This window comes from Pseudoxanthomonas sp. Root65 (genome assembly GCF_001427635.1).
In the GTDB taxonomy this organism is placed as follows: Bacteria; Pseudomonadota; Gammaproteobacteria; order Xanthomonadales; family Xanthomonadaceae; genus Pseudoxanthomonas_A.
This window is the reverse complement of record NZ_LMHA01000001.1, coordinates 1587897-1702176: the sequence shown is the minus strand read 5'-3', so window position 1 is coordinate 1702176 and position 114280 is coordinate 1587897. Positions and strand designations below refer to the sequence as shown.

Below are 114280 nucleotides of genomic sequence, written 5' to 3'. Positions count from 1 at the left end.
GCACCGCGACCGACGTCACCGACGTCATCCATCCCGACAACCGCGACATGGCGGTGCGCGCGGTGCGCGCGATCGGCCTGGACGTGGGCGGCGTGGACTTCATCAGCCCCAACATCGCCGAGAGCTACAAGAACATCGGCGGCGCGATCTGCGAAGTGAACGCCGCGCCGGGCTTCCGCATGCACGTCGCGCCCAGCGAAGGCACGCCGCGCGACGCCGCCGGCCCGGTGATCGACATGCTGTTCCCGCCGGGCACGCCCTCGCGCGTACCGATCGCGGCGGTCACCGGCACCAACGGCAAGACCACCACCGCGCGCATGCTCGCCCACATCACCAAGATGGCCGGCTACACGCCGGGCCTGACCACCACCGACGGCGTCTACATCGATGGCCAGCGCACGGTGGAAGGCGACATGACCGGCCCGGTGTCGGCGCGGATGGTGCTGTCCGATCCGCATATCGACCTGGCGGTGCTGGAAACCGCGCGCGGCGGCCTGTTGCGCGCCGGCATGGGCGTGCCGGACGTGGACGTGGGCGCGGTGCTCAACATCGCCGCCGACCACCTGGGCCTCAAGGGCATCGACACGCTGGAACAGCTGGCGGAAATCAAGCGCATCGTGGTCGAGGTGGCCCGGGACTGCGCGGTGCTCAACGCCGACGACGTCAACGTGCTGAAGATGTCGGGCTACACGCAGGCGAAGACGATCTGCTACGTCACCATGAACCCGTCGCACGCGCTGGTGCGCGAGCACATCCGCGCTGGCGGTCGCGCCTGCGCGCTGGAGGCCGGCGTCAACGGCCACATGGTCACCCTGTACGACAAGGGCAGCCACATTCCGCTGATGTGGACCCACCTGATCCCGGCCACGCTGGAAGGCCGTGCCCTGCACAACGTGCAGAACGCGATGTTCGCCGCGGCGATGGCGTTCTCGCTGGGGATCAAGCTTGACGCGATCCGCCAGGGCCTGCGCACCTTCGACACCACTTTCTTCCAGGCTCCCGGGCGGATGAACGTGTACGACGAGCATCCGTTCAAGGTGGTGATGGATTACGCGCACAACGCACACGCGGTGGGGATGATGGCCGATCTGGCCCAGCGCCTGGAGGTGGCCGGACGCCGGATCGTGGTGGTGGCCGCCCCCGGCGACCGCCGCGACGAGGACATCCAGGACATCGCCCGTGCGGTGGCCGGTCGCTTCGACCACTATGTGGTCAAGCGCGACGACAGCCTGCGCGGCCGCGACGGCGACGAAGTGCCGCGGATCATCGCGCGCGCGCTGCAGACGGCGGGCGTGACCGAGACGGCGATCGAACAGATCCCCGACGAACAGCAGGCCATCGACGCCGCGCTGCGCATGGGCAGGCCCGGCGACCTGCTGCTGGTGTTCGCCGATGCCCTGGCCCGCTCGTGGAAGCAGATCACCAAGTTCGCGCCCGAAGGCGCCGAGCCGCGCAGCGCCCGCACGATCGAGTTGCCGTCGCTGCCGCCGGCGCCTACCGCCGACGAGGCGGCCGTGGCGGCGATGGAGGGCGTGATCCGCGAAGAGCGCGGGCTGGTGCTCGCGCGTCATGACGAAGGCAGCGATTGAGCGGCGGCGATCCGCAGCCGCCGGATCGCCCCCCCCAGGAACGACCCGCCACATGAGTGAACCCGCTCCCTTGCCGTTCGACGACCTGCGCCGCCTGACCGGGCCCAACCTGTACTTCGCCGGACCGGGTGCGGTGCTGGAAACCCTGGTCGGTGCACCGGTTCCCTCCGCACTGATCGAGGACTGGAAGCGGCGTATCGCCCGCGCGCGCGCCGCCCTGGGTTGGCCGGAAGGCCCGGTGACGGTACGCGAGCACGCCAGCGGCGCCAGCCTCGCCTTCGCCGCACCCGGCGACAGGCTGTACGCGGCCGCCGACGTGGACGAATGGGCCTGGCTGTCCGCCCTGGTCGCAGCCGGGAGGCACATGGGCGAACCCGCGCTGCAGCCCGGATATCCCTCGTTCGTCGACGAAGACGCGGACCTGCGCCTGCTGCGTGCGATCGCCGCGGCCGAAGGCCTGCCGCGCCTGCCCGCCCTGCGCGAGGCGGCGCGCACGCACGGCCTGCCGCTGCTGCTCGACGACGAGCAGCTGTCCATCGGTATGGGCAGCGGCAGCCGCACCTGGGACAACCCCGCGCTGCCGACGCCCGATGACGTGCCGTGGCAGGACCTGCATGCGATCCCGGTGGCCCTCGTCACCGGTTCCAACGGCAAGACCACCACCGTGCGCCTGCTCACCGCGATCGCCATCGCCCACGGCTGGCACACCGGCAACAGCTGCACCGATGGCCTCTACCTGGACGGCGCCCTGATCGAGGGCGGCGACTACTCCGGCCCCGGCGGCGCGCGCAGCCTGCTGCGTGATCGCCGGACCCAGGCCGCGATCCTGGAGACCGCGCGCGGCGGCCTGCTGCGCCGCGGCCTGGCGATCGAGCGTGCCGACGTGGCCGTGGTCACCAACGTCAGTCCCGACCACTTCGGTGAATACGGTATCCACGACCTCGACGGCCTGGCCGAGGTGAAGCTGACCGTCGCCCGCGCCATCGATGCCGACGGCATGCTCGTGCTCAACGCCGACAACGACCTGCTGCGTCGGCATGCCGCGCGTCTTGATGTACCGCTGGCCTGGTTCTCCACCGACGACGACCATCCGCTGCTGCGGCAGGCGCGCGCCGACGGTCGCCGCAGCTGCGGCGTGCGTGACGGCCACCTGTGGCTGTTCGACGGTACCCGCACCCACGATCTCGGTGCGGTCGCCGACATGCCGCTGACCCTCGGCGGCCTGGCTGCGCACAACGTGCAGAACGGCGCCGCCGCCGCCCTCGCCGCGAGCGGGCTGGGGATCGCGCCGGCGACGATCGCCGCCGTGCTCGCACGCTTCGGCCGCGACCACCGCGACAACCCCGGTCGCCTGCAGCGCTGGGTGCTCGGCGGCGGGGTGCAGGTCTACGTGGACTACGCGCACAACCCCGATGGCCTGGCGCAGTTTCTCGATCTGGTCCGCCAGGCGCACCGCGACGGCGGACGCCTGCACCTGCTGCTCGGCCAGGCCGGCGACCGCAGCGACGGGGCCATCGCCGACCTCGCCGCTACTGCGGCGTCGTTTAACCCCGACCACGTGGTGCTCAAGGACCTGGAAGGCTACATGCGCGGACGCGAAAGCGGCGAGGTGGGCCGCGTGCTGCGCGCAGCGCTGGTGCGCCACGGCGTGGCCGACGGCGCCATCGACGAATGTCGTGACGAAACCGAGGCCGTGCGTTTGATCCTGTCCGCCGCCCGCCCCGGCGACAGCCTTGCCCTGCCCGTGCACGGCGTCGCCGCGCGCGAGCGGGTCACCGCCCTGCTCGACCAATTGCAGGCGCAGGCATGGTCGGCCGGCGATCCCGTCGCCGGCGACTGATCACTCCACCGTCACCGACTTGGCCAGGTTGCGCGGCTTGTCCACGTCGGTGCCGCGCGCCAGTGCGGTGTGGTACGCCAGCAGCTGCACGGGGATGGTGTGCACGATGGGGCTGAGCACACCGACGTGACGCGGGGTGCGGATGACGTGCACGCCTTCGGATTCGCTGAAGTGGCTGTCCTGGTCGGTGAACACGAACAGTTCGCCGCCGCGCGCGCGCACTTCCTGCATGTTGGATTTCACCTTCTCCAGCAGCACGTCGTTGGGCGCGATCACCACCACCGGCATGTCGGCGTCCACCAGCGCCAGCGGGCCGTGCTTCAGCTCGCCAGCCGGGTAGGCCTCGGCGTGGATGTAGGAGATTTCCTTCAGCTTGAGCGCGCCTTCCAGCGCGATCGGATAGTGCAGGCCGCGGCCGAGGAACAGCGCGTCCGACTTCGGCGCGAAGCGCTCGGCCCAGGCGGCGATCTGCGGCTCGAGGTTCAGCGCGTGCTGCACGCTGCCCGGCAGGTGGCGCAGCTGCTCCAGGTAGTCGGCTTCCTGTTCCGGCGTGACCTTGCCGCGCAGCTTGCCCAGCACCACGGTCAGCTGGAACAGCGCCGCCAGCTGGGTGGTGAAGGCCTTGGTGGACGCCACGCCGATCTCGGTGCCGGCGCGCGTGTAGCAGACCAGTTCGCTGGCGCGCGGGATGGCGCTTTCCGGCACATTGCAGATCGACAGCGTGTGCTGGTGGCCCAGCGACTTGGCGTACTTCAGCGCCTCCATCGTGTCGAGGGTTTCGCCGGACTGCGAAATGGTGACGATCAGGTGCTTCGGGTTCGCGTAGGCATCGCGGTAGCGGTACTCGCTGGCGATCTCGACGTTGCACGGCACGCCAGCGATCGCTTCCAGCCAGTAGCGCGCGGTCATGCCGGCGTAATAGCTGGTGCCGCAGGCGAGGATCTGCACGCCTTCGATGTCCTTCAGCGCGGCTTCGGCGTTGGCACCGAACAGCGTGGGCGAGAAACCGCCGTCGACCACTGCCTCGATGGTGTCGGCGATCGCGCGCGGCTGCTCGTGGATCTCCTTCTGCATGAAGTGGCGGTACGGGCCCAGCTCCAGCGAGGCCAGCGACACGTCGGAAACGTGCACGTCGCGCTGTATCGGCTGGTCCTGGCCGTCGAACACGTTGACGCCCGCGCGGGTGACCTCGGCGGTGTCGCCTTCTTCCAGGAAGATCACGCGGCGCGTGGCCTGCAGGATCGCGGAGACATCGGAGGCGATGAAGTTCTCGCCCTCGCCCAGGCCGATCAGCAGCGGACAGCCCATGCGCGCGCAGACCATGCGGTCCGGCTCCTTGCGGCTGACCACGGCCAGCGCGTAGGCGCCGGTCAGTTCCTTCACCGTGCGCTGCAGCGCCGCAAGCAAGTCGTCGCCGCCCTGCAGGTGGTGGTGCATCAGGTGCGCGATGACCTCGGTATCGGTCTGCGACTCGAACACGTAGCCGAGCGCGCGCAGCTTCTCGCGCTGCTCCTCGTGGTTCTCGATGATGCCGTTGTGCACCAGCGCCACGCCGTGGCTGATGTGCGGATGCGCGTTGGCCTCGGTGACGCCACCGTGGGTCGCCCAGCGTGTGTGGCCGATGCCGAGGCGGGCGTTGAAGCCCTCGGCGGCGGCGGCGCCTTCCATCTCGGCCACGCGGCCGGTGCGGCGCACGCGCCGCACGTCCTGCTGCTCGACCACCGCGATGCCCGCGGAATCGTAGCCCCGGTATTCCAGCCGCTTCAGTCCTTCGATCAGTACCGGCACCACGTCGCGATCGGCGATCGCGCCCACAATTCCGCACATAGGCTTGTGTCTTCCATCTGAGTGAAACGAGCGGACATTCTACGTGTCCGGCACTGGACAGGCCCTGTCCGCACGGTGTCCGCGGACACCCGGACAGTCGTCTGGACCGGACAACCCCTTGTGAAATCAATCGCTTGCGTTTGGCACGCATCCTGCTGAGACAGGCAGGTCACTCCAAAGAACGCATGCCGCCGATGATTCGGGACACCTCCGCCCAAGACCGTGTACTCAGTGCCTCGCAGACCCGGCCGGCCTGGCGCCGGTGGGTCTTGCCCGCCGCCGGCGGCGTCCTGCTGCTGGCGGGCATCGTCTTCGCCGCCGGCGGCTGGCTGGCGGGCACCGCGTCGGTGGATGGCGCACGCCTGCGCATCGCCGAGGTCACCCGGGGCGACCTGGTCCGCGACATCGCCGCCGACGGTCGCGTCATCGCCGCCAACAGTCCCACCTTGTACGCCGTCGCCGGCGGCGTGGTCACGCTGAAGGTCGTAGCCGGCGACAAGGTCGCCAAGGGCCAGCCCTTGGCCGAGATCGACAGCCCCGAGCTGCGCAGCAAGCTGGCGCAGGAGCAGACGACCCTCGCCGGCATGGAAGCCGAATCCAGCCGCGCCACGCTGGATGCCAGCGTCACCCGCGCCAACGCGCAGAAGGCGCTGGACCAGGCCGAGATCGAGCGCCAGGCCGCCGAACGCACCCTGCAGCGCTACCAGCGCGGCTTCGAGGGCGGCGCGGTGCCGCAGGTCGACGTGCTGGAAGCGCAGGACAACCTGCGCAAGGCCGAGATCGCGCTGGCCCACGCGCGCAAGGACGCCGGCCTGCAGGGCCAGGGCGCCGGCCTGGATGCACGCAACAAGCAGTTGCTGGCCCAGCGCCAGCGCGCCGTGGTGACCGAGGTGCAGCGCCAGGTGGATGCACTGACGCTGCGTGCGCCGTTCGATGGCCAGGTCGGCCAGATCCAGGCCGTGCAGCGCTCGAACGTGGCCATCAACGCGCCGGTGCTCAGCGTGGTGGACCTGTCGGTGTTCGAAGTCGAGATCAAGGTGCCGGAAAGCTTCGCGCGCGATCTCGCCATCGGCATGCCGGCCACGCTGACCAGCGCCGGCCAGCCGTATCCGGGCGAAATCTCCGCGGTCTCGCCGGAAGTGGTGGGGGGCGAAGTCGTCACCCGCCTGCGCTTCTCCGACAAGCAGCCGCCCGGCCTGCGCCAGAACCAGCGCCTGTCCGCACGCATCCTGATGGAAACCCGCCGCAACGTGCTGATGGTCGAACGCGGCCCGTTCCTCGAACAGGGCGGTGGCCGCCAGGCCTACGTCATGGACGGCAACTCCGCCGTACGCCGCCCGGTGCAGCTGGGCGTCAGCAGCCTGAGCAACATCGAAGTGCTGAGCGGCCTGCAGCCCGGCGACAAGGTCGTCGTCTCCGGCAGCGACCTGTTCGGCGATGCCGAGCGGGTATCCGTGAATTGAGGAGTGAGTGATGAAGCGAGGAGTGAGGAGTGAGCAAAGGCAACCGCCCCGCTTTTCCCCTCACTCCTCACTCCTCTCCACTCACTTCTCTACCTGACCCCCCTCACGTCCCACCCCTCTCCACCCACCACCCGCTCCAAAGGAATCCACCATGCTAGAGATGCGCCAAGTCGCCAAGGTCTACCGCACCGAACAGGTGGAAACGCATGCGTTGCGTTCGCTCGACCTGCATGTCCGCGAGGGCGAGTTCGTCGCGGTCACCGGGCCGTCGGGCTCCGGCAAGACCACCTTCCTCAACATCGCCGGCCTGCTGGAGACCTTTACCGGCGGCCAGTTCCTGCTCGACGGGCAGGACGTCAGTCATCTGGGCGATGACGCGCGCTCGCGCCTGCGCAACCAGAAGATCGGCTTCATCTTCCAGGGCTTCAACCTGATCCCCGACCTCAACCTGTTCGACAACGTCGACGTGCCGCTGCGCTACCGCGGCATGCCGGCCGCCGAGCGCAAGCAGCGCATCGAGGATGCCCTGGCCCGCGTGGGCCTGGGCTCGCGCATGAAGCACTTCCCGGCCGAACTGTCGGGCGGACAGCAGCAGCGCACGGCGATCGCACGCGCGCTGGCGGGCAGCCCGCGCCTGCTGCTGGCCGACGAACCGACCGGCAACCTGGACTCGCAGATGGCGCGCGGCGTGATGGAACTGATGGAAGAGATCAACCGCCAGGGCACCACCATCATCATGGTCACGCACGATCCCGAACTGGCCGCGCGCGCGCAGCGCAACGTGCACATCGTGGACGGCATGGCCACCGACCTGTCGGTGGAGCCGGCGCTGATCCGCGCGGCGCACGCCGCCGAAGCGGGGGCTGGCGCTTCGGTATAGGCGCGATGCATCAACCCGCAGGAGTGAGTGGAGAAGAGTGAGGCGTGAGCGAAAGCGAATGCCGTTGCCTCCACTCACTACTCACTCTTCTCCACTCACTCCTCGCTTCTCCTGGAGCCCGCCATGTTCGGCTACTACTTCTCCCTCGCGCTGCGCAGCTTCAAGCGCAACAAGGCGCTGACCTTCCTGATGGTGCTGGCCATCGCGCTGGGCATCGGCGCCAGCATGACCACGCTGACCGTGTTCTACGTGCTGTCCGGCGACCCGATCCCGCAGAAGAGCGACAAGCTGTTCTATCCCCGCATCGAGCCGCGATCGGCGAACGGCTTCACGCCCGGCGACGAGCCGGAAGACCAGTTCACCCGCTACGACGCCGAGCGTCTGCTGAAAGACAAGAAGGCCGACCGCCAGGCACTGATGACCGGTGGCGCGTCGTCGGTGGAATCGCAGGACGGCAAGATCGAACCGTTCCGCGTGGATTCGCGCTACACCACGGCGGACTTCTTCCCGATGTTCGACGTGCCGTTCCGTTACGGCAATGGCTGGTCGGCGGCCGACGATGAATCGCGCGCACGTGTCGCGGTGATTTCCAAGGCGCTGAACGACAAGCTGTTCGGTGGCGCCAACAGCGTCGGCCGTGAGCTCACGGCTTCGGGCAGTACGTTCCGCATCGTCGGCGTGCTGGACGAATGGCGCCCCGCGCCGAAGTTCTACGACATGACGCAGGACCGCTTCACCGAAGTGGAGCAGCTGTTCGTGCCGTTCTGGACCTCGCTCAGCCTGAAGATGGGCACCCAGGGCAACATGAACTGCTGGGGCGACTCCAGTGGGGACGAAGAAGGCTCGCGTGGCCCCAATGCCCCGTGTTCGTGGCTGCAGTACTGGGTGGAACTGGACACGCCGGCCAAGGTCACGGCGTACAAGCAGTACCTGGCCAACTACTCCGACCAGCAGCGCGCGGCGGGCCGTTTCGAGCGTCCGACCAACGTGGACCTGCACAACGTGATGCAGTGGCTGGACAAGCAGGGCGCGGTGCCGGGCGATGTGCGCCTGCAGGTGTGGCTGGCGTTCGGCTTCCTGGCCGTCTGCCTGCTCAACACCGTGGGCCTGCTGCTGGCGAAATTCCTGGGCCGTGCGTCGCAGATCGGTGTGCGCCGGGCGCTCGGTGCCACGCGCAAGGCGATCTTCGCGCAATGCCTGGTGGAAGCCGGCACGGTCGGCCTGGTCGGCGGCGTGCTGGGCCTGGTGCTGGCCTGGCTGGGCCTGCTGGCGGTCCGCCAGCAGCCGGCGGGTTACGCCGATCTTGCCCACATGGACCTGAAGATGCTGCTGGCCACGTTCGCGCTGGCGATCGTCGCCAGCCTGCTGGCCGGCATGTTGCCCGCATGGCGCGCGATGCAGGTGACGCCCGCCATCCAGCTCAAGTCGCAATGATCCGCTCCCTCCCCCGCTTGCGGGGGAGGGTTGGGGTGGGGCCGCCGCAAGACCTTGGCGCCTCCCTCCGCTCCGCTCGACGACGTGCCCCCATCCCGACCTTCCCCCGCATGCGGGGGAAGGGGCTGAAACCCCAGAGGCCCACCATGGACATCCGCCCCATCCTTTCCACCCTCGCCCGCCACAAGACGGCCGCCGCGCTGATCGTGCTGGAAGTGGCGCTGTCGTGCGCCATCATCTGCAACGCGGTCTTCCTGATCACCCAGCGACTGGAACGCATCGATCGCCCCACCGGCTTGGCGAACGAAGAGATCGTGCGCATCAGCATGGGCAACATCGGCGACAACCCCGAGGCCGACGCACTGGTGAAGCAGGACGTCGCCAGCCTGCGCGCGCTACCCGGCGTCAAGGCCGCCAGCAGCATCAACCACGTGCCGTTCGACAACTCGTCGTGGAACAGTTCCATCCAGCTCGCGCCCGAACAGGAACGCCCGAGTGCCCAGGCCAATGTCTACCTCGGCGAATCCGTCATCGACACGCTGGGCCTGCGACTGGCCGAAGGCCGCGACTTCAATGCGGACGAGTATTCCAACTGGACCGAGATGAACAAGCAGAACGCCAAGGTCGTCATGCCGTCGGTGATCCTGAGCCGCGAGCTGGCGAACAAGCTGTTCCCCGGCGAAAGCGCGATCGGCAAGAACATCTACGCCTGGAATGCCGACAACGTGCCGCACCGCGTGGTGGGCGTGGTCGAGCGCCTGATCCGCACCAACGACAACGGCGGCCCGGCGGAAGCCGGTTACACGATGATCTTCCCGGCCAAGGACATGACCCTGGGCACCTTCGTGCTGCGCACGGATCCCGCGCGCCGCGCCGAGGTACAGAAGGCCGCGGTCGCCACGCTGGAGAAGAACAGCGCGCGTCGCTTGATCCTGCGCGAGGGCACGTTCACCGAGATCATGGACAACTACTATCGCGGTGACCGCGCCATGGCCTGGCTGCTGCTGACCGTGATCGTCTCGCTGCTCATCGTCACCGCGCTGGGCATCGTCGGCCTCGCCAGCTTCTGGGTGCAGCAGCGCACCAAGCAGATCGGCATCCGCCGTGCACTCGGCGCGACCAAGGGACAGATCCTGCGCTACTTCCAGACCGAGAACTTCCTGCTGGCCACCATCGGCATCGTCATCGGCATGATCCTGGCGTACGGCATCAACCAGTTGCTGATGGGCAAGTACGAACTGCCGCGCCTGCCGCTGCTGTACCTGCCGGTCGGCGCGGTGCTGCTGTGGCTGCTCGGCCAGGTGGCCGTGTACGGGCCGGCGCGCCGCGCCGCCTCGGTGCCGCCGGCGGTGGCGACGCGCACGGCCTGATTCCACCGCCCCGCGCCGTCGCCATGGTCCGCTCACGCCTGTTGCTGCTGGGGCGGCACCCCTGGTGGAGCGGCCTGCTGGTGGCGGAAGTCGTGGCCTTCATCGTGCTGGCATCGTGGGCATGGTCCGCATGGCGAGCCATGCCAACGCCACCGCCCGCACTGCCGGAAGACGAGATCACCGTGTTCCCCCGCCTGGACACGGTCGACAACGTGCCGCTTCCCTCAGCGGATGTCCTTGAACTGGTCCGTTCCGTGCCGGGCGTACGCCATGCCGCTGTCGCCAACCAGTCGCCGTACTCGCACGACGTGTCGTGGGCGGCCCGCGCATGGAAGGACGATGCCCGGGACGCCGCCGCGGTGGTCGCCATCTACTTCGGAACCGACGCGATGGTGCCGACACTGGGACTGCAGCTGATCCAAGGGCGCGATTTCGCTCCCGCCGACTTCAGCGCCTACAGCGGCGACCAGACCCGCCTGCATGTCCGCGGCGCGCCGGCGATCATCAGCGCCAGCCTGGCCGAACGCCTGTTTCCCGGCACATCCGCCATCGGCGGACGCCTGCACATCCATCACGACGCTCCGCTGACCGTCATCGGCGTCGTCGACGCGCTTCCTGCCGCCGCGGACGGGTTCCGCCTGAATCCCGACGGCTTTTCCATCCTGTTGCCTACCGCACCTGCCGACGCACGGCTGGGCCCGTTGCTGGTGCGCAGCGGGAGCGGAGATCGGGTCCGCGTATCGACAGCCGTGGAGCACGTGTTGAAGAAGGCGTACCCACGCGGACTCTCCCGTGCATCGCGCCCGCTCTCCGCCGACCGCATCGCGATGGCATCGCTTCGCCCCGTGCTGCCAAGAATGCTTTCGGCAGGCGCAGGCCTCGGTGCGCTGGTCCTGCTGGCGACGCTGCTGTTCGCAACCGAGTGGATGGCCCGACATCAACGACTGGAACTCAGCCTGCGACTGGCGTTCGGTGCGAGTCGCCGCCAGCTCGTGCGCGAATGGGGCCTGGAACTGGGGGCGTTGGCCGGACTGGGCGCGATGCTCGGCGGGCTGATAGCGGGTTCGCCGATCGCCTTCCGGCTGTCGGGTGGTTTGCCCATCCTCTCCCCGTTGGAAACCGCCTTGCTGGCAGCGGGCTGCACGGCAGCGCTTTCCTTGATGGCGACATGGGTTGCGATGCGTGCCTTCCGCATTCCGCCGCACCTCGTCAGTCGCAGTCCTTCGGTTAGGCTATAGCGCATGCCCACCATCCTCGTCATCGACGACAACCGCGCCGTCAGCACGGCGCTGGAAGTCCTGTTCTCGCTGCACGATATCGACACCCTGCATGCCGAGTCTCCGAAGGCCGGCCTGGCGCTGCTGCGCGAGCAGCCGGTCGACCTGGTCATCCAGGACATGAACTTCACCCAGGACACCACTTCCGGCGCGGAAGGCGAGCAGCTGTTCGCCGACATCCGCATGCAGTGGCCGGACATGCCGGTGATCCTGCTGACCGCGTGGACGCACCTCGAGGTCGCGGTGAACCTGGTGAAGGCCGGCGCGGCCGATTACATCGCCAAACCCTGGGACGACCGCAAGCTGCTGGCCACCGTCAACACGCTGCTGGAACTGGCGGAGGCGCGTAGCGAACTGGAACGCCGTCGCAGCCGCGAGCGCCGCGGCCGCGACCAGTTGTCGAGCAAGTACGACCTGCGCAACCTGGTGTTCGAGGATCCCGCCAGCGAACGCGTGGTCGCACTGGCCTGCCAGGTCGCGCGCTCCGACCTGCCGGTGCTGATCACCGGACCGAACGGCGCCGGCAAGGAGAAGATCGCCGAGATCATCCAGGCCAACTCCAGCGTCAAGGCTGGCGCCTTCGTCACCCTCAACTGCGGCGCGCTGCCGTCGGAACTGATCGAAGCCGAACTGTTCGGTGCCGACGCCGGCGCCTACACCGGCGCCAACAAGGCGCGCGAAGGCAAGTTCGAAGCGGCCGACGGCGGCACGCTGTTCCTCGACGAGATCGGCAACCTGCCGCTGACCGGCCAGATGAAGCTGTTGCGGGTGCTGGAGACCGGCCGCTTCGAGCGTCTCGGTTCCAACCGCGAGCGCCACGTCACCGTGCGCGTCATCAGCGCGACCAATGCCGACCTGCCGGCGATGATCCGCGACGGCACGTTCCGCGAAGATCTCTACTACCGCCTCAATGCGATCGAGCTTGCCCTGCCACCGCTGGCCGAGCGTCCCGGCGACATCCTGCCGCTGGCCGAGCGCTTCCGCCCCGCCGACAAGCCGCTGGGCGAAAGCGCGCGCGCCGCGTTGCTGCGCCACGCCTGGCCGGGCAACGTGCGCGAGCTGCGCAATGTCATCCAGCGCGCCGGCCTGCTGGCGATGGGCGAGCGCATCGAAGCGGCGGACCTCAACCTGCCCCGCCCTGCGCCGGTGCGCACCCCCGTCGTCGCGGAACCGGAGCGTGCCGACATCGAAACCGCCCTCGCCCGTGCCGGCGGTGTCATCGCGCAGGCCGCCGCCGATCTCGGCATGAGCCGGCAGGCGCTGTACCGCCGCATGGAACGCTTCGGCATCAAGGCGCCATGATCCGTCGCTCGCTCGCCGGCCGCGTGCTGTCCTGGCTGCTGCCGCTGCTGGCGCTGGCCGTGGTGCTGCCGGTCGTGCTGTCGCACTGGATCGGCGACGACGTGGTCGCGGTGCTTGTCTCCGCCATCGTGGTGCTGCCGCTGGCGATGTGGGCGATCCGGCGCGGCCTGCGCAGCACCTACTCGCTGTTCCGCGCCCTGGCCGGCAGCGTCAACAGCTACCGCGACGGCGAATACAACTTCGGCATCCACTGGCGCGGCAACGATGAGCTGGCGGAACTGGTGCAGGCGCATGCCTCGCTCGGCGATGTGCTGCGCGAGCAGCGGCTGAGCCTGGTGCAGCGCGAGTTGCTGCTCGACACCATGGTGCAGAACACGCCGGTCGCGATGCTGTTGATCGCGCCGGGGGGCGACGGCGTCCGGCGGGTGATCTTCGCCAACGTGGCCGCGCGCAAGCTGCTGCACAGCGGCTGGAAGCTGGAAGGCCAGGACTACGACGCCCTGATCGAGGCCTCGCCCGTCGAGATGCGCGAGGCGCTCGGCCGCAGCGGCGACAGCCTGTTCGCCATTGGCAGCGAGGAGGAAGACGGCGAGGAGCAGGTCTACCACCTCGCCCGCCGCCATTTCCGCCTCAACGGCCGTCCGCACGAGTTGCTGCTGCTGCGCCTGCTGACCAACGAGCTGCGGCGGCAGGAGGTGATGACGTGGAAGAAGGTCATCCGCGTGATCAGCCATGAGCTCAACAATTCGCTCGCGCCGGTGGCGTCGCTCGCGCATTCCGGTGCGGAGCTGGTGCGCCGCGGGCGTCATGAGCGGCTGGAAGAGGTGTTCGGCACCATCGAGGACCGTGCACGCCATCTGGAAGGCTTCATCCGCGGCTACGCCCGCTTCGCCAAGCTGCCTTCGCCTCAGTTGCAGACGGTGCACTGGCGCGCGTTCTTCGAGGGGCTGCAGCGGCAGATCGGCTTCGAGCTGGTGATGTCGGAAGCGGAGATCGATGGCCGCATCGACGTGCCGCAGTTGGAGCAGGCCGTCCTCAATCTGCTCAAGAACGCGCACGAAGCCGGCGGCAGCGCCGACGGTGTGTCGGTGAGGCTGACGCGGCTGCCCGACTGGCTTCGCATCGAGGTGATGGACCGCGGCACCGGCATGAACGACGCCGTGCTGCAGAACGCCCTGGTGCCGTTCTATTCCACCAAGCGCAACGGTACCGGCCTGGGCCTGGCACTGACCCGCGAGATCATCGAAGCGCACGGCGGCCGGTTGTCGCTGCACAACCGCGAAGGGGGCGGGCTGTGCGTGTCGATCCAGCTGCCCGAAAACTGATCTGTCCGAGGGCCGGACACAACATCCACTCGTCGGCGCTCGAAGCCGGACCCGCATGGCACCCACGCCCCCTCTCCCGCCGGGAGAGGGCAAGGGGTGAGGGCTGGCCGCCGCGATCCCGCTTCAACGGACGTTCGTCTGGATGCCCCACCCATGGCGGGCTTGAGCCCGCCCTACGTCACTTCGGCTTCTTCACCGGCCGCTGCCAGCCTTCGATGGTCACCTGACGGGCGCGTGCAACCGTCAGCTGGTCCGCAGGTGCATTCTTCGAGATCACCGAACCCGCGCCGATGGTCGCGCCGTCGGCCAGCGTCACCGGCGCGACCAGCGACGAGTTGGAACCGACGAACACGCGGTCGCCGATGGTCGTCGTGGACTTGTTCACGCCATCGTAGTTGCAGGTGATGGTGCCGGCGCCGATGTTGGTGCCGGTGCCGATCACCGTGTCGCCCAGATACGTCAGGTGGTTCGCCTTGCTGCCCACGCCGATCCTCGCGTTCTTGGTCTCGACGAAATTGCCGACATGCACGCCGTCGGCCAGCTGCGTGCCGGGACGCAGGCGCGCATACGGACCGATCAGGGCGGCCCCCTCGCTGACCACGCCGTCCAGATCGCAGTGCGCGCGCACCTGCGTGCCGGCGCCCAGCCTGACGTCCTTCAGCCGGCAGAACGGCCCGACGACCACGCCGTCGCCCAGCTCGACCTCACCTTCCAGTACGACGTCCACGTCGATCTGCACATCGCGGCCTACCTTCACGATGCCGCGCTGGTCGAAGCGCGCCGGGTCGATCAGGCGTGCGCCCTGCGTGCACAGCGCGCGCGCGGCGCGCAGCTGGTAGGCGCGTTCCAGCTGCGAGAGCTGCCACGGATCGTTCGCACCTTCGGCTTCGATCGGCTCGCCGACGAGCACCATTTCCGCCGGCGTGAATTCTTCGGCCGCCATCGCGAACACATCGGTGAGGTAGTACTCGCCCTGCACGTTGTCATTGGACAGCCGCGCCAGCCATCCTTTGAGCGCACTACTGTCGGCCGCGATGATCCCGGTATTGATGGTGCGGATGCGGCGCTGCTCTTCGTCCGCATCCTTGTGTTCGACGATCGCCGCTACCCGACCCGCTTCGTCGCGGACGATGCGGCCGTAACCGGTCGGGTCGGTCGGCTCCGCCACGAGCACCGCCAGGCGACCCGGCGCGTCGAGCAGTCGTTGCAGCGTCTCGCTGCGCGTCAGCGGCACGTCGCCGTACAGCACCAGCACGCGCGCGCCGTCGGGAATCTCCGGCATCGCCTGGGCGACCGCGTGACCCGTGCCGAGCTGCTGCGCCTGGTGCGCCCAGTGCAGCGCCGTCTGGTCGGCGAAGGCCGCCTGCACCTGGTCGCCACCATGGCCATAGACCACGTGGATGCCTGCCGGCGACAGGGCCGCTGCGGCTTCGATCACATGCGCCAGCATCGGCCGCCCGGCGATCGGCTGCAGCACCTTCGGCAGCGCGGACTTCATGCGCTTGCCTTCACCAGCGGCGAGGATGACGACGTGGAGTGGCTTCATGTGGACTTCCCTGATGAGTACGGTGGTGCGAAGACGTCGCATGGTAGCAATTCCCCTGTGGAACGCAGATCGTGGCGGCGTGGTGCCACCGCCCGCGCGGCCGCAGGTAACATGCGGTGATGACGCCTTCCCCGCCACGCCAGACGCTGGTCCGCCAGGGCAGCAGCTTCCTCGTCGTCGGACTGCTGCAACTGCTGCTGGACTGGATGGTGTTCGTCGGCGCGACGGCGCTGGGCGTACCCGCGGCACCGGGCAACATCGTCGGCCGCGTGGCCGGTGCGCTGCTCGGTTTCTGGCTCAACGGACGGGTGACGTTCGCCCACGACGGCCAGGCCCGACTGGGCTGGCGCCGGCTTGGCCGTTTCCTGGCGGTCTGGGTGCCCCTGACCGTGCTGAGCACACTGGCCGTGAGCGGGGTCGCCAGCGCACTGGGACTGCAGCTGGCCTGGCTGGCCAAGCCGCTGGTCGAAGGCCTGCTGGCCATCGTGGCGTTCTTCCTCTGGCGGCACGTGGTCTATCGCTGAGGACGGCGTAGCCTGCGCTATGCGCACGATGGGTTGCCCGGATCGTGGCGCGTTGAAGAGGTGAAGCGATGCCGGCGTCGCGCGGTCGTGCGCATGGCGCACGCTACGGAACGGCGACCCGGCATTGGTTGTGGTTTTTCGTGAAGCGGACGCCGGACACGAAAACGCCGGCGCGAGGCCGGCGTTCCGAGGGTGCGATGGCGAAGGAGCTCAGTGCTTGAGGTTCTTGCGCAGGCGCTCCAGTGCGCTGAGCTGGGCGATGCTCATGGCCAGCTGGGCCTGGGCTTCCTCGATGCTCATCTTCGGATCCTGCTTGGCGAGGATGCGCTCGGCTTCTTCCTTGGCCTTGCGGACCGAGGCTTCGTCGATGTCCTGCGCGCGGATCGCGGTATCGGCCAGCACGGTGACGACCTGCGGCTGCACTTCCAGGATGCCGCCGGAGATGGCGAAGTCCAGCTGTTCGCCGCTGGCCAGCGTCACCACCACCTTGCCCGGCTTCAGGCGGGTGATCAGCGGCGCGTGCTTCGGCGCGATGCCGAGTTCGCCCAGTTCGCCGGTGGCGACGACCAGGGTGGCTTCACCGTGGAAGATCTCCTGCTCGGCACTGACGATGTCGCAACGGATGGTGGTGGTCATGGGTCTGTCTGGCCTGTTCGTGCGGTAGGAGGAGTGAGTGGAGAGGAGTGAGAAGTGGGCGGAGTGGCTTTACTCACTCCTCACTTCTCTACTCTCGCTACTCGCCCTTACGCCTTCTCGGCGAGCTTCTTGGCCTTCTCGACCGCTTCTTCGATGCCGCCGACCATGTAGAACGCCTGCTCCGGCAGGTGGTCGTACTCGCCGTCGACGATCGCCTTGAAGCCGCGGATCGTGTCCTTCAGCGACACGTACTTGCCCGGCGAGCCGGTGAACACTTCCGCCACGTGGAACGGCTGGCTGAAGAAGCGCTCGATCTTGCGCGCGCGCGACACGGCCTGCTTGTCTTCTTCGGACAGCTCGTCCATGCCGAGGATGGCGATGATGTCCTTCAGTTCCTTGTACTTCTGCAGCGTCGACTGCACGCGGCGCGCGGTGTCGTAATGCTCGTGGCCGATGACGTTCGGGTCCAGCTGGCGGCTGGTCGAGTCGAGCGGATCCACCGCCGGGTAGATGCCCAGCGAGGCGATGTTGCGGCTCAGCACGACGGTCGCGTCCAAGTGGGCGAACGTGGTGGCCGGCGACGGGTCGGTCAGGTCGTCCGCGGGCACGTACACGGCCTGGATCGAGGTGATCGAACCGGTCTTGGTCGAGGTGATGCGCTCCTGCAGCACGCCCATTTCCTCGGCCAGCGTCGGCTGGTAACCCACGGCCGACGGCATGCGGCCCAGCAGCGCCGACACTTCGGTACCGGCCAACGTGTAGCGGTAGATGTTGTCGACGAACAGCAGCACGTCCTTGCCCTTGCCGGACGCGTCCTTCTCGTCGCGGAAGTACTCGGCCATGGTCAGGCCGGTCAGCGCGACCCGCAGGCGGTTGCCCGGCGGCTCGTTCATCTGGCCGTACACCATCGCCACCTTGTCGAGGACGTTGGAGTCCTTCATCTCGTGGTAGAAGTCGTTGCCCTCGCGGGTACGCTCGCCCACGCCGGCGAACACGGACAGACCCGAGTGCGCCTTGGCGATGTTGTTGATCAGTTCCATCATGTTGACTGTCTTGCCGACGCCGGCACCGCCGAACAGGCCGACCTTGCCGCCCTTGGCGAACGGGCACATCAGGTCGATGACCTTGATGCCGGTTTCCAGCAGATCGTTGGCCGAGGACTGGTCCTCGTACGACGGGGCCGAACGGTGGATTTCCCAGTGGTCCGACGCCTGCACCGGGCCGGCTTCGTCGATCGGGTTGCCCAGCACGTCCATGATGCGGCCCAGCGTGCCGGCGCCGACCGGCACCGAGATGGCCTTGTCGGTGTTCACGGCGATCAGGTTGCGCTTCAGGCCGTCGGTCGAGCCGAGGGCGATGGTACGCACCACGCCGTCGCCGAGCTGCTGCTGCACTTCGAGCGTGATGGCGGTGTTCTCCACCTTCAGCGCGTCGTACACCTTCGGCACTTCATTGCGCGCGAATTCGACGTCAACCACCGCACCGATGATCTGAACGATCTTGCCCTGACTCATGTTTGCTGCTCCGATTTAACTTGTTCGGTTGTGCGGCTGGGCCGCCCGTTGGTTTGTGCGGGATTCGAGATTGGAGATTCGGGATTCGCTGAAGCGCGCTGCGCTGCTTTTGCGAATCCCTAATCCCGAATGCCGAATCCCGGCTCTTACACTGCGGCCGCGCCGCCGACGATCTCGGAAATTTCCTGGGTGATCGCCGCCTGGCGGGCCTTGTTGTAGACCAGCTGCAGGGTGCCGATCAGCTTGTTGGCGTTGTCGCTGGCGGCCTTCATGGCCACCATGCGCGCCGCATGCTCGGACGCGATGTTCTCCAGCACGGCCTGGTACACCAGCGACTCGATGTAGCGCGTGATCACGTGGTCCAGCACGGTCTCGGCATCGGGTTCGTAGATGTAGTCCCAGTCGTGGTGCGCGACCTGCGTCTCCGACGCCGGCAGCGGCAGCAACTGGTCGAACGCGGCGCGCTGGGTCATGGTGTTGACGAAGTCGTTGTAGACGACGAACACGCGGTCCAGGTTGCCTTCGGTGTAGGCATCCAGCATCACCTTGATCACGCCGATCAGCTGGTCGAGCTTGGGGGCGTCGCCCAGGTGCGACACGCTGGCCAGCATGTTGACCTTGACCCGACGGAAGTACACCGAGGCCTTCTGGCCGATGGTGACCACGTCGACCTCGACGCCCTTCTCGTTCCACTGGCGGATCTCGCCCAGCATCTTGCGGAACAGGTTGTTGTTCAGGCCGCCGGCCAGGCCGCGGTCGGACGACACGATGATGAAGCCGACGCGCTTGACGTCCTTGCGCTCCACCATGAAGGGATGCTGGTAGTCGGTATTGGCCTGGGCCAGGTGGCCGATCACCTGCTTCATCGCCCGCGCGTATGGACGCGAGGTCTTCATGCGGTCCTGCGCCTTGCGGATCTTGGAGGCCGAGACCATCTCGAGCGCGCGCGTCACCTTGCGGGTGTTCTGCACGCTCTTGATCTTGGTTTTGATTTCGCGTCCGCCTGCCATCTTCTACTCGCTTCGCTCGCGGTGATTCGTGATTGGTGATTCGTGACTGGAGGGCTCGGTGGTGCGGCGCTTGCTTTGCCGCATCACCCATCCCGAATCACGAATCCCGGCTTACCAGGTACCGGTCTGCTTGAACTCGGCGATGCCCTTCTTGAAGGCGCCTTCGATCTCGTCGTTCCAGTTGCCGGTGCTGTTGACCGTGTCGACCAGCGCGCCCTGGGTGTTGGTGAAGTGCGCGTGCAGCGCGTCTTCGAACGCCAGGATCTTGCCGACCGGCACGTCGTCCAGGTAACCCTCGTTGACGGCGTAGATGGACAGCGCCTGCAGGGCGATGGACATCGGCGCGTACTGCTTCTGCTTCATCAGCTCGGTGACGCGCTGGCCGCGCTCGAGCTGCTTGCGGGTGGCTTCGTCCAGGTCCGAGGCGAACTGCGCGAACGCGGCCAGCTCACGGTACTGGGCGAGCGAGATGCGGATGCCGCCCGACAGCTTCTTGATGATCTTGGTCTGCGCGGCGCCACCGACGCGCGACACCGAGATGCCGGCGTTCACGGCCGGGCGGATGCCGGCGTTGAACAGGTCGGTTTCCAGGAAGATCTGGCCGTCGGTGATCGAGATCACGTTGGTCGGCACGAACGCAGACACGTCGCCGGCCTGCGTTTCGATGATCGGCAGCGCCGTCAGCGAACCGGTCTTGCCGGTGACCTTGCCTTCGGTGAACTTCTCCACGTACTCCTCGGAGACGCGGGCGGCGCGCTCGAGCAGGCGGGAGTGCAGGTAGAACACGTCGCCCGGATAGGCTTCGCGGCCCGGCGGACGCTTCAGCAGCAGCGAGATCTGGCGGTAGGCCACGGCCTGCTTGGACAGGTCGTCGTACACGATCAGGGCGTCCTGGCCGCGGTCCATGAAGTACTCGCCCATGGTGCAGCCGGAGTAGGCGCTGATGTACTGCATCGCGGCCGACTCGGAGGCGGTGGCGGCGACGACCACGGTGTGGGCCAGCGCGCCGTTCTCTTCCAGCTTGCGCACGATGTTGGCCACGGTCGAGGCCTTTTGGCCGATCGCCACGTACACGCACTTGATGCCGGTGCCCTTCTGGTTGATCACGGCGTCGATGGCCATCGCGGTCTTGCCGGTCTGGCGGTCGCCGATGATCAGCTCGCGCTGGCCGCGGCCGATCGGGATCATCGCGTCGACCGACTTGTAACCGGTCTGCACCGGCTGGTCGACCGACTTGCGCCAGATCACGCCCGGGGCCACGCGCTCCACCGGCGCGGTCAGCGAGGTGCCCAGCGGGCCCTTGCCGTCGATCGGCTCGCCCAGCGCGTTGACCACGCGGCCGAGCATTTCCGGACCGACCGGCACTTCCAGGATGCGGCCGGTGGTCTTGGCCACGTCGCCTTCGCGCAGGTGCTCGTAGTCGCCCAGGACCACCGCGCCCACCGAATCGCGCTCCAGGTTCAGCGCCAACGCATAGGTGTTGTTCGGCAGCTCGATCATTTCGCCCTGCATCACGTCGGCCAGGCCGAAGATGCGCACGATGCCGTCGGACACGGAGGTGACCGTGCCTTCATTGCGCGACTCCGCGGCCAGCTTGACCTTCTCGATACGGGTCTTGATCAGGTCGCTGATTTCAGAGGGGTTGAGCGTGGTTGCCATGGGTAAGTCCTGTGTGCCGGCTCGCGCGCGGCGGTTCAATGGGAATTCAGTGCGTCAGCGCCGACTGCAGGCGCGCCAGCTTGCCCTTCAGGGAGCCGTCGATCACCACGCTGCCGGCATCGATCACGGCGCCGCCGATCAGCGATGCGTCGACCGCCGTTTCGACCTCGACCTCGCGGCCGAAGCGCTTCTTCAACGCCGCCTTGATCACGTCCAGCTCGCCGGCCGACAGCGTCGTGGCGGAGGTGACCTTCGCCTTGACGATGTGTTCGGCTTCGGCACGCAGCTCTTCGAACAGGCCGGCGATCTCCGGCAACTGCGGCAGGCGGCGTGCATCGGCGAGGATGGCGAGGAAACGGGTGAACGTCTCGCTCGCTCCGTCCTGCGCCAACAGCGTCACCGCCTCGGCGGGCAGCAGCTGCGGGTTGGGCAGCAGCGCGGCCACGCGCGGATCCGCCGCGACATGCGCGGCGAAATCCAGCGCCTGCGACCAGGCAGCGAGGTTGCCTTCGTCACGCGCCATCGAAAAGGCAGCGCGGGCGTAGGGGCGGGCGACGGTAAGGGCCTGGCTCATCGATCAGATCGTCCGGATCAGATTTCGGCGGCGAGTTCGTCGAGCAGCGCCTTGTGGGCGTTGGCGTCGATCTCGCGCTTCAACAGCTTCTCGGCACCGCTGACGGCCAGTGCGGACACCTGCTTGCGCAGGTCCTCGCGGGCACGCGTGGTGGCGGCGTCGATCTCCGCTTCGGCCAGCGCCTTCTGGCGGTTGGCTTCGGCGATCGCGTCGTTCTTGGCCGCATCGACGATCTGGTTGGCGCGCGCGTGGGCCTGGTCGATGATCTCGTTGGCCTTGACGCGGGCTTCCTTCAACGCCTCGTTGACCTTTTCCTGGGCCTGCGCCAGATCCTTCTGGCTGCGGTCGGCAGCGGCCAGGCCTTCGGCGATCTTCTGCTGGCGCTCTTCAATGGCAGCCAGCAGCGGCGGCCAGATTTTGGTCGCAATGATCCAGATCAGGCCGGCGAAGGCCAGCGCCTGGGCGAACAGAGTGAGATTGATATTCATCGTAAACCTGCCGGTGATGAAGGGCCTGCGCACATCGCGCCGGCCCAGCTACGCCTGGTGACTGACCGCGGGCCGAGACCCGGGGTCAGGCGTGCACGCGACGGATCAGCCCGCCAGCTTGGCCAGCTGTTCGGTGAAGATCGTGATGAACGGGCTGGCGAAGGCGAACAGCAGGCCGACGGCGACCGAGATGATGAACGCGGCGTCGATCAGGCCGGCGGTGATGAACATGCGCACCTGCAGGACCGGGATCAGTTCCGGCTGGCGGGCAGCCGATTCCAGGAACTTGCCGGCCATGATGGCCAGACCCAGACCGGCGCCCAGCGCGGCCAGGCCGATCATGATGCCGATGGCGAGGGCGGTCGAAGCCTGGACCTGGGCGAGGTTGGTGAGGATGCTTTCCATGGTGATCTCCGGAACTTAATTGCTTGAAGGTGGATGGTACGAAGGGAACGGTGAAGCGGAAACGTTAGTGGCTGTCTTCGGACAAGCTGAGGTAGACGATCGACAGCATCATGAAGATGAACGCCTGCAGCGGGATGACCAGCAGGTGGAACAGCATCCACCCCAGGCCGAACGTCGCACCGCCGAGCATGCCGAGGATGCCGGCGCCGCCCAGCACCCAAATCAGCAGGAAGACGATCTCGCCGCCGAACATGTTGCCGAACAGTCGCATCGCCAGTGAGATGGGCTTGCTGACCCATTCGACGATGTTGAGGATCAGGTTGAACGGCATCATCCACTTGCCGAACGGCGCCGTCAGGAATTCGTGCGCGAAGCCGCCCAGGCCCTTCGAGCGGAAGGCGAACACCAGCATCAGGAAGAACACGCTGATCGACATGCCCAGGGTAGCGTTGACGTCGGCGGTCGGGACCGGCTTCCAGTAGTGCACGCCCATCAGTTCGAGCGGCTTGGCGATGAAGTCGGCCGGGATCATCTTCAGCAGGTTCATCATCAGGATCCAGAAGAAGATGGTGATCGCGATGGGCGTCACCAGCTTGCTGGTCCCGTGGTAGGTGTCGCGGGCCTGCTTGTCGACGAACTCGAGCATGATCTCGACGAACGCCTGCCACTTGCCCGGCACGCCGGCGGTGGCCTTGCGCGTGGCCATCCAGAAGGCGAACACGATGACCAGACCCATCAGCACGGCGGTCACTAAGGTGTCGACGTTGATCGTCCAGAACGGACCGTCACCGCCCACCTGGGCCGTGAGGTTCTTCAGGTGGTGCTGGATGTAGCTGGTGGGAGTAAGAGCCTCGCCCGCCATGAGTCGGAAACCTTTCTAGTTGGGTTATCGCTGCTTGCCGGTCGCGACCAGCACCTGTGCCACCAGTCCGGTGATCACGCCTGCCAGCAGAGGCAGCGGAGGCAGCTTGTACAGCCCCGCGCCAACGACCAGCACACCGATCACCACGACCCACTTAACCACCATCCCCGCGACCAGCCTCAGCACCGCCGAAACGGCCCCGAGCACGCCACCGCCGAAGGCCATCCAGGCCGCCAGCAGAGCGCCTACCACGATCGCCAGGCCGCCGGTGGCCGCCGCGACCGCCTGGGGCATGCCCCAAAGCAGGAACAGCAGCGCGACCAGCAGTACCGCTGCCGTCTGCCAGACGGCGGCGCGCAACACCAGCCGCCGGCCCGTAGCGACGGAATTCAGCACACGAAAGCCCTACGGAATTGGCGGGGTACAAGGCGGTAAAGCGCCTCGCCGAGCCGCAAAAGTATAGCAGCGGGACAATTTCCGGGACAACCGCCAAAGGTCAAAAACCGGGCTTTTGGCCGAGATAGGGCCGCAGCCCTTGCCCCGCCTGCGTGTAACCGTTTCCCCTGTTCAGAATTTTCCCGGGAATTTTCTGGAACTTTGATGGACACTGCCTGTCAGTCGTTGCAGGGCCTGCCGCTCAACTTCCTCGTCCGATGCTCCGTTGCAGGCCTTTCACGAAGCCCCGGCTGCCCCCGGGGCTTCACCTTTTGCGGGATCGGCAGGCGCGAATTCCGCGCTTCGTCGGCAGTGTCGTTCATCCAATTCACCCGATGACGACCGGGGAGCCATGAAGGTAGTGCTCCCCCTCGACGCATGGAGCGCCCATGTCCCGCCCCCGCAACACCCCCTCCTTCGTATCCCTCCTCGCCTGCCTGCCGCTGGCGTGCGCCACGACCGCTGCCGCTGCACAGGACTTCGCCGACGACGCCCGCTTCGAGATCCGGCTGTCGGCTTTCAATCCCGAGGCCAACATCCGCTTTGACGGCACCGGCGTCGCCACCGACGGCGAGCGCTCGGAGGACCTGGCGGCGGCGGGCAGCATCGATTCGGATGGCCGTTGGCGGCCACGCGGCGAGCTCGCCTTCCACATGTCGCCCCGGCAATCGCTGCGCCTGAACTACTACGATTACCGGCGCGACCAGTCCTGGAACTTCGACGGCGACTGGGTCGACCCGGGCAACATCTTCGATGAGGTCGAGATTCCCGGCGAACCGGTGGAAATCCCCGCCATCGACATCGATGGTCGCCTCAGCTTCGAGCTGGCCAGCCTCAACTACGAGTTCGCCGTGGTCGATGCTCCGCGGTTCCAGTGGGCGCTTGGCGCCGGCGTCACCCATGCGACGCTGGAAGCCCGGGGTACCGGCACGAGCACGGGCACCGGTGAGGTCGACCCGCAATGGGAGTCTTTCAGCTGGAAGAAGGACGGCACCTCACCCAACCTGCACACGCGGGTCAGCTGGGCGCCGACCGAGCGCCTTCGCGTGGAGGCACAGGCCCAGTACCTGGATACGCGCTGGGGCGACTTCATCGACGAGCGCGGCCATTTCGAGCGCGGCGGCCTGCTGGTCGAATATCTGGTGACCGAGCGCCTGGGCATTCACGTGGGCTATGACTGGTTCCGCCTGAAGCTCAGCAACGACTATCGCGGCTCGTTCGAGGCTCCGCCGGAAACCGGCGTCGGCACGGTCGATGTCGCCGGCAAACTCACCGGAGAGTTCAAGGTCCATGGGCCGATGGCCGGCGTGACCTTCCGGTTCTGAGCAGGCTGATCGATAGTCACTGCTTATCGGTTCCAGCAGAACGTTTCATTGGACGACACGTGCGGGGCGCCCATACTTGAGACCAGTTCTCATCTGGAGCCCCGCCGTGAACAAGACCCTGAGCTTCGCGATCCTGCATTTCGCGGTGGCCTTCACCCTGGGCTACCTGTTCACCGGCAGCCTGCTGGTGGGTGGCGCGCTGGCCCTGATCGAACCGGCGTGCAACACCGTGGTGTTCCACTTCCACGAGAAGGTGTGGAAGCGGATCGAGGCGCGCCGCGCGATGCGGGCCGCCCCTTTGCCGGCCTGAGCCGGGCACCCATGAAAAAGGCCACGCATCCGCGTGGCCTCTTTCTTTCCGGGCGTCCGGAGGGACTTACTTCTTCTTCGGGATGTACAGGTCGGTGATCGTGCCTTCGTAGACCTCCGCCGCCATCGCCACCGACTCGCTGAGCGTGGGGTGCGGATGGATGGTCGCGCCGATGTCGCCCGCTTCCGCGCCCATCTCGATGGCCAGCGCCAGTTCGGCGATCAGGTCGCCGGCGTGCACGCCGACGATGCCGGCACCGATGATGCGATGGGTGTGCTCGTCGAAGATCAGCTTGGTCGAGCCTTCGCCGCGGCCGATGCCGACCGCGCGCGCCGACGCCACCCACGGGAACTTGCCGACGCCGATCTTCAGGCCCTTGGCCTTGGCTTCGGTTTCGGTCACGCCGACCCAGGCGATTTCCGGGTCGGTGTAGGCCACGGACGGAATGACGCGCGCCACCCACTCCTTTTTCTCGCCGGCGGCCACTTCCGCGGCCAGCTTGCCTTCGTGCGTGGCCTTGTGCGCCAGCATCGGCTGGCCGACCAGGTCGCCGATGGCGAAGATGTGCGGCACGTTGGTGCGCATCTGCGCATCCACCGGGATGAAGCCACGGTCGGTGACGCTGACGCCAGCCTTGTCGGCATCGAGCTTGCCGCCGTTGGGCGAACGACCCACGGCGACCAGCACGCGGTCCCAGGTGCCCGATTCCAGCTCCGGCTTCTGGCCTTCGGTGGCGCTCTCGAAGTGGACGGTGATGCCCTTCTTCGAGGCCTCGACCTTGGCGGCCTTGGTCTTCAGCTGGATGATCACGCCCTGCTTCTTCAGGCGGTCGGCCAGCGGCTTCACCAGGTCCTTATCCGCGCCCGGCATCAGCTGGTCCATGAACTCGACCACGGTCACTTCGGCGCCCAGCGCGCGGTAGACGGTCGCCATTTCCAGGCCGATGATGCCGCCGCCGACCACGAGCAGCTTCTTCGGCACCTCGGCCAGCTGCAGCGCATCGGTGGAATCCATCACGCGCGGGTCGTCCCACGGGAAGTTGGGCAGCTTCACCGCCTGCGAACCGGCGGCGATGATGCACTGCTCGAAGCGCAGCAGCTGCGTCTTACCGTCGCTGCCGACGATCTCCAGCTCGTTGGGCGACACGAACTTCGCCACGCCGGTCACGGTGCGCACCTTGCGCTGCTTGGCCATGCCGGCCAGGCCCTTGGTGAACTGGCCGACCACCTTGTCCTGCTTGAAGCCGCGCAGCTTGTCGAGGTCGATCTTGGGCTTGCCGAAGCTGATGCCGATATCGTCCGAGTGCGAGGCCTCGTCGATCAGCGCGGCCGCATGCAGGAGCGCCTTCGACGGAATGCAGCCCACGTTGAGGCAGACGCCACCGAGCGCTTCGTAACGCTCGATCAACACGGTGTCGAGCCCGAGGTCGGCGGCGCGGAATGCGGCGGTGTAGCCGCCCGGGCCGGAACCGATCACCACGATGCGGCACTCGATGTCTGCGGTCTTGCCGGTGCCCAGCGCCGGCTTCGGTGCCGAGGTCGCCGGTGCGGCGGGCGCGGCCGGCGACGGCGTCACCGGGGCGGGCTTGGCGGGCGCCGATGCGGCGGCGCCCTCGCCTTCGATGATCGCCACCAGGCTGCCTTCGGCGAGTTCATCGCCGAGCTTGACCTTGATCTCCTTGATGACGCCGGCGGCCGGCGACGGCACTTCCATCGTCGCCTTGTCCGATTCCAGCGTCACCAGGCCCTGGTCCTTCTTCACCGTGTCGCCCACGGCGACCAGGATCTCGATGACCGGCACGCCGTCGTAGTCGCCAATGTCGGGCACCTTGGCTTCGATCAGGCCACCACCGGCGGACGGGGCCGACGCGGCGGCCGGCGCCACTGCGACAGGTGCCGGGGCAGCGGCGGGCGTCGGCGCAGGCGCAGCGGGAGCCGCGGGGGCGGCCGGTTCTGGCGCGGAGGCCGCAGCGCCCTCGGCTTCCAGCACCGCCACCACGCTGCCTTCCGACAGCGCATCGCCGAGCTTGACCTTGAGCTCCTTCACCACGCCGGCGGCCGAAGACGGCACCTCCAGCGTCGCCTTGTCCGACTCCAGCGTCACCAGGCCCTGGTCTTTCTTCACCGTGTCGCCGACGGCGACCAGGATTTCGATGACCGGCACATCGCTGTAATCGCCGATGTCGGGGACTTTGACTTCAATCGTGTTCGCCATGGTCTCGGTCTCCTTACAGCAGCACGCGGCGCAGGTCGCCGAGCAACTGGGCGAGATAGGCGGTGAAGCGCGCGGCGGCCGCGCCGTCGATCACGCGGTGGTCGTAGCTCAGCGACAGCGGCAGCATCAGGCGCGGCTGGAACTGCTTGCCGTCCCAGACCGGCTGGATCGACGACTTGGACACGCCGAGGATGGCGACTTCCGGCGCATTGACGATGGGCGTGAACGCCACGCCGCCGATGCCGCCCAGCGAGGAGATCGAGAAGCATCCGCCCGACATCTCGGCCGGACCGAGCTTGCCTTCGCGCGCCTTCTTGGCCAGTTCGCCGCTTTCCTGCGCGATCTCGTTGACGCCCTTCTTGTCGACGTCGCGGACGACCGGCACCACCAGTCCGTTCGGCGTGTCGGCGGCAAAGCCGACGTGGAAGTATTTCTTCAGCGTCAGGTTCTCGCCACTGGCATCGAGCGAGGCGTTGAAGTCGGGGAACTTCTTCAGTGCCGAGACGCTGGCCTTCATCAGGAAGGCGAGCATGGTCAGCTTGATGCCGGCCTTTTCGTTTTCCTTGTTCAGCGCCACACGCAGCGCTTCCAGGTCGGTGATGTCGGCGTGGTCGTGCTGGGTGACGTGCGGGATCATCGCCCAGTTGCGCGCCAGGTTGGCGCCGGAAATCTTCTTGATGCGCGACAGCTGGACGACTTCGGTCTCGCCGAACTTGCTGAAGTCGACCTTCGGCCACGGCAGCAGGTTGAGGCCACCACCGGCGGCGGCCGGTGCGCCTGCAGCGGCGGGCGCGGCCATACCACCGGCCAGCGCGGCCTTGACGTACTTCTGCACGTCTTCCTTGCTGATGCGGCCACCGCGTTCGCTGCCCGTCACCTGGTGCAGGTCCACACCCAGCTCGCGGGCGAACAGGCGCACGGCGGGGCTGGCGTAGGCGACCTTTTCCGGCAGCACGCGGTCGGCGTTGAACTCGACCGGCGGCGAGCGCGGCGGCGAGGCTTCCGGATCGATGCCGGGCTTGTCGTCCAGCACGCGCGAGGCAGCCGGGGCCACGGACGGTGCGGCGCGCTCCTGCGCGATCTCGCGCTGGGCGATCTTGTCGGGGGTCGGCGAGACCGCGACCGGCTCGACCTTGGCGCCGGTTTCGGCGGTGGCGGTCGGCGCGGGCGCGGCGGCAGGCTTGGCTTCGGCCGCGCCTTCGCTCACTTCGATCAGCGCAACGACGGCGCCCTCGGCGATCTCGTCGCCCAGCTTGACCTTGATCTCCTTCACCACGCCGGAGAACGCGGATGGCACTTCCATCGTGGCCTTGTCCGATTCCAGCGTCACCAGGCCCTGGTCCTTCTTCACCGTGTCGCCCACGGCCACCAGGATTTCGATCACCGGTACGCCGTCGTAGTCACCGATGTCGGGGACCTTGGCTTCCTTGATGTCGGACATGGCGTTACTCCGGTGCGGGCGTGAAGAGGGAACCCCTATTGTGTCCGCAGCGGCGCGATGCGCCAACCGTTCATTGGTGTTAATTGCTGTCCACGGCGGGACATTGCGCGCAGCGCGACGCGCAGTGGTATCGCTTTGGTCGGACCCGGCGCGACGTGAGCGCCCGCGATACGGGGCCGCATGTTTTCATCCAGTCCGCGTCCGGCTGCGTATGTCGATGCGTTGTTCACAGCCCCGCCCCCAGCATCGTCACCCAGACCGACAAGGAGATTCCCATGCGCTGGCTCGTCCTGCTGCTGTCCCTCGCCATGCCCACGGTGTCCTGGTTTTCCCAGCAGGGCGCGTTCGGGGCCACCAACGGCGCCATCTCAGACCAATACCCCACGCTCATCGTCGCGGCGGGCTACGCCTTCGCCATCTGGGGCCTGATCTTCCTGTGGGACGTGGTGTTCGGCGCCTGGCAGGCATTTTCGTCGCGCGCGCGCCAGGCGCCGCTGGCGGGTGTTCGCCCCTGGGCCGCGGCCGGTTTCGCGCTGACCGCTCTGTGGGTGCCGGTGTTCTCGCAGCAACTGTTCTGGCTGGCGCTGCTGATCATCTGGTCGGCGCTGGGCTGCCTCTTGGCCTGCGCGCTGAAGCTTTCCACCGCGCGTGAAGGGACGCCGGGCCTCACGGGCTGGGCCTGGGCGCCGCTGTCGCTGCATGCCGGCTGGCTGTCGCTGGCGGCATTCCTCAACACGGCGCAGGTCATCGTCGCCTATCGGCTGCTGCCGACCGACGCGATGCTGCCGTGGACGCTGGTGCTGTTCGCCGCCGCTGCCGCCCTGCTGCTCGCGGCGAACCAGCGGATGCGCGGCAACCTGGCGTTCGCGGCGGCCGCACTCTGGGCACTGGCTGCGGTCTACGTGAAGCAGTCGGGCTGGACCGTGCCGGGCAGCGATACCGCCGCCTGGGTCGCTGTTGCCGTGGCCGCCGTGCTGGCGGTGCAGACCGTGTGGCTACGGCTGCGTACGCCGGCTCGCCCCGCGCACGGTTGAGGCCGGCAGCAGCGGCCGCAGCACATCCCAGGCCTCGCGCAGCCGCGCGAGGTCCATCGCCGCGTGTGCCGGGCTGGTCGAGGGCAACGCGATGATCTGCACGCGCTGCGTCCAGGCGTCATCCAATTGCGGCTGGATATGCCGCCGGAACAGCGACGCCGCGGTGCCGCCGTTGAGGGCGATGCCGCGCAGGGCGGCAAGTCCGTGCACGAGACCGGCAACCGGGTTGGGCCGTTCGCTGCCGCGGACGATCGCACTGTCCAGGCTGCCGGCACGGCGGCATTCGCCGATCACATCCCACAGGCCAATGCCGGCCCGCTGCGACGCTGCCAGCCGTTCCTCGTAAGGCGCTTCCACCGCGACGCCGGTCAGCGCGGCCATCACCGGCCAGAACCGGTTGCGCGGATGGGCGTAGTAGCGGGCCGCCTGCAGCGACGCCGCACCCGGCATCGAGCCCAGCACCAGCACGTGACAGTCGGGCGCCACCACCGGCGGCAGCCCGGTCAGCACCTCATCCATCGCTTATCCGCCGGTCGCCTGCCACGGCTTCACCACCAGCAGGGCGCCGGCGACGACCAGCAGCAGGCCGACCACGCGCAGCGCATCCACCGGCTGGCGCGCATGCAGCACGCCGAAGTGGTCCAGCACCACCGAGCCCACCAGTTGCCCCGCCACCACCAGGCAGATCAGCGACGCAGCGCCCAGCCGCGGCACCAGCAAGGTGGCCGAGGCGACGAATAGCGCGCCGATCACGCCCCCGGTCCACGCCCACCACGGCACCTTCGCCAGCGCGGCCGGCACGAACACCGGCCGCGTCAGCAGCCACCACGCCAACAGCACGCCCGTACCCACCAGGAACGAGCACAGCGAGGCGAACAGCGGCCCGGATGTCTGTCGCCCCAGCGAGGCATTGATCAGCGCCTGCAACGGCAACAGCATGCCGATGAAGAGGGCCAAGGCCACGCCGGTCGCGTTCATGCGTCATCTCATCCAGGGAAGAGGGACGAACGATACGCCACGTGGCGTCAACGCATGCGCATCAGGCGACTGGCGGAACGCCACCCTGCCGCTTGGACACCGCCCGCTGCAGCAGGGCCATCGATACCAGCAGCATCGCCATCGGCGCGAGCAGCAGGTAGAACGCGCGCGATCCGTCGAAGTGCGCGAACAACTGCCCGGTCACGTATGAACCAGTCGTGCCGCCCAGCGCGGAGAACACCACGATCAGCCCGGTCATCGCCGCATGCCGCGACTTCGGCAGCGCGCTGAGCACCACCGAATTGATCGCCGGATAGATCGGCGCCATCAGCAGGCCGATCATCGGGAAGACATAGGCGGCCGCCGGCGCGCTCCACCAGGTCATGCCGTCGCGCGCCTGCACGTTGGCCGCCAGCGGCAGCGCCAGCAGCACCAGCACCGCCATCGCCACCACGCATGCCGACAGCAGCCAGAACCACGGCACGCGCCGCAGCAGCACGCCGCCGCCCAGTCTGCCCAGCGCCAGCGAACCGGCGAAGATGCTGGCCGCCTGCACGCTGAGCGTGGTGGGCAGGTGCAGGATCTCGCGGTTGAACGTGGGCAGCCAGGTGTTGATGGCCTGTTCCATCAGCACGTAGAGGAAGGCGGATACCAGAAACACCACTACGAGCGGCAGCGCCAACAAGCGGAACATGTCGATGAAGGATTCGCCCGCCGCATGGCCATCCTGCGCCGCGCGCTCGTCCAGCGTGCAGGTCGCCAACAGTACGATCACCGCGAGGCAGAGCCCCGCCAGCACCCAGTAGACGTCCAGCCAGACCGGATCGCCCGGCGCGTCGGCATTGATGAAGGCGGCGAACAGCCAGGCGCTGCCCAGGATGCCGACCATGAACCAGCCTTCCACCGTGCTGGTCAGCGCGGCATGCGCCTTGGCGTCTTCGGTCAGCAGGCCGATGCTGGAATACACCGACACCTTCACCAGTGCGAACGCCACGCCGACCGTGGCGAACAGCAGCTTGGTCGCCCAGAACGCCTGCAGCAGCGGCATCGCGACGCAGGCGGCGGCGACCAGCAGGAGGCCGAGCATCATCGCCCGGCGATAGCCCAGCCGCGGCAGGAACGACGCCACCAGGAACGAGGTGATGGCGATCGGCAGGTCCTTGAACGCCTCCAGCAGGCTGGCGTCGGCCTTGGTGATGCCGAAGCCCTGGATGGACTGCAGGATCACCGTGCCGACGGAATTCAACAGCATGGCGAAGATCATGTACGTCAGGATCATCGCCAGGATCATGCGGGTGCGTGTCATCGGCGGTACCGGTCGGGTCGGACGCATCCTAGCCGCATCGGCCGGCCTGCGCGGGAGCGGCCGCGCCTGGCGGCGCAGCACGCGTGGGAGGGATGCGCCGCCGCGCCGGGAGAGACGGCGCGACGGCGGAAGACGGCCCACGGCATCGCGGGCCGCGGTGCGTCACCAGCGGTAGGCGACGGAGGCCTGGTACGAGGTTCCTTCCAGCGGACGGCCCATGAATACGCCGCCACTGGTCGCATTGCCCAGCACGCGCGCATTGCCCTCGGTCAGCGCGATCTCGTCGGTGACGTTGCGGCCCGAGAAGGTGAACTCCCAGTGGTCGCCCACGTGCGCGCTGGCGCCGATGTCCCAGGTGTCGTATTCGGGCAGCACCTGGCCGTTGGCGGGATCGGAGTAACGGTCGCCGACATGCGTGTAGGTGGTGAACACCTTCAGGTCGCCCCAGGGCATCGACCAGTAGTAGCTCGGCGTCAGCCGCGTGCGGAACTTCGGCTGGCGCACCACCTGGTTGCCGTCGAACGTGGAGAAGTCGCCGTACTTGGCGCGCAGCCAGGTCGCATTCCACGCCAGCTCGAAACCGCCCACCGGCCGCCACGCGCCCTCGAATTCCAGGCCGCGCGCCTTCGAGTCGCCGATGATGACCACGTTGTTGCCGTTGTTGTCGAACGCCTGGTAGCGCAGGCCGGTGAAGTCGTTGTAGAACGCGGTCAGGTACATCTCGTACGTCTCGCCGCCCGCCTTCAGGCCCAGCTCGTACTGGTCGATCTCGGTCTTGTTGTTGGCGCCGTCGCGCAGGTTGTCGAACTGCGGGAAGGTGAACCCCGAGTTGACGCGTCCGAACAGGCTGACGCTGTCGTTGAGCGTGTAGTTCAGGCCGGCCGTCCACGACACGTCGCTGTCGTTCTGGTCGATGCTGCGCGGCGTGGTCGAGACCGAGGTGGTGTTGTCGTACAGGGTGTTCTGGTCGCCGTCGAGATCGCGTGTCACGGGATCCCACACCGTTCCGTTCACTTCCTGGCGCTCATAGCGCACGCCGGCATCCAGGCGGATGCGGTCGTTGACGGTCCATTCGTCGGCGATGAAGAAGGCGGTGTTCTGGCCGTCGTAATCGCCGCGGATGTTGTAGAACGCCGTGCCGACGAAGCCATCACGCGTGGCGACCTGCCCATTGGACAGCGCCAGGTTCACCCGCCGCGCGTTGTCCTGCGCCGTCAGCAGCATGTTGTTGCCCAGCCACCAGCGGTCCTTGGACGAGTAGTCGGCGTAGTACACGCCGAAGGTCAGCGAATTGCGCTCGGTCAGGTCGACGCTGAAACGCAGGTCGTTGGTGAACGAGCTGATTTCCTTGTCCACCACCCAGAAGCCCGCAGTCAGCACCTGCTGGTTCGGATCGACCGCACCGCCGCCGTTGACGAACGTACCCGTTCCCGTCACGCCCGCGCCGTAGGTGTCAGTGATGAACGAGGACAGCGTCTGCGGGTTGGCGCCGGTGAACAGCGCGTAGGTCGGCGCATCGCCTTTCAGGTAATTGAACTTGTCGCTGATCGTCCAGTTGCCGACATACCAGTCCAGCGAACCACCGAACACGTCGATGTCCACGCCGCGGCCATCGGCCAGATCGCGCGTCATGGTCTCGTTGCCCACGCCGGTGGGCAGCGTCACCCGGCGGAAGTCGTCGCCGACCAGTGTGCCGGTGGTGGCGTCCAGGCCGGGGAAGCTGGAGATGTCCTGCCCGTTGTTGCGCGAGACCAGCGGTACCGCGGTGTAGAAGGTGTTCTTGTCGTCCGTGTGGCGCGCATAGAGGTTGAATTCGCCTTCGGCCCAGCGCTTGGTCAGCGTGGCGCTCAGCTGACCACCCTTCTCCACCGGAAAGCCGGTCTGGCGCACGCCGTCGGTCTCGCGGTAGAAGCCGCCCACGCTGTAATACCAGCCGCTGTCCGCACTGAGCGGGCCGCCGCTGTAGAAGTCGACACGGCGCAGGCTGTCGGTGCCCAGGGTCATGCGCACCAGGCCTTCCGGCGTGTCCTCGCCTTTCTTCTGAATGAAGTTGACGGTGACGCCGGGCTGGCCGTTGGAATAGATCGGGCTGGGACCACCGCGCAGGCCTTCGACACGCGCGATGGTGTCGTCGATGCGGAATAGCGTGGTGTTCTCCAGGAACGACAGCGTCGGCGGCGGGAAGATCGGCGAGCCGTCCAGTTGCAGGGTGAAGAACGGTGCATCGCCTTCGGAGGGCATGCCGCGCACGAAAACGTTGGCGCCGGTACCGCCGCCGCTGGCCTCGGCCCACACGCCCGGCACGATCTTCAGCAGGTCGGCGGTACTGGTAGGCGCGGTCTCCTGGATCTGTTCCGGCGTGGCCGTGCTGATCGAGAAGCTGGCGTCGCGCTTGCGCAGGCCCTTGAACTTGGCCGTGCCGCTGACGACCACCGCGTCCAGCGTGGTCGCGTCATCGTTGGCGGCGGTCGGCGCAGCGTCCTGTGCGGACGCCAGCGCCGGCGCCAGGGCCAGCGCGATGGCGGCCGACATGGCGTAGCGCATCGGGTGCTTGGTGTGTTGCATGGTCTCTCCCTCCACGTAGTGCGATTGTTGTTGTAGTGACAGGCTGCCGCCGCGGCTTCTGTGGCCACGTGCGGTCAAGGCGAAACGAACGTCCTCAGGTCGAACTCGGCGATGCGGGGAATCACGGCATCGGCATGCCTCAGCGCGCGTGCGTCGCCGATGCCGATGGCCGCCATGCCGGCGGCATGGATGGCTTCGATGCCGGCGGCCGCGTCTTCCACCCCGATGCAGCGGTGCGGTGGCACGCCCAGCGCGGCCGCGACATCCAGGAAGATGGCCGGGTCGGGCTTGGCGCGGACCATGCGGCCCGCGTCGGCGATGTAGTCGAAACGGTCGGCGATGCCCAGCTTGTCCAGCAGCATGGGCGCGTTGCGGCTGGCCGAGGCCAGGCCCAGTTTCAGTCCGACGGCGCGGGCGGCATCGAGCACCTCGCGCACGCCATCGAACAGGTCCTGCGGGCCGACGTTGGCGATCTCCTGCACGTAGTAGCCGTTCTTGGTGTCGGCCAATGCGCGCTTCTCGTCGGCCGAATGCGCACGCGTGGCGCGCTCCAGGATGATCTCCAGCGACGCCATCCGGTCCACGCCCTTCAGGCGCTCGTTGACCTGCAGGTCGAACGGCACGCCGATTTCGTCGGCCAGCCGCTTCCACGCGCGGTAGTGCGTATGCGCGGTATCGGTCAGCACGCCGTCCAGGTCGAAGATCAGCGCCTTGCAGTCCCGCGGGAACGTCGCCTTCGGCGGCGCCGGCACGGCCAGCGGCAGCACGGCTTCGCGCCCGCGGGTCAGGTGCACGTCGGTGCCGGCGTGGCCGAACGCCAGCGCGTCGCCGTCGTCCAGCCGGTAACGCACACCACGCGCATCCACGTCGACCCGCAGCGCACAGCCGCGCCAGCGCAGGTTGAAACCGTAGCCTTTCCACGCCGCCGGCAGCGTGGGCGAAAACCGCAGCCGCCCCTGCACCACCCGCAGTCCACCGAAGCCCTGCACCAACCCCAGCCAGCTGCCCGCCATCGCCGCCATGTGCACGCCGTGGTCGGTGTTGCCATGCAGGTCGTCCAGGTCCACGCGCAGGCTGGCGTCGAAGTACTGCCACGCCTTTTCGTCCTGTCCCACTTCGCTGGCGAGGATGCCGAACACCGGCGCCGACAGCGTGGAGTCGTGGGTGGTGACCGCTTCGTAATAGTCGAAGTCGCGCCGCTTGCTGCCCAGCGGGATGCCATCGCCGGCCAGCACCAGCGCCATCACCACGTCGGCCTGCTTGCAGACCTGATGGCGGTACAGCGTGAGCGGATGGTAGTCGAGCAGCAGCGGACGGTGCGCGCCTTCGCGGTTCGGGAACGGCCAGCGCGGCTTGTCGAGGAAGTCGTCGTCCTGCGGATGGATGCCGAGTGCGTCATCGACCGGCAGGTGCATGGCGTCGGCGGCGCGCTGCCACAGCGCCACTTCGTCTGCCTCCAGTCCGATACGCGCCGCGAGCGCGTGCAGTGCCTCCGGACGATCCGCCGACAAGCGGTTCCACGCCTGCACGGCGCGCTGAAGGTGCCGCTTCGCCATGCGGTTGGTATACCAGTTGTTGTTGACCAGCGTGGTGTATTCGTCCGGACCGGTCACTTCGTGGATGCAGAACGCGCCGTCGAGCCGCGGGTTGAAATGCCCGGCCTGCGGCCAGATGCGCGCGGTTTCGAAAAGAATCTCGGCGCCAGCCTCGCTGAGGAAATCGAGATCATCGCTGGCGTCGAGATAAAGCCCGATCCCGTAGGCGATGGCGGCGTTGATGTGGTACGCCGCCGAGCCGCTGGGATAGTGCGCGGAACATTCGCGACCGGCGATGGTGCGCCACGGGTACAGCGCACCCCGCGCATGGTTCATCGCCCGCGCAGTGTCGCGTGCGCCGTCCAGCGTGCGGTAGCGGTACATCAGCATCGCGCGCGCCACCGCTGGCGCGGTGAACGCCATCACCGGCAACACGAAGGCCTCGGTGTCCCAGAAGCAGTGGCCCTCGTAGCCCTCGCCGGTGATGCCTTTAGCCGCCGTGCCGGTGATGCCGTCGCGCCCGGCCGATTGCAGCAGGTGGAACAGGTTGAAGCGCAGCGCGAGCTCTGCCGCCGGATCGCCGGCCACCGACAGGTCGGCGTGCCGCCAGAACTCCTGCAGCGAGGCCGCCTGGGCCGCGGCGATGGCCTCGAACCCGGCCGCCTGTGCGCGGGCCAGCACGGCATCCACGCCATCGGCGGACCGGCCGTTGCCATCGTCGTAGGCGACGAACTTCTCGATCACCACCGACGCGCCGGGCGTCAGTGTCGCGACGTAGCGCTGCTCGACGCGCCCCGGTTCCGCCCGCGCACCCTCGAAGGCGAGATCCGGCGACAGGCGATGCTGTTGCGCGCAGGCCAGCGCCACGCCGCTGTGATGGGTGCGCTGGGTCAGCCGCGCGGTGTCGGCATCGGCATGTTCGTCCGCGACCTGCAGGCCCTTGCCGCCATGCACGCCGATGCGGGGATCATCGCCCTGCTCGACCGCCTGGCGACCGGTCTCGATGGACGACGTCAGGGTCAGCGGTCCCGTGTAGTCGACCGAGACCACCTCGAAGCGGATCGCCAGCAGCGCGCGTTCGGCCAGCGGCACCACGCGCTGCGCCGTGATCTGCAGCATGTGGCCCTGCGGCGTCTTCAGCCGCAGGCGCCGGTGCAGCGTGCCGGCTGCCAGGTCCAGGGTGCGCTCGAAGTCCAGCCACTCCGCGTCCGCGAGCCGCAGCGGAACGTCGCCCAGCTGCAGGCGGATGTGCTTGCCCTCGGCCACCGGCACGCGGGTATCGGTGCTGCGGGTGAAGCCGGGGAAACGCTCGTGGTAGTGGATCGGGTTCTGCTCGAACACGCTGGACAGGAACGTGCCGTCGCTGGCGCTGTCGTCTTCCTCCAGCGCACCGCGCACGCCCAGCGTGCCGTTGGCCAGAGCGAACAGGGTTTCATCGCGTGCGGCGCGCGTGCGGTCGATCCCGCGATGGGTGAGTCGCCAAGGATCCTGCGGGCCCGGGCCGGCATCGCCGAGGTTGACTGCTGTTTCTTTTCCGCCCTGTTCCACCGACATCCCCACGCTGGCCTGGTCCTGACCGGGCTGGCAGCCCGGGCGGAGGGCACGCTAGGAGTCGTTGTTATCGATGTCAAGTTATCGATGTCAGCTCATCTCGACGACCCGTGCCGGCCAACGCCGCAGCAGCGCGAAAGCGCCATTAAATCGATGATATTCAACGGCTTGCGACGGGCTATCGGCTTCGGTGCCGCAGCGGATGTCTACCGGGTAGCCGCTGCGATGCAGCAGCGTCCTGCGCTCAGGTTGTGCGGACCACCAGATGGGTCGGCAGGGTCTCGGAACCGGCCGCCTCGCCCTCGATCAGCGCCCGCACCTTGCGCGCCAGCAGCACGCCGGCGTCGATGAAATTCTGGTGTACCGAGGTCAGCGGCGGCACGTAGGTGGCGCCGAGCGGGGTGTCGTCGTAGCCGATCACCGAAACGTCCTCGGGCACGCGGCGGCCGCGCTCGATCAGCGCGCGGATCGCACCGATGGCCAGCAGGTCGCTGGCGGCGAACAGCGCATCGACCTGCGGATGCCTTTCCAGCAGGGCATGCACCGCTTCCGCGCCGGCACCGACAGTGAAACTGGCGACGGTGGGCGTCAGCGGGGTGATGCCATGGCGGGCCAGCGCCTCGCCGAAACCCTCCAGCCGCTCGGCGAATTCGCCGTGCGCCGGATCGCCGAGGAAGGCCGGGCGCCGGCGACCGAGCGCGATGAAGCGCTCCGCGGCCAGCGCACCGCCGCGGCGGTTGTCGCTGCCGACCACCACCTGCGATTCGTGCCGGCTGACCGCGCCCCATACGACCATCGGCCGGCCCCAGCGCTGTACTTCATGCATCGCGTCCTCGTGCGCACCCTGCCCGAGCAGGATCACGCCGTCGGCCGCCTGCACGTTCGGCAGCGAACCGCCCTGCAGCGACGTCAGCAGCACGCTGTAGCCGGTGGAGGTGAGTTCCTGGGTGATGCCGCCGAGCAGGTCGAGCGGATACGGTCCCGACATCTGCCGTTCCACGGTGGGCTTCATCTCCACCACCACCGCCACCGTCATGCTGCGGCGGAGCTTGAGGTTGCGCGCACTGACATTGAACGAATAACCGTACTGCTGCGCGATCTGGCGCACCCGCTCGCGCGTCTCCGCATTCACCAGCGGACTGTCGCGCAGCGCGCGCGAGACGGTGATGGCGGAGACGCCGGCCACCTTCGCCAGGTCCGCCATGGTCAGGTGCCCACCGGGCGTCGGCAGGTCGGCGCGTGCCCGTGGCTTGCGCTTGGCAGGGGGCATGCGGTTCATTTCCTTGCGCGGCTGGCTTCGTAGTGTGCGATGTAAGCGTCCACCGGTGTCGATGCGATGACGCCACCGATGACATCCGGTAGCAGGTCGTCCAGTGACTTGAAGCGCAAGCAGCTCTTGCCCATGTCCAGCCGCTTGCCGGCGTCCGCGTAGGCGTTGCGCAACACCACGTCCTGTGCGGAGTTCTCGTGGCACGTGGTCAAGTACAGCGCGTAGTACTGCTTCTGCGCCGCCAGCGCGACGTACGACAACGGCTGCTTGTTGTAGGTGTTGGGGTACCGGGACAACGGGATCTCCCAGCAGACCATGCCCCAGTTCATCGTCTCGACGTAGCCGGCAGGCAGGTGCCGGTTGACCAGCTGGCGGACCGCCGACATCACGGCCCGCCGTTCCTCCGGCAGTTCCGCCAGGTATTCATCGACCGTCTTCGCCTTGCTGCTGGCCATGGGCATCGCTCCTCGTTGCGCCGAGGTTAGCGCAACCACGCGACCGCTGTCGTGGACCGCTGCGGCCTGGCGCGACGTGCGGCGGAGGGCGCCAGCGCCGCCTGACGGCGCGGGTCATGGCGCGAACGTTCCAGTCAGCGACATGCACGCGCAGTGAAATGCGAATAAACCACGCGCGATATTCCGCACGGTTTGCGAATGGTTCACGTCGCGACGTGGCAGGCGTTCATGCGCGAATGGTTACGGTGCGCTCGCCCTGACGGCGACGACGCATGACATCGCATCGCATTGCCGGTAGGGACATAAGAAAACAAAACAGGAGACACCCCCATGAAGTCGCTTCGCACCCTTACGATTGCCCTTGCTTCCCTCATCGCCGCCCCTGCAGCCTTTGCGCAGGACGCGACCACCGATACCGCATCCTCCTCCTACGACAAGCGCTTCGCCGTCGTCGGCGGCGCCGCCATCCTCAAGCCCGACCGTGATCCTGCGCCCGGCCTGAAGATCGATGGCGATGTCGCGCCCGTCATCAGCGCCAGCTGGTACGCAACGCCCAACATCGCAGTGGAACTGTGGGGCGCGGCCGACAAGTTCAACCACCGCGTCAAGGCCGATGGCGCCGGCAAGATCGGCACTGTCGACCAGCAGCCGATCGCGCTGAGCGGCCAGTACCACTTCGGCACGCCCGACCAGGTGATGCGTCCGTTCCTGGGCCTGGGCTATTACGAGTCCAACTTCAGCAACGAGAGCATCGGCGGTGACGGTGCGCACGTGGGCCTGGAGACCGCCAAGGGCGCCATCGCCACGGCCGGCATGGACTTCAACATCAACGAGACCTGGTTCGCGCGCACCGACGTGCGCTACATGAAGGGCGACGCCGGCGTGCGCGTGGCTGGCCAGGGCACCGGTGAAGAACTGACGATCGACCCGTGGGTCGTGGGTGTGGGTATCGGCGCGCGCTTCTGATCCATTGCTCCAACGCGTCGATACGGCGGCGGGCCTCCGGGCCCGCCGCCTTTCTTCTTAGAACGGCGCTGTTCCGCTGCGCGAATCCCGCACCCCGCCATCGACGGGTCAGCGTGCACCGTGGCCGCGCAGCCGCTCCAGCCGCGCGACGCGCCACTTCACGCACCAGGCATACACCAGGTAATAGCCGAGCAACAGCCCGGCCACTGCCAGCAGGCTGCCATGCCCGCTGAGCAGCGCATGCGTCGCCGGCTCACTCTCCGAGCGCCAGTACTGCACCATCTGCACCATGCCCAGCACGATGCGGCCGGCGACGATGGCCACGAGCAGCAGCGCCAGCCAGGCATTGGGCTGGTAGAACACGCCCTGCGGCGCGACCTCCCAGCGTGTCAGCCACACACCGATCAGGCCGAGCACGACACCCGCCGCCAGTCCCGCGCCCGCGCCCAGCAGGCTGTCGGGCCACCAGAACAGGCCGAACGCGCTGACCGCGACGAAGATCGCGACCGACACCAGCAGGCTCCACGCATTGAACGCCAGCAGCCAGCCGCGCGCCATGCGCCGCGAGCGCCCGTAGCGGTAACGCTGCCACAGCGACAGCGGCAGCAGCACCACCCACAGCGCGAGCAGCAGGAAAACGAACAGGAGGACGAGGACGATGGGCATGCGCACATCATGCCGCAATGCGTGTCAGGGATGCTCGGCTTCCACATGCACCTTCTCGCGGCGCAGCAGATACAGTCCGCTCGCGACGATGATGCCGGCGCCGATCCAGGTCACGCCGTCCGGCAGTACCGACCACAGCGCCACGTCCAGCAGCACGCCCCACAGCAGCGCGGTGTATTCCAGCGGCGCGATCAGCGACGCCTCGCCGCGGCGGAAGGCTTCGGTCAGCGCGACCTGCGCCAGCGAGCCGGAGACGCCGACGCCGGCGATGATCCAGCCATGCGCCGGCTGCAGCGGCTTCCACGTCGGCAACGCCAGCAGCCACGCGCCCAGCGACAGCAGCACCACGAACCAGAACACCATCGCCTGCGTGCTGTCCCGTTGCGCCAGCATCCGCACCGTGACCGCGCCCATCGCATAGCAGATCGCGGCGATCAGGATCGCCAGTCCGCCACCGGTCAACATGCCCTCGCCGGTCGGGCGCAGGATCACCAGCACCCCGGCCAGGCCGATGAAGATCGCCACCCAGCGCGCCGGCCCCACCCGCTCCTTGAGCAACGGGCCCGCCATCGCCGTGACCAGCAGCGGCGCGACGAAGGTGATCGCGTAGGCCGTGGACAGCGGCATCGTCCGCAGGCCGTACACGAAGCCGGCCATCATCGCGATGCCCTGCACGCCGCGCAGCAGGTGCAGCGGCCAGTACACGCGCAGCAGCGACCGCGCAGGCACCGTGGCCAGCACCCATAGCGTCACCAGCGGCAACGACGAGAGTCCGCGCAGCGCAGCGACCTGCAAGGACGGATACTCGGCCGAGAGCAGCTTCAGTCCCGCGTCCATCAACGCGAACATCAGCACGGCCGCCAGCATCAGCAGGACGGCGGAAGCGAGGGAGGGGCGGGAGGCGGGCATGCGCCATTATCGCGTGCCGGCCGCGCTCGGCCGCACGTGCGATACCCTGCGCGCAGCCACCCGTGCAGCCAGACCGATGACAGGCACCGTCCCACGCTCCATTGCGCCGTCGCGCCCGCGCCTCGCCCTGCGCCTGGCCTGGGCCGGGCTGTGGCTGCTGCTCGGCATCGTCAGTCTCGAGTTCCTGCTCAACGCCTATGCCAAGTACCGGCATCTCGATTCGGGCGCCTATGGCATGTTCATGACGCGACGCGGCTGGCTGTGGCTGCATCTGGCCGGCGGGCTCACCACGGTGCTGCTCGGCCCGGTGCAGTTCCTGACCCAGTGGCGCCGACGCAACCCGCGCCTGCATCGCCTGACCGGCCGTCTCTATCTGCTCGGCATGCTGGTGGCGGCGACCGGCGCGACAGGCCTGATCGCCACCTCGCCGGCACCGTTCGCCATCCGCCTGGCATTCGCAGCGACCGCGCTCGCCTGGCTCACCACCGGACTGACCGGGCTGGTCGCCATCCGCCGCGGCGCGGTGGACCGGCACCGGCGCTGGATGGTCCGCAACTACGCGGTGACGCTGGCGCCGATCATCTTCCGCCTCTCGCTCCCGGTCGCGATCACCGCCGGGCTTGCGCCGTCCCCCGACCTGATCGCGGCCCTGCTGTGGGCCAGTTGGGTCGTACCGCTGCTGGTGTGCGAGGCGGTCCGCCGCCTCGCGCGGCGCTGGCGGTCCGCAACGCCACCCGCGTCGCGCGATGCCGTGCCGCTTCCCGGTGCACGGTAGAATTCCGCGTCCCGCTACAGGATTTCCCCCATGCCTTCTTTCGATGTCGTGTCCGAAGTCAACGTCCACGAGCTGACCAACGCCGTGGACCAGGCCAACCGCGAACTCTCCACCCGCTTCGATTTCAAGGGCGTGGACGCCAAGTTCGTGCTGGAAGAGAAGCTGATCACCCAGTCCGCGCCCAGCGACTTCCAGCTCAAGCAGATGACCGACATCCTGCGCGCGCGCCTGATCGCGCGGCAGATCGATGCCCGCTGCCTGGAGTTCGGCGACGTGGAAACCAATCTCGCCGGGGCCCGCCAGAAGATCACCGTGCAGCAGGGCATCGAGCAGAAGCTGGCGAAGAAGATCGTGTCGACGATCAAGGACGCCAAGCTGAAGGTGGAAGCGCAGATCAACGGCGACAAGCTGCGCGTGACCGGCAAGAAGCGCGACGACCTGCAGGACGTCATCGCCCTGCTGAAGAAGACCGAGTTCGACCTGCCGCTGCAGTTCGACAACTTCCGTGACTGAGTCGCCCGCCACGGCCGGTGACGCGCCCGATCCCCTCGCCGCCACCCGCCGCTGGGTGGAGCGCGCCGTGATCGGCCTGAACCTGTGCCCGTTCGCCAAGGCGGTGTACGTAAAGGAGCAGGTCCGCTTCGTGCTGAGCGATGCGAGCACGCCGGAAGCGCTGCTGGAGGAACTGGCGGAAGAGCTGGTGATGCTGCGCGACACCGATCCGGAACAGGTCGACACCACGCTGATCGTGCACCCGGACGTGCTGACCGATTTCCTGGACTACAACGACTTCCTCGACAACGCCGATGCGGCGGTCGAAGCGCTGGATCTGCAGGGCGTCATCCAGGTGGCCAGCTTCCATCCGGACTACCAGTTCGCCGGCACCCTGCCGGACGACATCAGCAACTACACCAACCGCTCGCCCTACCCCACCCTGCACCTGCTGCGCGAAGCCAGCATCGACCGCGCGGTGGAGGCCTTCCCGGACCCCGACGTGATCGTCGAGCGCAACGTCAAAACGCTGGATGCACTGGGGCACGCAGGCTGGGCGACGCTGTTTGCGGAGTGAGCGGCACACCCGTGATCTCCGGTGTGGGAGCGACGTAAGTCGCGATGCTCTTCTCCCCTACATCCACGCCGCATCCCACCATGGGTACGCCCCCACGCTGCGCACCAGTCCCGCCCGGAGCGGATTGGCCACCACGTAGCGAGCCGTCGCCAGCACGGCGGGGCCGTTACGCAGCGCGCGATCATGGAACCCCTTCCCCCAGACCTGTCCCGTCTCCGGATGCTGCAGGCGGACCATCCTGGCGCTGTTGCATTTCAGGCGCTGCACCATGATCGACAGGCTGTCCAGCGCGCCGAGTTCGATCACGCCATGCCAGTGATCGGGCATCAACACCCAGCACAGCAGCCTCGAGCGATACCACAGCCGTGAGGCGGTCATCGCTTGGCAGGCCGCCATGGCCCGCTCCGCCTGTGCAAACAGCGGCCTGCGGTCTGCCGTCGTGAACGTCACCAGATAGGCCTGCCCGACCTGGGAGGCGCGTCCTTTTCTCAGATCCGAGTATCCCGGCATGTCGATGCTCCCGTGGGGAGCTGAGCATGCCAAGCCTGACGGAGACCGCCATGAGCGGATCGCTCGATGCGGTGTCAGAGTTCTCCTGAAAAGCTTCGCGACTTACGTCGCTCCCACGTCAGACAACCAGAGATGCGGACAGCCGCCGCTCCAGCAGCAGGCGCGCATCGTCCAGCGACGGCAGGATGGTGTGGCCGAGGGCACGCACGGCGTCGTCCGGCTCCAGCAGATCCGGAATCTGGATGGGATGCATGCCGGCGGCGAGCGCGGCGCGCAAACCAGTGGGCGAGTCTTCCAGTACCAGGCAGTGCGCGGGATCGACGCCCAGCGAGGTCGCGGCCAGCAGGTAGATGTCGGGCGCAGGCTTGGGATGCTGCACGTCGCTGCTGGTGCAGATGGCGTGGAACCGGGGCAACAGGCCGGCCGCCTCCAGCTTGCGCAGCGCCAGCGGACGCCGCGTGGACGTGGCGACAGCGCGCGGCATGCCGCGGGCTTCGAGGAAGTCCAGCATCGCCACGATGCCCGGCCGGTGCGGCACGCCGGCCGCCACCACGGCGTCGTACAGCAGATGCGAACACTGCAGGATCGCATCGCGCCCCGCTTCGCCGACGGCTTCATCCAGCAGGTGCCGGCACACCGCCTCGCTGTGTCCGACCATCGACAGCCACAGAACGTCAGGCAGGTCGTGGTACCCGCATTCGCGCGCGGCCTGCGCCATGCAGTCGATGATGGCGCGCTCGCTGTCCAGCATCAGGCCATCCATGTCGAAGATCACCGCCGCAGGGGTGAACGGCAGGCCCGCCGCACTCATGTGGCGAACTCGAACAGTCGCCGCAGGTCGTCGGCATCGAGGATGCGCCACTGCCCTTCCGGCAACCCGTCCAGCGTCAGCCCGCCCACGCGGCTGCGGTGCAATGCCTGCACGTGGTTGCCGACGGCGGCGAACATGCGGCGCACCTGGTGGTAACGCCCCTCGGTGAGCGTCAGCTGCGCATGGCGCGGATCGATCACGTGCAGTTGCGCCGGTGCCAGCGGCGTCTGTTCCGATTCCAGCATCAACGTACCGCTGGCGAACAGGGCCGCCTCGTCGCCGCGCAGGTCTTCGGCCAGCGTGGCGTCGTACACCTTGGGCAGGTTGGCCTTCGGCGAGATGATCCGGTGCAGCAGGCCGCCATCATCGGTGAGCAGCAACAGCCCGCTGGTCTCGCGATCCAGCCGACCGACCGTGGACATCACCGGCGACCGGTCGCGGAAGCGCGACGGAAACAGGTCGTAGACGATGCGCCCGGTGTCCTTCGTGGAGCAGGTATAGCCGACCGGCTTGTGCAACAGGATGGTCAGTCCCGGTGCGGGATCGAGTGGTTCGCCATCCACGCGGATGCGGTCGTGGTCGACCGGATCGTCGGCGTACAGCACCTCACCCTCGGCATCGGTGATGCGTCCTTCGCGGAACATCCACTGCACCTGCTTGCGGCTGCCATAGCCCAGGTTGGCGATGTGCTTGACGATCTTCATGGACTTATCGCCTCGCCTTGATGGCGGCGATCACCTTGAAGCCATCGCGCTCGCCGGCCACGCGCACATCGCCGAAGCGCTCGTTCAAGGTCTGCTCGTACGGGAGGTGCCGGTTGGCCACCAGCCACAGGCGCCCTCCCGGCTTCAATGCCTCGGCAGCGGCGGCGATGAAGCGCTGGCCGATGTCGGGACGGTCCGCGCGGCTCTGTGTGTGGAATGGCGGATTGCTGACGATGAAGTCGTAACGCTCCGGCAGTCCGGCAGTGACGTCGTGCCAGCGGAATTCGACGCGCGCGGACGATGCCACGGGGCTCAGATTCTCCTTCGCCAACGCCAGGGCGCGTGCCTCGGCTTCGTAGAGGTCGAGTGCGGTGATGGCGGAATTGCGCGCCAGCAGCGACAGCGACAGGAATCCCCAGCCTGCGCCGAGGTCCGCGCCATGACCGGCGATGTCGTTCGGCAGGCACTCGACCAACAGGGCGGACGCAGGATCGATGCGGTTCCACGCGAACACGCCGGGACGGCTGAGGAAGCGGCCGCCTTCGATGCGACGCGGCGCGTCGAGCGCCGACCATTGCCGCAACATCGCCTCGTCGGTGCCCTCGCCGAGCGGCCGCGTCCAGAACGTGCGGCAATGGAACTTGGTCAGCGTGCCGGCGAGGCCGGCGAGTTGCTTGAGATCGGCTTCGCCCGATTTCGCCCCCTCGTTGTTGGTCATCGCCGCGACCACCACGCCGCCGGGCGAAGCGAGCTGCACCGCGCGCGCCAGCAGCGCACGCGCTTCCTCGCGCTGGCGCGGGGGCAACACCAGCACGAGCGGATAACGTACGCCGTCCTCCGCGGCATCGGCCACGACACGCAGTCCTGCGCGCTCCAGGAGTTCGGCATCGGGACGGAAACTCTGTTCGCAGACCACCTGCGAGAGCGGGAACTGGCGCAGCGCCGCGCCATCGCGCGCACGCAGGAACAACACCGGGCCCGAAGGCCAGGCGAGCTGGCCCTGGGCGAAGGGCAGCATCAACGCGTCGAGCGCGGGATCGGAGAATCGGGAGGCCACGGGCGACACGCAACAGGAAGGGAGGCGACCATTCTACCGGCTGGCCACTGGCACCCGTTTCCGACACCGCCCGTCGGCAACGAAAAACAAAGTGAAAAATGTGTTGCACGAACAAAACAACCGGCGTATCTTGCGCGGCCTTCGGCCCCTGCGGCTGTTTTTTCACCAGACCACCTTCCATGAAGCCCGCATACGACATCGCCAACACGCTCGACCTGCAGCCCTCGCGCTGCGGCCTGCGCGTGCATGCGTATGCCTTCGTTGCCAAGCCCGGCAACGAATCCGTACGGCGCCTGGACACCTGACATCCGGCTGACTCCCTGGGAGATCGGCCACCCCGATCTCCCGAGGAAACGCGAACGCCCTCGGGTCGCAAGTCCCGGGGGCGTTTTGTTTTCAGCGTTCGCGGAGGATGCGCATGCATCGAACAGGTTCGTTTCTTTCCACCACGGAAATTCGTTTCCGCCCTGGGGCATCCGGGTAGCGCACGTGTGCGTCCCGAGGCTGGGGCGCGGCTGCGACCGGCGCATGTGCGCTGCGTCCTGATGCCCCGACGCGGGCTGCAGGTGGAAAGGACATCAACAAGGGCGCCTGGCGCCCGAACGGATTGCCGGTGGGCGACCGCCGGCAATGCGGAGCATCGATCGAACACGCGACAGCGGTACGGGTTTGTATCCCGTCCGGTGCGCGCGGCGCTGCCGTGGCGTATGCCGACGCGTGGGAGAGGGTGTTCCTCGAGCGGACGAAAGCTCAGAGGCAGAGCAGCGGCGCAGGCCGTTGGCCACCGGTTCGAATCCGGTTCGTCCACCACTGGATAGCTCAGATGGATAGAGCATCGGACAGTTAATCCGAGTGTCGCGGGTTCGACTCCCGCTCCAACACCAGACTGTAAATCTGGAAACAGGGACGCAAGTCCCACCCAGGAAACGCCTCGTGCGGCGCAACGTCTCTCCGCGATGGATTGCAGAAAGACAGCGCACCGCAGCGGGGACGGTGCCGGCACCGCGCCCTCGACGCGGATGCGCGTGGCCTTTGATGCGATCTGCGGATCGCCCCAGCGCCACGATGCCTCCGCCGACAGCGCCGGCTGCCCGTACCGCCTCCGTTTAGGGGCGTTTCCGCCTTGTTCCGCTGTCCGCACGTCGCGGACGGCACACCATCGTCGCGGGACTCGATCCGCCGCGACGGTGTTCACCCATCGGATCGAACCACCAGAGCCAACAAGGAGAACAACGCCATGTTCTGGACCAAGAGGGTCGTGATCGGTGACGGCGAGCGCGGCCTGGTGTATCGCAACCGTCGGTTCGAGCGCGTGCTCGCACCCGGCGTGTACCGCTGGTTCGACCCGATGGGTCGCATCGAGGTGCGCACGTTCAACATCGCTGCGCCGGAATACGCCGGCCATGACGTCGACGCGCTGATCGCGCGCCTGGGCGAAGGCCTGGGCGAGGTCTTCGTGCTCGCCGACATCGGCGTGGACCAGGTCGGCCTGGTGCTGAAGAACGGCAAGCTGGAAGACGTGCTGCCGCCCGGCACGCGGCGCCTGTACTGGATCGGCCTGGTGAAGGTCGAGGTGCAGGCCGTGTCGCTCGCCACGCCGGACGTGGACGTCGCGGTCGCGCGACGCCTGCGCCAGCTGGGTGCGTTGTCGAAGCTGGCGGTGGTGGCCGATGTGCCGGCGGAGTTCGCAGGCCTGGTCTTCATCGACGGCAAGCTCGAGCGCACGCTCGCGCCCGGCAGCTACGCCTTCTGGAACTTCCAGAAGAACGTAGTGGTGGATGTGGTCGACCTGCGCGTGCAGACGATCGAAGTGTCGGGCCAGGAACTGTTGACCCGCGACAAGGTCAGCCTGCGCGTGAACCTGGCCGCCAGCACCCGCGTCACCGACGTGGTGGCGGCGCGGACCAAGGTCGCGAAGGTCGGCGACTTCGTCTACCGCGAGCTGCAGTACGGCCTGCGCAAGGCGGTCTCCGCCAAGACGCTGGACGAACTGCTGGGCGACAAGGCCTCGCTGGACGCCGACATCTTCGCGTACGTGCGCGGCCAGGTGACCGGCTTCGGCGTGGACGTGCTGGGCGTGGGCGTGAAGGACGTGATCCTGCCGGGCGAGATGAAGGAGATCCTCAACGGGGTGGTGCAGGCGGAGAAGACGGCGCAAGCCAACGTGATCCGTCGCCGCGAGGAGGCGAACGCCACGCGTTCCCTGCTCAACACCGCGAAGCTGATCGACGAGTCGCCGGCGCTGATGCGCCTGAAGGAGCTCGAGGCCTTGGAAAAGGTCACCGAGAAGATCGACAAGCTCACCGTGTTCGGCGGCCTGGATGGCGTGCTGAAGCAACTGGTGACGTTGAAGTAGCAGGAACCTGCCCCCTCCCCCGTCCACGGGGGAGGGGGCTCTATCCTTTCAATGGAGTGAACACATGAACATGCAATCCCGATTCGAACTGCTGCACGCCGAGGGCAGCGCCACGCCGATCAAGGGCTGGGTGCGCGGCGTGCCGCTGGAAGCGCAGGCCCACGACCAGCTCCGCAACATCGCGTCCATCCCGTTCGTCGGTCCGTGGGTGGCGGTGATGCCCGACGTGCATCTGGGCAAGGGCGCGACCGTGGGCTCAGTGATCCCGACCCGCAGCGCCATCATCCCCGCGGCCGTCGGCGTGGACATCGGCTGCGGCATGGCCGCGGTGCGGACCACCCTGCGCGCGAAGGACCTGCCCGACAGCCTGGCGCAGCTGCGCTCGGGCATCGAGCGCAGCGTGCCGGTCGGCAACGGCCGCGGCGGCGAGCACTGGAAGCTGCCGGATAGCATCGGCACGCGCATCGCGCAATCCGGTCTGGTCGAGCGTCTGGACGTCATCAAGCAGAAGCACCGCAAGGTGCGCACCGACAAGCTCGGCTGCCAGATCGGCACGCTGGGCGGCGGCAACCACTTCATCGAGCTCTGCCTCGATGAAAGCGATGCCGTGTGGGTGATGCTGCACAGCGGTTCGCGCGGCACCGGCAACCTGATCGGCACGTATTTCATCGAGCGCGCACGCGAGCAATTGGCGCACCGCGTGCTCGGCTTCCACCTGCCGGACAAGGACCTCGCCTTCTTCATGCAGGGCGAGCCGCTGTTCGACGACTACGTGGAAGCGGTGTCGTGGGCGCAGGACTACGCCCGCGAGAATCGTGAAGCGATGATGTCGCGCGTGCTGGCCGAGATGCGTCACCGTCTGCCGACGTTCCAGCTGGAGAAGATGGCGGTCAACTGCCACCACAACTACGTGCAGAAGGAAATGCACGGTGGCGAGGAGTTGCTGGTCACCCGCAAGGGTGCGGTAAGTGCGCGTGCCGGCGAGCTGGGCATCATCCCCGGCAGCATGGGTGCGAAGAGCTTCATCGTGCGCGGCAAGGGCAACGCGGACAGTTTCCACAGCTGCAGCCACGGCGCCGGCCGCGTGATGAGCCGTACCGCCGCACGCCAGCAGATCACGCTGTCGCAGCATCGCGAAGCCACGGCGCACGTCGAATGCCGCAAGGACGCCGGCGTGATCGACGAGTCGCCGGCGGCCTACAAGGACATCGACGCGGTCATGGCCGCGCAGTCCGACCTGGTGGAGGTGGTCCACACGCTGCGCCAGGTGGTCTGCATCAAGGGGTGAGCTCCGGCTCACCCCTCTTTTTTTGGCTTTTGTTGCGGTTGTGGGAGCGACGTAAGTCGCGATGAAGCGTTACTGATAGCTCATCGCGACTTACGTCGCTCCCACATCAGCAAGAAGCATCAGCCCTGCAGCTCGCGCAGCGTCACCGACGGCGGCGCATCCAGCACCTTTCGCGTGGCGAACAGGCCCGCGGCCAGCGCCGCCAGCATGCCGAGGCCACCGCCGATGGCCGCCAGCTGCCAGTTCGCCTTCCACGGCAGATCGAACACCTGCGTGGCGACCACACCCGACAGGACGGATGCGGCAATGGCCGCGACCAGGCCGGCCAACAGGCCGATGGCCGCGAACTCCGAGGCCTGCGCCAACCGCAGCTGGCGACGGCTGCCGCCGAGCACACGCATCACACCGCCTTCCAGCAAGCGCTCGTCCTGGCTCGCACTCACCGCGGCCATCAGTACCAGCAGGCCGGCCGCCAGCGAAAACCAGAACACCACCTGCACCACCTGGGAGACCTGTTCGGCCGTGCTGCGCACCTGGTTGAGCACCGCCTCCACGTCGATCACCGACAGGTTGGGATACTGGTTGACCAGCTCGCGGGTGAAGGCGCTGTCACCCGACGGCACGCTGACCGCGGTGATGTAGCTGGCCGAGTAGCCATCCAGCGCGCCGGGCGAGGCGACCACGAAGAAGTTCGGCCGGAAGCTTTCCCAGTCCACGCTGCGCAGGCTGGTGATGCGGCCCTCGAAGCGCTGGCCGGCGATGTCGAAGGCCACCTGGTCGCCGAGCTTCCAGCCCAGGTCTTCGGCGAATTCCTCCTCCACCGACAGTTCCGGCGACGCCGGCGTGCGTCCGGTCCAGAACGCGCCGGCCGTGACCTTGTTGTCGTCGCGCAGCGCAGCCGCCATCGACAGGTTGAACTCGCGGTCGGCACGCCGTTGCGCGCGCTCGTCGGCGCCCTCGTAGTCCGCACCGCTGGCAGGCTTGCCGTTGTGCTCCACCAGGCGGCCGCGGATCATCGGATAGAGATCGACCGTCGACAGGCCGCGCGCCTGCATGAAGGCCTTCACCGGCTCCACCTGGTCCGGCTGCACGTTGATGATGAAGCGGTTGGGTGCATTGGCCGACAGCGCCAGCTGCCAGCGGTCGAGCAGATCGGTACGCACGAAGGTCAGCAGCAGCAGCGCCATCAGGCCCAGGCCCAGCGCGGACACCTGCGCGATCGACGTGCCCGCGCGGCGGCTGACGTTGGCCAGGCCGTAACGCAGGCTGCCGCGCAACCGCGAGCGCACGCGGCGCACCAGCACGATCAGCAACCATGCCAGCAGCGCGAGCACCGCCAGGGTGCCGACGATGCCGATCAGCATCGCCGTGCCCAGCGTCGGCGAGCCCGCCTTCCACCACAGCAGCGCGCCCAGGCCGACGAAACCCGTCAGCGCCACCAGCCACGCGCTGGGCTCGGTGCGGTCGAGGTCGCGGCGCAGCACGCGCAGGGCCGGCACGCGGCGCAGCGCCAGCACCGGCGGCGCACCGAAGGCGAGCAGCACGATCATGCCGACGCCATACCCCTGCAATGCCGGCATCAGGCCCGCCGGCGGAATGTCGATCTTCAATGACTGCTGCAGCCAGCTGCCGATGCCCCATTGCAGCCCGAACGCGATCAGCACACCGACGGTGCACGCCGCCAGGCCCAGCAGCACCAGTTCGCCGACGTGGATGCCGACCAGCGTGCGCTGCTGCGCGCCGAGGCAGCGCATCACGGCCGTGCCCGACAGATGCCGTTCGCTATGCCGGCGCGCGGCCATCGCCACCGCCACTGCCGCCAGCACCACCGATACCAGCGCGGCAAGTCCGAGGAAGCGGCTGGCGCGATCCAGCGCCGAGCGCACTTCCGGCCGCGCGTCCTGGATGGTTTCCATGCGCTGGCCGCGCGCGAGTTGCGGCTTCACTGCGGCGGTGAACGTCTCGACCGCTGCGGCGTCGCCGGCGACCMCCAGCCGATAGCGCAGGCGGCTGCCTTCCTGCACCAGCCCGGTGGACGGCAGGTCGGCGAGATTGAGGAAGACCTTGGGCGCGACATTGAAATAGTCGAGCGCCGCATCCGGTTCCTGCGTCACCAGCGCGGCGAGCTTCAGTGTGCGCGTGCCGATGCCGATGTCGTCGCCGGGCTTGGCGCCCAGCGTCTCCGCACCGGCCTGGCTGATCCACAGCGTGCCCGGCGCCGGAATGCCGCCGGCATCACGCTCGGCGCCGCCGGCGCGATCGACCACGCGGAAGCTGCCGCGCAGCGGAAAGCCCTCGCCCAGTGCGCGCAGGTCGCCGAGCGACAGCGATTCGCCCGCGCGGATCATGCTCTGCAGTTCCTGGGTCTCGGTCACGCGCAGGCCGGGTGCGGCGGCCAGTGCGCGCAAGGCATCGGTCGGCGGCGCATCGCCACGCACGACCACGTCGCCGCCGAGCAGACGGTTCGCCTCGATGGCCAGCGCGCGTTCGGCGCGATCGGTGACGAAGCCGACGGCCGTGACCGCGACCACCGCGAGCACCAGCGCCGCGAACAGGATGCGGACATCGCCCGCGACAAGATCGCGCCGCAGCTGACGCCAGGCCAGCGCCAGCATTTTCATGCGTCAGGGCCCAACAGGCGGCCCGCGTCCAGCCTGAGCAGGCGCTGGCAGCGCGCCGCCAGATGGTCGTCGTGGGTGACCAGCACCAGGGTGGTGCCCGCATCGGCATTCAGCGCGAACAGCAGTTCGATGATCGCCTGCCCGGTGTGCGTGTCGAGATTGCCGGTGGGCTCATCGGCGAACAGCAGCGATGGCCGCGTGACGAACGCGCGCGCCAGCGCGACGCGCTGCTGCTCGCCGCCGGACAACTGCCGTGGATAGTGGCCCAGGCGCTGGCCCAGGCCGACCTTCTCCAGGATCTGGCGCGCCGGGCCTTCCGCATCGGCATCGCCGCGCAGTTCCAGCGGCAGCATGACGTTCTCCAGCGCGGTCAGCGACGGCAGCAGTTGGAAACTCTGGAACACGAAGCCGACCTTCTCGCCGCGCACACGCGCACGTCCGTCCTCGTCCATGCCGGAGAGACGCTCGCCATCGAGCGTCACCGTGCCGCTGCTGGGCACGTCCAGGCCGGCCAGCAGCGACAGCAGCGTGCTCTTGCCCGAACCCGACGCGCCGACGATGGCCACCGTGTCGCCGTGTTCGATGCGGAAGCCGATGTCGTCGAGTATCGTCAGGTCGCCGTCGGGCAGCGGCACATGCTTGCCCAGGCCCTGTACGTCGAGCACGGCACGGCGCACGGTGGCGAGGGCTTCAGGGGGGAGTCTGCTGGCGTCGGCCATGATCGTCTCGTCGGTCGTTTCGTGAATCATCGGGAGCACGGATTAAATGTTTCTTAATTTGAACAGGTATGGGGCCCGCCGTGCAGGCATGCAATGGGCGGTGGGCCTGTCGCTGCTGCTGCTCGTCGCAGGGTTTGCACGGCCCGTCGCAGCGCAGACGGCCGCGGCCGCGCCGGCAAAAGGCGCACGCACCGTCCTGGTGATGGGCGATTCGCTGTCCGCCGCCTACGGCCTGGCACCGGCGCAGGGCTGGGTGTCGCTGACGGGAGAACGCATCGGCAAGACCAAGCCGGGTTGGCGCATCGTCAACGCCAGCATCAGCGGCGAGACGACCGCAGGCGGGGCGGCGCGCATCGCGGCGGAGCTGCAACGCCACAGGCCCGCCGTCGTCGTCATCGCGCTGGGTGCCAATGATGGCCTGCGCGGCCTACCGCTGGCGCAGACCCGCGCCAACCTCGAGAAGATGATCAAGGCGGCGCAGGCCGCCAAGGCGAAGGTGCTGCTGGTCGGCATGCGCATGCCGCCGAACTACGGGCCCGAGTACACGCGCGGCTTCGAGCAGAACTACAGCGCGCTCGCCGGGCAGTACAAGACCGCCGTGCTGCCGTTCCTGCTGGAGCCGATCGCACTCGACCGCAACGCCTACCAGGCCGACAACCTGCATCCCGTCGCCAGCGTGCAACCGAAGCTGCGCGACCATGTGTGGAAGGCGCTGGAGCCCCTGCTGCGCTGACACCGGGCGGCCCACCTACAGCCCCGTAGGACTTTTCCTACGCGGGACCGGGGTGTCCGCCGAATGTGATAGCTGACACATTGGCGCACAGTCTCCCCGCCGGTTCCCTGCCCGGCGTGTTGACTGGAGTCCGTCATGCCCCGCCTGCTGTTCACCATCGCCGCCAATGCCAAAGGCTGGCAGCTCTACGAAGGCCAGTACGGCCGCAACTGGTTCGACAACCTCGGCGACGCGCGCGAGAACGCCAAGCTGCTCGCCGCGACCCTGCACCAGCACCACGGCATCCCGACCGCCGTGGTCGTCGAGATGCCCAGCAACGAATCCGTGCTGCTGGCCCGCCACGGCTGAGCCTTCCGCATCACTCCGCGGACGCGGGCCGGCATCGCTGGCCCGCGTCGGGATGGCATGATCCGCCCTCCCTCCCAGGAATCTTCCGCATGGGCAAGCAGGCCTTCGAAGCATCGCTGGCGGACGGCCGGCACCGGCAACTCGCGCAGATGGCCGGCGACTGGGAAGGCCGCTTCCGGTTGTGGTTCACCCGGGATGAGCTGGCCTGCGAAGCGCCGCAGCGCGGACGCATCCGCAGCGTGCTGGGCGGGCGGTTCCTGATGCACGAGTACGAAACCCGCTTCAACGACGACCCCATCGAGGGTTTCGTGATCTACGGCTACCACCTGGATGACGGGAACTGGGAGTCGGCCTGGGTGGAAAGTTTCGGCACCGGTACCAGCATCATGTTCTCGACCGGCGGCGGCAACGCGCCCTCGCCCGACATGCTCGGCAGCTACGGCGATGGACAGGGCGGCCCGCGTTGGGGCTGGCGGACGACGCTGGAACAACCCGACCCGGACACGCTCGTCATCACCATGTTCAACCTCACCCCACAGGGTGAGGAGATGCGCGCCGTGGAGACGCGCTACACCCGCGTCAGCCGCTGATGCCCGCCAGCTGCCGCAGCGCCTGCTCGAACACCTCGGGCGGCTGTCCGCCCTGCACCAGGTGGCGGTCGTTGAGGATCACCGACGGCACGGCGCGGATACCACGCTGCTGGTAGAAGTGCTCGCGTTCGCGGACCTGCGCGGCGTAGGTGCCTGTCTCCAGGATGCGCCGCGCCTCGGCGGCGTCAAGCCCGCTGGACGCGGCGATGTCGACCAGGGTGTCGAGGTCGGACACATTGCGGCCTTCACCGTGGTACGCCTGCAGCAGCGCACGCTTGAGCGCCAGCTGTTGTGCGGCGCCCTGCTCGCCCGTCCAGTGCAGCAGGCGATGCGCATCGAAGGTGTTGTAGATGCGGTCGCGCTTCTGCAGGTCGATGCGCACCCCGAGGGCTTCGCCACGCTGGCGCAATGCCTCGCCGTTCTGCGCCAGCTGCTCCGCACTCAGGCCGTACTTGCGTCCGAGATGATCCGCGATGGCCTCGCCTTCCGGCGCCATGTCGGGATTCAGCTCGAACGGCTGGAAATGCAGCTCGACCTGCAGGTCGCTGCCGATGTCCACCATGGCGCGTTCCAGCGCGGCCAGACCTATCGCGCACCACGGACAGGCGACGTCGGAGACGAAATCGATCTTCACGGGCTTGGACATGCTTGGCGCCTCAGTCGTTCGCGGTGTTCTTGTACACGCGGCCCTGCTTCATCACGAAGCCGACGTTCTCCAGTACCGCCACGTCCTGCAACGGATCGCCGTCGACGGCGATCAGGTCCGCGTAGTAGCCCGGCTTCAGCACACCGGCGTCCTTCTCGACGCCGAACAACCGCGCATTCACCATCGTGGCCGAGCGGATCGCCTGCAGCGGCGTCATGCCGAACTGCACCATGCGCGAAAACTGGCGCGCGTTGAGGCCGTGCGGATACACGCCACCGTCAGTGCCGAAGCCCATGATCGCGCCGGCCTGGTGCGCCTTGCGGAAGTTCTCGCGCTGGGTGGCGCCCACGCGGCGCTCCTTCTCCAGCGACTCGGGCAGGAAACCGGCCTTCTCGCCTTCGCCCAGGATGTATTCGGTGTTGTAGATGTCCATCACCAGTACGGTGCCGTGCTTCTTCGCCAGCGCAATGCCTTCGTCGTCGATGAAACTGGCGTGCTCGATGGAATCCACGCCGGCCAGCAACGCGTTGCGGATGCCGGTGGCGCCATGCGCGTGCGAGGCCACCTTGCGGCCCAGCGCATGCGCTTCGTCGACGAGGGCTTTCAGTTCCTCCAGCGAGTACTGCGGCGCGCCGACTTCGGTGCCCTTGGACAGCACGCCGCCGGTGGAGCAGGTCTTGATGAAGTCTGCGCCGAACTTGACGTTCTGCCGCACCTTCTGGCGCGCCGCCCACGGGCCGTCGGCCACGCCTTCTCCGACTGCCTTGTACTCGGCCGGCAGCAGGTTGTTGTCGCTGCAATGACCGCCGGTGATGCCGATGGACACGCCGCCGGCGAGGATGCGCGGGCCGTCGACTTCGCCGGTGGCGATCGCGTCACGCAGCGCCACGTCCGCATAGCCCGGCGAGCCCGGCACCCGCACGGTGGTGAAGCCGGCCAGCAGCGTGGTCCGCGCGTTCTTCGCGCCCTTGATGGCGGCCGCCGGCAGCGAGATCGCGAGGCGGCGATAGCCCTGCAGGTCGGCGTCGCCGTGCAGATGCACGTGTGCGTCCATCAGGCCGGGCAGCACGGTCTTCGCCGACAGGTCGTGCACCGTCGCATCGGCCGGTACCGGCGTGCTCGCGGCCGGGCCGATGGCGGTGATGCGCGCGTCCTCGATCACGATGGCCTGGTCGGCCAGCAGGCGCCCGGATTCGACATCGAGCAGGCGCCCGGCCTTGATGTAGGTGGTGGCGGCGAACGCGGGTGCGCAGGCGACGGACAGGACAGCGGCGAGGACGCACAGGCGCATGGAGGATCCGGAAGTCGAATGACGATGAGGGGAATGTAGCAAGCCACTCCCGTGGGAGCGACGTCAGTCGCGATGAACAAGCGAGTTCGTGCACATCAGGCCAGCCACGATGGCGCCCCCCTCGCGACTTACGTCGCTCCCACGGCATGCCTCGCGGCGGACAGGCATCGCCGCTGCAGCGTGTTGCCTGGGTCAGACCGGCGTGGGATTGCGGTAGGCGAAGCCGGCCTGGTGCCAGTACGGATACGGCTTCGGGCGCTGGCTGGCGGCATCCAGCTTCGCCACCTGTTCCGTGGTCAGGTTCCAGCCGACCGCGCCGAGGTTCTGCTTCAGCTGTTCCTCGTTGCGGGCGCCGATCACCACGGTACTGACGGTGGGGCGCTGCAGCAGCCAGTTCAGTGCGACCTGCGGGATCGACTTGCCGGTTTCCTGCGCGATCTCGTCCAGCGCATCGACGACGTCGTACAGATAGTCCATGTCCACCTGCGGACCGGCATCGTTGGCGGTCTGCGACTGCAGGCGGCTGGTCTCCGGCAGCGGCTGGCCGCGGCGGATCTTGCCGGTCAGCCGGCCCCAGCCCAGTGGGCTCCACACCACCGCGCCCACGCCCTGGTCGGCGGCCAGCGGCATCAGCTCCCACTCGTAGTCGCGACCGACCAGCGAGTAGTACGCCTGGTGCGCGACGTAGCGCGTCCAGCCGTGGCGGTCGGAAGCGGCCAGCGATTTCATCAGGTGCCAGCCGGAGAAGTTGGACACGCCGAGATAACGGATCTTGCCGGCCTTCACCAGCGTGTCGAGGGTGGACAGCACTTCCTCCACCGGCGGACGCGCATCGAAGCCGTGCAGCTGGAACAGGTCGATGTAATCGGTGCCGAGCCGCTTGAGCGCGCCGTCGATCGCATTGATCAGATGGTGACGCGAGGAACCGACCTGGTTCTCGCCGTCGCCGAAGCGGAACGTGGCCTTGGTGGAAATGATCAGCGAATCGCGCGGCCGGCCCTTGATGGCCTCGCCGAGGATTTCCTCGGCCGCGCCCTTCGAGTAGACGTCGGCGCTGTCGAACATGTTCAGGCCCGCATCGAGGCAGACATCGACCAGGCGCCGCGCCTCGGCCACGTCGGTACTGCCCCACGCGCTGAACAGCGCGCCTTGGCCGCCGAAGGTGCCGGTGCCGAAGGAGAGGACGGGCACGCGGAAACCGGACGCGCCGAGATAGCGGTATTCCATGGAGAGGTTCCTGAAGCTGGGGGAGTGCGCCATTGCACTCCCCCGACCCTGCGACGGCAACCCCTTGGGGTGGAACGCTCAGTTCGCGCTCGCGGCCGGACGCACGATGACTTCGCTGACATCCACATCGTCGGGCTGTTCCACCGCATAGGCGATGGCACGCGCGACGGCTTCAGCGGGAATCGCCACCTGGCGGAAGTCCTCCAGCCAGGCCTTGATGCCGGCATCGCTGGTGGTCTCGGCCAGTTCGCTGGTGGTCACGCCTGGCGAGACGACGGTGACGCGCAGGTTGTCGTGCTCCTGGCGCAGGCCTTCGGAGATCGCCAGCACGGCGTGCTTGGTGGCGCAGTACACCGACGCGCTGGGCCACACGCGATGGCCGGCGGTGGACGCGACGTTGATGATCTGGCCGCCGCCCTGCGCCTGCATCACCGGCAGTGCGGCGGCGATACCGTGCAGGACGCCGCGGATGTTGACGTCGATCATCTGGTTCCATTCGTCGATCTTCAGCGCGGACAACGGCGACAGCGGCATCACGCCGGCGTTGTTGACGATCACGTCGAGCCGGCCGAATTGCGCACGGGCGAATTCGACGAAGGCCTGCACGTCGTCAAGGCGGGTGACGTCGAGCGCACGCTGGCGGGCCGTGCCGCCGTCGGCTTCGATCCGGGCGACCAGCTGTTCGAGCCGGTCGGTGCGGCGCGCGCCGAGCACGACATGGGCGCCGCGGCGGGCGAGTTCGCGGGCGGCGGCTTCGCCGATGCCGCTGCTGGCACCGGTGATGGCGATGACTTTTCCTTCGATTCCGGACATGGGACACCTCGTTTGGGGGAAGCTCGGCGCGGGCTGCGCCGGGACGGTGCGCAGTCTGTGCGCCACGGTCGCGGCGTCGATATCCGGTTCCTCCACGATGCTTGCCTGATCCTGCGCCGGGTAACCGCAAGCGGTTCCATCCGGCGGCGCGCTGCGTAGACTCGCCTCATCCCCACGCCAGCCCCGCCAAGGCCTTTCCATGCCCGACACCACGCCCGCCCACGACGGCCACATCCGCGAACTGGCCGGCCTGATTGAACGATCCACCGCCGGCGACGGCCTGCACACGACCGCCATCCCCACGCTGCAGTTCTCCCGCCTCAGCGCGCCGATGCAACTGCCGATGCGCGGCGTGCAGGAAGCCGCGCTGTGCCTGATCGTGCAGGGCGCCAAGCGCGCGATCCTGGCCGACGAGGTGTACGACTACGACGCCAGCCGCTTCGTGGTGGCCTCGGTGGACCTGCCGGTCACCGCGCAGGTGACCCAGGCCTCCGCGGATGCGCCCTACCTGTGCCTGATCCTGAAACTCTCGCCGTCCACCATCGCCGAACTCGTCACCCAGGCCGAATCGGCGGAAGCCCCGCTGCCGCCGCCCTCGCGCGGCCTGTGCCTGGCGCCCAGCAGCGTGGAACTGCTGGAGGCCGCCATCCGGTTGGTGAAGCTGCTCGATACGCCGCGCGACATCCCGCTGCTGGCCCCGCTGGTGGAACGCGAGATCCTCTACCGCGTGCTGTGCAGTCCGCAGGGCGCGATGCTGCGCCACATCGGCATCGCCGACAGCCAGGGCCAGCGCGTGGCCAAGGCCATCCACTGGCTGCGCGAGCATTACGCCAAGCCGCTGCGCATCGACCATATCGCCCGCGAGGTGCACATGAGCACCTCGGCGCTGCATCATCACTTCAAGGCGGTTACCGCGATGAGCCCGCTGCAGTACCAGAAGCAGCTGCGTCTGCAGGAAGCCCGCCGGCTGATGCTCAGCGAAGTGCTGGACGCCGCCAGCGCCGGCCATCGCGTGGGCTACGAAAGCCCCTCGCAGTTCAGCCGCGAGTACAGCCGCATGTTCGGCGCGCCGCCGGTGCGCGACGTGGAACGTCTGCGCAGCCTCTGAACGGCCTGCAAACCGGGACTGAACGCCGTGCGGCGCGTGGCGCGCCGCCGTGTTGTTTCACCCCACCGGCGGGCGCACACTTCATGCGACTCCCACGGAGGATCCGTCATGAAGGCGCCTGCCCTGCTGCTCACCGCCCTGGTCGCACTCGCCACCGCCGCGCCCGCGATGGCGGCACCGAAGACCGTCACCGATCCGAACCTGCCGCGCAGCGTGCCCGCCGAGGGCGGCGCGGTTAGCGTCAGCTGGTCCGATCCCGCGCAGTTCAGCGAGATCAAGTTCAGCGGCAACCGCTGGGAAGCCGAACGGGGCACCTGGGTCACCCAGCTGGCCACTTACCTGCGCGATGAAGCGGGCCAGCGCCTCGCGCGCGGCCAGACCCTGGACGTCACCATCTCCGACATCGACCGCGCCGGCCATTACGATCCCACCGTGCGGATCGGCATGAACGACATCCGGGTGGTCAAGGATCTGTATCCGCCGCGGATGACGCTGACCTTCACCCTGAAGGGGGCGGACGGCCAGGTCGTGGCCGAGGGCGAACGCAAGCTGGTCGACCACGCCTTCCTGATGGGCACGCAGATCAACAACAACGACCACCTGCGCTACGAGAAGCGCCTGATCGACGACTGGCTGCGCAAGGAATTCCGCAACAACGCGGCGGCGCTCAGCTCGACGCCCTGATCCCCCGGCAAGGCGCGCAACCCACGCAGGCCCCGCTCAACGCGGGGCCTGTCCGTTTCCGTCTTCCGATTCGTGCGGGTAGACCGCCGACACCGTGCACTGGACGCGAATGCCCCGTCGCGACCACCGACGCTCGTCGCCGGGGATCAATGCATCCGCATTGCCCGAATCGAAGAGGCTGTTGCCGCCGCTGTCCTGCGCGACCACACGGTCGCCGGGATTGCCGCAGATCAGCCCGATACCCACGCCGGAGCGGAACGTGATCGCGGGCGCCGAGTCGAGGTCCGGGCACCCCTGCGCGAGTTCGACCCGGTAGTAGCGATGCCCGCCCGAACGTCGCGGCGAGAGCTCCACCAGCATGCCCTGCGTGTCTTCCGACCAGGCGCGCAGGTAGCGGGGGTTGAAGCAGAAGCTCGACGAACCGGCGAAGCCGCGGCGGCGCGGCGCGCGCACCTCCACGGTCTCGAGTGTGGTCACGCCGTCGTCCGCCACCAGCGAGGCGCGAGCGAGCGCCGCGTACTCGCGCGCGTCGACGGCTTCGATGCTGGCGACCGCGCAGGTGGCATCGCCGATGCGTACGAATTCCCGCCCCGTACCGCACACCCACCCCTCGCGCGCCAGCAGCACGGCCTCCGTCTGGCTTGCGCCGGGGCAGCCGTCCGCCATATCGATGCGGAAGCGCTGACCATCGCGTCCCTGCACGGCGAGCAGGACGGGCGACACCTGGCGGACTTCATCCATCTGCCGGGCGTCCAGGCAGCCGGGCGCGGGCGGTAAGCGCGGCGGCGGCGCAGGAGTCTGGGCATAGGCTGTCGCCAGCGGCAGGGCCAGCGCCCACGAGGCCAGTGTCCGTCGCATCCGTGCTTCTCTCCTTGGGATTGTGCTGATGGTAAACCAGGGTTGTGGCATGCAGGCACAGGCACCATATCGGTCACACCTTTTCTGCGGAGCACGCCCATGACGGCTTTCGACCTCACCCCGCCCACCGCCGCGCAGCGCGACACCCTGGTCGCCGGACTGAGCGACGAGGAGCGGCGCGTGCTGCTGCAGCACGGCACCGAAGCGCCGTTCTGCGGCGTGTTCCTCGACAACAAGACGGACGGTGTCTACACCTGCCGCCTGTGCGGCCTGCCGCTGTTCCGTTCCAGCGCCAAGTTCGATTCCGGCACCGGCTGGCCGAGCTTCTTCCAGCCCGTCGACGAAGCGCATGTCGGCCGCATCCACGACCGCAGCTACGGCATGGTCCGCACCGAGATCGTCTGCGCGCGTTGCCAGTCGCACCTGGGCCACGTGTTCCCGGATGGCCCGCCGCCGACCGGCGAGCGCCACTGCCTGAATTCGGTCTCGCTGGCCTTCACGCCCAACGGCGAGGCGTTGCCCGATCCCCTGCAGCGCGGCGGTGCCGAGGCCCAACCGGCCGGATAGTCCGCTGCGGCGCCTGTCACGAGACCGGCACATGACGACGGTAGCCTGACGGTCATCCCACCGTCTCGCGACTGCCGCACGGCTGCAACACATGGCTCCGCCCGCCGATCCCGAAGCCCGTCCGTCGCCGTTCTCCGGTCTGCCCGGCGCGCTGTGGCTGTACCGGTTCGACACGGACGGCCGCGCCCGCCCGCTGGATGCCGGGCAGTACGGCCTGGAAGCCGTGCAGACCGCCGACGGTCACTGGCACTGGCTGCACCTGGACCTGAGCGATGCCCGCAGTGCCCAGGTGGTCGCAGGGCTGGCCCTGCCGGAGGATGCGTGCGCCACGCTGCTGGCGCCGGACTCGCACGTCAACCTGCAACTCGAAGGCGACGCCGTCCATGGCGTCTTCGTCGACTGGACGCACCAGCGCGGCGTCGACCTTGCCGCCGAGGGCCAGTTGCGTGGCGACGATGGCATCGGCTGGCTGCATTTCGCGCTGACGCCGACGCTGCTGGTCACCGCGCGGCGGCAGGCATTGCGCTCGGTCGAGGCGGCACGGCATGCGGTCGGTGCCGGCGCCGACGCGGATTCGCCGGTGCGGTTGCTGGAACTGGTCGCGGCGCGTTTCGCCGACACCGTCGAGCGCAGCAGCGATGGTCTGTCGGTGCGGCTGGACCGCATCGAGGACCGCGTGCTGGCCGACAGCATCGGCGAGGAGCGGCGCGACCTGGCGCAGCTGCGCCACCAGACGGTGCGCCTGCACCGTCCGCTCGCCGCGATGCGGCGCGTGCTCAAGCAGTTCGAGCAGCGCCACCCGGCCGACACCGGGCACGAACTGCTGCCTGCGGTGTCGCGCCTCAACCAGCGGTTCGACGATCTGGATGGTGACGTCGCCACGCTGCAGGAGCGCGCGCGCCTGCTGCAGGACGAAGTCGCCGCGAAGCTCGCCGAGCGCACCAACCGGCACCTGTACGTGCTGTCGATGATCACCGCCCTGCTGCTGCCGCCCAGCCTGGTGGCCGGCCTGTTCGGCATGAACCTGCCCGGGCTGCCGTTCGCCCACAGCACGCACGGCCTGGCGTTCGCCTTGTCGCTCGGTGTGGCATCGAGCGTGGTGGTGTATCTGGCGCTGCGACGGATGGGCGTGTCGCGTTCGACCTGAGCCAAGGGCGCAGGCGCGGTATCCTGCCGGCCTGATGACCCTCCCGCTCCGTATCGCCACCCGCTACGTCACCCCGCTGCGCGAAGGCGGCTCGATGCCCGCCGTGGTCGAAGCCGACGACGACGGCCTGTACGTGCTCAAGTTCCGCGGCGCCGGTCAGGGACCGAAGGCGCTGGTCGCCGAACTGATCGCCGGTGGTCTGGCCAAAGCGCTGCAGTTGCCGATGCCGGAACTGGCGCTGATGGAACTGGACGTGGACCTCGCACGCACCGAGGGCGATCCGGAGATCCAGGACCTGATCAAGGCCAGCGCTGGCCTGAACCTGGCGATGGACTACCTGCCGGGCGCGGTCAATTTCGATCCGGTCGCCGAACAGCCCGACGCCGACCTCGCTTCGCGCATCGTCTGGTTCGACGCCTTCATCAGCAACGTCGACCGCACCGCACGCAATCCCAACCTGCTGATGTGGCACCGCCGGCTCTACCTGATCGACCATGGCGCGGCGCTGTACTTCCACCATGGCTGGGATGGCGACGTCGCGGGCGCGGGCAAGCCGTTCCCACTGATCCGCGACCACGTGCTGCTGCGCTGGGCATCACGACTGGCGGAGGTGGATGCGGAACTGGCGTCGCGGCTGTCCGGCGATGCGATCGCCGGCATCGTCGCGGGGGTGCCCGATGCCTGGCTGCAGGGACCGGATGCGTTCGGCGCGCCGGACGCGCAACGCGCCGCGTATGTGGATTACCTGACGCGGCGCGTGGCGCAGCGGGATGCATTCGTGCAGGAGGCGATCCGTGCACGCGCATGACACCTACGACTACGCGGTGATCCGCGTGGTGCCGCGCGTGGAGCGCGAGGAATTCGCCAACGTCGGCATCATCCTGTCGTGCGAGCGCGCGGGCTTCCTGGAAGCGCGCATCGAACTGGACGAGGCGCGCCTGCGCGCGCTCGATCCCACGCTGGACATCGACTCGCTGCGGCGGCACCTGGCGTCCATCCCGGCGATCTGCCGTGGCGGCGAGGCGGCCGCGCCGATCGGCCTGCTGCCGCCCCGCGCACGCTTCCACTGGCTGACCGCCAAGCGCAGTTCCATCATCCAGACCTCGCCGGTGCACATGGGTCGCTGCGGCGACCTGCCGGCGACGCTGGAACACCTGATGGACCGCATGGTGAGGCCACCGAAGGCCACCGCGCCGCGATGAGCGTGTATGTGGACGATGCGGTGACGCTGTGGCGGGGACAGCGCTGGGCGCACTTGATGGCCGATACGCTGGACGAACTGCATGCGATGGCCGCGCGCCTGGGGATGCCGCGGCGCGCCTTCCAGGACAAGCGCAGCGGCGCGCATTACGACGTCAACGAAGCCTTGCGCGAAGAGGCGTTGCGGCTCGGCGCCATCGCCATTTCCCGCCATCGCGACCGCGAGCAGGTCCGCGCGATCATCCGCATCGCGCGTTCGCAATGGAGCGGCGCGGCGGACGCACCGTGACCCCGTAGCGCCGGGCTTGCCCGGCTCCGCGCTGCTTCCGCGTTCGATCCGCGATCACGAGCTTGGGAAAGAGCCGCGGAGCGCGCGTCGCTCCACGCGGTGACGATCAGAGCTGCTGCGCTTTGCCGCTGCGGATGGCGTCGTCGATCAGGCGGGCGACATCGCGCTGCATCTTCTCGGTCGCGGCGACCTGCTGGCGGGCCAGCGCTTCCTGCTGGCGTGCGAGGGGTTCCTGCTGGCGGGCAAGGGCTTCCTGCTGCCGCGCCAGTGCGTCCTGTTGCGCGGCGAGCGCGTCCAGGCGACGGTCGGTTTCGGCATCGCTGGCACGGCTGCCCCGCAGCGCGGCCGACGCGCGCTCGGTGGCGATGGCGGCCATCTGCTGGCCCAGTTCGCCCTGCTTCGCGCCCAGGCCGCCCTGCCGCTCGCCCAGCGCGCCCTGCTGTTCGCCGAGCCTGCCCTGTTGCGCGCCCAGCGCCTCGACCGGGGCATGCGCAGCTTTCACTCGCTGCACGATGGCGGCATCGCGCACGATGTACTGCTTGCCGTCCTCGCGCACCCACAACACCGGCGCCTTGCCCTGCTGCAGGGTGCGGGCGACGCGGATGTCGTCGCTGTGCCCGGCCATGGTCACCTCGTCGCCGTGGATCAGCACGTAGGCATCGCCATCGCGTTCGCCCCCGATGCTCCAGGTGCCGCGCATCGGCCGCGGTGCGGGAGGTGGCGCGGGTGCCGGCGGCGCGGCGATGCGCGGCACCGCGGGCGCTGCGGGTGCCGCAGGCGGGGCCGGCGGCGCCGGCATGTCGTGCACGGACGCGACCACGATGGCGCGTGGAGCCGCGACCGGCGTCGGCGCGACCGCCGGATCGGCCTGCGCCGCGACCACGGGGGCTGCGACGGGCGTCGCCGCCATCGGGACGGCGGCGGCGGCCGGCGCGACCGGGGTGCTGCCGGCGATCACGCGGTACGGCACCACGCCCAGCAGCACGAGGCCGATGGTAAGGGCCAGCGCACTCGTGCGCAGGGGCGAAGCGGTGTGCTGCAACATCAGCAGTCTCCTCTTGAGGATGCGGAACGTGGGGGAGGCGCCGGCGAGCGCCGGCGATGGAGCGGTGGAGACGCCCAGCTTCACCAGCAGGCGTCCGTAGTCGTGGGCGGCGTGGCGTTCGTCTTCGAGCACGGCCGCATCGCAGGCGACTTCGCGGGCGAAGGCGTATTCGCGCGCGGCCAGGTGGGCGACCGGGTGGAAGAAGAACAGGTGCTGCGCGAGCGCCGGCATCCACGCCCACCAGAGGTCCCGCCGCTGCAGGTGCGCCAGTTCGTGGTGCAGGGCCATGTGCAGGTCGTCGTTGCGCATGCCGGCGATGCTGGCGGCCGGCAGCATCAGCACGGGGCGCCAGGGCCGCGCCAGCATCGGCGAGTCGATCTCGTCGCTGACCCGCAGCGACGGTGGGTGGGCGATGGCCAGGTGCTGCGTCAGCGACCGGTACACCGCGCGCACGCGGCGGTCGCGGCACGGACGTGCGTGCCGAATCTGCCGGCGCAGGCGCCAGGCGTGGCGCAGCGTGTTGGCCAGCATCACCGCCACGCCGGCCAGCCACGCGGCGAGCAGCAGCACGCCGGTATCGAGGCCGGAGGCCCGCGACGTCGCCACCGGCACCACCGTCACCGCGGCAGGCGACAGCGCCGACGGGGCGGCGGCCGCCACCAGCGCGACCGGTGCCGCCAGCGATTCGGCCGGCAACAGCGGCAGCGCGACCGGTGCATGCCAGACCAGGCCGACCACCATCTGCGTGGCTACCAGCCACCAGAGCCAGGCGCGGGTGCTCGCATCCAGACGCGGCAGGTAGCGGCACAGCGCCCACACCAGCGCGGCGAGCAGCAGCGATTGCATACCGACGGCGAGCAGTCGGGACATCAGGTCATCGGCCAGCGCGACGAGGTCCATGTCAGCCCTCCTTCCGCTTCGACTGCAGGTTTGCGACCAGCGCTTCCAGTTCGGCCAGTTCGTCGTCGCTGACCTCGGTGCGCTGCGACATCCACGCCACCAACGGCGACAGCGAGCCCTGCAGCGTCTTCTCCACGAAACTGCCCACCGCGTGGCGCATCACCTCGGTGGACTGGGCGACCGCCGCGTAACGGTAGACGCCATCGACCTGGCGGCGGCGCAGGTAGGCCTTGGCGCGCAGCCGCTCCATCATCGTCAGCACGGTGGAACGGGCCAGGCCGCGGGGCTCGCCGAACGCGGCGGCGACTTCGCCGACACTGGCTTCGCCGTGTGCGGACAGATGCTGCAGCAGCGCCAGTTCCTGGTCGCCGATGGACTTGCGGGCCTTGCCGGGCATGGGTTCACCTGATGACTACAGTTGTCGTCAACATGCCCATGGCGACAACTGTAGTCAACCCTGCCGAAGGTCATTCTCGTCGCACGGCCGACGAACGGTCGCGGCTCAAGAAACCGCCGCGCGGGCCGATCCTTGGGTGACCCCACCCTGCGGCCGCGTCGCCATGCTCATCATCGTCGGCTTCATCATCGTCACCCTGAGCGTGATCGGCGGCTACCTCGGCTCGCACGGCAAGCTGGGCGCGCTGTGGCAACCGTTCGAGCTGGTCATCATCGGCGGTGCCGCGCTGGGCGCGTTCATGGCCAGCAATCCCACCAAGGTGGTGAAGAGCACCCTCGCCGCCTCGCTTTCGGTATTCAAGGGCGCCCGCTACAAGTCGTCCGATTATCTCGACGTGCTGACGCTGATCCACGAGATGCTCAACAAGGCGCGCCGCGACGGCTTCATGTCGCTGGAAGAGCACATCGAGAACCCGACCAACAGCCCGCTGTTCCAGAAGTACCCCAAGATCCTCGCCGACCATCACCTGCTCGACTTCCTCACCGAGTGCCTGCGCCTGATGGTGGGCAGCAACATCGAACCGCACGAGCTGGAACCGCTGCTCGAACTGGAACTCGAGAAGCACCATCACGAAGCGATGGCGCCGGCGCATGCGCTGCAGAAAGTCTCCGATGGCCTGCCGGGCTTCGGCATCGTCGCGGCGGTGCTCGGCATCATCGTGACGATGGGCTCGATCGGCGGCGACATCGCCGCAGTCGGCGCGCACGTCGCCGCCGCGCTGGTCGGCACCTTCCTCGGCATCCTGCTCGCCTACGGCTTCGTCTCGCCGCTGGCCGCCGCCATCGAAGCGCAGGTCGAACAGGACAGCCGCATGTACGAATCGGTGAAGACCGCGCTGCTGGCCTGCCTGCGCGGCTACAACCCGGCGGTGGCGCTGGAGTTCGCGCGTAAGACGCTACCCTCGGACGTGCGCCCGCCGTTCGCCGAGTTCGAAGCACACCTCAAGGCCAACAAGTAAGCCACGGCGATGAGCGAGCAGCGCCCCACCATCATCGTCCGCCGGGTCAAGAAGGTCGCCGGCGGCGGCCACCATGGCGGCTCGTGGAAGGTCGCCTACGCGGACTTCGTCACCGCGATGATGGCGTTCTTCCTGGTGATGTGGCTGATGGGCGCGACCACCAACAAGGAACGCGCGGCGATCTCGGAATACTTCCGCAATCCCAGTCCGTTGAGCGGCAAGAGCTTCTCGCCGGCACCCGGTCCGGCCGGTCCCGGTGGCGCCAGCACGTCGATGATCAAGCTCGGCGGCACGATGGACATGCCCAAGGGCGAAAGCGACAACCCGTTCGCCAAGCCGCCCGGCGACGCGCAGCAGGCGTCGGAAGAACAGCAGAAGGCGCAGGAAAAGCAGCGCCTGGAGACGCTGATGCAGGCGCTGCAGGAGGCCATCGGCAAGAGTCAGGCGCTGGAACCGTTCAAGGACCAGTTGCTGCTCGACCTGACGCCGGAGGGCCTGCGCATCCAGATCGTCGACCAGCAGAACCGGCCGATGTTCGACCTGGGCGGCACGGTGCTGAAGCCGTACACGCAGGCGATCCTGGCCGAACTCGCCGGCTTCGTGAACCAGGTCCCGAACCACATCAGCATCACCGGCCACACCGACACCACGCAGTACGCGACTAACCGCGGCTACACCAACTGGGAACTCAGTGCCGAACGCGCCAACGCCGCCCGCCGCGCGCTGGTGGTCGGTGGCATGCACGAGGACAAGGTGTCGCGCGTGGTCGGCCTGTCGTCGTCGGTGCTGTTCGACAAGCAGAATCCCCAGAACCCGATCAACCGCCGCATCAGCATCGTGGTGATGACCAAGGCGGCGGAGGAAGCGCTGCAGGGCGAGGGCAAGCTGCTGTCGCCGGGCCCGCCCCTGCCGGACGCCGACGCCGCGATGCCGGATGCGCCGGTGGAAACGGCCGCCCTCGCCCAGGCCCCCGCGCCCGTCGAGCAGCGCACCAGCGCATCGCCCTGACGACCCGCGGCGGCACGCCCTTCATCCGCGGGCGGAAGGCCCTTTCAGCTCGATCGTGTTGCCGTCGGGATCGGTGAAATACAGCGACAGGCCATCGCCTTCCGCTCCGAAATTGAGCTCGGCAGGTCCGACAGGCGCGATGCCGAAGCCGGCGAGATGCGCGACCAGCGCGGGCTCGTCGAACGGCGCGATGCGCAGGCAGAGATGGTCGACATTGCGGCCCTCGCGGCCGGCCGCCGCGCCGCCGCGTGCGCCCAGCATCCCGTCGATGCCGACCAGGTCGATCATCGAGGCGCCGGCACGCAGATGCACCAGGCCCAGGTGCTCGCGCCGGCGTTCGACCTGGCAGCCCAGCACCTCGCCATAGAAGCGGACGCTGTGTGCGAGGTCGCGCACGCGCAGGACAAGATGGTCGATACGCTGGACCTCGAAGATCGGCGTCATGGCAGGCTCCCGGGATGTTCCTGCCTGCGACGATCGGCGGGACCCGGCGTCGACACCGCTGCGGCTCAGTTGACCGGAATGTCGAAGTGCATCACGTCTTCGCGCGTGCCCAGCCCGGTGTACAGCGCCACCGCCGGGTCGTCGCCGTAGTCCGCCTGCACGAACACGACCCACGCGCCGCGCGTTGCGGCGATACGGCGGAGTTCGGCGATCAGCGCGGTGGCGATGCCGCGCCGACGGTGCGATTCCGCCACCGCCAGGTCGTACAGGTACACCTCGCTGCGTGCCTGCTCGAACTTCGGCAGCACATAGGCGGCCAGGCCACCGACCACCGTGTCGTCCTCGAAGGCCGCCACCACGATGAAGGTGTCGCGGCCCAGCAGGCCGGCGAGGTAGGCGTCGTCCGGCTGCGCCTGCGTGTAGGCCGCCATGTCGTCGAACGCACGGCCGAACATGCGCAGCAGGTCACGCATCGCGGCCAGGTCGGACGGCCCCAGCGCGCGCAGCACGGCGTCAGCGGCCATCGTCGTGGCCCTCGCCTTCCGCGGGCGCCGGCCGACGGCGCAGCGAATGCAGCAGATCCTCGGACACCGAGCGCACGTGCAGATCCTGCTGCGGGAACGGAATCTCGATGCCGGCCTGCGCAAGCGCGGCATGCAGCCGCTGCATCAGGTCGCTGCGGATCGTCGTCCATTCGTCGAACCGCTGGGTCCATGCGCGGATGGCGAAATCCAGCGAGCTGGCGCCGAAGCCGGTGAACAGCACGGTCGGCGCCGGCTCGTCGGCGATGCCGGGTGTGCTGCGCGTGGTTTCCTGCAGCAGCTGCATCACCCGCGTGACGTCGGAGCCGTAGGCCACGCCGAGGTCCACGTCGACGCGCCGGTTCTGGTCCACCAGCGTCCAGTTGGTCACCTTGTCCGACAGCAGCATGCCGTTGGGCACCACCACGTCGGCGCCCTCGAAGGTGCGCACCGTGGTGGCGCGCATGCCGATGGCGCGCACGCGGCCGGCGGTGCCGCTGATGTCGACGGCATCGCCGGGCTTGACCGGCCGCTCGAACATCAGGATCAGGCCGGAAACGAAATTCTTCACCACGTCCTGCAGGCCCAGGCCGATACCCACGCCGAGCGCGCCGAACATGAAGGCCAGTTGCCCGATCTTGAAGCCCGCCGCCGACAGCGCCGCCAGCAGGCCCAGCAACAGCAGCACGTAGTAGCTGAGCGAGGCGATGCTGTTGTCGACGCCGCGCGGCAGCGACAGGCGCGGCAGCACCTCCTCGCGCAGCATCGCGCGCAGGGTGCGCGCGATCCAGACCGCCAGCACCACGCCGATGCAGAACACCAGCACGTGGCCGAGACTGATGGACAGCTCGCCGTATTCGAAGCGATGCGTGACGATCGCCTTGCCGGCATCGTAGACCGGCCGGAAGATGCGGAAGCGGATCATCGTGTAGACGATCCAGCCCACCACGGCCGCCACCCGCGCCCACCGCGACAGCGATTCCAGCAGGTTGCCGCCGTGGCGGCGCATCAGCCACAGCCGCCTGACCTCCTTGCGCGCACCCAGTCGACGCAGCAGGGTGTCCAGTACGGTGACGGCGGCGTACAGCACCAGCGCGAAGTAGCCGCTCTCGATGATGCCGGTGACCAGCATTTCCGCCAGCGACACGTTGCCCAGCACGTTCGCGATGATGGAAGAGAGCAGCGTCGCGACGGCAAGCCAGGCCAGCCCGTGCACCAGCCGCCCGGCCCGGCCCGCCACCCCGGCGAAACGTTCCCCGCGCGAACGCCACAGCAACCAGCAGGTCGCCGCCAGCGCCAGCGTGGCGAGCGCCAGGTAGTACAGGCGATAGAGGTAGGCACTGGCCATCAACAGCACGGCCAGGCGCTGCAGCAGGTAGAACGCGGTGGCCAGGTAAGGCCACGGACCGAGCAGCCGGCGCCCCTGTTGCGGCATCAGCCGCAACACCGGCACCAGCGCGACCAGCATCGCCAGTTGGTGCACGAACAGCGGTGCATTGGGTTCGAACACCAGCACGCCGATCATCGACAGCAGCAGCCACGTGGAGAACGGGCGCCGGATGACCCGCAGCTCGGCATCGGTCGCCGGCGGCACGGCGGGATCCACGCCGCGCCGGCGATGGCGCCATGCCACCCACAGCAGGCACGGCAGCAAGAGCAGCTGCAGTCCATGCAACAGGCGCTGGTTGCCCAGGTCGGCCGCTGCGTACTGCGCCACGAAACGGTTTTCCGAGTCGACCTCGCGGCTCAGGTTGTCCGCCACGTCCTGCCGCAGCGTGCTGGCGTCCTTGACCTGCCACAGCGGCGGCGCGTCGATCCGGAACAGGCGTCGGTCCGTGTAGGCGATGGCGTCCTCCACTGCCTGCTGCCCGGCCTGGATGCGCGCGGCCAGCAGGTTGGCGCGGCGCCCCAGGCCGATCTGTTCGGCCAGCGGCGACGAGAGCGCCTGCTCGGCCTGCTGCAGTCGCGCGACGACCGCGTCCACGCGCGAACGCAGCGCGGCCGGCGTGCTGTCGGGCGGCATGCCCTGCCGGGTCAGGTCCCAGTCGGCGCGCCGCAGGGCGAGCTCGGCGGCGTCCTGCGCATACGGTGCGACCAGGCCCTGCATGTCGGCGCGCCAGCGCGCGTACTGGCGCGCATCGAATTTCCAGTGCCGCTCCATGCTTTCCAGCCGCAGCACCGGCAACGTGCGCAGCTCGCCATAGGCGAACAGGCCGTTCTTGTCCGCCACCGACGTCTCGATGGCTTCCAGCCGGGGCACGAGACGGCCCAGCGGATCGGCGCGCGCCGCGCGCAGCGACACTTCCTCCGCATAACGCTCGTCGGCATCGGCGCGCCCGGGAATGTCGGCCAGCGCGATGGCTTCGGGGGCCTTGGGCTTGGAAGGCGACAGCAGCGTGGTGACGTCCTGCGCATGCGCGCCCGGACCGACCAGCAGCATCAGGCAGGCAAGGCAGGCCAGCAGCACACGCATGACGGGCGATCTCGCAACCGGGGGACAGCGCGAGTCTAGCGCGCGCCGTCGCAGGGACGCGATCAGAACGCGTCGCTGCCGGGCCGGATTTCCACACCCATCACCGCCGCCAGCTGCTGCATGCCTTCGTCGTCGCGACGCAACGCCATCCAGCCACCGTAGGCATCGCCGTCGGTGTTCCAGTTCCACAGCGTGTAGCCATGCTCGCGCAGGCGGTCGTAGGCGGTGGCCATCAGCGCGGGCACGTCGGTGCCGTCGAGGAAGTCCTCGTCGCTGCTGTCGCCGCCCCAGTCGATCTCGATGGCGTAACGCGCGGCCAGTTGGTTGATGCAGTCGATGAAGGATTCGGTGTCCTTCCAGTCCACGTAGAAGCCGGAGGTCCAGTCGATCGCGTCCTTCAGCGTCCACAACACCTGGTCCGGTTCGATGCCGTCTTCACCGCCGGCTTCGCGATAGGCCGCGAACTGCCGCAGCGCGGTCTCTTCGTCGCCGGGGTTGATCAGCACCAGCAGGTTCCAGACCAGCGCCTCGGTGTCGTCCAGGTCCATGTCGTCTTCGTCGTCGAAGGCATGGCGGAAGTTGTCGTCGGGATCGAATTCGTGGTCGGGCAAGGTCATGGGAGCGTCGTCGCGTGGCGGGATCGGCGGTTGCCGATGTCAAGGTTGGCTGAATATTAAGGCCACGTGATGCATCCGCGCGTGAGCGGGCGGCGTAGATGTCCTCGCAACCGCAACGCGACACCACCCCTCACTCTGGAGATCACCCATGAATCGCACCGTCATTTCCGTGGCCCTGCTGGCCGTCATCACCGCCGCCGCCTGCTCGCCCAAGACCGCCGAAGCGGACGCCGGCGCCGCGCCGATGCCGGTGGCCGAGGCCAGCGACCCCGCGCCGGCCGAGAGCGCCACGCCGGCCGTCGAACAGAAGGACGTGGTGGATACGGCGATCGGCTCGCCCGACCACACCACGCTGGTCGCCGCCGTACAGGCCGCCGGCCTGGTGGATACGCTGAAGGGCGCCGGTCCGTTCACCGTGTTCGCGCCGACCAACGCCGCGTTCGACGCCCTGCCGGCCGGCACCGTGGACACGCTGCTGAAGCCGGAAAGCAAGGCCGATCTGACCTCCGTGCTGACCTACCACGTGGTCGCGGGCAACGTGGACGCCGCCACCCTGACCCAGCAGATCCAGGCCAGCGGCGGTACCGCCACCCTGAAGACCGTGCAGGGCGGTGAGCTGAAGGCGCAGGTCGTGGATGGCGGCGTGACCGTGACCGATGCCAAGGGCAACGTGGCCAAGGTCACCGCCGCCGACCTGAAGGGCAGCAACGGCGTGATCCATGTGGTCGACAAGGTGCTGATGCCGTAATTCCTCGACGGCAGCACACGCCGGGGCGGTCGTGGTGGGCCGCCCCGGCGTTTTTTTTGTCTCCACCGTGCGCAGGGTCTATCGTGGCGGCGCCGGCCCGCGCGCCGGTCCGTCGGGAGGCCGTGCCATGTTCAACCCGCGTCCCATGGTCCAGCCGATGCCGATCGGCCACGGCCGTGCATGCATCGTCATCGACGACGCGCTGCTGGTACCGGAACGCCTGCCCGCCTTCGCCGAGGCCTATCGCGAGGATTTCCAGCCGGCGCCGCCGGCCGTGTTCCCCGGCGTGCACCTGCGCATGCCGGAGGAGTTCACCGAACTGCTGCACGACGTGGTGCGCGAGCATGCCCGCCATGCACTGGGCACGCGCCGCGTCCTGCGCAGCGCCAGCCGCCTGTCGCTGGTGACAACCCCCGCCGCACACCTCGCGCCGACGCACTGGCAACCGCGTCGGTTGCGTGCGTTCGCTCCGGACCAGTGCATGGTGGTGGCGGAACTGTTCCTGTTCCACGATCCGACGCTCGGCGGCACGCATTTCTTCCTGCCGCGCGTCTCGCCGCAGCAGGTGGAACAGCTGGAACACGATGCCGAGGCGCTGTCGCCGGAGGCGTTCTCCGTGCGACATGCCATCACGGCCGGGTATCCGCAGGCGTCCAGCGCCAGCTTCACCCACGCGCTGACCGTGCCGGCGCGATGGAACCGCCTGCTGATCCACGATGGCGGCGCGTTCCGCGCGCCCGCCATTGCCGACGCGGCGCGGCTGAGCGCCGATCCACGCCACGGGCGACTGACGCTGCAGGCCACGCTCGCCTGCAGCCGCAACCGCGTGGCCTGGTGAATGCCGGCCTTCGGTTATCCTTGCGTCCCCGATCCCTGCACGACGTCTTCCCATGTCCGACACGCCTCCCGACCGCCTGGCCTCCGATCCGCGCAGCCCGTTCCATGACGCCGAGGCGATGGACCGTGGCGTGGGCATCCGCTTCAACGGCGTGGAGCGCGACAACGTGGAGGAGTACTGCGTCAGCGAGGGATGGGTGCGCGTGCCGGTCGGCAAGTCGAAGGACCGTCGCGGCAATCCGATGACGATGAAGATCAAGGGTACCGTCGAAGCCTGGTACCGCTCGCCCGCCGGCGAGTGAGCGCGATCAAGCCCCGACACGGGGACTGGACATCGTCGCGTGGCACAATCCCGGCCTGCACGGCACGCCGGGAGGGCGCATGAAGTTCCTGTTGATGATCTACACGGACGACCAGTTGCTGGAAGCGCTGCCCGAGGGCGCGTTCGACCGGATGATGCACGGCTGCATCACCCACGCCGACGAACTGAAGGCGCAGGGCACGCTGATCGAATCGCAGCAGCTGGAACATGGCAGCAGCGCACGCACCGTGCGCGTGCGCGATGGCCGCACCAGTGTGCTCGACGGCCCGTTCGCCGAGACCAAGGAAATCCTCGGCGGCTACAACCTGATCGAGGCCGAGAGCCTGGACGAAGCGGTGAAGATCGCGCAGGACTTCCCGTGGGTCGGCACCGGCAGCATCGAGGTGCGGCCGGTGCGCGACTTCGACGCCGTGCGCCGGCGCGTCGGCGCCTGAGCTATTTCGCCTTCGCGCCGCCGAGGTGGCGCGACAGAAACTCCAGCAGGCGGGTGTAGTACGCACGCTGGTTGGCTTCGCTGTAGAAACCGTGCCCCTCGGTACGCACGTACAGCGTCTCCACCGGCACGCCGGCCGCCTTCAACGCTTTCTCCATGCGCTCGCTGTGCGCCTGCGGGGCGATCTCGTCCTTGCCGCCCGCGGCCAGGAACACCGGGGCGCGGATGCGTTGCGCCAGCGCGGTGGGCGACACGTCCGCCAGGCTGGCGCGGTCGTCGCTGATCCAGTCCTCGGTCCAGGTGCGGCTGGACCGGCTCTCGCGCGAATCCTGCTTGTGCATCAACGCCAGGTCGTACACGCCCACGTAGCCAGCGGCGCACCGGTACAGGTCCGGTTCCCTGGCCACGCCCATCAGCGAGGCGTAGGCGCCGTAGCTGGCCCCGTACAGGCAGATGCGCGCGGGGTCGGCGATCTTCTGCCCGATCGCCCAGCGCGTGGCGTCGGTGAGGTCGTCCTGCATGGTGCGGCCCCATTGCCGTGCGCCGGCCTGCTGGAACGCGCGCCCGTAGTTGCCGGAGCCGCGGTAATTCACGCGAAGCACCGCGTAGCCCGCGCGCACCAGCATCTCCGCCTCGTCGTTGACCTCCCAGCCGTCGAAGAGGCCGAACGGTCCGCCGTGCGGCATCACCACCAGCGGCATCGGCGCATCGCGGCGGTCGCGTGGACGCGTGAGGTAGCCATGCAGCGTCAGCCCGTCGCGGGCGCGCAGCGTGACCGGTTCGCTCGGCGCCAGCACCGCTGGATCCAGCCAGCTGCGCCGGCTGAAGATCAGGTCGGCGGAATTGGTGGTGGTGTCGAACAGGAAGAAATCGCCGGGACTGGTGTCGCTCCAGGCACGCACCACTTTCAGCCGGCCATCGCGCGTGCCCGAGGTGATGGCGATGGAAGAACCGGGGAACGAGCGTTCCAGCTTGCGGTACAGGCGCGCGGTCGGCGACTTCTCGTCGAAGAACGCGGTGCGCAGCTTGCCGTGCATGAAGAAACTGCCCACCGGCGTGCGGCCATCATCGGCATAGATGATGTCGTACGGATCGACCACCGGATCGCGCAGCACCTGCGCGCGCGTACCGGCCACGGTATCCAGCGCCACGATGGCGTCCGGTCCGTCCGCCTGCTGCGCCTGCAGGTAGGCGGTGCGCCCATCGGCCGACAGGCCCAGTGGCCATTCGACGAAGCCCGACTTCGCCTCGTCGTTGACCAGCGTCCAGGGCGACCTGTCATCGGCACGATGGTAGAGCTTGCTGATGTTGTCGTCGCCCGCGCCAAGCGCGAAGCGCACGCGGCGGGCTGCGTCGACGGTGAAACTGGCCCTGCGCACCGGCGCCGTGGCCACGGTGTCCATGTTGCCGTTGACCACGTCCAGCCGTACCACCCGGGTACTGGGCGTGGCGGTGTCCAGCGCGTACATGCCGGCCAGCACCTTGCGCGGATCATCGGGCAGCGTGTCGATCAGGTACGCCGCGCGCGGCTGCACCTGCGTCGCGTCCAGCCCGTAGCGCGCGAAGATCTGCCGCCGCTGGGTACCGTCCGCGTTGGTCGCATACAGCTCGCCGGTGGCGTAAGGCTGGTCGCGCGAACCGTACTTCTTCGCCACCGACACCACCACGCGGTCGTCGCTGACCCACCACACGTTGCTGATGACACTGTCGCTGCCGGCGGTGATCTTCGAGGTCACCTGCTGGTCGGCGCGCCGCACCACCGCCAGGATGGTCTGGTCCTCCAACGGCACGGTCATCGCGTAGTAGTCGCCGGTGGGCGAAATCTTCAGCGTCTGCAGCACGTCCTTCTTCAGGAACGGCTCCAGGTCGACCTGCGCATGCGCCAGCGGCGCCAGCAGGCATCCCAGCAGGATGCCCGCACTCCGTGTTCCCCACCCCATGGATGCCTCCCTTGGCATCGCGTATCCCCGCACGAATTAAAGCGCAGGGCGGCAACGGCAGACAAGCGCACCCGGTCACGCCATTGCGCGACGCGTCTCAGCGCGCGAGCGCGGCCGGCTCCTGCTGTCGCTCGACGGGCACGGGCTCGAGAGTGGCGGCCTCCAGGCGCTGCTGCCCGGCGCGCAGCCACGCCTGCCCCATGTCTCCCTGCAGGTGCTCTCGGGAAATCTGCTCGACCGCGCTGCCATCGCCCCGCTTCGCAGCGTCGAGCAGGCGCTCGACCATCCCGCCCTCCGGCGTGAACGTCTGCGCCTCCGGCCGGGGCGTCGGCACCGGGCCGATGGCGACCGGCCGCCATGCCAGTCCCGCGGCGAGCGCTTCATTGCGGGGGAGCGCATCCAGACAATCGATCCTGCACAGGTGCGACGGCGCCAGTTCTTCTCTGGCCCCGCGCGTGCGTGCGTTGTCGTAGATCGAGGTGCGGTAGAAGAACTGGTGCTCTTCCGAGCGATGGATGACGTTGCGCGCGGGATCGTCCGGTTCTTCCCGCTTGTCCAGGAAGGGACGGTCGCTCAGGCCGTTGAGGTAGTCGATCATCAGGTTGCCGCTACGGATGCCGAGGCCGTCCTGGGTGTAGCCGCCGCCGATGTCGCTGTGCGCGCCGGCCACCGTGACATTGAGAAAGCGCCCACAATCGGTCACGCCGGGATCGAGCATGCGCGTGGACGGGAACAGGTTGCGGCGCTCGTCGTCCGCGGTGATCTGGAAGCCCGATACCACCGATGGCGGGAGACGGCGATCGTGGTCGCGAGGCTCACCCGTGCCGACCGGATCGAACAGGCCGACGGCCTGGATGACGGTACCGGGTTCGCGTAGCGGTGGGCCGACGTAGTTGACGTGCAGCACACGGCCGTCGCCATCGCGCGTCACTTGCGCACCCTCCGGGTTCCTGATGCCGCGCTCTTCGACCAACCGGGTAAAACCGGCCGCCTGTTCCGCACCACGACTGAACCCGATGGCGGCGATGCGGATGTCCGCGTCCGGGTTCTCCTTCAACCAGGCGGCGGACTGCTTCACGAACTGGAGGTACATGTCCTCCATGCGCGACTCGTAGGTATGTCCCCTGACAAGGTCCAGGCCACCGCCGAATCCACCCTGCGTCCCGGGGCCCTCCACGTAGCCTTGTGCGATGCCGGGGTCTCCCAGCGACTCGATCTGTCGGGCGATACGCGCGACGTTCGTGTGGTTCTCCGGCGCGTCCTGGACCATGCTGTTGCCGGTGCCGTCGAACGCCGCAACGAACAGACGATCGTTTGGCTTGCCATTGTCGTGGAGGACAGGCGCGGAGAATGTCGCCAGCTGTTCACTGGCGTGGTGAAAGGTCGCCAGGTCCGAGGCCGTCGCCGGTATCGTACTCACGCCATCGGGGTGTCGTTCTCCGCCCATGTCCTGCTCCCTGGACTATCGCTTCAGTAGGTCCTGCTCCATACGCGCACGAGATCGTCGCGATGGCCGCTGTAAGGGTTACCGGGAATCTGCAGCGCTTTGGTCGGGATGAAAGCCCGCATGTACACCGTGATCGTCCGGTCCTCGACTTCGAGCACGATGTCGGGATCCGTGATGGAGACGCCTTCGCGGATGTCTTCGCGCGGCACCTGATGGACGATCTTCTGATCACGGAAGATCTCGCCGATGTCGACGTCCGCCTCGTGCGGTTGGCCATCCTTCGATCGCCAGACCACATGGGCAGGCGGCGGAAAATTCCGCCGCGCAATGTGGCCCGCCCGCAGAATCTGCTCCCGCGTTCCGCGACGGGACGCCAAGGGAGGACTGACCTCATCCTGGCCCTCGACCCCATGCGTGAAGCCCGCGTAGGTGATCCTGCAGCCGATGGTGTCGAAGCAGTGCGCACCGAAGTTGTGCTGCACGAACCTCAACGGCCAGTCGGCGACCGTATTGTCGATCCTGTTCCCGGCTTCTGCGTTTCCCGATTGCTGCGTCATCGCCATGCTCTGGCATCCTGCGGTTGAAATGATCATCGCCGAGACCAGCGCCAGCGACTGCGCGTGGCGGGGTGAACGTCTCGAGACTGGCGGCTTCCTTCCCTGCATCCGATGAGCTCCCGTGTCGCGCGTGCAGGGACATCTATACGAAAGATGCATCCTGCCCGCAAGCGCACACGCATCGACGCCATCGATTCCACACCTACATTCATGTATGTCAATCGGCCGGCATCGCGTCCTCGTCCATGTGCACCACTTCCCACAGATGGCCATCGAGATCCTGGAAGCTGCGCTGGTACATGAAGCCGTAATCCTTGGCCTCCATCGGCTCGCTGCCGCCGGCGGCCAGCGCCTTGTCCACCAGCGCGTCGACGTCGCTGCGGCTGTCGGCCGACAGGCAGAGGATCACTTCGGTGTGCGTGCGCGCATCGCAGAGCGTCTTGCGGGTGAAGCCCTGGAAGAACGGCTCCACCAGCAGCATCACGTAGATGGTGTCGCTGATGACGAGGCAGGCCGCGTCGTCGTTGGTGAACTTCAGGTTGGCGCTGTAGCCCAGCGCGCCGAAGAAGGCGCGCGACGCCGGCAGGTCGCGTACGGGAAGATTGACGAAGATCTGCGTACTCATGCTGTGGACCTCAACGTTCAGTGGATGAAGGGATCTGTGCGGCGATGCGCGCTTCCTGTTCGCGCAGTTCCGGGGTCAGGGCGTCGCCGAAGTCGTCGGCCTCGAAGACCGGGCGCAGTTCGATCTCTTCGCCGCCGTCGAACGGCGCGCGCTTGATCCACTCGATGGCCTCGTCGACATTGCGTACCTGCCACAGCCAGAAACCGGCGACCAGTTCCTTCGTTTCGCCGAAGGGCCCATCGATGACCGTGCGCTGCCTGCCGTCGAAGCGCACGCGCGCGCCGCGCGAGCTGGGGTGCAGGCCCTCCCCGGCCAGCAGGATCCCGGCCTTGACCAAGGCTTCATTGAATTCGCCCATCGCCGTCAGTTGTTCCGTGCTGGGCATCCGCCCGGCTTCGCTATCGGCGTTGGCTTTCACGATGACCATCACGCGCATGGTGTTCTCCCGTCGTGCGGGCCGGGGAGTCCGGCCGCTTTCAGGAGTGCGACGAACCGGAGAGGAACGGATCGACATTCGCGCGGCGAGGATCGATGCGCGCGGACAAGGCGACGGGCCCCGCCCTACTGCAGGCGCAGTTTCAAATCGCGGCGCGCCTGGGCTTCGTTGCCGCTGTAGTCACGGGCGGTGATCCGCAACGTGTAGTCGCCTGGCGGCAATGACCCCACCTGCCAGCTGCCTTCGGCCCATTGGCCGTCGCGGACGGTGTTGGTCACGCTGTAGCGGAAGCGCGTCACCGCACTGCCGTGCACGGTGATGCCGCTGCCGGGGGCGTAGGCGACCTGCACCGCATCGTCGGAAGGCAGGCGCTGGAAATCGAGGGTCATCCGCGGCGTCTCGAAGCCGGCGACCGGCGTGCCGTCGTCGTGCAGCAGCTGGTAGCCCAGCGCATGCAGGCCGAGCCGGCGCCGCGGCAGGTTGCGGTCCACCTGGTCCCAGGCATCCACCACGATGCGCACGCCCTGCAGGTCGCGCGGCACCAGCACGCGGCCCTCCTGCCGCTGGTCGATGGGCTGGTCCAGCGTGTCGAACAGGGCGACCTCGTCGATGCGAGGCGGATACGCGTCGGTGAAGCCGGCGAAGCCGAGCGCGATGGCGTTGCGCTCGTAGCCCGACGGCCCGATCGACAGGTGCACGTGCGCCATGCGGTTGACCGTGCCCAGCGCATCCCCGGCGGCGAAACGCGTCCCGCGGCGCACGCGGATGCGGCTGGGATCGCCGCTGAGGTCATGCAGCAGTTGGAAGCGCACGGGATCCAGCAGGTCGCCGCGCGGCGTGCGGCCGACGCGCATGTGGATGTAGTCCAGCGCGCCAAGGCCCAGGCCTTCGCTGAGGCCGTCGAAGTTCCAGGCGGCGGACGGGCTGCTGACCTTGCCGTCGGCGATGGCGAGCACCGTGGCGCCGACATCGCCGCGGATGTCGAGGCCACCGTGCAGATGGTGGCGGCTCTCGCCGCTGTAGTCGCCGCGTACTTCGCCCAGCGTGCCGACGACTTCGTGCCAGCCATCCTGCGGCGCCAGCGGCCAGCGGCCCGCGGTCTGCGGCAGCGGATCCTCCGCCGAGGGACCGACGATGGCCGGTGCCGGCAGGGCGCCGTCCGCCAGCGCCGCGATGCGGTGCACGCGATGGCTGCCCGCGTCGGTGACATGCACCTGTCCTGCCGCGTCGACTGCGAGTCCCGCCGTCCGCGACAGGCGCTGTCCCGGCATGTGGCCGGCCAGCGCGTGCCAGCGACCATCCCGCATCACCTGCATCACCCGACCGGTGAACAGCTCGCCGACATACAGATGGCCGTCGTGCGTCAGCGCCAGCGACAGCGGTCGACGCGGCCCGGCCTGCGTCGGCAGGTCGGGCTGCATCGGCAGCGTGCTGACGCCGCCCTGCCGCCCGATGCGGCGGATGGCGTCGTTGCGCAGGTCGGCGATCCAGGTCACGCCGGTGGCGTCCACGACGATGGCGGTGGGCGTATCGAAGCGCGCCTCGCTGCCGGAACCATCGACGAAACCCGGTGCATCGCCACCGGCCAGCGTGGTGACGCTGCCATCGCGGTCGATCAGGCGGATGCGGTCGTTGTAGGTGTCGGCCACATAAACGCGTCCGCCGCCGTCCACGGCTACGCCGATCGGGCCGTTGAACTGCGCCTGCAACGCAGGACCGTCGCGGAACCCCGGCGTGCCGGTACCGGCCACCGTGGTCACCACGCCGTCCGGGGTGATCCGGCGGATGGCGTGGTTGCCGGTGTCGGCGACGTAGAGATTGCCGGCGCCATCGCGCGCCAGCGCCGACGGCGTGTGGAACGCCGCCGCCGCGCCGGTGCCGTCGGTGAAGCCTTCGCTGCCGCCGGCCAGGGTCGACACCACGCCATCGCGGGTGATGCGGCGGATCCGGTTGCTGTCGCCGGCATCGGCGACGTAGCGCGTGCCGTCTTCCATCACGACGATGCCCCAGGGATCGTCGAAGCGCGCCTGCGGGCCGGCGCCGTCGCGCGTGCCACGCACACCATCGCCGGCGACCAGGGACAGTTGTCCGGTCCAGCCGAACGCGGTGACGGGCGGACCGGCGTCGGGCACGGGAACGGGGAAGCGCGGGGTGACCAGGAAGGTCGCGGCCAGGGCGATGGTGGTCAGTACCACCACCACCCACAGCCAGGCGGTACGACTCATTGCGTCAGCGAGGCGGCGGAGAACGGAGCCGCATCATGGAGACTCGGCACGCGCTTGGGAAGCGCGCCGCCGGGTCAGAACCCGCTCGCGCTCACCTGGCAGGGCACGGTGAACGTCACCACGCCGCCGGCCGGCAGCACGGGTACGGCCACGCCGCCGCCGACGAGGCTGGGCAGCGCGCCCGCGCCCGGACAGGCGCCGCCCCCGCTGGCCGCGCAGGTGATCGGATTGCCTGCCGCCGGGCAGGTCAGGCCGGCACCGGGCGTGTCGCTGACCACGGCACCATCGGCGGCGGCGGGACCGGCGTTCGACACGACCACGGTGAACGTCTTCACCTGCCCGCTGGTGGCGGCACCGGCGGCGGCCGACTTCACCACCGACACGTCGACCACGCGCGCGCGATTGGTGATCGTGCAGACGATGGCCTGGCCCGCATGGGCACTGGTCAGGGTCAGCGTGTTGCCGCTGAGGCTGCCGCCACTGCACGACCATGCGCTGGCGGTGTAGCTCCGCGCGTTGCCGGCACCCAGCGTTTCCGCCAGGGTGATGACGTTGCCCGGCGCTACCTGCACGGCGGTGCCGGTATCGGTTTCCGACGCGCTGTTGGCGGTGGATGACAGCGCGGCGTTGTTGGCGCCGCCGGTGGCCGCCAGCACTGCGGTGTCGTTGATGGCCGCATCCACCCACGTCTTGGCCAGTGCCAGCGTGGCGGTCGCGCTGTTGCTAAGCGTGCAGGTGATGGTCTGGTTGGCGCGGTAGGCGCCGGCGGCGATGGTGAGCTGGCGCGTCGCCGTGCTGATCGTCGCGGGCACGCTGGCGTTGCTCTGATCGGTACAGCTGCCGGCCGTCAGCACATAGCCCGACGGCACCGTGGTCTCGGTCAGCGTAATCGCGGCGGCATGGTTGGTCACCGGGTACACGGCGGAGGCCACTGGTGAGTTCTGCGCCGTGGTGGTCAGGTTGAAGCTCTGCGACAGCGCGTTGCTGGCGGTGATGCCGAACGTGCCGGTTCCGCCGGCGGACTGCTTGCGCACGATGACGTTGGAACCGGGGACGCTCCAACGGAGTTCGAGCTCGTCGCCGCCGGCAGGACCCGACTGGGAGACGCTGAAGGTCAGGCTGGTGACGCCGGTACCGTTGAAGCGGATCGAGCCGCACGCTGTGCCGCGCGCCACGGACGCGGCATTGCCTGTCCGGCACTCGCCGTCCGCACTGTCGGCGAAGGCAGTGCCGGTCTGCCGGAAGAAGGTATTGCCACTCAGCACGAACTGCGGGTTGCCGCTCAACTCCGTCATCGTGACCGTGCCGCCCGTCGCGCTGGTGGCGCCGAGCGTCCAGCGCGAGCTGTTGGGATCGCTGCCGATGGCGCCGCCGAGGCGGTCGATGTGCAGCACGGGGTTGTCGACCGCCTTGCTGAAGGTCACGGTGTAGTTGCGCGTACCGCTGTCGTGCAGCATCACCAGCGAGGGGCCGCCGGGAACGGTGCCGCCGTAGGGCTCGGTCCACCACCCACCGGTGGTCGACGTGTTGAAAGCGCCGTTGGCATAGTTCTGGTCGGACGCGCCCGTCCAGGTGACCGTGATGCCGTTGACATTCGTGTTGGCCGAGGCGGACCCGCTGGTGGTCCACGTGCCGGTAATCAGCGCCAGCGCGGATCCTGCCGCCAGCAAACCGGCGATCAGCAGACCGGCCTGCGCGGCACGGCGTTGCCGGCCACGGAATACGCGGGCGGGGCGGGAGACGAGGGAGGACGGCAGACGTGTGGAACGTGCGCCCTGCGGACGCAAGGCATCAATAGCGCGGTACGACATCGACGAACGGATCCCCTGACGCTTCTGTGGAAGAGGCGCTCCGCAGGTCCATCCCGACAACGGACCCTATTGCTTGCCCCCTGTGGCAAGCCGACCCAGGACGCCGTCCAGGCAAGGAGGGGTCGACCGCAAATGTGATCCGTATCTTAACTTACAGAATTCACATTTGCGACATGGGTCACATTGAACTGCCGCCGGGCAAGGCGAGCAGGGTCACGGCTGCGGCCGCCGCTGCTTCCGCAGGGGTCAGCCCGTCTGCAGGGGCTTGAAGGGGGAATCCAGCACGACCGGATGCGCCGGCTCGCTCGGCTGACCGGCGGCGGCGACGCATTCGGGCGTGCGGGCCGCCGAGGCCTGCAACTCCCGTCGCTGGGAGCGCTCGCTGAAGTAGAAACTGACCGGGATCCGCACCTGGGTGGCGATGGGTCGCCCATCCACCTCTTCGGGCACATAACGCATCACCGCGACCCAGGCTTCCAGGATGGCCTTGAAGTCCTTCACGGAGCCGCGCGTGGCGTTCATCGACTGCAGCGTGACCAGCCCATCCTCGCCCACCCGCACGTCGAGGTTGATGTTGGCCTGCGCCCCCGACCGCATCGCGGTGGGCGGATAAGGCAGCCGCGGCAGTCGCAAGGCGTCGTTGGCATAGCCCGGGCCATTGCCCTGGTAGTCCATGCCGATGTGCAGACTGCCATCGGGCTTGGGAATCGCGCAGGCCTGCAGCCTGACGTGGGTGATACCCGGCTTGGCCACCCCGTCGACGTGCGCCGGCTCGAAGCGCCATTGCGCCACGCGCCGCTCGATCGCCTCGCGCACCGGCACGGGCAGCTTCGGATTGGCCTGCACCTGCCGGGGGACGCCTTCGGCGTCCAATACGATCCTGGCGGTGGCGGGAAACAGCACGGGATCGTCCTTGCCTTCCGCAAAGGCCGATCCGGCCACCAGCAACACGCCCAGCGCACACCATGGCTTCATCGTGGATCTCCTGAATCGGCGACGGCGGACGTCAGCCTGTCGTGATCGGCTTGAAGGGTGAATCGAGCACGACGGGCTGAGGGGCTTCTTCCTTGCCTCCGCCCATGGCTGCGATGCATTCGGAAGAGTTTCGCTTGTCCTCGCGCTCCTGGCGTACCTGTTGGCGAGTGCTTAGCGGCCCTCCCATCGAGAAGTCCACGGGAATGGCGACGCGCGTTGCAACGGGTTTGCCATCGACCTCTTCGGGTACATAGCGCAACTGGGCGACCCAACTACGCAGCGCTTCCTCAAACAAGCGCAATTGGCCACGCTGGACTTCGATGGTGTCTACGCTGGCGCGTCCGTCCGCACCGACCTTCAGTACGACGCGGAACGAGCCTACTTTTCCTTGCTTGGCAGCATCGATCGGGTAGCGAGGTGCAGGATGGAAATAGCGTCCATCGGCATAGCCGGGTCCGTTCCAGTCGTATTCCACTGCCAGCCGCATGTTGCCGCCGTCGGAGGGCACGGCGCAGGCATCGACAAATACGGTCGTCGCACCGGCATGCGCCTGATTGTCGATCCGTGCCGGCTCGAACCGCCATGCCATCACCCGCTCGGCGACCGCGCCGCGAATGACGGCGGGCAGCCTCTGATCGACCTCGACCTGCTGCGGCACACCCTGCGCGTCCAGCGCAACGCGTGCATGGGCGCGGAAATGTATCGGCTTCTTCTCCGGTTCCGCCGACGACGCGCCTACAGCCACCAGCAACAGTGCAACGCCCAGCATCCTGCGCATGCTTCACCTCCCCGGGGACAGGCGAAGCATAGCGCCATCCGCCCTCAGCGCGCAGGCAGCGGGTCGTCCTTGTAGATGGCCACGTGCGGCACCCCTTCGGTGCCGATCCAGCCGCGGTACATGCCTTCGGTGTTGAACGGGAACGCCATGCTGCCGTCGGCGCCGAGGGCGATGGCACCGCCGTCGCCGCCCGCCTTGGGGATGTCGCGGTTGATCACGGCGTCCGACGCGCGCGCGATGCTGTGCCCGGCCAGGCGCACGCGCGCGCAGACCTCGTGCGCGGCGGCGGCGCGGATGTAGTACTCGCCCCAGCCGGTGCCGGACACCGCGCAGCGGTCGTCGGCCCACGTGCCCGCACCGATGATGGGCGCATCGCCGACGCGGCCGTAGCGCTTGTTGGTCATGCCGCCAGTCGACGTGCCCGCCGCCAGGTGGCCCGTCGCGTCCAGGGCCAGAGCGCCGACGGTGCCGAAGTAGGCTTTGCCCGGCAGTTCCAGCGGCATGTTGCTCGCCTGAGCCTGCGCTTCTTCCTGCAGCGCTTTCTGCAGCTGCTGCCAGCGCTTCTCGGTGCGGAAGTACGACGGATCGACCAGCGTCACGCCCTGCTCCTTGGCGAAGGCTTCGGCGCCGCCGCCGACCATCATCACGTGGCGCGATTTCTCCATCACCGCGCGCGCCAGCGTGATCGGGTTCTTGACCCGGTGCACGCCGGCCACGGCACCCGCCTTGCCGGTGGCGCCATCCATGATCGACGAATCGAGTTCGTTCTTGCCGTCGTGGGTGAACACCGCGCCGCGGCCGGCGTTGAACGGCGGCGCATCCTCCAGCACGGTAATGGCCGCGGTGATCGCCTCCAGCGCCGGCTTGCCGGCGGTGAGCTGCGCATGGCCGGCGCGCAGCGCCGCTTCCAGCGCCTTGCGGGCCGCGTCTTCGTCGGCGGGCGTCATGCCGGCGCGCTCGACGCCGGCGCCGCCATGGATCACCAGCACCGGCGCATCCAATGCGACCAGCACGCCATCGCGCACGGCGTAGCGGCGTTCGGCGGCAGGCTTGTCGACGCGGCCGCTGGGCAGATGCAGCACGGAATCGACACCGGCGATGACGGTGTCGACGCGATCGAGCTTCATCGCTTCGTCTTCGACCTGTTTCTGCGCGAAGCCGCCTTTCACCACCGTCGCACCGGCGCCAGGCGCGGTCGCGTAGACACGCGCGCGGCCATCGCCTTCCACGGCGACAGCGGCGTCTTCATCCACGCCCAGGCCGATCAGCGGGCGCTGCGCGATCGATTCGGCCTTGGCGACGAAGGCGATCAGGCGGCCCAGACGATTGCGTTCGCTGAAGTGCGTATCGGTGATCACGCCCTTCAGCAGCGCCAGTTGCAGGAAGTCCGTTTCTATGGTGTTGTCCGGACCGAGCGGATCGGCCAGTGCGCGTGGGCTGATCTGGCTGCCGCCATCCATCGCGCCGTACAGGTATTCGCCCTGCATCGCCAGGCCGGCGCTGGTGCCGCCCAGCGGCTTGCCGGCGCGCACATGCGCGTCCAGCGCGGCACCGACCGGCGTGCCACGCCAGTAGCGCACGTAGCGCGACTGGTCGCCGCCGGCCAGGAAGATGCCGTCGGCACGCTTCAGGCTGCGCAGCACGTCGGGATCGCTGGCGCTTTCGCGGTCGCTGAACACCCAGGTCTCGACCGAGGCGATGCCGCCGACCTCGTTGAAGAATTCCTCGCCGATCTCGCCGGCCTGCGACGCGCGCAGCACCACGATGTGGCCGTTGCCCGCCTTCTGCATGAACCATCGCAGCGCATCGAAATTGCGGTCGCCGCCGCCCATCAGCAGCAGGCCGGGCTGCACCTGTCCCGGCGTCTTCGCGCTGACATCGCCGAGCACGTAATGCGCAGGCTGGGCGGCGAGTGCCGGCAAGGACAACGCGAGCGCCACCACGCAGACCGCGCCGCGCCGCAACAGGCCGAAGACAGACACCATGCCGTACTCCCAGGGTCGAAGGTCGCGGCAGGATGCCACGCACCGATGCCTTGTGGAGACGAAGCGACGCCCGTCTTCCCCCATGCGGATCGGCCCGCTGCTTGGGATACAGTGCGGCCATGCCCACCGAACTCGACGACTGGTTCGTCCGCGAAGTCCTCATCCACGAACGCGCGCTGGCGCTGTTCCTGCAGCGCGCGTGGCCGCACCGCGACGAGTGGCACGACCTGCGCCAGGAGGTCTACGCGCGCGTCTACGAAGCCGCGGCGCGCAACCGTCCGGACACGCCGAAGGCTTTCCTGTTCGCCACCGCGCGCCACCTGATGACCGACCGCCTGCGCCGCAGCCGGGTGGTGTCGATCGAGCCAGTGGGTGATTTCGAGTCCTCGAACGTCTACCTGATCGACGAGGTGTCGCCCGAGCGGTGGACCGGGACCCGCCAGGCGCTCAAGCGCGTGGTCGAGGCCCTGGACCGGCTCCCCGACCGTTGCCGCGAAGTGGTGTGGCTGCGGCGCGTGGAGGAACTGCCGCAGAAGGACGTCGCCCGCCAACTGGGCATCAGCGAGAAGACCGTGGAAAAGCATTTGGCCAAAGGGATGCGCCTGATCGCCGACCATCTGTACGGCGGCGACGCCGTGCCTGCGCTGGACGGGCGACGTGCCCGGCCCGTCATGGACGAGGACGAGGCGCATGACCGACAGCAGACAGATTGAGGCACGGGCCGCCGACTGGCTGGCCCGCCGCGACGCGGACGACTGGACGGCGCAGGAGCAGCAGGCGCTCGATGCCTGGTTGGCCGAATCCGCACGGCACAAGGTCGCCTTCCTGCGCCTGCAGTCCGCCTGGGCCGAAGCCGGCCGACTGCAGGCGCTCGGCGCAGGCGTGCCGGCCGGCGCGCTGCCGCCGCGCAGCACGCCGATGGCCGAGGCGGACGACATGCCCACCGACGCCCGGCCGGACCTGCGCGACATCACCTTCGCGCCGCGCGAGCGCGGCAGCCACCGCCACCGGCGCTGGCCTCAGGGCGTGGCGGCGACGCTCGCGCTGCTGGCGCTCGGCTCGATCGCCTGGGGCGGCTGGCAACTGAGCGGCCGCGAACAGGCGGTTTACGCGAGCACGGTGGGCCAGATCCAGACGGTGACGCTGCCCGACGGCTCCATCGCCACCCTGAGCAGCGACAGCCGCCTGGATGTCCGCATCAGCCGTGGCGCACGGCACGTGGCGCTGGCCCAGGGCGAAGCCTTCTTCGATGTCGCGCACGACGCGCGGCGGCCGTTCGTGGTGGAAACCGAAGGCCGGCGCGTGCAGGCGGTGGGCACGCGCTTCTCGGTGCGCCGCGATCCGGACGCCGTGCGGGTGGTGGTGACCGAAGGCAAGGTGCGTCTGGAAAGCCGCGCAGGCCGCGAGGGTCCCGCGCAGCCGGTATCACTGCTGCCGGCCGGCAGCGTGGCCACCGCCGGCCGCAACGGCGTGCTCGTTCGCTCGCTGCCGGTGGCCGAGGCGGAGCGCTACCTGGAATGGCGCGACGGCTTCCTGACCTTCGACGACACCTCGCTGGCCGAGGCCGCCGCCGAGTTCAACCGCTTCAACACCCGCAAGCTGGAGCTGGGCGACGACGCCGTCGCCGACCTGCGCGTGGGCGGCAACTTCCGCTGGTCCAATGCCGAAGGTTTCGCGCACCTGCTGGAACAGGGATTCCCGGTCCGCGCCGAACGGCGTGCGGACCGCATCGTCCTGTACTCGCGCTAGGTCACGCACGCCACGACGAAGGTCACGGGGGGATTTGCGTGGTTCGTTCGTCCTGATAGCCAACAGGCGCCATTCCGAGCGCCCCCGGGGAGAGAGTCGATGCGGTATCCAGTGCGCGTCCTGCTGTTGAGCATGGCCTGTAGTGCGGCGCTCGCCGCGCAGGCCCAGGCGGCCCCCGGCCGCATCGACCTGCCTGCGGGCGAACTGACCACGGCGCTCAACACGCTGGCCAAGCAGTCCGGCACGCAGCTGGTGTATCGCGCCGACCAGTTGAAGGGTCGCCGCACCTCCGGCGTGCAGGGCGCCACCACCACCGACCAGGCCTTGGACCGGCTGCTGCAGGGCAGCGGTTTCCAGGCCAGGCGCGATGCCTCCGGTGCCGTGCTGATCGTGCAGGCCGACGCCAGCCCGCGGCGTGCACCGGCGCCGCGGCCCGCGCCCCAGGAGGCGCCTCCCGGTGGCGGCGCCGCGCAAGCCGAAGAACCCGTGACCCAGCTCGAGACCCTGCAGGTCACCGGTTCGCGCATTCCCCGCGCGCAGATCGAGGGACCGGCGCCGATCACGGTGGTGACGGCCGAACAGATCCAGGCGGCCGGCTTCACCTCCGTGCCCGACGTGCTGCGCTCGCTCAGCCAGAACAGCGGCAGCGTGCAGGGGCAGCAGAACACCACCAGCGCCCAGTCGACGCCCGGCGCGCAGGCGGTCGACCTGCGTGGCCTCGGCCCCAACCACACCCTGGTCCTGATCAACGGGCGACGCACCGCGGACTTTCCGCTGCCGCTCAATGGCCGCAGCAACTTCACCGACATCGGCAACATCCCGCTCGGCATGATCGACCGCATCGAAGTGCTGACCGGCAGCGCCTCGGCCGTCTACGGTTCGGATGCCATGGCCGGCGTCATCAACTTCATCCTGAAGAAGTCGACCGACGGCACCATCATCGACTACCGCTACGGCGACACCGAGCGCGGTGGCGGCGAGTCGCATCGGCTGACGCTGACCGCCGGCTTCGAGCGCGACGACTTCAGCGGCATCGTCGGCCTGGAACTGCTGGACAAGCGCCCGCTGTGGGGCTTCGAGCGCGAGAACCAGGATTCCACCCTCGATGCGCCGACACCGCGCCGGCAACTGCCGCGGCTCACTGCCCAGCGTTACGACTGGGACGACGAGATCAACATCGCGCCGGCCGACAACTGCGCGGCCATGGCCGGCCTCAACGACGGCACCACCGTGCTGGCCGAAGACCGCTTCGGCGAGCCGTACTGCGGCAGCGAGCGCGCCATCGCGTATCGCACCATCCAGAACGAGCGCAAGGGCTTCACCGCGTACGGCTCGTTCGAGTACCGCTTCTCGGACAGCCTGTCGTGGTTCGCCGATGTCCAGCTCGGCCGCCAGGAAGTACGGCTGCTGACCGGCACCAACGGCAACGACGTGGTCAGCGACATCATGGGCTGGGAGTTCCACGACCCCACCTCGACCGACAACAACGACAAGATCTTCTACAACGCCGTCACCGGCCACTACGAGATCTGGTCGCGGCAGTTCACGCCAGAAGAGATCGGCGGCCTGCGCAACCGCATGAACGTCACCACCCAGAAGACGTTCGCCGTCACGACCGGCCTGCAGGGCGCCTTCGGCGACAGCTGGAACTGGGAAGCGGCCTACAACCACTCGCAGTACAACGCCGACGTTGGCATGCCCCGCATTCGTGCGGCGGCGGCCAACCGCCTGTTCCTGGGCGAACAGCAGGGCTACGACGCCGATGGCTACGCGATCTTCAGCCCGGACCCGACGCGCCTGTTCACGCCGCTGACGCAGGCTGAGTTCGCCTCCATCGCCGCGATGTCGACCTTCCGGCCCAAGGCCGACAACGACACCCTCAGCTTCACCGTCGACACGCCCGCCCTGTTCTCGATGCCGGCCGGCGACGTGGGCTTCGCAGGCGCCATCGAGTACGGCCAGCAGTCGTACGAGATCAACCCCGATCCGCTCGCGCTGACCGCCGATGCCTATTACGGCCCGCGCTACGGCGACGGCAGCGGCGACCGCGACCGCTGGAGCGTGGCCGGCGAGTTCCGACTGCCGCTGCTGTCTTCGCTGCAGGCCAGCCTGGCCGGTCGCTACGATCGCTACGAGTACGGCAACAAGAACCCCGGCAAGTTCACCTACAGCGCCGGCCTGGAATGGCGCCCGCTCGACACCCTGCTGGTACGCGGCTCCTACGGCACCGGCTTCCGCGCCCCGGACATGCACTACCTGTTCGCCGGCGACGACTACTACCGCACCCTGTCGACCGACTACTACCAGTGCCGGACCGACGAGCCCGGCTTCAGCGATGCCGACTGCTACGACGACGGCACCTGGGACATCAACACGTTCGACGTCTACACCGGCAACATCGACCTGGATGTGGAGACGAGCAAGTCGTTCTCGGCCGGTTTCGTCTGGTCGCCGTTCGCCAACTTCGACCTGGCCGTGGATTACTACAAGATCCGCGTATCCAACCAGGTGCAGACCCAGAGCCGCGAACAGCTGCGCATCGACGAGGCGAACTGCCGCCTCGGCACCACCGAAAGCGGCGCGCCGGTCGACATCGCCTCGCCGACCTGCGTGGATGCGCTGGCGCGCGTCATCCGCGATACGGATGGCGACATCACCAGCGTGCGCTTCGCACCGATCAACATCGCCAACGAAGAAACCACCGGCATCGACCTGACCGCCAACTACCGCCTGACCACCGCCAACGCGGGCGACTTCCGCTTCACCGGCAGCTACACCTGGACCGACACCCACACCCGCCAGCAGTACCCGGGCGACCCCGAAGAGGACATGCTGGACCTGAGCTTCAGCGCCACCACCCTGCCGCGCAACAAGGGCAACCTGGCGATCAGCTGGGATCGCGACAAGGTCGGCCTGAGCTTCTTCGGCAACTACCTGGGTCAGGTGGCGAACTACAACAACGATGCCTGGACCGGGTCCACCTGGCGTTTCAACGGCGGTGCGCGCTTCGACATCAACGACCACCTGCGCCTGTCGCTGAGCATCAACAACCTGCTGGACAAGATGCCGCCGCGCGATGCCACGTGGGCGAACTATCCGTACTACGACACCTCCTGGTTCGACTCCATGGGCCGCAGCTATTTCGTGCAGGTCACCTGGAAGCTGGGTGGCGAAGCGCTGTAAGCCTGCTCCGCCGCATCAGCGAAAAGGCCCACCGCAAGGTGGGCCTTTTCTTTGCAGAGGGAAATCCCTGACAACGCAGCCACCGTTGAACTTCACCCCGTCATCCCAGCGCACGCTGGGATCCATTGCGCTTTTGCTGTTTCACGGCGCCTCGAGCGTTCTGTCGAGATTTCGTCGAAAGCCGGCCTCTGGCGCAGAACCGCAGAATCAACATGGGTCCCAGCGTGCGCTGGGACGACGTTGCTTCACCATCCCGGCGGCATTCAACCGCCGAAGGCTGGTCAAGCCGGGACCCAGCGTCCCTGCATAACGCAATCACCAATCCTGCAGCGTACCGGACACCCCGACGCCGTCATCCCAGCGCACGCTGGGATCCATTGTGCTTTTGCTGTTGCACGGCGGCCTCAAGCGTTCGTCGAAACGTCGCCGAAGTCCAGCCACTGACGCAGAACCGCAGAATCAACATGGGTCCCAGCTTGCGCTGGGACGACGTTGCTTCATGATCCCGGCGGCGCAGGCGACCAGGCCCATCACCCGCGCCTCACACCGTGCCGCGATTCTTCCCCTGCCACGGCTGGTACCACGCGCGGATCGCGGCCATGTCGACTTCCATGTTGCCGGTCGGGTAGTACACGTCGCCGATGCCGATGGTCTTCTCGGGATAGTGGAAGTACGCCATCAGGATCGGCACCTGCGCCTGGTGGGCGATCTTCAGAAAGCCGCCCTTCCACTTGTCCACGCGCTTGCGCGTGCCTTCGGGTGTCAGTGCGAACCACATCTTCTCGGACTGCCGCAGCATGCGCACCGCCTGCTCGACCGTGCCCTGCGGCGAACTGCGGTCCACCGGCACCACGCCCAGCTTGCGCAGCAGCGGCGACAACGGCCACCAGAACAGCTGCGCCTTGCCCAGCACCCGCACCTGGAAACCCATCGCGATCTTCGCCGCCATGCCCCAGATGCCGTCCCAGTTGGACGAGTGCGGCGCCACGATCATCACCAGCTTGGGGATGTCCGGCAGCGTGCCGGTCATCTTCCAGCCGAACATGCGCAGGAAGGTGCGCCCCATCCAGCGGGTGAACCGGTTGGGCGGCACCTGCGGCATGTTCGGCGGGATGCGCGGAATGATGTCGTTGCTCAAACACTTACTCCCAATGGCTTTTCTGCGATCGACCGCGCTTGATGTCGCTGCGCCCGCGCTTGGCGTCTAGCCGTCGCGCCTTGGCCGCACGCGAGGGTTTGGTGGCGACACGCTTCTTCGGCACCACCAGCGCGGCGGCGATGATGCCGGCCAGGCGCTCGCGGGCGTCCTGCCGGTTGCGGTCCTGGGTGCGGAAGCGCTGCGCATCGATCACCAGCACGCCGTCGTCGGTCAGGCGCCGGTCGCTTCGTGCCAGCAGGCGCTCGCGCAGCGCCTCGGGCAGCGAGGGCGAGCCGGCTACGTCGAAGCGAAGCTCCACCGCCGTCGCCACCTTGTTGACGTTCTGTCCGCCGGCACCGCTCGCACGCACGAAGCGTTCGACCAGTTCGTCGTCCGGAATCGCCAGCGTCGGCGTGATCTCGAGTGCGGTGCTCCCCATGCGGCGGATTGTAGTCAGGATAGGCGACGGTTCGTAGCGTGCGGCCGCAGGATCGGCGCCAGTTAACGTCTGATTTACTCCCCGGCAGGCACCCTGTGCCCCCGCTCCATGCCACCCGCACTGCATGATCGCCTCTTCGCTGACCGCGGCCCGCCGGCTTGCCCGCCTTCTCCTCGTCATCGTCGCGCTGGCCTTTGCCGGCACCGCCTTCGCGGCTGAACCGTCGGACGCCGACATCGACCGCCTGCTCAAGGCGTCGCGTGCCGAGAGCCTGCTGGCGGGTATGGTTCCGCAGATGGAGGCCGTGCAGCAGCAGGAATTCGACAAGCATTTCGCCGGCCAGGAAATGACCGGGGAACAGAAGGCCGAGGTCGCCCGCATCCAGGCCAAGACCCAGGAGATCATCCGCAAGGCGCTGTCGTGGGAACAGATGCGGCCGGTGTACCTGGATGTCTACAAGAAGACCTACACGCGCGAGGACGTGCGCGCGATCAGCAAGTTCTACGAAAGCGCCGCCGGCCAGCGCATGCTCGACAAGAACCCGGCCCTGATGCAGAACATCATGAGCGCCGTGCAGCAGAAGATGGTGCCGATGCTGGAAGAACTGCAGGCCGAGATCAGGAACATCCCGGTCACCCCGCCCCCGCCGGTCTCGCCGCCGCAGAAGCGTCGCCGTACGCGTTGACGCCGGACCCAGGATCCTCGACTGTGGGAGCGACGTAAGTCGCGATGATCTACCGGTAAAGCCTCATCGCGACTTACGTCGCTCCCACATCGAACTGCACGACAGCATGTGCTCGCTTAGAGCACCAGCTGATCGCGCGGCGGCAGCCGCCAGTCGATGGGCGTCCTGCCGCGCTGGGCGAGGTATTGATTGGTCGCGCTGAAGTGCCCGCAGCCCAGGAAGCCGCGATGCGCCGACAGCGGCGAGGGGTGCGGCGCACGCAGCACGCGGTGGCGGCGCGTGTCGATCACCTTGCCCTTGGCCTGCGCGTAGCTGCCCCACAGCAGGAACACCAGATCCTCGCGCTCGCGCGCCAGCGTCTCGATGGCGTGGTCGGTGAAGCCTTCCCAGCCGTTGCCCTGGTGCGCGCCCGCGCGACCGTCTTCCACCGTCAGCACCGCATTGAGCAGCAGCACGCCCCGCCGAGCCCATGGCAGCAGGCAGCCATGGTCCGGCGGCGCGATGCCGAGGTCGGCGTTGATTTCCTTGTAGATGTTCAGCAGCGACGGCGGCACCGGCACGCCCGGCAGCACCGAGAAGCACAACCCGTGCGCCTGGCCGGCACCGTGGTAGGGATCCTGCCCCAGGATCACCACCTTCACCGCATCGAACGGGGTGGCGTCGAACGCCGCGAAGATCTGCGGTCCCGGTGGATAGATGCGCGCGCCCGCCGCCTTGCGCTGGCGCAGGAATGCGGACAGCTCGCGCATGTCCGGCCGCTGCAGCCAGTCCCCGATGTGCGCCTTCCACGAAGGCTCCAGCCTGATGCGATCGTCGTCGGTCATGCGCGTGGCGTAAGGCTCAGACCAGGCTGCGCGATTCGTCCATGCGCGCCAGGCGCAGCTGGAACAGCACCTTGGTCACCAGCAGGCGTTCGGCGATCGGCTTGAGCACCAGGTCGTTGGCGCCCGCCTGGAGAAGCTCGGCCTGGTTGTCGCGGTTGCTGTCGCCGGTCATCACCAGGATCGGCAGGCGGCGCTTGCCGTAGGCGAAATCCACGCGGATGCGCTGCACGATGTCACGACCGCTCAGTTCGCCCTTCAGGATCACGTCGGTCAGCACCAGGTCGAACTTGTGCGTGGACAGGCCCAGCGACTCGGCGGTGAGCAGCGCGAAGGCATCCTCCGCCCGCAGCACGTGCACCACGTTGAGCGACTGCCGCTCCAGCATGCGCTTGGTGGTTTCGGCCACCACGCGGCTGTCCTCGATGTAGAGGATGGTGGCGCCGGTCACCGGCTCGGGCTGCACGTAACCGCGGATGAAGGTCGCCAGCGCCTCGTGTCCCAGCGCCTTGTCGAAATAGTCGGTGACGTACTCGGTGAAGCGGCGCTCTTCCAGATGCTGCTGCGCATCGCCGGACACCACGATGACCGGCACGTAGGCCTGGCCCGACGCTTCGCGCACGCTGCGCGCGATCTCCAGCCCGTCGCCGTCCGGCAGCGCCAGCGCGGTGGTGACCAGATGCACTTCGCCCGCCGCCAGCGCTTCGCGCGCCTCGGCGATGCTGGCGCAGCCGATCACCTGCACACCCGGCAGGTCGCGCTGCAGCACGTCGGCAATCAGCTTGCGGACCAGCTTGGACCCGTCCACCACCATCACGCGGGGCGCGTCGCTGATCAGATGCCGGAGCTCTTGGGCCATGAAGATGCGCGGGGGTCAGGTGGCAGTCGGGCGAGTCTGACGCAAGAAGTGGCCTGTCACCAGCCATGCGCCCAGCCAGCCGATCAACGTGGCCGCTGCCACGACCGCCGTCGCACCGGCGGGATCCAGCCCGACCAGCACGAACGGGCTGCCATAGCTGCGCGCCAGCGCCGCCAGCGGCGCCCGCAATGCCAGTGCCGCCAGCGTCAGCAGCCCCAGCACCAGCGCGCCTGCCGCCAGGCCGTACCACGCGCCCAGGTAGACGAACGGGCGGCGGATGAAGCCATCGCTGGCGCCGAGCAACTGCAACACACCGATTTCCTCGCGCCGCGACTGGATGTCCAGGCGCACGGTGTTGCCGACGACCAGCAAGGCGCCCAGCCCGAACAGCGCCGCGAGCACCCAGACCAGGCGCTTGCCGAAGCCCATCCAGCCGGCGAGTCGCTCGCGCCAGGCGGCATCGTGCTGCAGCAGGTCGGTCTCGGGCAGCGCTTCCAGCGCGGCGACCAGTCGCGCTTCGTCGCCTTCGGGCACCACCACCAGCAGGCTGGGCAGTGGATTGCCGTCCAGCAGGTCGAGCGAACCGGCCAGGCCGCTGCGCTCGCGGAATTCCGCCAGGCCCTGTTCGGGCGTGCGCAGTTCGACGCGGGCGACATCGTCGCGACTGCGCAGCGATTCCGCCAACGCCTGCGCGCGCGCCACCGGCGTGTCCGGCGTCAGGAACAGGTCGATCTCGCGCGACTGCTGCACATCGCCGGCGAAATGGCCGATGTTCTGCAACGCCAGCCACAGGCCCAGCGGCAGCACGAACGCCACCGCCATCACGCCGATCGTCAGCAACGTCGCCCACGGCCGACGCACGGTGCGGCCCAGGCTGGAAACGAAGCTGTAGAGATGCTGGTCGAGCCAGATGCCGAACCCGGAACGCGCCTGCGCGCGGCTGTTCTTCGCGTCGCTCATTCGGCCAGGTCCGCCGGGGAAATGTCGTCGACCAGCTTGCCGTGGTCGAGGATCAGCACGCGCTTCTTCATCCGCTTGAGCAGCGACAGGTCGTGACTGACGACCAGCACGCTGGTGCCGCGCTCGGGCATGGAAGCGAACAGCGACATGATCTCCGCCGCCAGCGTCGGGTCGAGGTTGCCGGTCGGTTCGTCGGCCACCAGCAGGCGCGGCTCGGCGACGATGGCGCGCGCGATGCCGACGCGTTGCTGCTCGCCGGCGGACAGCTGCGTGGGCAGGGCCTTCTCGCGATGGCCCAGGCCCAGGCGCGCCAGCACTTCGCGCACGCGCTTGCCGATGTCGTTGCGGCGGTCGCCGCGCAGGATCAGCGGCAGCGAGACGTTTTCCATCACCGTGCGGTCGGTGAGCAGGCGATGGTCCTGGTAGACCGCGCCCACCTCGCGCCGGTGCAGCGGAATGCGGCCGCCGCGCACCTTCAACAGGTTGCGGCCGGCGAACAGGACCGCGCCGCGGCTGGGCCGCTCGCTCAGGTGGATCAGCTTCAGCAGCGTGCTCTTGCCCGCACCGGAGTGGCCGGTGACGAACAGCATCTCGCCCTCGGCCACCTCGAAACTGACGTCCTCCAGCGCCGCATGGCCGCCGGGGTACTGCTTGCTGACGTTTTCGAATCGAAGGACGCTCATGTGCCTCGATTATGCCGGAGCGATCAAGACGCTGGCGATGCCGGCGCGCAAAGAAAAAGCCGGGACATGCCCGGCTTCTTCTCGATACGCAGTGCGGCGCGGCTCAGCCGCCCGACACCAGCGAACGGATCTTGCGGCCCAGCCTGGTCAGGAAGCCCGCACTGTCGTCGGCCGGCGTCGGCGCGGCCACGGGTTTCGCGGCGACCGGCGTGGCGTTCGCCACCGCACCCTCGGCACCCTCCAGCGGACGGCCATGGCGACGGCGGCGACGCTTGCGCGGCTTGCGCTCGCCTTCCGGCAACGCGGCCGTCTCGGAACGCGGCACAGGCACCGCAGGCGCCACCGGTGCGGCGACGGCGGCGACCGCCTCGCCTTCGGCACGCGGCGGACGTGGTGCGCGCGGCGGACGCGGCTTACCATCGGCCGAACGCGGACCTTCGCGGCGACCGCCCTCGCGACGACCGGCGCCCGCCGATCCACCGGGCTTGCGACCACCGCCACGACGCTCTTCGTCGGCCGCCTTCTGTTCGCGCGCTTCGCGGAAGATCTGGCCGATGCTTTCTTCTTCGTCGTCGCCCTCGCCGGCCACCGGCTTCGGACGCTCGGGACGCGGCAGCGCCGTCAGCAGCTCGGCGGTGACCGGCTCGGACGGGATCTTCTGCTCGATGTACGCCTCGATGTCGGGCAGCGACATCGCATAGCGCTCGCAGGCGAAGCTGATCGCGTCGCCCTCGGCGCCGAGGCGCGCGGTGCGGCCGATGCGATGCACGTAGTCCTCGGCATCGAACGGCAGGTCGTAGTTGAACACATGCGACACGCCGTCGATGTGCAGGCCGCGCGCGGCAACGTCGGTGGCCACCAGCAGTTCCAGCTGGCCGGCCTGGAACTTCTTCAGCAGCGACTCGCGCTTCTTCTGCGGCACGTCGCCGGACAGCACGCCGACGCGGTAGCCGGCCCGCTCCAGCGCGCGCGCCACGCGCTCGACGAACGCCTTGGTGTTGACGAACACCATCGTGCGTGCGCCTTCGCTGCGCGACAGCAGGCCGATCAGCAGCGGGATCTTCTCTTCATCGGCCGGGTAGTACAGCTTCTGCCGCACCTTGGCCGCAGTGATGAACTCGGTCTCGACGACGAGCTTCTCCGGCTCGTTCATGTGCTCGTAGGCCAGCTCCAGCACGCGGTGCGACAGCGTGGCCGAGAACAGCAGCGTCTGCCGGGTGGTGCGCTCGGGCATGCGGCGCAGCAGGAAGCGGATGTCCTTGATGAAGCCCAGGTCGAACATGCGGTCGGCTTCGTCCAGCACGCACATCTCGCAGGCGTGCAGGCTGACCACCTTGTGCTGTTTGACGTAGTCGATCAGGCGGCCCGGCGTGGCGATGATGACGTCCACGCCCTGCTGCAGGATCTCGCGCTGCTTGTCGTAGTCCACGCCGCCGTACACCAGCGCGAAGCGCAGGCCGAGGTCGGCGCCGAACTTCACCGCATCCTTGTGGATCTGGATGGCCAGTTCGCGGGTGGGCGCCAGGATCAGCGCACGCGGGTCCTCGGGCTTGCGCTCGGCCAGCGCCGGGCGCGTCAGCAGGCGGTTCATCACCGCCACCAGGAACGCCAGCGTCTTGCCGGTACCGGTCTGCGCCTGGCCGGCGACGTCGCCGCCCGCCAGCGCGACCGGCAGCGTCATCGCCTGGATCGGCGTGCAACGGGAGAAACCTGCGCCTTCGAGACCGGCGAGCAGCGCCGGATGCAGGTCGAACGAAGAGAAAGTGATATCGGTTAACGGTTTGTCGCTCATGCCTTCTTCTTTGCGTCGCTGTGTTCCGCGCGCGTCTCGTATGAATGCGGTGGGTGTGCTTGCAACGGCCTGACCGGCGTCGCACACTGCGCCCCCTGTGCCGGGTTGCGCGACCACCTGGGAAACCTTGAAAAGGTCGCGGAACGCCCCAGTTTACCCCAATAGTGGTGGCCGTCCCGGCCCGAACCCGTCCGCGCCCGCCCGCGGACCCCGCAGGAGATCCCCGTGAGCGACAAAGTGACCCACGTCGGCGATGCCGATTTCGATGCTGCCGTGCTGCAGTCCGGCGAGCCGGTGCTGGTGGACTTCTGGGCCGAGTGGTGCGGCCCGTGCAAGATGATTTCGCCGGTCCTGGACGAGCTGGCCGAGACCTACGGCGGCAAGCTGAAGGTCGCCAAGGTCAACGTGGACGAGAACCGCGCCACCGCCATCAAGTACCACGTCCGCTCCATCCCGATGCTGCTGCTGTTCAAGGATGGCCAGATCCAGGCCACCCAGATCGGCGCCGTCGGCAAGGGCCAGCTGACCCAGATGATCGACAAGGCCCTGGGGACCCAAGCCGCCTGATGCCCCGCCAGGCCCCCGCCCGCGCGGGGGCCCAGGCTGAATCCGCTTGAACCCGTCGCCCCCGCACGGCTTGCCGCCCTTTCGGGCCGGTGGTAGTGTCGAACCCGAAATCCGGCGCAGGGGATGCGCCGCACCCATCTGATCTGACCACCCACTCTTCACTTCACCCCGCCGCCGCAACGCCGGCGCTCGCCACCTAGCGAGGAATCGCACCTTGTCCGACAGCAGCAACGAAACCGGCGCTCCCGCCGAGAAGCGCGTGCGCAAAGCCCGTGCCCCGAAAGCCCCGTCCGCCGATGGCGCCCCGGCGTCCGCCGAGCGCGCACCCGATCCGGCGCCGCAGCTTCCGCTGCCGCCCGTCGCGACCGAACGCCCCCCTGCACCCGCACCCGCACCATCCCACGACGGCGGCGGCGACGCCCAGGCTCCGCAGGCCCAGGGCGGCGGCCAGTCGCAGGAAAGCGGCGAGGCGCGCGACGGCAACCGCTTCAATAACGGCAACAACAACAACCGCCGCGACCGCTTCCGCAACCGCCGCGAGCGCAACCGCGATCGCCCGGGCAACGACGGCATGCCGCAGGACGCCAACGGCGGTGGCAATGAAGTCTTCGTTCCGCGCATGATGCCGAACGTGCCCGAAGGCTTCCCGCAGTATTCGCTGGGCGACCTCAAGCGGATGCCGGCGCCCAAGCTGCTGGACATCGCCGAGCAACTGAACATCCAGGAAGGCGTCGCCCGCGCCCGCAAGCAGGACGTGATCTTCGCCCTGCTGAAGGTGCTGACCCGCCACGGTGAAGGCGTGGCCGCCGATGGCGTGCTGGAAATCCTGCCGGACGGCTTCGGCTTCCTGCGCGCGGCCGAGGCCAGCTACCTGGCCGGCCCGGACGACGTCTACATCAGCCCCAGCCAGATCCGCCGCTTCAACCTGCGCACCGGCGACCACCTGGCCGGCCGCATCCGCTGGCCGAAGGACGGCGAGCGCTACTTCGCCCTGTCGACCATCGACACGATCAATGGCGAGCCGCTGGAAGCGTCGAAGAACAAGGTGCTGTTCGAGAACCTGACGCCGTTGTTCCCGCGCCGCCGCTTCACCCTGGAGCGCGGCAACGGTTCGTCGGAAGACATCGCCGGCCGCATCCTCGACCTGATGGCGCCGCAGGGCAAGGGCCAGCGCGCGCTGATCGTGTCGCCGCCCAAGGCCGGCAAGACGATCATGATGCAGCAGATCGCCACCGCCATCACCACCAACCACCCGGACGTGCACCTGATCGTGCTGCTGGTGGACGAGCGTCCGGAAGAAGTCACCGAGATGCAGCGCACCGTGCGCGGCGAAGTGGTGTCGTCGACCTTCGACGAACCGGCCGCCCGCCACGTGCAGGTCGCCGAGATGGTGATCGAGCGCGCCAAGCGCCTGGTCGAGCACAAGAAGGACGTGGTGATCATGCTGGACTCGATCACCCGCCTGGCCCGTGCCTACAACAACGTCGTGCCCAGCTCCGGCAAGGTGCTGACCGGCGGCGTGGACGCCAACGCCCTGCACCGCCCGAAGCGTTTCTTCGGCGCGGCGCGCAATGTGGAAGAAGGCGGTTCGCTGACCATCATCGCCACCGCGCTGGTCGAAACCGGCAGCAAGATGGACGAGGTGATCTACGAAGAGTTCAAGGGCACCGGCAACAGCGAAGTGCACCTGAACCGTCGCATCACCGAGAAGCGCGTCTATCCGGCCATCGACATCAACCGCTCGGGCACGCGCCGCGAGGACCTGCTGATCGAGCCGGAGCTGCTGCAGAAGATCTGGATCCTGCGCAAGCTGCTGCACCCGATGGACGAGATCGCGGCGATGGAATTCCTGCTGGACAAGATGAAGAACACCAAGTCCAACGACGAGTTCTTCAGCTCGATGAAGCGCTGATCCGGCGACGGAGAGGCGAAAGAAAACGCCCCGCGATGCGGGGCGTTTTCGTTTTCTGGACCGCACCGACCGCGGTTACGAGCCGCTGTCGAGGGGCGTCAGCAAACGCAAACCATCCTTGCCAAGTTGGCGTGGCTGGCCTGCCGCCATCGCCTCGGGCGATGTCTCGGCGAGGTCCGGATCCACCCAGCCAGCCTTTTCCTTGGGGCCGGGGATGTAGCCGATCCAGCGGCCATAGCTTGGCCGCTGCGTTCCCATGTTGAAGTCCACCGGAACGCGCACCGACCAGAATTCCGCGTCCACGTCGTCACCGCGCGTGGGGGGCGCGAACTGCCACTTCCTGGCGGCGGCAATCGATGCCTGTGCGAACATCTCGCGGAGTTTGACCATCATGTTTTCGGTGGTGACGACGCGCAGGTTCACTTGCTCGGCCACTACGTCCTGCACATTCCCGTCGCGCCCGACCTTGACGATCAGGTACACGGTCCCCTGCGCGCCGCCTTGCGCCGCCGCTCGCGGGTAGCGCGGTGGATCCATCTTCCGACTGGCGACCTCGTAGCCCTCTTCCGTGGACTGAGGGTAGAAGCTTGTCGCCTGTATCCGCATGAGGAAGTTGTCGTCGTCCAGCTTCTTCGCCACCAGCAGCAGACTCATGTTGTTCCGCAGGCTGACCGGCTTGCCATCCACCTTGGGCGGCTCGAACGTCCAGCCGTCCAGGTTACGGCGCACGAACGTTTCGACGCCTGCGGGCAGCTTGTCCGGGTCCTTGAGCGTGTAATCGGCGATCTCGCCTCGTTCGTCCACCGTGATCTCGCCGTGCACCAGCAGGCTGGCTTCAAGCTGCTTGCGGACCGCGCCGGCGCCCTGCGCCTGCGCCAACGCCGAGAACACCATCAATCCCATTGCCATCCACGTGCGCATCATCGTTTTTCTCCTTTCGTCTTTTCGGACATTCCGTTCTTCACACAACCCACTACGTAGGTCACGCCCCATCCAGCGGCGTCAGCAACTTCGGGCCACGATGGCCACCCGCCAGACGGATGCCGCCCTCGGCCAGCGCATCGGGCGAGAAGCCGGGGGCGTCTTCGTCGGGCGCCCAGTCGGGTCGCGTCCGCGGGCCGGGCACATAGACCTGCCACTCGCCGTAGGGCAGCAGGCCGGTGAAGTTGAAATCGACCGGCACGCGGACGATCCAGTGCGGCTGCGATGCCTGCTCGCCCGCGGTCGGCGGCGCGAACGTCCAACCGCGCGCCGCAGCCATCGCGGCACGGGCCAGGCGGTCGCGGTGACGGTTCATCTGCGGCTCGCTGGCCACGAAGCGCAGGTTGACCTGTTCGGTGGAGACGTCGCCGACGGTGCCGTCGCGCGCGACCTTGACCAGTAGGTACACCGTGCCCTGCACGCCCTCCTCCGCGGCGCTGGTCGGATACCCCGGCGGCTTCATCTGGCGGGCCGCGATGCGCTCGGCTTCCGGCAGGACCGTGTCGTCGCTGAAGTCGGCGCCTCGGATGGAGACGGACATCTGACCGCCACCGATCGTCTTGCCGACCAGCAGTGCACTCACCCGGGTCAGCGCGCGATGCGGCACGCCGTCGACCACGACGGGCTCGAAGCGCCAGCCCGCGATGTTCTGGCCGACGAACGCGGCGATACCCTTCGGCAGTTTCTCCGGCGTATCCAGATCGACCGCCTCGACGCTGCCGTCCGTGGCGATGGTGATCGCTCCGGTCACCCGCATGCTGGCTTCCACCTGCTTGCGCACGCCGCCCGGCCCCTGTGCCGATACTGCCGGCGCCCAGGCCAGCATCACCGCCAGCCAGCACAGCATCCACGCAGCGCGTTGCTTCATGTGTCCTCCTCGATCCCTGGAAGAGGGCCGCTCCGGCCCGGTCGCCCGCATACTATCGCCACGAGGTGATGCATGCACGGTAGTGGTCTGGAGTTGGCGCTGGTGTTCCTGCTGGCCGCGGTGATCGCGGTGCCGGTGTTCAAGCGCTTCGGCTTGGGCGCGGTGCTGGCCTATCTGGTGGCCGGCGTGGTGCTGGGGCCGGACGGGCTGGCGCTGGTGCGGGATGCGGACCGCATCCTCAACGCCGCCGAGATCGGCGTGGTGATGATGCTGTTCGTCATCGGCCTGGAACTGTCGCCGTCGCGGCTGCGGGTGATGCGCAAGCCGGTGTTCGGCGCGGGCGGGTTGCAGGTGCTGTTGAGTGCGCTGCTGCTGGGCGGCCTGGCGATGGCGTTCGAACACCACTGGAAGACGGCGCTGGTGATCGGCCTGGGCCTGGCGTTGTCGTCCACCGCGGTCAGCCTGCAGTTGCTGTCCGAGCGCAAGGAACTGACCAGCGAGCACGGCCGCCTCGGCTTCGCGATCCTGCTGTTCCAGGACCTGGTGGCGATCCCGCTGCTGGCCGCCATTCCGCTGCTCGGTGGCGCCAAGAACGAGACGCTCACCTGGACGATGGTGTTCCATGCCGTCGGTGCGATCACCGTGGTGATCCTGGGCGGCCGGCTGGTGCTGCGGCACCTGTTCCGCGTCGTCGCGCGCACGCGCATGCCGGAGGTGTTCACCGCCACCGCGCTGCTGGTGGTGCTGGGCATCGCCTGGTTCATGCAGTTGGCCGGCCTGAGTGCGGGCCTGGGCGCGTTCCTCGCCGGCGTGCTGCTGTCGGATTCGGAATTCCGCCACGAACTGGAATCGCAGATCGACCCGTTCAAGGGCCTGGCACTTGGCCTGTTCTTCATCGCCGTCGGCATGGACATCGACCTGGATGCGGTGGCGGCGCAACCCGAGCTGATCGCGGCCGGCGTGCTGACCCTGCTGACGGTGAAGTTCGCGCTGCTGTTCGGCGTGGGACGCTGGCCGGGCCGGCTGGATCCGCGCGGTGCGCTGATGCTGGCGGGCACGTTGTGGCTGGGCGGCGAGTTCGCGTTCGTGGTCTTCAGCGAAGCAGCGCGGGTGCAACTCATGGGGGTCGAGTTGCGCAACCAGCTGACCGCCATCGTCGGCCTGTCGATGGCGCTGACGCCGCTGCTGCTGCTCGGCCTGCATCACGTGCTGGCCGGGGTGAAGCGTCCGACCGCCTCGACGCGCCAGTACGACGAGATCCCGGACGAACAGCCGCAGGTGCTGATCGCGGGCATGGGCCGGTTCGGCCAGATCGTCGCGCGCCTGCTGACCGCGCAGCGCATTCCGTTCGTCGCGCTGGAGCACAGCCCGGACACCGTCGACACGCTGCGGCGGTTCGGCAACATCCGGCTGTACTACGGCGACCCGACGCGACCGGACCTGCTGAGGGCGGCCGGCGCGCAGCACGTGAAGGTGTTCGTCATCGCGATGGACGAGCCGGACACCAACATCAAGGCGACGCGTCTGATCCGCCGCATGTATCCGGAGGCGCGCGTGCTGGCGCGTGCGCGCAACCGCCAGCATGCGTGGCGGTTGATGGATCTCAGCGCGGAGGCCTATCGCGAGACGCTGGGATCCAGCCTGGAGATGGCCCAGCAGGTGCTGGTGGAGCTGGGCCTGCCGCCGGAAACAGCCGCCGAGCACACCCGCCGTTTCCGCCAGCACGACGAGAAGCTGTTGCGGGCGCAGTACCTGGTCTACGACGACGACGGGGCGGTGATCCAGACCGCGCGCGATGCGGTCGGCGATCTGGAGAAGTTGCTGGAAGCCGACGCGACCGGCGAGGACTTGCCGCCCGCGCGCTAGCCGCGGTCGCGCAGGAAGCGCGCCATCGACGCGCCCGCGCCCGGCGTGGCCGGCACGAACTCGGCCGCGACGTCGATGAAGCCGCGCATCACCGCGATCTCGCGCGGCGTGCGGTTCAAGGTATCGCGCAGTTCCGGATCGGCGCCGGCCCGCAGCAGGCGGCTGACCACGCGCAGCAGGCCATGCAGTGCCGCCAGGTGCAACGGCCCGAAGCCGCGCGGATCCTGCACGTCCAGCGATACGTCTTCATCGAGCAGGCGCTCCAGGCCGGCCAGCACGACCTCCTCGTCGCAGGCGGTGCCGGGTTCTGCACGCGCGCCCAACAGCAGCAGCAGCGGCGTCACCGCGCCGGCGGCGACCTGTTCGGATTCCGCGCCGGACAGCAGCAGCGTGTCCAGCAGCGCTAGCAGCCGCGGCTTCTCGCGCGCGGTGAAGCCGTAGAGCGCCGCGCAGTGCAGCGGCGTGAGCCCCTGCGCATCGCCGGCCTGCACGTTGGCGCCGGCGGTGATCAGGCGGGCGGCGATTTCCGGCAGGCCGAGCGCCGCCGCCAGCATCAGCACGGTGACGCCACCGGGCAGGCGATGTTCGATGTCGGCACCGGCCGCCAGCAGCGCACCGACGATCTCGACCTGGCGCATGCTCACCGCCGCCGACAGCGGAGTTGCGCCGGTGTTGGCGGCCCGCTGCGGATCGGCACCACGCGCCAGCAGCAGTTCGACGGTCGTGGCGGCACCGCCGCCGGCCGCGCGCAGCAGCGCCGTGCAGCCCTGCGCGTCCGGGGAATCGACATCGAAACCTAGGTCGAGCAACCGGCGCACGGCATCGCGGTCGCCAGCCATCGCGGCCGCCGGCAGGTCGGCCGGGCGCAGCGCGCGCCGTGGCAGCGACCAGACGCGCCAGTCGAGCCAGTCGGCCAGGTCGCGACGACCGCACGCCAGCGCGACGCCCAGCGGCGTCTGGCCGTCGGCGGCGCGCGCATCCGGCGAGGCGCCCTTCGCGATCAACTGCTTCAGCGCGGCCTCGCGGCCGAGCACGGCCGCCAGGTGCAGCGCCGTCATGCCATGGCTGTCGCGCGCCTCGCGATCCACGCCGAGGTCGAGCAGGCGGTCGAGCAGACGTTGCCATCCCAGCCGTACCGCCAGCGACAGCGCCGGATCGCCCTGCGTAGAAGGCGCGAACGGATCGGCGCCGCGTTCCAGCAGGTCCAGCGCACAGGATTCCAACGTCCGCGCCGCCTGGTCGTCCGCCGCGCAGGCCGCCATGAAGCGGGCCAGTCCGCCCGCGCCCGCCGGCGAGGCGCCGCGTGCCAGCAGCGTGGCCAGCGCCGGTTGCCCGGCCGGTCCCTGTGCGAGCAGGGCGAACAGCACCGTGTCGCCCTGCGCATCGCGGCTGTCCGGGTCGGCGCCCTGGCGCAACAGCCATGCCAGCGGTGCCGGCCGGTGCATTTCCCTGTCGTGCAGCAGCGCGCCGAGTTCCTCGCGCGAGCTCAGTCGCGCCAGGGCATCCAGGCCATCGAACTGCCCGCTCGCCAGACCTTCGCGCAGCAACGCGGCAGGGGCACGGTCGGCCGGTGTTTCGTCTTCGGCGGTCGCCACCGCGGTCGGCAGCGCGTAGCCCGGGTCCAGTGCGGAGACCAACGCCCAGCGTCCGGCTTCGGCGGCGACATCGACCGCGCGACGGCCCTGCGTGTCGGCCGACGCGGGATCCACGCCCCACTCCAGCAGGCGGCGCACGACGACAGGCGAGGCCTGTTCGGCCGTGCAGGCCAGCATCAGCGCGTTGCGGCGGTCGCTGTCCACGGCATGGCGGTCGGCGCCTGCGTCGGCCAGCTTTTCCAGCACCGCCAGGCGCGCACCGCGCGCGGCATCCAGCCACGGCGTGCGCTGCTGGCCGTCGCGGGCGTGCACGTCGGCGCCGGCGGCCAACAGCGTGGTGGCGATGTCGGCATGGCCGGCGAATGCAGCCTCATGCAGGGCGCTGCGGCGCTGCGCATCGCGCGCATCCACCTTGGCCTTGTGCTTGAGCAGCAACTGGACGCCGGCGGGGTCGTCTTCTTCGGTGGAGGCCGCCGCCAGCAGCACCGGTTGCCCGCCCTGCGGATCGGGCCGCGCACCGCGCTCGAGCAGGAACTTCGCCAGTCGCCAGTTGCCGGCCACACAGGCCACGCCCAGCGGGGTGAGGCCGTCGTGGTTCAGCGCATCCAGTTCCGCCGCGGCGTCGCGCAGCAGGGCGACCACGCCGGGATCGGAGCTGCGGGCAGCATGGTGCAGCGGCGTGTTGCCCTCGGCATCGGCGATGCGCGGGTCGGCACCGTTGGCCAGCAGCGTGGTGACGGCGTCGGGCCGGCCATGCCAGCTGTCGCGCGTGGCCGCGAGCAGCGGGGTGACGCCGGCATGCGCATGGTTGAGGTCGACGCCGTGCGCGATCAGCGTGCGCAGCAGGCGCAGGTCGGGCAGCACCGCCGCCAGTGCGCCGAGGCTGCGCTGGTCGCGCGCGCTTTCGGCCGGCAGCGCATACGGGTCCGCGCCGGCTTCGATCAGTTCCAGCGCGCGGTCCACGCGACCGGAACGGGCGGCATCGAACAGGGCCTGTTCCAGATCGAACCCCTCGACGACCGCCTCACTGGCGGGCACTGCGAAGGCGTCGTCCTCGCGGTGGTCCGGCATCTCGACCACCGGCAGCACGCCCGCACCGTCGAGGCGCTGCACGCCCCAGTGCAGCACGGGCAGCAGCAGCGCATAGGCTACCGCCGTGCCGGCACGCGCCGCCTCGGGCAGCAGGCCGGGCCAGGCCAGGCAGAGTCCGCCGCCGACCGCGAGCGCCAGCAGGCTCGCCACGGCGAGGCCGCGCCAGGCATGGAAGTCGCGTTCGACCAGGCCACGCCAGTGTGCGGACAGTGCGCCGCCATCGCGTTCCAGCCCGTGCCACAGCGGCCAGGTCCGCCACAGCCCCACGATCACCGCACCGACCACCGCACTGACGCCCAGTGCCGCCGGCAGGCTGCCGCTGTCGCGCAACGAGGCCAGCGGCCAGGCCAGCAGCGCGGCGCTGCCGGCAAACGCGACCGCCCAGGCCAGCAGCAAGGCGGGCAGGTCTTCGCGCCACGCACGGGCGGGCGCCAGCACCCGCGTGCCGCGCAACCACGACACGCCCAGCGCGACCGCCGGTTGCGCCAGGCAGGCGGCGAGCGCCGCGAGCACGCCGCCGACCCAGCCGCCACCGGCAGCCAGCAGCATGCCGGCCAGGACGGCGGCGACGGCGATCGGGCGGGTCTGCAGGCGCGACTCAGGCATCGGGACGGACGCGGGGATCGAGCGGCGGCGGGAACTGCACATGGAAGCCGCGTGCCGCGAGGTTTTCGCGGACGACGGCGGCATCCTCGCGCGCCAGCTTGCGGTCGGGCGTCAGGGCCACTTCCAGCACGAACGACAACTCGCCCAACTGGCTGCGCAGCGGCTCCGGCACGAGGGTGAAATCATCGCGCTTCGCCAGGTAGACGAACGTGTCGGCCTTGCGCTGGCTCTTGTAGACGTAGGCTTGCATCCGCGCGTGTCGCGCCCCGCGTGTGGACAAGCGGGGATTGTGCGGGAAATGCGATAGGCGCGAAACCCGCACGCGTTCACGCCGGTGCATGACCATCGGCGGCCGGAACCGCGCGACGGGACTGGTAATCTTGGGCTCTTCACCTCGCACTAACGGATGCCCGATGCGCCCCGCCCTGCTCGCCTTGTTGCTGCCGCTCGCCCTCGCCGCCCCGGCGCACGCCCAGACGTCCGCGCCGCTGACGATCGAACAGGCCATGGCGGAACCGGACTGGATCGGGCCGCCGGTCGAACGCGCCTGGTGGACGTGGGACGGCAGGCAGGTGCAGTACGAACTCAAGCGCGATGCCAGCCAGGTGCGCGACACGTTCGAGCAATCGCTCGATGGCGGCGCCGCACGCCGCGTCGGCGATGACCAGCGCGCAGGACTGGATGCGGCCGGCCGGGTCTACGACGCCACCCGCCAGCGCATGCTGCTGACGCGCAACGGCGACCTGTTCGTACGCGACCTGCGCAACGGCGCGCTGACCCAGGTCACCCGCACCAACGAGGCCGAACAGCAGGCGCGCTTCGCCCGTGACGGCGCGGTGCTCTGGCGCACCGGGACACGCTGGTACCGCTGGACCGCCGGCAGCGGCACGTCGACGGTGGCCGAGCTCAAGGCCGAACGCGATCCGCTGGCCCCGCCGAAGGCCGACGCGCTGCGCGAGCAGCAGCTGCGCACCCTGCGCACGCTGGCCGACGACCGCGCCCAGCGCGAGGCCGCGCAGAAGCAGGCGGACGCCTGGCGCAAGGCCGACCCCACCCGCGCACCGACGCCGATCTACCTGGGCACCGAGGTCGAGATCGAATCCAGTTCGCTGTCGCCGAACGGCCGCTGGCTGCTGGTGGTGACGCGCAAGAAGGGCGCCGATGCCGGACAGGGCGGCAAGATGCCGCTGTACGTCACCGAATCCGGCTACGAGGAATTCCAGGACGTCCGCACCCGGGTGGGCCGCAATGCGCCGTTGCCGCACGCCCTGTGGCGCGTGGACCTGGCCGACGGCAGCGTCAAGCCGCTCGCGTTCGACCCGCTGCCCGGCATCGACCGGGACCCGCTCGCATCGCTGCGCAAGGCCGCCGGCAAGGAGCCGCTGAAGGGCAACCGCGACGTGCGTGTGGAAGGCGGTCGCGACGGCGACGCGGTGGCGTGGACGAACGATGGCAACCAGGTCGCCGTGCAGGTCCACGCCGTGGACAACAAGGATCGCTGGATCGCCACCGTCGACCTGCCAGGCGCCAGGCTGCAGCCACGCCATCGCCTGACCGATGAGGCGTGGATCAACTGGAGCTTCAACGAGTTCGGCTGGCTGCCGGACAACCGGACGCTGTGGCTGCTATCCGAAGAATCAGGCTATTCGCACCTGTACACCGCCAGCGGCACGGAGAAGTTCCGCGCCCGCACGACCGGCAAGTGGGAGGTTTCCGAACCGGAAATCGCGCCTGACGGCAACGGCTTCCTGTTCCTGTGCAACCGCGACTGGCCGGGCGACTACGAAGTCTGCAGGCTGGACCTTGCGGCCAACCAAGTCAGCGAGGTCACGGCTCTGGACGGTGTCGAGGGCTTCAGCGCGTCGCCCGATGGTCGCCAGTTGCTGGTCCGCCATTCGCGCAGCTACACGCCCGCCCAGCTGTCGGTCGTCGGCATGGACGGCGGCCAGGCCAGGCCACTGACCGACACCCGCACGGCCGCGTTCAAGGCGCGCGAGTGGATCGAACCGCAGTACGTGCAGGTGCCGTCGAAGCACGGCGCCGGCGTGGTGTGGGGCAAGTACTACGGCCCGAAGACGATGGAACCGGGCAAGCGCTATCCCATCGTGATGTTCGTGCACGGCGCGGGTTACCTGCAGAACGTCACCGCGCGCTATCCCAACTACTTCCGCGAGCAGATGTTCCACCACCTGCTGGTGGAGCGCGGCTACATCGTGCTCGACCTGGACTACCGCGCCAGCGAGGGTTACGGCCGCGACTGGCGCACCGCGATCTACCGCAACATGGGCCATCCCGAACTTGAGGATTACCTGGACGGCCTGGACTGGCTGGTCGAGCAGAAGCAGGGCGACCGCGACCGCGCCGGCATCTACGGCGGCAGCTACGGCGGCTTCATGACGTTCATGGCGCTGTTCCGCGAACCCGGCACGTTCAAGGCCGGCGCCGCGTTGCGTCCGGTGGTGGACTGGACCCAGTACAACCACGAGTACACCAGCAACATCCTCAACACGCCGGAGCTGGACCCGGAGGCCTACCGCACCTCGTCGCCGATCGAGTACGCCGCCGACCTGCAGGACCACCTGCTCATCGCCCACGGCATGATCGACGACAACGTGTTCTTCAAGGATTCGGTGGTGCTGACGCAGAAGCTGATCGAACTGCGCAAGGACAACTGGGAACTGGCGGCGTATCCGCTGGAGCGCCATGGCTTCACCCGCTCTGACTCGTGGCTGGACGAGTACAAGCGCGTGCTGAAGCTGTTCGAGCAGAACCTGAAGTAAGCAGTGATGTCCACGCCGGCCACCGCCGCGCCGTCGGCCTTCGTCACCGTCACGGCGAAGGTGTCGATCGCGCTGGGCGTCCTCGCCACGCTGTACGCCGTGCTGCAGGTGATCGCGGCGCTGGTCCTGCTCGAGCAGGTGGATACCGGCGCGGTGCTGGGCTTCCTGGCCACCCAGCCGATCCCCGCGCCCGCGCTGTGGGTGCTTACCCACCTGACGACGATCGCGGTCGGCGTCCTCGTGGTCAGCCTCGCGTTCCTGGCGGT

Annotated in this window: 103 protein-coding genes, 1 tRNA gene and 3 pseudogenes (2 of these 107 only partly in view); 46 read left to right on the top strand and 61 right to left on the bottom strand. The window is 68.4% G+C overall.

Features of this window, described 5'->3' with window-relative positions; all coding sequences use genetic code 11:
- Window positions 1-1589 carry the 3' portion of a cyanophycin synthetase gene (gene cphA / locus ASD77_RS07480; protein WP_055939542.1) on the top strand. Its footprint begins 1210 nt before the window's first position, so only the last 1589 of its 2799 coding nucleotides appear in the window; the start codon falls outside the window, past its left edge; the stop codon is at window positions 1587-1589.
- 52 nt (window positions 1590-1641) lie between these two features.
- A complete protein-coding gene (locus tag ASD77_RS07475; protein ID WP_055939538.1) occupies window positions 1642-3429 on the top strand; it encodes a Mur ligase family protein in 1788 nt (595 codons plus the stop codon).
- On the opposite strand, the gene glmS is transcribed toward ASD77_RS07475, so the two are convergent.
- Entirely contained in the window at window positions 3430-5256 is a 1827-nt protein-coding gene (gene glmS / locus ASD77_RS07470; protein ID WP_055939535.1) for a glutamine--fructose-6-phosphate transaminase (isomerizing), read from the bottom strand.
- A gap of 194 nt (window positions 5257-5450) precedes the next feature.
- On the opposite strand from glmS, the gene ASD77_RS07465 reads away from it, so the two are divergent.
- The 7 genes and pseudogenes from ASD77_RS07465 to ASD77_RS07435 all read left to right on the top strand — a co-directional run.
- The gene (locus ASD77_RS07465) at window positions 5451-6719 is read left to right on the top strand and encodes an efflux RND transporter periplasmic adaptor subunit (RefSeq protein WP_055941147.1); all 1269 of its coding nucleotides are present in this window, start codon (window positions 5451-5453) and stop codon (window positions 6717-6719) included.
- Between the two features lie 151 nt (window positions 6720-6870).
- A complete protein-coding gene (locus ASD77_RS07460) occupies window positions 6871-7599 on the top strand; it encodes an ABC transporter ATP-binding protein (protein ID WP_055939531.1) in 729 nt (242 codons plus the stop codon).
- Between the two features lie 123 nt (window positions 7600-7722).
- Window positions 7723-9033, top strand: coding sequence for an ABC transporter permease (locus tag ASD77_RS07455; RefSeq protein ID WP_055939528.1), 1311 nt, complete (start codon window positions 7723-7725; stop codon window positions 9031-9033).
- A 146-nt stretch (window positions 9034-9179) separates the two neighbouring features.
- The gene (locus tag ASD77_RS07450; protein ID WP_055939525.1) at window positions 9180-10403 is read left to right on the top strand and encodes an FtsX-like permease family protein; all 1224 of its coding nucleotides are present in this window, start codon (window positions 9180-9182) and stop codon (window positions 10401-10403) included.
- 23 nt (window positions 10404-10426) lie between these two features.
- Window positions 10427-11641, top strand: a complete 1215-nt coding sequence (locus ASD77_RS07445; RefSeq protein ID WP_055939523.1) for an ABC transporter permease — start codon at window positions 10427-10429, stop codon at window positions 11639-11641.
- 3 nt (window positions 11642-11644) lie between these two features.
- Complete coding sequence (locus tag ASD77_RS07440; protein ID WP_055939520.1) at window positions 11645-12982, top strand: sigma-54 dependent transcriptional regulator; 1338 nt, start codon at window positions 11645-11647, stop codon at window positions 12980-12982.
- Window positions 12907-14307: pseudogene (locus ASD77_RS07435) on the top strand (HAMP domain-containing sensor histidine kinase); the annotation flags it as partial. The gene ASD77_RS07440 and the pseudogene ASD77_RS07435, both read left to right, overlap by 76 nt.
- 178 nt (window positions 14308-14485) lie before the next feature.
- On the opposite strand, the gene glmU reads toward ASD77_RS07435, so the two are convergent.
- Window positions 14486-15853 (bottom strand): bifunctional UDP-N-acetylglucosamine diphosphorylase/glucosamine-1-phosphate N-acetyltransferase GlmU, encoded by a 1368-nt coding sequence (gene glmU, locus ASD77_RS07430; protein WP_055939513.1) that lies wholly within the window; start codon window positions 15851-15853, stop codon window positions 14486-14488.
- 119 nt (window positions 15854-15972) lie between these two features.
- Here glmU and ASD77_RS07425 point away from each other — a divergent pair, with 119 nt between their 5' ends.
- Window positions 15973-16377 carry a GtrA family protein gene (locus ASD77_RS07425; RefSeq protein WP_055939511.1) on the top strand — a complete coding sequence of 135 codons (405 nt, stop codon included), beginning with the start codon at window positions 15973-15975 and terminating at the stop codon, window positions 16375-16377.
- A gap of 210 nt (window positions 16378-16587) precedes the next feature.
- Here the strand turns inward: ASD77_RS07425 and ASD77_RS07420 are convergent, their stop codons facing one another.
- The 9 genes from ASD77_RS07420 to ASD77_RS07380 form a co-directional block, all read right to left on the bottom strand.
- On the bottom strand, window positions 16588-17013 hold the full coding sequence (locus ASD77_RS07420; protein ID WP_055939508.1) for a F0F1 ATP synthase subunit epsilon: 426 nt from the start codon (window positions 17011-17013) through the stop codon (window positions 16588-16590).
- Window positions 17014-17120: 107 nt separating this feature from the next.
- Window positions 17121-18527, bottom strand: coding sequence for a F0F1 ATP synthase subunit beta (atpD, locus tag ASD77_RS07415; RefSeq protein WP_055939504.1), 1407 nt, complete (start codon window positions 18525-18527; stop codon window positions 17121-17123).
- A gap of 146 nt (window positions 18528-18673) precedes the next feature.
- Complete coding sequence (gene atpG / locus ASD77_RS07410) at window positions 18674-19537, bottom strand: F0F1 ATP synthase subunit gamma (protein ID WP_055939501.1); 864 nt, start codon at window positions 19535-19537, stop codon at window positions 18674-18676.
- 111 nt (window positions 19538-19648) lie between these two features.
- Entirely contained in the window at window positions 19649-21196 is a 1548-nt protein-coding gene (gene atpA / locus ASD77_RS07405) for a F0F1 ATP synthase subunit alpha (protein WP_055939499.1), read from the bottom strand.
- Between the two features lie 46 nt (window positions 21197-21242).
- The gene (locus ASD77_RS07400; protein WP_055939496.1) at window positions 21243-21770 is read right to left on the bottom strand and encodes a F0F1 ATP synthase subunit delta; all 528 of its coding nucleotides are present in this window, start codon (window positions 21768-21770) and stop codon (window positions 21243-21245) included.
- Window positions 21771-21787: 17 nt separating this feature from the next.
- Entirely contained in the window at window positions 21788-22258 is a 471-nt protein-coding gene (locus tag ASD77_RS07395; protein WP_055939493.1) for a F0F1 ATP synthase subunit B, read from the bottom strand.
- A 105-nt stretch (window positions 22259-22363) separates the two neighbouring features.
- Window positions 22364-22663, bottom strand: coding sequence for a F0F1 ATP synthase subunit C (atpE, locus tag ASD77_RS07390; protein WP_055939490.1), 300 nt, complete (start codon window positions 22661-22663; stop codon window positions 22364-22366).
- A 64-nt stretch (window positions 22664-22727) separates the two neighbouring features.
- A complete protein-coding gene (gene atpB, locus ASD77_RS07385; protein ID WP_055939486.1) occupies window positions 22728-23525 on the bottom strand; it encodes a F0F1 ATP synthase subunit A in 798 nt (265 codons plus the stop codon).
- Window positions 23526-23549: 24 nt separating this feature from the next.
- A complete protein-coding gene (locus tag ASD77_RS07380) occupies window positions 23550-23921 on the bottom strand; it encodes a hypothetical protein (protein WP_055939483.1) in 372 nt (123 codons plus the stop codon).
- 428 nt (window positions 23922-24349) lie between these two features.
- Here ASD77_RS07380 and ASD77_RS07375 point away from each other — a divergent pair, with 428 nt between their 5' ends.
- Window positions 24350-25285 carry a hypothetical protein gene (locus ASD77_RS07375; protein ID WP_055939480.1) on the top strand — a complete coding sequence of 312 codons (936 nt, stop codon included), beginning with the start codon at window positions 24350-24352 and terminating at the stop codon, window positions 25283-25285.
- Between the two features lie 106 nt (window positions 25286-25391).
- Window positions 25392-25595 (top strand): DUF2061 domain-containing protein, encoded by a 204-nt coding sequence (locus ASD77_RS07370; protein WP_055939478.1) that lies wholly within the window; start codon window positions 25392-25394, stop codon window positions 25593-25595.
- 66 nt (window positions 25596-25661) lie between these two features.
- Here the strand turns inward: ASD77_RS07370 and lpdA are convergent, their stop codons facing one another.
- Both lpdA and ASD77_RS07360 read right to left on the bottom strand, forming a co-directional pair.
- Window positions 25662-27809, bottom strand: a complete 2148-nt coding sequence (gene lpdA / locus ASD77_RS07365) for a dihydrolipoyl dehydrogenase (RefSeq protein WP_082563168.1) — start codon at window positions 27807-27809, stop codon at window positions 25662-25664.
- Between the two features lie 13 nt (window positions 27810-27822).
- Window positions 27823-29250 (bottom strand): dihydrolipoyllysine-residue acetyltransferase, encoded by a 1428-nt coding sequence (locus ASD77_RS07360; protein ID WP_082563167.1) that lies wholly within the window; start codon window positions 29248-29250, stop codon window positions 27823-27825.
- 275 nt (window positions 29251-29525) lie between these two features.
- Here ASD77_RS07360 and ASD77_RS07355 point away from each other — a divergent pair, with 275 nt between their 5' ends.
- Window positions 29526-30284, top strand: a complete 759-nt coding sequence (locus ASD77_RS07355) for a hypothetical protein (protein WP_055939475.1) — start codon at window positions 29526-29528, stop codon at window positions 30282-30284.
- Here ASD77_RS07355 and ASD77_RS07350 read toward each other — a convergent pair.
- The 7 genes from ASD77_RS07350 to ASD77_RS07320 all read right to left on the bottom strand — a co-directional run bounded on the left by ASD77_RS07350 (window position 30246) and on the right by ASD77_RS07320 (window position 39944).
- Window positions 30246-30803 carry a DNA-deoxyinosine glycosylase gene (locus tag ASD77_RS07350; protein ID WP_055939473.1) on the bottom strand — a complete coding sequence of 186 codons (558 nt, stop codon included), beginning with the start codon at window positions 30801-30803 and terminating at the stop codon, window positions 30246-30248. The genes ASD77_RS07355 and ASD77_RS07350 overlap by 39 nt on opposite strands.
- A gap of 3 nt (window positions 30804-30806) precedes the next feature.
- Complete coding sequence (locus ASD77_RS07345) at window positions 30807-31262, bottom strand: DMT family transporter (RefSeq protein ID WP_055939470.1); 456 nt, start codon at window positions 31260-31262, stop codon at window positions 30807-30809.
- A gap of 61 nt (window positions 31263-31323) precedes the next feature.
- Window positions 31324-32568, bottom strand: coding sequence for an MFS transporter (locus ASD77_RS07340; RefSeq protein ID WP_055939468.1), 1245 nt, complete (start codon window positions 32566-32568; stop codon window positions 31324-31326).
- Between the two features lie 162 nt (window positions 32569-32730).
- Window positions 32731-35133: a TonB-dependent receptor gene (locus ASD77_RS07335; RefSeq protein ID WP_055939465.1), complete on the bottom strand. Its 2403-nt coding sequence runs from the start codon at window positions 35131-35133 to the stop codon at window positions 32731-32733.
- A 74-nt stretch (window positions 35134-35207) separates the two neighbouring features.
- Window positions 35208-38222 carry a beta-phosphoglucomutase gene (gene pgmB / locus ASD77_RS07330; RefSeq protein WP_082563166.1) on the bottom strand — a complete coding sequence of 1005 codons (3015 nt, stop codon included), beginning with the start codon at window positions 38220-38222 and terminating at the stop codon, window positions 35208-35210.
- 241 nt (window positions 38223-38463) lie between these two features.
- Window positions 38464-39489, bottom strand: a complete 1026-nt coding sequence (locus tag ASD77_RS07325; RefSeq protein WP_200947365.1) for a LacI family DNA-binding transcriptional regulator — start codon at window positions 39487-39489, stop codon at window positions 38464-38466.
- Between the two features lie 5 nt (window positions 39490-39494).
- Window positions 39495-39944, bottom strand: a complete 450-nt coding sequence (locus ASD77_RS07320) for a DUF1801 domain-containing protein (RefSeq protein ID WP_055939462.1) — start codon at window positions 39942-39944, stop codon at window positions 39495-39497.
- Between the two features lie 330 nt (window positions 39945-40274).
- Between ASD77_RS07320 and ASD77_RS07315 the strand changes: the two genes are divergently transcribed.
- On the top strand, window positions 40275-40910 hold the full coding sequence (locus ASD77_RS07315; RefSeq protein ID WP_055939459.1) for an OmpW family outer membrane protein: 636 nt from the start codon (window positions 40275-40277) through the stop codon (window positions 40908-40910).
- A 108-nt stretch (window positions 40911-41018) separates the two neighbouring features.
- On the opposite strand, the gene ASD77_RS07310 is transcribed toward ASD77_RS07315, so the two are convergent.
- Together ASD77_RS07310 and ASD77_RS07305 are read right to left on the bottom strand one after the other, a co-directional pair.
- Window positions 41019-41576, bottom strand: a complete 558-nt coding sequence (locus ASD77_RS07310; protein WP_055939456.1) for a hypothetical protein — start codon at window positions 41574-41576, stop codon at window positions 41019-41021.
- A 24-nt stretch (window positions 41577-41600) separates the two neighbouring features.
- Window positions 41601-42485 (bottom strand): DMT family transporter, encoded by an 885-nt coding sequence (locus ASD77_RS07305; RefSeq protein WP_055939453.1) that lies wholly within the window; start codon window positions 42483-42485, stop codon window positions 41601-41603.
- A gap of 76 nt (window positions 42486-42561) precedes the next feature.
- Here ASD77_RS07305 and ASD77_RS07300 point away from each other — a divergent pair, with 76 nt between their 5' ends.
- The 3 genes from ASD77_RS07300 to ASD77_RS07290 are packed head-to-tail and all read left to right on the top strand — an operon-like array spanning window position 42562 to window position 44329.
- Window positions 42562-43260: a DUF2306 domain-containing protein gene (locus tag ASD77_RS07300; RefSeq protein WP_082563165.1), complete on the top strand. Its 699-nt coding sequence runs from the start codon at window positions 42562-42564 to the stop codon at window positions 43258-43260.
- A gap of 30 nt (window positions 43261-43290) precedes the next feature.
- Window positions 43291-43773, top strand: coding sequence for a YajQ family cyclic di-GMP-binding protein (locus tag ASD77_RS07295; RefSeq protein ID WP_055939451.1), 483 nt, complete (start codon window positions 43291-43293; stop codon window positions 43771-43773).
- Window positions 43766-44329: a DUF1415 domain-containing protein gene (locus ASD77_RS07290; protein ID WP_055939448.1), complete on the top strand. Its 564-nt coding sequence runs from the start codon at window positions 43766-43768 to the stop codon at window positions 44327-44329. Before ASD77_RS07295 ends, ASD77_RS07290 begins: the two co-directional genes overlap by 8 nt.
- Before the next feature lie 57 nt (window positions 44330-44386).
- On the opposite strand, the gene ASD77_RS07285 is transcribed toward ASD77_RS07290, so the two are convergent.
- From ASD77_RS07285 to ASD77_RS07270, 4 genes are all read right to left on the bottom strand, one after another.
- Window positions 44387-44839, bottom strand: coding sequence for a transposase (locus ASD77_RS07285; RefSeq protein ID WP_235578490.1), 453 nt, complete (start codon window positions 44837-44839; stop codon window positions 44387-44389).
- Between the two features lie 118 nt (window positions 44840-44957).
- The gene (locus ASD77_RS07280; RefSeq protein ID WP_055939447.1) at window positions 44958-45650 is read right to left on the bottom strand and encodes an HAD family phosphatase; all 693 of its coding nucleotides are present in this window, start codon (window positions 45648-45650) and stop codon (window positions 44958-44960) included.
- On the bottom strand, window positions 45647-46354 hold the full coding sequence (locus tag ASD77_RS07275) for a pseudouridine synthase (RefSeq protein WP_055939444.1): 708 nt from the start codon (window positions 46352-46354) through the stop codon (window positions 45647-45649). Before ASD77_RS07275 ends, ASD77_RS07280 begins: the two co-directional genes overlap by 4 nt.
- A gap of 4 nt (window positions 46355-46358) precedes the next feature.
- Window positions 46359-47372: a class I SAM-dependent methyltransferase gene (locus ASD77_RS07270; RefSeq protein ID WP_055939442.1), complete on the bottom strand. Its 1014-nt coding sequence runs from the start codon at window positions 47370-47372 to the stop codon at window positions 46359-46361.
- A gap of 218 nt (window positions 47373-47590) precedes the next feature.
- Here ASD77_RS07270 and ASD77_RS18610 point away from each other — a divergent pair, with 218 nt between their 5' ends.
- From ASD77_RS18610 to ASD77_RS07250, 4 genes are all read left to right on the top strand, one after another.
- Window positions 47591-47716: a hypothetical protein gene (locus ASD77_RS18610; RefSeq protein ID WP_268793367.1), complete on the top strand. Its 126-nt coding sequence runs from the start codon at window positions 47591-47593 to the stop codon at window positions 47714-47716.
- A gap of 435 nt (window positions 47717-48151) precedes the next feature.
- Window positions 48152-48221: transfer RNA gene (locus ASD77_RS07265), tRNA-OTHER, on the top strand.
- Between the two features lie 427 nt (window positions 48222-48648).
- Entirely contained in the window at window positions 48649-49767 is a 1119-nt protein-coding gene (locus ASD77_RS07255) for a slipin family protein (RefSeq protein WP_055939439.1), read from the top strand.
- Window positions 49768-49831: 64 nt separating this feature from the next.
- Window positions 49832-51055 (top strand): RtcB family protein, encoded by a 1224-nt coding sequence (locus tag ASD77_RS07250; RefSeq protein WP_055939437.1) that lies wholly within the window; start codon window positions 49832-49834, stop codon window positions 51053-51055.
- A gap of 119 nt (window positions 51056-51174) precedes the next feature.
- Here ASD77_RS07250 and ASD77_RS07245 read toward each other — a convergent pair whose 3' ends face one another.
- Both ASD77_RS07245 and ASD77_RS07240 read right to left on the bottom strand, forming a co-directional pair.
- Window positions 51175-53676: an FtsX-like permease family protein gene (locus ASD77_RS07245; protein WP_055939434.1), complete on the bottom strand. Its 2502-nt coding sequence runs from the start codon at window positions 53674-53676 to the stop codon at window positions 51175-51177.
- Window positions 53673-54353 carry an ABC transporter ATP-binding protein gene (locus ASD77_RS07240; RefSeq protein WP_156383588.1) on the bottom strand — a complete coding sequence of 227 codons (681 nt, stop codon included), beginning with the start codon at window positions 54351-54353 and terminating at the stop codon, window positions 53673-53675. Before ASD77_RS07240 ends, ASD77_RS07245 begins: the two co-directional genes overlap by 4 nt.
- A 130-nt stretch (window positions 54354-54483) precedes the next feature.
- Between ASD77_RS07240 and ASD77_RS07235 the strand changes: the two genes are divergently transcribed.
- The 3 genes from ASD77_RS07235 to ASD77_RS07225 all read left to right on the top strand — a co-directional run bounded on the left by ASD77_RS07235 (window position 54484) and on the right by ASD77_RS07225 (window position 56066).
- On the top strand, window positions 54484-55128 hold the full coding sequence (locus ASD77_RS07235; protein ID WP_055939432.1) for an arylesterase: 645 nt from the start codon (window positions 54484-54486) through the stop codon (window positions 55126-55128).
- Window positions 55129-55263: 135 nt separating this feature from the next.
- On the top strand, window positions 55264-55476 hold the full coding sequence (locus ASD77_RS07230) for a hypothetical protein (RefSeq protein ID WP_055939429.1): 213 nt from the start codon (window positions 55264-55266) through the stop codon (window positions 55474-55476).
- Window positions 55477-55565: 89 nt separating this feature from the next.
- Window positions 55566-56066: a DUF1579 family protein gene (locus ASD77_RS07225; protein WP_055939426.1), complete on the top strand. Its 501-nt coding sequence runs from the start codon at window positions 55566-55568 to the stop codon at window positions 56064-56066.
- On the opposite strand, the gene ASD77_RS07220 is transcribed toward ASD77_RS07225, so the two are convergent.
- The 4 genes from ASD77_RS07220 to ASD77_RS07205 form a co-directional block, all read right to left on the bottom strand.
- Window positions 56056-56712 (bottom strand): DsbA family oxidoreductase, encoded by a 657-nt coding sequence (locus ASD77_RS07220; RefSeq protein ID WP_055939423.1) that lies wholly within the window; start codon window positions 56710-56712, stop codon window positions 56056-56058. The genes ASD77_RS07225 and ASD77_RS07220 overlap by 11 nt on opposite strands.
- A 10-nt stretch (window positions 56713-56722) precedes the next feature.
- Window positions 56723-58003 carry an amidohydrolase family protein gene (locus tag ASD77_RS07215; protein WP_055939420.1) on the bottom strand — a complete coding sequence of 427 codons (1281 nt, stop codon included), beginning with the start codon at window positions 58001-58003 and terminating at the stop codon, window positions 56723-56725.
- A 192-nt stretch (window positions 58004-58195) separates the two neighbouring features.
- The gene (locus ASD77_RS07210) at window positions 58196-59230 is read right to left on the bottom strand and encodes an aldo/keto reductase (RefSeq protein WP_055939417.1); all 1035 of its coding nucleotides are present in this window, start codon (window positions 59228-59230) and stop codon (window positions 58196-58198) included.
- A gap of 78 nt (window positions 59231-59308) precedes the next feature.
- A complete protein-coding gene (locus tag ASD77_RS07205) occupies window positions 59309-60043 on the bottom strand; it encodes an SDR family oxidoreductase (RefSeq protein ID WP_055939414.1) in 735 nt (244 codons plus the stop codon).
- 199 nt (window positions 60044-60242) lie between these two features.
- On the opposite strand from ASD77_RS07205, the gene ASD77_RS07200 reads away from it, so the two are divergent.
- Both ASD77_RS07200 and ASD77_RS07195 read left to right on the top strand, forming a co-directional pair.
- Complete coding sequence (locus ASD77_RS07200; RefSeq protein ID WP_082563164.1) at window positions 60243-61151, top strand: AraC family transcriptional regulator; 909 nt, start codon at window positions 60243-60245, stop codon at window positions 61149-61151.
- Window positions 61152-61319: 168 nt separating this feature from the next.
- A complete protein-coding gene (locus ASD77_RS07195; RefSeq protein WP_235578516.1) occupies window positions 61320-61835 on the top strand; it encodes a DUF3016 domain-containing protein in 516 nt (171 codons plus the stop codon).
- Window positions 61836-61871: 36 nt separating this feature from the next.
- Here ASD77_RS07195 and ASD77_RS07190 read toward each other — a convergent pair whose 3' ends face one another.
- Window positions 61872-62693, bottom strand: coding sequence for a hypothetical protein (locus ASD77_RS07190; protein ID WP_055939408.1), 822 nt, complete (start codon window positions 62691-62693; stop codon window positions 61872-61874).
- 99 nt (window positions 62694-62792) lie between these two features.
- On the opposite strand from ASD77_RS07190, the gene msrB reads away from it, so the two are divergent.
- The 5 genes from msrB (at window position 62793) to ASD77_RS07165 (ending at window position 65896) form a co-directional block, all read left to right on the top strand.
- Window positions 62793-63260, top strand: a complete 468-nt coding sequence (gene msrB, locus ASD77_RS07185; RefSeq protein WP_055939405.1) for a peptide-methionine (R)-S-oxide reductase MsrB — start codon at window positions 62793-62795, stop codon at window positions 63258-63260.
- A 91-nt stretch (window positions 63261-63351) separates the two neighbouring features.
- The gene (locus tag ASD77_RS07180) at window positions 63352-64407 is read left to right on the top strand and encodes a transporter (protein ID WP_055939402.1); all 1056 of its coding nucleotides are present in this window, start codon (window positions 63352-63354) and stop codon (window positions 64405-64407) included.
- 34 nt (window positions 64408-64441) lie between these two features.
- Complete coding sequence (locus ASD77_RS07175; RefSeq protein ID WP_055939399.1) at window positions 64442-65215, top strand: HipA family kinase; 774 nt, start codon at window positions 64442-64444, stop codon at window positions 65213-65215.
- Window positions 65202-65609: a DUF3037 domain-containing protein gene (locus ASD77_RS07170; RefSeq protein ID WP_055939396.1), complete on the top strand. Its 408-nt coding sequence runs from the start codon at window positions 65202-65204 to the stop codon at window positions 65607-65609. The genes ASD77_RS07175 and ASD77_RS07170 overlap by 14 nt, the downstream gene beginning before the upstream one ends.
- Window positions 65606-65896, top strand: a complete 291-nt coding sequence (locus ASD77_RS07165; RefSeq protein WP_055939393.1) for a DUF4031 domain-containing protein — start codon at window positions 65606-65608, stop codon at window positions 65894-65896. The genes ASD77_RS07170 and ASD77_RS07165 overlap by 4 nt, the downstream gene beginning before the upstream one ends.
- Before the next feature lie 106 nt (window positions 65897-66002).
- Here ASD77_RS07165 and ASD77_RS07160 read toward each other — a convergent pair whose 3' ends face one another.
- Window positions 66003-67841, bottom strand: a complete 1839-nt coding sequence (locus tag ASD77_RS07160; protein WP_055939390.1) for a M56 family metallopeptidase — start codon at window positions 67839-67841, stop codon at window positions 66003-66005.
- Between the two features lies 1 nt (window position 67842).
- A complete protein-coding gene (locus tag ASD77_RS07155; protein ID WP_055939387.1) occupies window positions 67843-68238 on the bottom strand; it encodes a BlaI/MecI/CopY family transcriptional regulator in 396 nt (131 codons plus the stop codon).
- Between the two features lie 163 nt (window positions 68239-68401).
- On the opposite strand from ASD77_RS07155, the gene motA reads away from it, so the two are divergent.
- Together motA and motB are read left to right on the top strand one after the other, a co-directional pair.
- A complete protein-coding gene (gene motA / locus ASD77_RS07150) occupies window positions 68402-69256 on the top strand; it encodes a flagellar motor stator protein MotA (RefSeq protein ID WP_055939384.1) in 855 nt (284 codons plus the stop codon).
- Between the two features lie 9 nt (window positions 69257-69265).
- Window positions 69266-70261: pseudogene (motB, locus tag ASD77_RS07145) on the top strand (flagellar motor protein MotB); the annotation flags it as partial.
- 24 nt (window positions 70262-70285) lie between these two features.
- Here motB and ASD77_RS07140 read toward each other — a convergent pair.
- The 4 genes from ASD77_RS07140 to ASD77_RS07125 form a co-directional block, all read right to left on the bottom strand.
- A complete protein-coding gene (locus ASD77_RS07140) occupies window positions 70286-70708 on the bottom strand; it encodes a VOC family protein (RefSeq protein ID WP_055939381.1) in 423 nt (140 codons plus the stop codon).
- A gap of 65 nt (window positions 70709-70773) precedes the next feature.
- Window positions 70774-71232: an AAC(3)-I family aminoglycoside N-acetyltransferase gene (locus ASD77_RS07135; protein ID WP_055939378.1), complete on the bottom strand. Its 459-nt coding sequence runs from the start codon at window positions 71230-71232 to the stop codon at window positions 70774-70776.
- Window positions 71222-73702 carry a mechanosensitive ion channel domain-containing protein gene (locus ASD77_RS07130; protein ID WP_055939375.1) on the bottom strand — a complete coding sequence of 827 codons (2481 nt, stop codon included), beginning with the start codon at window positions 73700-73702 and terminating at the stop codon, window positions 71222-71224. The genes ASD77_RS07135 and ASD77_RS07130 overlap by 11 nt, the downstream gene beginning before the upstream one ends.
- Window positions 73703-73764: 62 nt before the next feature.
- Complete coding sequence (locus tag ASD77_RS07125) at window positions 73765-74319, bottom strand: hypothetical protein (protein WP_055939372.1); 555 nt, start codon at window positions 74317-74319, stop codon at window positions 73765-73767.
- Window positions 74320-74563: 244 nt separating this feature from the next.
- Between ASD77_RS07125 and ASD77_RS07120 the strand changes: the two genes are divergently transcribed.
- From ASD77_RS07120 to ASD77_RS07105, 4 genes are all read left to right on the top strand, one after another.
- Complete coding sequence (locus ASD77_RS07120; RefSeq protein ID WP_156383587.1) at window positions 74564-75067, top strand: fasciclin domain-containing protein; 504 nt, start codon at window positions 74564-74566, stop codon at window positions 75065-75067.
- 127 nt (window positions 75068-75194) lie between these two features.
- On the top strand, window positions 75195-75905 hold the full coding sequence (locus ASD77_RS07115) for a DUF6445 family protein (RefSeq protein ID WP_156383510.1): 711 nt from the start codon (window positions 75195-75197) through the stop codon (window positions 75903-75905).
- A gap of 52 nt (window positions 75906-75957) precedes the next feature.
- Window positions 75958-76206, top strand: a complete 249-nt coding sequence (locus tag ASD77_RS07110) for a DUF3297 family protein (RefSeq protein ID WP_055939363.1) — start codon at window positions 75958-75960, stop codon at window positions 76204-76206.
- A 79-nt stretch (window positions 76207-76285) separates the two neighbouring features.
- Entirely contained in the window at window positions 76286-76660 is a 375-nt protein-coding gene (locus ASD77_RS07105) for a YciI family protein (protein ID WP_055939360.1), read from the top strand.
- Window position 76661: 1 nt separating this feature from the next.
- On the opposite strand, the gene ASD77_RS07100 is transcribed toward ASD77_RS07105, so the two are convergent.
- The 11 genes and pseudogenes from ASD77_RS07100 to ASD77_RS18460 form a co-directional block, all read right to left on the bottom strand.
- Window positions 76662-78599: a prolyl oligopeptidase family serine peptidase gene (locus ASD77_RS07100; protein WP_055939357.1), complete on the bottom strand. Its 1938-nt coding sequence runs from the start codon at window positions 78597-78599 to the stop codon at window positions 76662-76664.
- Window positions 78600-78696: 97 nt separating this feature from the next.
- Entirely contained in the window at window positions 78697-80046 is a 1350-nt protein-coding gene (locus ASD77_RS07095) for a DUF2235 domain-containing protein (RefSeq protein ID WP_082563162.1), read from the bottom strand.
- 23 nt (window positions 80047-80069) lie between these two features.
- Window positions 80070-80609, bottom strand: coding sequence for a hypothetical protein (locus ASD77_RS07090; RefSeq protein WP_055939351.1), 540 nt, complete (start codon window positions 80607-80609; stop codon window positions 80070-80072).
- Window positions 80610-80820: 211 nt separating this feature from the next.
- Window positions 80821-81228: a VOC family protein gene (locus tag ASD77_RS07085; protein WP_055939349.1), complete on the bottom strand. Its 408-nt coding sequence runs from the start codon at window positions 81226-81228 to the stop codon at window positions 80821-80823.
- 10 nt (window positions 81229-81238) lie between these two features.
- A complete protein-coding gene (locus ASD77_RS07080; protein ID WP_055939346.1) occupies window positions 81239-81664 on the bottom strand; it encodes a YciI family protein in 426 nt (141 codons plus the stop codon).
- A 125-nt stretch (window positions 81665-81789) separates the two neighbouring features.
- Window positions 81790-83889 carry a gluconolaconase gene (locus tag ASD77_RS07075; protein WP_055939343.1) on the bottom strand — a complete coding sequence of 700 codons (2100 nt, stop codon included), beginning with the start codon at window positions 83887-83889 and terminating at the stop codon, window positions 81790-81792.
- Between the two features lie 74 nt (window positions 83890-83963).
- Entirely contained in the window at window positions 83964-85700 is a 1737-nt protein-coding gene (locus ASD77_RS07070) for a DUF11 domain-containing protein (RefSeq protein WP_082563161.1), read from the bottom strand.
- A 246-nt stretch (window positions 85701-85946) separates the two neighbouring features.
- Window positions 85947-86675, bottom strand: coding sequence for a hypothetical protein (locus ASD77_RS07065; RefSeq protein ID WP_055939338.1), 729 nt, complete (start codon window positions 86673-86675; stop codon window positions 85947-85949).
- A gap of 31 nt (window positions 86676-86706) precedes the next feature.
- The gene (locus ASD77_RS07060; protein WP_082563160.1) at window positions 86707-87453 is read right to left on the bottom strand and encodes an energy transducer TonB; all 747 of its coding nucleotides are present in this window, start codon (window positions 87451-87453) and stop codon (window positions 86707-86709) included.
- A 44-nt stretch (window positions 87454-87497) separates the two neighbouring features.
- Entirely contained in the window at window positions 87498-88478 is a 981-nt protein-coding gene (locus ASD77_RS18465) for an isoaspartyl peptidase/L-asparaginase (RefSeq protein ID WP_235578515.1), read from the bottom strand.
- Between the two features lie 201 nt (window positions 88479-88679).
- Window positions 88680-89243: pseudogene (locus ASD77_RS18460) on the bottom strand (cyanophycinase); the annotation flags it as partial.
- A 314-nt stretch (window positions 89244-89557) separates the two neighbouring features.
- Between ASD77_RS18460 and ASD77_RS07050 the strand changes: the two are divergent.
- From ASD77_RS07050 to ASD77_RS07040, 3 genes are all read left to right on the top strand, one after another.
- Entirely contained in the window at window positions 89558-90151 is a 594-nt protein-coding gene (locus ASD77_RS07050) for a sigma-70 family RNA polymerase sigma factor (protein WP_082563159.1), read from the top strand.
- Entirely contained in the window at window positions 90129-91187 is a 1059-nt protein-coding gene (locus ASD77_RS07045; RefSeq protein ID WP_055939329.1) for a FecR domain-containing protein, read from the top strand. Before ASD77_RS07050 ends, ASD77_RS07045 begins: the two co-directional genes overlap by 23 nt.
- A gap of 99 nt (window positions 91188-91286) precedes the next feature.
- Complete coding sequence (locus tag ASD77_RS07040; protein WP_055939326.1) at window positions 91287-94370, top strand: TonB-dependent receptor; 3084 nt, start codon at window positions 91287-91289, stop codon at window positions 94368-94370.
- Window positions 94371-94911: 541 nt separating this feature from the next.
- Here ASD77_RS07040 and ASD77_RS07035 read toward each other — a convergent pair.
- Together ASD77_RS07035 and arfB are read right to left on the bottom strand one after the other, a co-directional pair.
- On the bottom strand, window positions 94912-95508 hold the full coding sequence (locus tag ASD77_RS07035; RefSeq protein WP_055939323.1) for a lysophospholipid acyltransferase family protein: 597 nt from the start codon (window positions 95506-95508) through the stop codon (window positions 94912-94914).
- Between the two features lie 4 nt (window positions 95509-95512).
- Window positions 95513-95947, bottom strand: coding sequence for an alternative ribosome rescue aminoacyl-tRNA hydrolase ArfB (arfB, locus tag ASD77_RS07030; RefSeq protein WP_055939320.1), 435 nt, complete (start codon window positions 95945-95947; stop codon window positions 95513-95515).
- Window positions 95948-96071: 124 nt separating this feature from the next.
- Here arfB and ASD77_RS07025 point away from each other — a divergent pair, with 124 nt between their 5' ends.
- A complete protein-coding gene (locus ASD77_RS07025) occupies window positions 96072-96632 on the top strand; it encodes a DUF2059 domain-containing protein (protein WP_055939318.1) in 561 nt (186 codons plus the stop codon).
- Between the two features lie 116 nt (window positions 96633-96748).
- Here the strand turns inward: ASD77_RS07025 and ung are convergent, their stop codons facing one another.
- From ung to rhlB, 5 genes are all read right to left on the bottom strand, one after another.
- Entirely contained in the window at window positions 96749-97456 is a 708-nt protein-coding gene (gene ung, locus ASD77_RS07020) for a uracil-DNA glycosylase (RefSeq protein WP_055939315.1), read from the bottom strand.
- 16 nt (window positions 97457-97472) lie between these two features.
- Window positions 97473-98312 carry a response regulator gene (locus ASD77_RS07015; protein WP_055939311.1) on the bottom strand — a complete coding sequence of 280 codons (840 nt, stop codon included), beginning with the start codon at window positions 98310-98312 and terminating at the stop codon, window positions 97473-97475.
- Between the two features lie 15 nt (window positions 98313-98327).
- Window positions 98328-99272: a permease-like cell division protein FtsX gene (gene ftsX, locus ASD77_RS07010; protein WP_055939308.1), complete on the bottom strand. Its 945-nt coding sequence runs from the start codon at window positions 99270-99272 to the stop codon at window positions 98328-98330.
- Window positions 99269-99955, bottom strand: coding sequence for a cell division ATP-binding protein FtsE (ftsE, locus tag ASD77_RS07005; RefSeq protein WP_055939305.1), 687 nt, complete (start codon window positions 99953-99955; stop codon window positions 99269-99271). The genes ftsX and ftsE overlap by 4 nt, the downstream gene beginning before the upstream one ends.
- A 103-nt stretch (window positions 99956-100058) precedes the next feature.
- The gene (rhlB, locus tag ASD77_RS07000; protein WP_055939302.1) at window positions 100059-101747 is read right to left on the bottom strand and encodes an ATP-dependent RNA helicase RhlB; all 1689 of its coding nucleotides are present in this window, start codon (window positions 101745-101747) and stop codon (window positions 100059-100061) included.
- A 225-nt stretch (window positions 101748-101972) separates the two neighbouring features.
- Here rhlB and trxA point away from each other — a divergent pair, with 225 nt between their 5' ends.
- Together trxA and rho are read left to right on the top strand one after the other, a co-directional pair.
- Window positions 101973-102314: a thioredoxin TrxA gene (gene trxA, locus ASD77_RS06995; RefSeq protein ID WP_055939299.1), complete on the top strand. Its 342-nt coding sequence runs from the start codon at window positions 101973-101975 to the stop codon at window positions 102312-102314.
- A gap of 214 nt (window positions 102315-102528) precedes the next feature.
- The gene (gene rho, locus ASD77_RS06990) at window positions 102529-104226 is read left to right on the top strand and encodes a transcription termination factor Rho (RefSeq protein ID WP_055939296.1); all 1698 of its coding nucleotides are present in this window, start codon (window positions 102529-102531) and stop codon (window positions 104224-104226) included.
- A gap of 75 nt (window positions 104227-104301) precedes the next feature.
- Here the strand turns inward: rho and ASD77_RS06985 are convergent, their stop codons facing one another.
- Window positions 104302-105150, bottom strand: a complete 849-nt coding sequence (locus ASD77_RS06985) for an energy transducer TonB (protein ID WP_162247608.1) — start codon at window positions 105148-105150, stop codon at window positions 104302-104304.
- Between the two features lie 58 nt (window positions 105151-105208).
- Complete coding sequence (locus ASD77_RS06980; RefSeq protein ID WP_055939291.1) at window positions 105209-106075, bottom strand: TonB family protein; 867 nt, start codon at window positions 106073-106075, stop codon at window positions 105209-105211.
- 72 nt (window positions 106076-106147) lie between these two features.
- Here ASD77_RS06980 and ASD77_RS06975 point away from each other — a divergent pair, with 72 nt between their 5' ends.
- The gene (locus tag ASD77_RS06975) at window positions 106148-107941 is read left to right on the top strand and encodes a monovalent cation:proton antiporter-2 (CPA2) family protein (RefSeq protein WP_055939289.1); all 1794 of its coding nucleotides are present in this window, start codon (window positions 106148-106150) and stop codon (window positions 107939-107941) included.
- Here ASD77_RS06975 and ASD77_RS06970 read toward each other — a convergent pair.
- Window positions 107938-111177: an ankyrin repeat domain-containing protein gene (locus ASD77_RS06970; protein WP_235578514.1), complete on the bottom strand. Its 3240-nt coding sequence runs from the start codon at window positions 111175-111177 to the stop codon at window positions 107938-107940. The genes ASD77_RS06975 and ASD77_RS06970 overlap by 4 nt on opposite strands.
- Window positions 111178-111226: 49 nt before the next feature.
- Window positions 111227-111484, bottom strand: coding sequence for a YcgL domain-containing protein (locus tag ASD77_RS06965; RefSeq protein WP_055939283.1), 258 nt, complete (start codon window positions 111482-111484; stop codon window positions 111227-111229).
- Window positions 111485-111671: 187 nt separating this feature from the next.
- Between ASD77_RS06965 and ASD77_RS06960 the strand changes: the two genes are divergently transcribed.
- Together ASD77_RS06960 and ASD77_RS06955 are read left to right on the top strand one after the other, a co-directional pair.
- Window positions 111672-114014 (top strand): S9 family peptidase, encoded by a 2343-nt coding sequence (locus ASD77_RS06960; protein ID WP_055941131.1) that lies wholly within the window; start codon window positions 111672-111674, stop codon window positions 114012-114014.
- A gap of 6 nt (window positions 114015-114020) precedes the next feature.
- On the top strand, window positions 114021-114280 hold the 5' portion of the coding sequence (locus tag ASD77_RS06955; protein ID WP_055939280.1) for a hypothetical protein. Its footprint extends 307 nt past the window's final position; the window shows 260 of its 567 coding nt (coding positions 1-260); its start codon is at window positions 114021-114023; its stop codon lies beyond the right edge, outside the window.

Coding starts and splice junctions, on each gene's coding strand:
- ASD77_RS07475 (WP_055939538.1), top strand. CDS start 1,642: ATGAGTGAACCCGCTCCCTTGCCGTTCGACGACCTGCGCCGCCTGACC.
- glmS (WP_055939535.1), bottom strand. CDS start 5,256: ATGTGCGGAATTGTGGGCGCGATCGCCGATCGCGACGTGGTGCCGGTA.
- ASD77_RS07465 (WP_055941147.1), top strand. CDS start 5,451: ATGATTCGGGACACCTCCGCCCAAGACCGTGTACTCAGTGCCTCGCAG.
- ASD77_RS07460 (WP_055939531.1), top strand. CDS start 6,871: ATGCTAGAGATGCGCCAAGTCGCCAAGGTCTACCGCACCGAACAGGTG.
- ASD77_RS07455 (WP_055939528.1), top strand. CDS start 7,723: ATGTTCGGCTACTACTTCTCCCTCGCGCTGCGCAGCTTCAAGCGCAAC.
- ASD77_RS07450 (WP_055939525.1), top strand. CDS start 9,180: ATGGACATCCGCCCCATCCTTTCCACCCTCGCCCGCCACAAGACGGCC.
- ASD77_RS07445 (WP_055939523.1), top strand. CDS start 10,427: ATGGTCCGCTCACGCCTGTTGCTGCTGGGGCGGCACCCCTGGTGGAGC.
- ASD77_RS07440 (WP_055939520.1), top strand. CDS start 11,645: ATGCCCACCATCCTCGTCATCGACGACAACCGCGCCGTCAGCACGGCG.
- glmU (WP_055939513.1), bottom strand. CDS start 15,853: ATGAAGCCACTCCACGTCGTCATCCTCGCCGCTGGTGAAGGCAAGCGC.
- ASD77_RS07425 (WP_055939511.1), top strand. CDS start 15,973: ATGACGCCTTCCCCGCCACGCCAGACGCTGGTCCGCCAGGGCAGCAGC.
- ASD77_RS07420 (WP_055939508.1), bottom strand. CDS start 17,013: ATGACCACCACCATCCGTTGCGACATCGTCAGTGCCGAGCAGGAGATC.
- atpD (WP_055939504.1), bottom strand. CDS start 18,527: ATGAGTCAGGGCAAGATCGTTCAGATCATCGGTGCGGTGGTTGACGTC.
- atpG (WP_055939501.1), bottom strand. CDS start 19,537: ATGGCAGGCGGACGCGAAATCAAAACCAAGATCAAGAGCGTGCAGAAC.
- atpA (WP_055939499.1), bottom strand. CDS start 21,196: ATGGCAACCACGCTCAACCCCTCTGAAATCAGCGACCTGATCAAGACC.
- ASD77_RS07400 (WP_055939496.1), bottom strand. CDS start 21,770: ATGAGCCAGGCCCTTACCGTCGCCCGCCCCTACGCCCGCGCTGCCTTT.
- ASD77_RS07395 (WP_055939493.1), bottom strand. CDS start 22,258: ATGAATATCAATCTCACTCTGTTCGCCCAGGCGCTGGCCTTCGCCGGC.
- atpE (WP_055939490.1), bottom strand. CDS start 22,663: ATGGAAAGCATCCTCACCAACCTCGCCCAGGTCCAGGCTTCGACCGCC.
- atpB (WP_055939486.1), bottom strand. CDS start 23,525: ATGGCGGGCGAGGCTCTTACTCCCACCAGCTACATCCAGCACCACCTG.
- ASD77_RS07375 (WP_055939480.1), top strand. CDS start 24,350: ATGTCCCGCCCCCGCAACACCCCCTCCTTCGTATCCCTCCTCGCCTGC.
- lpdA (WP_082563168.1), bottom strand. CDS start 27,809: ATGGCGAACACGATTGAAGTCAAAGTCCCCGACATCGGCGATTACAGC.
- ASD77_RS07360 (WP_082563167.1), bottom strand. CDS start 29,250: ATGTCCGACATCAAGGAAGCCAAGGTCCCCGACATCGGTGACTACGAC.
- ASD77_RS07355 (WP_055939475.1), top strand. CDS start 29,526: ATGCGCTGGCTCGTCCTGCTGCTGTCCCTCGCCATGCCCACGGTGTCC.
- ASD77_RS07350 (WP_055939473.1), bottom strand. CDS start 30,803: ATGGATGAGGTGCTGACCGGGCTGCCGCCGGTGGTGGCGCCCGACTGT.
- ASD77_RS07345 (WP_055939470.1), bottom strand. CDS start 31,262: ATGAACGCGACCGGCGTGGCCTTGGCCCTCTTCATCGGCATGCTGTTG.
- ASD77_RS07340 (WP_055939468.1), bottom strand. CDS start 32,568: ATGACACGCACCCGCATGATCCTGGCGATGATCCTGACGTACATGATC.
- ASD77_RS07335 (WP_055939465.1), bottom strand. CDS start 35,133: ATGCAACACACCAAGCACCCGATGCGCTACGCCATGTCGGCCGCCATC.
- pgmB (WP_082563166.1), bottom strand. CDS start 38,222: ATGTCGGTGGAACAGGGCGGAAAAGAAACAGCAGTCAACCTCGGCGAT.
- ASD77_RS07325 (WP_200947365.1), bottom strand. CDS start 39,489: ATGCCCCCTGCCAAGCGCAAGCCACGGGCACGCGCCGACCTGCCGACG.
- ASD77_RS07320 (WP_055939462.1), bottom strand. CDS start 39,944: ATGGCCAGCAGCAAGGCGAAGACGGTCGATGAATACCTGGCGGAACTG.
- ASD77_RS07315 (WP_055939459.1), top strand. CDS start 40,275: ATGAAGTCGCTTCGCACCCTTACGATTGCCCTTGCTTCCCTCATCGCC.
- ASD77_RS07310 (WP_055939456.1), bottom strand. CDS start 41,576: ATGCCCATCGTCCTCGTCCTCCTGTTCGTTTTCCTGCTGCTCGCGCTG.
- ASD77_RS07305 (WP_055939453.1), bottom strand. CDS start 42,485: ATGCCCGCCTCCCGCCCCTCCCTCGCTTCCGCCGTCCTGCTGATGCTG.
- ASD77_RS07300 (WP_082563165.1), top strand. CDS start 42,562: ATGACAGGCACCGTCCCACGCTCCATTGCGCCGTCGCGCCCGCGCCTC.
- ASD77_RS07295 (WP_055939451.1), top strand. CDS start 43,291: ATGCCTTCTTTCGATGTCGTGTCCGAAGTCAACGTCCACGAGCTGACC.
- ASD77_RS07285 (WP_235578490.1), bottom strand. CDS start 44,839: ATGCCGGGATACTCGGATCTGAGAAAAGGACGCGCCTCCCAGGTCGGG.
- ASD77_RS07280 (WP_055939447.1), bottom strand. CDS start 45,650: ATGAGTGCGGCGGGCCTGCCGTTCACCCCTGCGGCGGTGATCTTCGAC.
- ASD77_RS07275 (WP_055939444.1), bottom strand. CDS start 46,354: ATGAAGATCGTCAAGCACATCGCCAACCTGGGCTATGGCAGCCGCAAG.
- ASD77_RS07270 (WP_055939442.1), bottom strand. CDS start 47,372: ATGCTGCCCTTCGCCCAGGGCCAGCTCGCCTGGCCTTCGGGCCCGGTG.
- ASD77_RS18610 (WP_268793367.1), top strand. CDS start 47,591: ATGAAGCCCGCATACGACATCGCCAACACGCTCGACCTGCAGCCCTCG.
- ASD77_RS07255 (WP_055939439.1), top strand. CDS start 48,649: ATGTTCTGGACCAAGAGGGTCGTGATCGGTGACGGCGAGCGCGGCCTG.
- ASD77_RS07250 (WP_055939437.1), top strand. CDS start 49,832: ATGAACATGCAATCCCGATTCGAACTGCTGCACGCCGAGGGCAGCGCC.
- ASD77_RS07235 (WP_055939432.1), top strand. CDS start 54,484: ATGCAATGGGCGGTGGGCCTGTCGCTGCTGCTGCTCGTCGCAGGGTTT.
- ASD77_RS07230 (WP_055939429.1), top strand. CDS start 55,264: ATGCCCCGCCTGCTGTTCACCATCGCCGCCAATGCCAAAGGCTGGCAG.
- ASD77_RS07225 (WP_055939426.1), top strand. CDS start 55,566: ATGGGCAAGCAGGCCTTCGAAGCATCGCTGGCGGACGGCCGGCACCGG.
- ASD77_RS07220 (WP_055939423.1), bottom strand. CDS start 56,712: ATGTCCAAGCCCGTGAAGATCGATTTCGTCTCCGACGTCGCCTGTCCG.
- ASD77_RS07215 (WP_055939420.1), bottom strand. CDS start 58,003: ATGCGCCTGTGCGTCCTCGCCGCTGTCCTGTCCGTCGCCTGCGCACCC.
- ASD77_RS07210 (WP_055939417.1), bottom strand. CDS start 59,230: ATGGAATACCGCTATCTCGGCGCGTCCGGTTTCCGCGTGCCCGTCCTC.
- ASD77_RS07205 (WP_055939414.1), bottom strand. CDS start 60,043: ATGTCCGGAATCGAAGGAAAAGTCATCGCCATCACCGGTGCCAGCAGC.
- ASD77_RS07200 (WP_082563164.1), top strand. CDS start 60,243: ATGCCCGACACCACGCCCGCCCACGACGGCCACATCCGCGAACTGGCC.
- ASD77_RS07195 (WP_235578516.1), top strand. CDS start 61,320: ATGGCGGCACCGAAGACCGTCACCGATCCGAACCTGCCGCGCAGCGTG.
- ASD77_RS07190 (WP_055939408.1), bottom strand. CDS start 62,693: ATGCGACGGACACTGGCCTCGTGGGCGCTGGCCCTGCCGCTGGCGACA.
- msrB (WP_055939405.1), top strand. CDS start 62,793: ATGACGGCTTTCGACCTCACCCCGCCCACCGCCGCGCAGCGCGACACC.
- ASD77_RS07180 (WP_055939402.1), top strand. CDS start 63,352: ATGGCTCCGCCCGCCGATCCCGAAGCCCGTCCGTCGCCGTTCTCCGGT.
- ASD77_RS07175 (WP_055939399.1), top strand. CDS start 64,442: ATGACCCTCCCGCTCCGTATCGCCACCCGCTACGTCACCCCGCTGCGC.
- ASD77_RS07165 (WP_055939393.1), top strand. CDS start 65,606: ATGAGCGTGTATGTGGACGATGCGGTGACGCTGTGGCGGGGACAGCGC.
- ASD77_RS07160 (WP_055939390.1), bottom strand. CDS start 67,841: ATGGACCTCGTCGCGCTGGCCGATGACCTGATGTCCCGACTGCTCGCC.
- ASD77_RS07155 (WP_055939387.1), bottom strand. CDS start 68,238: ATGCCCGGCAAGGCCCGCAAGTCCATCGGCGACCAGGAACTGGCGCTG.
- motA (WP_055939384.1), top strand. CDS start 68,402: ATGCTCATCATCGTCGGCTTCATCATCGTCACCCTGAGCGTGATCGGC.
- ASD77_RS07140 (WP_055939381.1), bottom strand. CDS start 70,708: ATGACGCCGATCTTCGAGGTCCAGCGTATCGACCATCTTGTCCTGCGC.
- ASD77_RS07135 (WP_055939378.1), bottom strand. CDS start 71,232: ATGGCCGCTGACGCCGTGCTGCGCGCGCTGGGGCCGTCCGACCTGGCC.
- ASD77_RS07130 (WP_055939375.1), bottom strand. CDS start 73,702: ATGCGTGTGCTGCTGGCCTGCCTTGCCTGCCTGATGCTGCTGGTCGGT.
- ASD77_RS07125 (WP_055939372.1), bottom strand. CDS start 74,319: ATGACCTTGCCCGACCACGAATTCGATCCCGACGACAACTTCCGCCAT.
- ASD77_RS07120 (WP_156383587.1), top strand. CDS start 74,564: ATGCCGGTGGCCGAGGCCAGCGACCCCGCGCCGGCCGAGAGCGCCACG.
- ASD77_RS07115 (WP_156383510.1), top strand. CDS start 75,195: ATGTTCAACCCGCGTCCCATGGTCCAGCCGATGCCGATCGGCCACGGC.
- ASD77_RS07110 (WP_055939363.1), top strand. CDS start 75,958: ATGTCCGACACGCCTCCCGACCGCCTGGCCTCCGATCCGCGCAGCCCG.
- ASD77_RS07105 (WP_055939360.1), top strand. CDS start 76,286: ATGAAGTTCCTGTTGATGATCTACACGGACGACCAGTTGCTGGAAGCG.
- ASD77_RS07100 (WP_055939357.1), bottom strand. CDS start 78,599: ATGGGGTGGGGAACACGGAGTGCGGGCATCCTGCTGGGATGCCTGCTG.
- ASD77_RS07095 (WP_082563162.1), bottom strand. CDS start 80,046: ATGGGCGGAGAACGACACCCCGATGGCGTGAGTACGATACCGGCGACG.
- ASD77_RS07090 (WP_055939351.1), bottom strand. CDS start 80,609: ATGGCGATGACGCAGCAATCGGGAAACGCAGAAGCCGGGAACAGGATC.
- ASD77_RS07085 (WP_055939349.1), bottom strand. CDS start 81,228: ATGAGTACGCAGATCTTCGTCAATCTTCCCGTACGCGACCTGCCGGCG.
- ASD77_RS07080 (WP_055939346.1), bottom strand. CDS start 81,664: ATGCGCGTGATGGTCATCGTGAAAGCCAACGCCGATAGCGAAGCCGGG.
- ASD77_RS07075 (WP_055939343.1), bottom strand. CDS start 83,889: ATGAGTCGTACCGCCTGGCTGTGGGTGGTGGTGGTACTGACCACCATC.
- ASD77_RS07070 (WP_082563161.1), bottom strand. CDS start 85,700: ATGTCGTACCGCGCTATTGATGCCTTGCGTCCGCAGGGCGCACGTTCC.
- ASD77_RS07065 (WP_055939338.1), bottom strand. CDS start 86,675: ATGAAGCCATGGTGTGCGCTGGGCGTGTTGCTGGTGGCCGGATCGGCC.
- ASD77_RS07060 (WP_082563160.1), bottom strand. CDS start 87,453: ATGCGCAGGATGCTGGGCGTTGCACTGTTGCTGGTGGCTGTAGGCGCG.
- ASD77_RS07050 (WP_082563159.1), top strand. CDS start 89,558: ATGCCCACCGAACTCGACGACTGGTTCGTCCGCGAAGTCCTCATCCAC.
- ASD77_RS07045 (WP_055939329.1), top strand. CDS start 90,129: ATGACCGACAGCAGACAGATTGAGGCACGGGCCGCCGACTGGCTGGCC.
- ASD77_RS07040 (WP_055939326.1), top strand. CDS start 91,287: ATGCGGTATCCAGTGCGCGTCCTGCTGTTGAGCATGGCCTGTAGTGCG.
- arfB (WP_055939320.1), bottom strand. CDS start 95,947: ATGGGGAGCACCGCACTCGAGATCACGCCGACGCTGGCGATTCCGGAC.
- ASD77_RS07025 (WP_055939318.1), top strand. CDS start 96,072: ATGATCGCCTCTTCGCTGACCGCGGCCCGCCGGCTTGCCCGCCTTCTC.
- ung (WP_055939315.1), bottom strand. CDS start 97,456: ATGACCGACGACGATCGCATCAGGCTGGAGCCTTCGTGGAAGGCGCAC.
- ASD77_RS07015 (WP_055939311.1), bottom strand. CDS start 98,312: ATGGCCCAAGAGCTCCGGCATCTGATCAGCGACGCGCCCCGCGTGATG.
- ftsX (WP_055939308.1), bottom strand. CDS start 99,272: ATGAGCGACGCGAAGAACAGCCGCGCGCAGGCGCGTTCCGGGTTCGGC.
- ftsE (WP_055939305.1), bottom strand. CDS start 99,955: ATGAGCGTCCTTCGATTCGAAAACGTCAGCAAGCAGTACCCCGGCGGC.
- rhlB (WP_055939302.1), bottom strand. CDS start 101,747: ATGAGCGACAAACCGTTAACCGATATCACTTTCTCTTCGTTCGACCTG.
- ASD77_RS06985 (WP_162247608.1), bottom strand. CDS start 105,150: ATGATGCGCACGTGGATGGCAATGGGATTGATGGTGTTCTCGGCGTTG.
- ASD77_RS06980 (WP_055939291.1), bottom strand. CDS start 106,075: ATGAAGCAACGCGCTGCGTGGATGCTGTGCTGGCTGGCGGTGATGCTG.
- ASD77_RS06975 (WP_055939289.1), top strand. CDS start 106,148: ATGCACGGTAGTGGTCTGGAGTTGGCGCTGGTGTTCCTGCTGGCCGCG.
- ASD77_RS06970 (WP_235578514.1), bottom strand. CDS start 111,177: ATGCTGCTGGCTGCCGGTGGCGGCTGGGTCGGCGGCGTGCTCGCGGCG.
- ASD77_RS06965 (WP_055939283.1), bottom strand. CDS start 111,484: ATGCAAGCCTACGTCTACAAGAGCCAGCGCAAGGCCGACACGTTCGTC.